The organism is uncultured Sphingobacterium sp. (assembly GCF_964277905.1).
Lineage (GTDB): Bacteria > Bacteroidota > Bacteroidia > Sphingobacteriales > Sphingobacteriaceae > Sphingobacterium > Sphingobacterium siyangense.
Window position 1 is genome coordinate 1 of the sequence record NZ_CAXYKD010000045.1, and the last position, 115,343, is coordinate 115,343.

Genomic DNA, 115,343 nt, shown 5'->3' on the forward strand with positions numbered 1-115,343 from the left:
TCACTATGCTCATCTCTATAGTTTTCTGCCGATAACGTATCCAACATATTCCGTTTTATTCTCGCTTTTAGATTGATACGTTTCATTTTATTCTCTCATTGAACTCAGCTAAAAGTATTAAAAAAAATACGCTATTAAAACTATTTGTAAACGACTATTATTCTTAAAATACAAATAGGCATGGCCATCGTCAAGGCATTAAGTAAGTAAGTAAGTAAGTAAGTAAGTAAGGTATACCTCTCAAGATAACAACATTAGCCTTTGAAAAACCATAGGGTCTTTCAATATTATTACGGAGAATTACCTCAAGAATATTATGATACGTAATATAATTAAACCAACAACAACTAAACAGATCATAAGTGGAGCAACGATGCTTCTCTTCTTATATTTTATTCCTTTCAAATATTGATCCCAAAACCCAAACTGCAATATGGCGGCACCTATTCCATACAAAAAAATACCAGTGAATCTACTCTGATCAAAATAATCTTTAAATTCATTGTATACTAAAATTAACGCTAGGGTATAACCAAATCCAAATAGGAGTGTTGCCCATGCTTCTTTTTTCTTGGATAATGTGAATAAGTTAATCGCTAACAATATAGCGCCTGTAAATAATCCGAATAGTATACTAAAATACCATATTGCTTTTTGAGAATAGAAACTGACGGAAGCTTTTTCAGCATCTTCATCAATATCCCATGTGTTAAGGGATTTGTAATCAGGTTCCTCTTTTTTCCTTGATGCTATAAGTTGATTTATCTTAACAATTTCTGTTTCGGAAAAAAAATAGCCCCTTTTTTTGAGAATGTCGAAAGCCATTTCTATAGCTTCAGGGACTGATCGGGTATCTTCTGAAGTATACCGCAACAGGTCCTTATTGGATAGTTTTTCTAAGACTGATCTTTTTACCATAAACCTAATATAACCAAACTACCAATTACAGTTATCACACTCTTAAATACGATTTTGAATCTTCAAATAGATATCGTTCATCTGTAATTTGCTCGCTAAATATTTCCTGAAATTTTTCATAGGGAATATGGGAAATATTTATAAATCCAAATACGTGTCTAGAATTGACTAAAGCTACTTCTAAAAATACCTTATAATATAATTTGTCTTTTTCCATTTTGATAATATTGAATTTACGGTATTGGTGAGTGGTGAAAATGGGGAGGTAAAAGCCAAATAAGAGTAATTTTACCATTATTGCTATTGCTAAAATGGCATTGTTACCACTCGCGCATTATATTGACCTTTTTTAATCTCAAATAAAACTGCATACCCACCAGCTCCATCGCCGTTAACAGTTGTAATATACAAACTATCATTTGAGTCATCATAGTAGCATGTTGCAAACTCGTTGTTTACATTAAATAGGTTTTCAATTTCCTTTGCCGGGATCTGGATAAATCTCCCCTTTATAGTAGCTTGAATAGAGGTGTAATGGCTTGTAGGGATTTCGCCATCTGTTCCCCAGACCTGCTGCCCTTTAAATTTGTCTACAACGGTATAGCCATCATATTGAGTCGATGAAAAATCACCTTTATTTTTTTCATAATCGAAACTATCTGAATTTATTTGCACGGTTATATCTTTTGCCATAAATTTTGCTGTGCCTTCATCAGAAAATACAGTAGGGATCTGCTTATAGGATTCGATATATTTAATTCTTGAATGGTGTACATAGCCAGTGATGCTCTTGTTGCTTTTGTCTGTATAATCTACAATTACCCAATCGCCGAACTTTTCATCAGGAAATGCATAAACTATTTCATCAGCAGCAATTTTTGAAACAACCGCACTATTCACTGTAGCTTGTTTCCTCAAATTTACATAGCCGTCTTTGTCAATGATTTTTGCAAATTGGGCCGAGGCCAATTGGCATACTGTGAGAAAAAGTAGTACTAAAAGATATCTGTGATTCATTTGCCTAAAGTTATTACTGATAATATTTTGCCCCCCGACTAATAAGATCTTGGACCATACGATCTTCCTTACGATGGCTCATATTTACGAATTTAATTGAAAGATAACAATCTCGCTACCTTTATATCATTTGTTGATTAAAAATATTTTAAAATATATGCTCGGACTAGCTATTTATGAATTTATATAATTAAAATCCTTTTACCCGTCTTCTACTGAAAACTCGCTAGGGTTAATGACTTTTTGTAGATAAATTTCATCACTAAGCAATTCTAAATGTTCTTGCATCAATCCTTATGTTGCTAGAAGTGGAAGCTGTTTTTAATAACAGAACAGTATAACTTATTATTAACTCATTCCATAAGATTTGAAATCATATTCCTTCTCCGCAATGGATTATTAATGATTTCCTGAATGAATAATGCCCAATCCTGTTCCATATCATTTAGATAGTCAAATGGCGCTGGATAGTTGAATTTAGGAGCAAATGGAAAAGAAAATCTAACAATTAGGTCGTCTTTATGATAAATAAGAAGCTCCATCGTATTCTCCGTTAGTTGTATCAAATCTACTTTACAATGATCTCCCACTTGGAACGTTGTTGTACCAAATAAAAAATAAAGTTCATTTTTCTCTACGTACAAAGCTGTCAAAACGTCTTCAATCTGTCTGTACCATCCATAAATATTGGTGACTGGATCCAATTTTTTAAACTCTTTGCCAGATTCTAAATCAAACAGTATATCGTGTAATTCAAAATTTCGTAGTAGTTTCATAGCTATCTATTTTTTAGAAAAGTTGGTATTTTTGACTACTAAATCCCGAGATATTATTTCATTCAAACCAACGTGTCCCTGAATGGATCTAAATAATTTAATCCTCGTTCTTCAAATATTTCCTCAAGCTTTTCGGCACCAATTTCCTTTTTAAAAGCTACTTCCTCCTCGGTAATAGGCAGCAACCAATAGAAATGGACTGATTTATTGTTATCAAGGGTAAGAATTTCGAGTTTGGGTCCATCGAGATAAGGCAGCGAAATAAGGCCATAAGAACAGGGAGAATCCATGCGCCATCCTCTTCCCCAGTTGATGGTATGCCAATGTCTCAAACTTGCGCCAAATCTATGATAATGTGCTACGATTATTAATGATTCAACTAATGTTTCATCTTGCTCACCAGAAAACATGTGCAGTTCGAGGGCAAATTCATCGTCCAAGCCAGACATGCCTATAGTGGCATAAGCCCACATGTTCCGTTCGGTTCTTGGGGGAAACTCCAGCACCCTAAAGTGATCGCCTAGATCCTTATAGGGACCTTTTGGCCAAGTCAAGACGTTATATTCCTGCCCCCAATTACAGGTATAGTGTTCTAAAAGCTTCTGATTATATAAGGCTGTATCCATTTTTTTCAATTTATCAAAAATAATCTACTCCAATAAAACTATTTCAATATAACCCTTGCTCTTACTATACAAAACGGCAACAAGCTTCATTTCGACAAGAAGATTTAACATAAAAATTGGCTTGGTACAGTGAAAATACAATAGTTTTTAAAAACATTGGATGACGAAACAATGGGAAACATAAAAATTACTGTACAAATAAACGCTAAGAGAAATCGTCTGATGATAATCAGGTCTTTTGACGTAAAAAAGCCAGATTTCGCGATCTGGCTTCTAAACTAAATTTTAACCTATGATTCACTAGTGGTTTGTCTTTTATTATTGGCAAACCACCAGTTATTGGATACTACTTATAAGAATTGATTGATTGGGAAACTTTCCAGTCATTGCCCACACGCTCCAAGGTAACGAGATCTGTCTTGGTAAAATCTTCAAATTTCAACGTTACTTTAGCGACCATAAAGTCTGCCGACTCCTCTAGGATATCCGTACTTACAGTACAGTTCAGCTTTTCGCCTTTTTGTTTTTTCAACGATTTAATGACTTCGCTACGGCTGTTAGACTGTGCATTGGAAGCTTGGATCTTTTGATTAAAATCCTCAGCAAACAATTGTTCTACACCTGCTGATTCCCCTTGAGTCGTTACCGCAACATAGTGATCAAGTGCAAAGTCTGCTGTAGAAAGGTTAACGTTTGCTTTCTCCGTTTTCGATGCGGGCTTGTCTGCTGCCATAGCAAATGTAGATAGGGCGATTAAAGCTGCTGCTGCGAATGTTTTTACTAATGCTTTCATAATGTCTTTATTTTATTGTGTTAGTTTTTTTATCTGTTCTTATTTGTTGATTCAAAACTACGACACAATACGCCCCTAGACTACGGGCTTTAGACCAACGATCAGGAAAACTCGGTAAATGGCAGGAATGGGGAGATAAGAGAACCCTTAACAATAATTATTTTTTCTTGCGCAAAAATTTGCCTTTGGTATCAAAATATAGTTTATTGTCATTCGTTAGTTCCAATTTATACCCTTTAGAAGATTTATCAATGCTCTCCACAGCAGTACCCTTGTAATTTTCTTTCAAGTAAGATTGTATAGACTGGGGAAAAAAAACGGTCGGCAGTCCAATTCCATCTGGAGCTTTAACCTCGATCCAGTTACCCAACTTCCCAAAGTCAATTTCAGTACGATCAGCTAACATTACTTCGTGAAATGTTCCTGTGGCAGAAGGGGATTTCTTTACCTTTACTTCAAGTATCTGTACATTCGGAAAATATGCCTTAATAAATGCTACAGCACTATCTGGTAGCGTTACATTCTCTAAAAGTTTAGATTTAAGTTGATTGTCTTTGCCGAAATTATAAGCCTTATTACTTTGCGCAGCATTTGAACATGCGCAAAAAATTAAACAAGTAGCTATTACCAAGAGAAGCTTCCACATGATCGTTGTATTTTTTTTAATAATAACTTTAAAAAAAGCGAAATGTTTTTAAGAGAATAACAGTTGCCTCACAGTCAAGCCCCCAAATTTATGCTATCATTCATTTGATTTCATAATTTCCATTTTCCGGCCAAATTGATAAATATATTTTTCCCTTTATTTTTCTTATTTGAATGTCTATTATAGGATTACCAACTCCTTCCAAATCTATCAAAGTAAACTCATCTTTCGTTAAAGATTCGATGTTACCTTCTGGTTCCAAACACAGAAACACTTCCTCCCCTGTATCGTTAGTCAATTTAATTTGTTTCGTTTTCATATTGATCAAAATGTTTTTATAACTCCTTTAGTTGAAAAACGCTCAATTAAGCAGATGGATTGCTCTTGCTTGCTGCAACGTATTTTGAAAAATCATTCCAGATATAGTCATCATCCGCATAATCGCGAACGTAAGCACACTATTAAACTATTTCTGCGCTTTAGATTTTAAATAGTTTAGTATGTCTTCTCTAAGTCTAAACTCCTTGGATCCATCTTTGTATTTTTTACTCATCAGACTTTCTTGTATGGTCTTCTCGACTCTAGGGCTTTCATTATGTGCCTGGATAACACAACAGTATTTTGGAATTTTGATTTTCCGCTCTATTATCAAATACTTAAGAATTTCTAAATTATCAAAAATTATAGCATAAGAAATTAGACCTACCCCTTCACTATAATCATATTGATTAATGTCGGCACCTCCCTCAATCAGTGATTTCACAATATCTAAACAGCCACTTTTGCATGCTTCAAGCAAAGGGCGATTTGTAACAGTATAATTAGCATTTGCAAAAACCATAGGCAAACTATCATTCACATTTCCCTTATAGGCTATTAAAAGCTCCAAAACATCCAAATCGCAGATTTTTTTCTTATAAATATGATTACAAGCGATGAACATCGGAGTTGTTAAATCACCTTCAGTCTCATTTGACCTAATATTAGGATCAGCTCCCGCTTCCAATAAATAACGTACAGATTTTTTCAGATTATTTGCAACGGCCAACATCAATAATGTATGACCATATTTTGGTTCTCTAATATCTGGAGAAATTGCTGACTCTCTCAGAACTTCATTAATTCTTTCTTTCGATTCACTTTTTACGGCATTCGCAAGGTCTCTCGTTGCATTCCTTTTAAAGAGATCAAAATCAAAAACCAGGAATAGGTTTACTACAACCACACGTCATTAAAAAAATGAATACTACTATAAAATATTTCATGTATAGAATTATTTACTGCCTAGGGTCTTTAGAACGCTCATGATACGATGACCTTTTTACAGTTTAACTATCAAATGTTAAATTAGTTATCCTAGGATCAATAACCACTATTTTTTGATTTTTCGAACACACAGTTAACAAAACAAAAGCTATAATCGTAAATCTAAACATAATTAGTATTTTCATGAAGAGAATTTAGACATTAAACTACTGGAATATTCATTTCGGGGCAAGCTGTTTAAAACAGTAGTTATCAATTGATCTTTAGTAATAATAGCGTGTTCCGACTTTGAAATCCTGGATGTACGCAGAATCTCAAAACCTTAATTAGAAGTTTGTAAGAACCAACGGAAACCAAATTCGCTAAAAAAATGAAATTTTTGATTAGAGTAATTTTATTGACGATAATTGATTTTGTAATTATTTGGATATGGGTTAGACAGATGAACCCTGATCCAAGCATTTCTATTGGAATTTTAATACTTATTCCGCTTGTAGTCATCTTGAATTTGATTATAGCGTTGATTTTATACTTCACAAAAAAGGAATTTGTTTCCCTTTTCATCGTTAATTCAATTATTTCTGGAATATTAATGTCATACTTATTTGGGCAAGGAATTGATAGATACCAAAATAATAGACTTGAAAGTTGGACCTTTAAATTGAAAAATGAGACCTACACGATGACACATTGGAAGCTCGAAAACACTTTTAGTATCAGTGAAAGTAGTAGACCTGGTTCATCAATTGAATTTTTATCGGGGAAATTTATTAAAAAAGGAGATAAATACTATCTGTCAACAGACACAACTGAGTTCATCATCAAAAAAGGATATCTGTATAAATTTAGAGATGATAGCGACAGTATAAAGTTGACTAAAATTGAAAGATAGTTACTTAAATAGTAGTTATAACTATATTATCAATTTCTGTTATCTTTATAAAAACATGATGATATGGTCGACCTAGAACGCAGAAAGATGCTTGCATATCGCCTAAGACATTTAGTCATCGGTCGTATTAGCAATGTATCCTAACTTTATGGTTTTCTTGCTCGCTATTTATATGAATTAATCGATTTGGATACTTTCCAGTCATTCCCCACATGCTCCAAGGTGACTAAATCTGCTTTGGTGAAGTTCTCAAATTTCAAGGTTACTTTAGCAACCATATAGTCTGCGGATTCCTCGATGATAGCTGTGCTTACTGTACAGTTCAGTTTCTCCCCTTTTTGTTTTTTCAAGGATTTAACCACTTCGTTACGGCTGTTAGATAACGCATTGGTAGTTTGGATCTTTTGATTAAAATCAGCTGCGAATAACTGCTCTACTCCTGCTGATTCGCCCGCAGTCGTTACTGCAACATAGTGCTCTAAAGCGAAATCAGCTGTAGAAAGGTTAATGTTAGCTTTTGTTGCTTTTGCTCCAGGTCCTTCAGCTGCCATAGCGAAAGTTGATACTGCGATTAAAGCTGCTGCTGCGAATATTTTTACTATTGCTTTCATAATGTCTTTTTTTATTGTGTTAGTTCTGTTGTTCTTATTTGTTGACTCAAAACTACGACACAATAGGCCCCTAGCCTATCGGCTTTAGACTAACGATTAGGAAAACGCGGTGAATGGCGGAAATGGGAAGGTGAATCTAAATAGGATGAGGACTGATGTCAATACACCATCAACGACAGACAACAATGTACTGTTTCGTGTAAAAGCAGACATTAACAGTGAATTTACTCAATAGCTACTTACCAAACTATTTCGATAAAGAAAATAAGCCGTTGATTCTAGCGACAACATGTTCTCGCAGCCCCATATTGACGGCACCAAGACGTTATTTACAAAAAATCAGGGTGAGATATTCGGCCAAAGTAAGGGAGATATTCGTATGGGTTACACCAGACTATTGGTGCAAAACCGACCATTTACTATTGACCATTTCACCCCCTTTTTTTGCTGTAAATCCCCTCGAATTATCCAATTCATTGTAACGATAATTGTATTCAACATAACTCAATTTATAACCAAAATTCTTATTAATGAAAAGATGGAAGAAGATTAAATCTCGTCTAGGAATTTTTATATTTCTAATGACGGCAGCTTGTTGTGCAGCTATGGCGCAACAGGTTCGTGTACATGGAAAAGTCTCCTCGGAAAATGACGGTACAGCTGTATCGGGCGTCACAGTAAGTGTATTGGGGGGTACTATGCGCGTATCTACGGATGGAAATGGAAACTATGTCCTCAATACCAACAAAACGGCGACATTGGTATTTAGCAGTGTCGGCTATGCACGTCAGGAAATTCCCCTGACCGGGAAAAAACCAGATGCCAGCAATACCATCACCTTAGACATCCAAATTAAACTAAACGAAAATGTTATCGACGATGTCGTTGTCACGGGTTTTGGTCAACGCGAAAAAAGAGCTTCCGTAGTCGGCTCCGTAACCACGATTAATCCGAAAGAATTAAAAGGACCGACAAGCAACCTAACGACTATGCTCGCCGGAAGGGTTGCCGGTATGATTGCCTTTCAACGCAGTGGTGAACCTGGATCCGATAATGCTAATTTCTTTATTCGGGGACTTGGAAGTTTTGGTACCGGAAAACAGGACCCATTGATTCTCATCGATAACATCGAATCTTCACCGACCGACATGGCCCGTTTACAGCCCGATGATATTGCAAGCTTTTCTGTCCTTCGCGATGCCAATGCGGCTGCCATGTATGGTGCCCGAGGTGCGAACGGCGTCGTTCTGATCACCACAAAACTGGGTAAAGAAGGTGCTACAAAATTTGAATTCCGTACGGAAAGTAATGTCTCTACGAATACCCGCAATTTTAAATTTGCAGACAACATCCGCTACATGGAAATGGCTAATGAGGCTTATCTGACCAGACCTGCTGATGCTTCCAGTGGACAGGGGCTCCCGTATTGGCAGACCAAAATTGACCATACAAGAGCCGGAGACAATCCGCTGCTCTACCCAAATAATAATTGGATTGACCAGCTTATAAAAGACTACACCATAAACCAACGCAATAACCTAAATATCAGCGGCGGTGGAGCAAAAGCAAAGTACTACCTATCCGGCACGTATAACATCGACAATGGTATTTTGAAGATGAACGGAATCAACAATTTCAATAACAACATCAAGTTAAAAAATTACTCCGTCCGTTCTAATGTTGATATCAACTTTACACCTACTACGACGGGTATAGTACGTGTATATGCGCAGTTTGACGATTACAATGGACCGATCGGCAGCACAGACGAAAATGGAAGCCGTATCAATGGTGGAGCTGCGACCTTCAGACGTGCCATCTGGTCGAATCCTGTCATGTTTCCGGCGATGTATCCGTCTTCTTACATGCCTTACATGAATCACCCTTTATTTGGCAATGCATTAAATAGGAATGGTGGTTTATTTGTAAATCCTTATGCCGAAATGGTACGTGGCTATCAAGAATTTAATACATCTACGATCATGCCACAGATTCAAATTAACCAAAATCTAAATGCATTGATCCCGGGTCTGAGTCTTACGGCAATGACTTATCTAAAACGTTATGCTTACTTTGAAGTAAGCCGCAAATATAATCCATTCTATTACACGGCATCTGCTGATGCTACTGGCGATCTAAGCCTCCGGGTCATGAACGATGGTTCCCTGGGATCGATTGGTACAGTTGGTACCGAGTACCTCGATTATTCAGAGTCTGCAAAAGAAGTAAATTCGATGTTTTATGCGCACGCGATTGCCAGCTATAATCATGCTTTTGGTAAGCATAATGTAGGGGCGACAGTCATCGGTTTAGTTCAAAATTCATTGAGTGGGAATGCTGGGAACTTGCAATTGTCTCTGCCTTCACGCAATATCGGTCTTTCTGGTCGCTTTTCGTACAATTTTGATGACCGTTATATCGCCGAGTTCAACTTTGGTTATAATGGTTCAGAACGTTTTGCCAAAAATCGACGTTTAGGATTTTTTCCTTCTTTTGGCCTTAGCTACAATATATCCAATGAATCATTTTTCGAACCTGTAAAAGATGTCATTTCAAAATTAAAAATCCGTGCCACCCATGGTTTTGCTGGTAACGATCAAATCGGTCGTTCGCAAGATCGCTTTTTCTATTTATCTGATGTCGACATGAATGCCTTTCAGATTGGATTTGGTGAGCTTTCGGGCTATAACAGACCGACCATCGCCATACGTCGCTATGCCAATCAGGATATCACATGGGAACGATCACGCCAAACAAACTTTGGGCTCGAACTAGGCATCTTTAAAGACCTCGAATTAAATGTGGATGTATACAAACAGGTCCGAAGCAATATTCTCACCGGCCGATCTTATATACCGAGTACCATGGGGCTGCGGGCGGCTATTGTCGCCAATACAAATAAAGCCGAAAGTAAAGGGGTGGATGTAACGCTAAATTATAACAAAAATTTTGGCGACAGCTGGTACTTTCAGGGACGCGGAACGATGACTTATGCCGTGAGCAAAAAACTGATTGTGGATGAACCCGCTTACAAAGAAGCAAGTCGCTATACAGTAGGAACTTCAGCTTCCCAAGAGTTTGGTTACATCGCTGAGCGACTTTTTGTAGATGATCAAGAGGTGCTGAATTCTCCGGTTCAGTTCGGGAAACCAGGCTTAGATTATCTGGGGGGAGATATCAAATACCGTGACGTAAATGGCGATGGACAGATCACAGATTTAGACCGTGTCGCGATCGGATACCCTACCACGCCAGAAATGATCTATGGATTTGGTGGTACTGTGGGTGGAAAGGGCTTTGACTTTAGCTTTTATTTTCAGGGATCTGCACGCTCTTCTTTTTTCATTAATCCCGAAAATATTTCGCCTTTCTATTTAAATGGTGGCTCGCAAAACGGCCTTTTACAGGTCGTTGCTGATAGTTATTGGAGTGAAGAAAATCGAAATCTATACGCCTTTTGGCCTCGTTTAAGTGAAAACATTATTGCAAATAATAACCAGAGAAGTACCTGGTGGATGCGCAGTGGCGCTTTCCTTCGATTGAAAACAGTGGAAGTAGGCTACACGTTTAAGGAAAGTTTGATGAAACGCCTCAAAGCAAAAAACCTTCGGATATACGCCAATGGAATGAATTTATTTGCCTTAAGCTCTTTTAAAATGTGGGATGTCGAGATGGGTGGAAAAGGAATAGGCTATCCGATTCAGGCCGTATATAACATGGGCTTACAACTGAGCTTTTAATGTGAACTACAATTAAGAAATCATGAAAAATAAAAATATGAAAAAGACAGCAACCTATATCGCATGCCTCTTGTTTAGTGCTTTTGGAGTTTCTGCCTGTAAAGATTATATCGATGTCGTTCCGGACAATGTAGCGACAATTGACAACGCTTTTTCCTTACGAAATGAAGCCGAGAAATTTCTCTTCACCTGCTATGCGTGGTTGCCAAATAATTCGGATGCGCAAAGCAATATTGGATTTCTTGCCGGCGATGAGGTGTGGCTACCCGTTGCCCAGCGTGAAATCTATCCAGCAGATAACTGGCGGATCGCACGCGGTGGACAAAATGTCAATCAACCACTTGTAGACTCCTGGAGGAGTGGTTTATGGATTGCTATCCGAGATTGCAATATCTTTTTAGAGAATGTTTCTGATCTGTCCAAAGTACCTGATCTCTCCAGCGATGATCGTTCGCGATGGATTGGAGAAGTAATGTTTCTAAAAGCGTATTACCATTATTTACTATTCCGCCAATATGGCCCAATTCCTGTTGTCGAAAAAAATATATCCCTTGACGCGGATCAGTCTGCTGTACGGGTAGAACAGCGTCCTGTTGATGAAGTAGTCAATTACATTGTTTCTTTGCTGGACTCTGCTGCACAAAAATCTGTTCCTTTAATTATCCCAAACAAGGCTGCGGAACTTGGACGGGTGACCAAACCCATCATTCAGGCTATAAAAGCTGAGGTATTGCTGACTGCTGCAAGTCCTCTATTCAACGGAAATACAGATTATCAGTCCATGCGCAATAGCAAAGGCGAACAGCTGTTCAATCCTTCTTATGACGCCTCAAAATGGACAAAGGCTGCAGACGCTGCAAAAGCTGCAATTGAATCTGCGGATGCGGCAGGTATTCGTTTCTTTCCTTTTAATAAGGCTGAATATGGGCAGTTTAAGATGAGCGATGCGACTGCTCAGGTACTGGGTATCAATCTTGGCTTCAATGAACGCTGGTCTGCTGAGCACATCTGGGCAAACCCCAATCATCAGGCCTGGAATATACAGCGGGATGCGATGCCTCTTTTAACTCCTGAAGCAGTGGTCGGTACAGCAAGACAACACCTCAGTGCCCCCCTGAAAATCGCAGAAATGTTTTATACTAAAAACGGTGTTCCGATAAATGAGGACAAAACCCTAGATTATAACGACAAGTCGAGCCTGCGTGTATCTACTGCCGCAGATCGGTACTACGTCAAAGAAGGATATACTACGGCACGTCTAAACTTTGACCGTGAGCCCCGCTTTTACGCGGACCTAGGTTTTGACGGTGGTATCTGGTTCAAATTTGATACAAAAAGCCTATCGGATGAGGATACATACTATGTGCAGGCAAAGTTAAATCAACCTGCTGGTGCTAATAATCATGGTTGGATCAATGAAACTGGATACTTTCTTAAAAAATTAGTGAATTGGGAACAAGCTTTCAGCAGCAATGGTGTCAGTTATAAATACTATCCTTGGCCAAACATGCGTCTAAGCGATATTTATTTGATGTACGCTGAGGCATTGAATGAAGCAAATGGTCCTTCTGCTGATGTTTATACGTATTTGGACCGCATACGTGAACGTGCTGGAATACCGGGTGTCCTATCTTCTTGGAACCAGTTTTCATCAAACCCAGACAAACCTACGACCAAAGAGGGACTTCGCGAAATTATTCAACGTGAACGGATGATCGAATTAGCCTTTGAAGGAAAACGCTATTGGGATCTAAGACGCTGGAAATTGGCCGTTAAATATTTCAATCAGAATATTACTGGCTGGAGCGTGAATCAAGAGATCAGTGCAGATTATTACCAGATAAGAACATTGTTTCAGCAGACATTTGTCGCTCCTAGAGATTATTTCTGGCCAATAGCCCAAGGTGAATTAACCGTAAATCCTTCATTGACACAAAATTTAGGTTGGTAGTCCTTTTAATTTTATCCTTAAAGTCTCAAGAAATGAATATAAACAAAAAACTAGTGCAGTCTATATTTTTCCTCTGCATCTTATTCCAAAACTGTAAAGAAGAAATTCAAGTCGCTCCTGTCGTCAACAGCGCAGCGCCGGGGCAGGTCAGCAATGTTAAAGTGGAAAACTTGGCTGGCGCAGCACGACTTACCTATACCTTACCAAAAGACCAGGACCTATTGTATGTCAAAGCTGTCTATCAATTAAAATCGGGCAAAGAAATGGAAGTGAAATCCTCCTACTATAACAATACGCTGTTGGTGGAAGGTTTTGCAGATACCAACCCGCATTCAATTAAGCTCTATGCTGTAAATAGAAGCGAAATCAGTTCGGCGCCTATTGAAGTCTCCGTAACGCCTTTAGAAAATCCGATCTGGAATACTTTCCGAAGTCTAGAGGCCATTCCAGCTTTTGGGGGCATTCGGATCACTGCAGAAAACGAGACCGAGAAAAATCTTACCGTGATGGTAATGGTAGACTCCTTGGGTGAATGGGTACCTTCTGTAGACAACATCTATACCTCCGCTAAACAGATTTCACGTACCATCCGTGGGTTTGCACCAAATCCCAAACAGTTTGCGATTACGGTAAGAGACAAATACATGAATTTTACCGATACGCTTGTGACGACTTTGACACCGCTGTTTGAACAGGCACTTCCCAAATCCAGATATACCGCTATCACATTGCCTACGGACACCAAACAACAATATGCTTCTACGGGACTATCCAAAATGTGGGATGGAGACAATTGGAACTGGCCAAATATATCATTGACTGACGTCACTGTTAATGGTCCACAATGGGTCACATTTGATACCGGGAAACTGGCCCAAATGAGCAGGATTGTAATTTGGGACTATCCAGAATATACCAACAGCGGTCGTATGTATTATTATGGTGGGAATGTGCGATTTTTTGAAATTTGGGGTTCGGACAACCCGCCTTCGGACGGAAGTTGGAACAACTGGACGCGCTTAGGCACTTTCGAAAGCAAAAAGCCTTCTGGACTACCCATGGGACAACAAACGGATGAAGATTATCAACTTGCCAATTCGGGTTTAAGCTTTGACTTTGATGTGAGTGCACCAAAGGTCCGTTATCTACGCATCAAAACCATTAAAAATTGGCAGGGATCTTCCTTTATGTCCATCGCCGAGTTACAGATTTATGGCGATCCACGTTAAGACAACTTGTTTATTATCAATTAGACTATTATGAAAGTAGCACATATTAAAACATTCTTTATCATGTCCTTGCTTAGCATGGCCATGCTTTCTTTCCTTTGCTGTTCAAAAAGTGATGATTATAAAAAGTATCTGGAAGGCGGTGAAATTTCCTACACCGGAAAAATTGATTCTGTAAAGGTCTTTTCGGGTAAGGAGCGCGTCTATATTACTGGATTATTTATGGCCGACCCCAAGGTAGATCGCCTCAAAATATACTGGGATAATCGACAAGATTCGACTGAGTTAAAAATCAATCGCACGGCAGGCGTAGATACCTTAAAAATTTCACTGAAAATAAGTGAAGGGGTACATAATTTTGAGCTTATCACCTACGATGCCCAAGGGAATAAGTCGCTTAGCGTTTTTAAAACTGGCGTGTCTTATGGCGAACGATTTAGTTCGGGACTTATCAACAGACCAATGTATGCTGTTGACTATTTTGCTGGGGATCAAAAAACCACCGTCAATTGGGGAGGAATTGATCTGACAAGTGGCGCTCAGTTTACAGAAGTTGAGTACACCAATACGTCAGGGAAATTGATAATTCAAAGAGACTCTATTAAGTTAGGTAAAAGTATTCTATCGGATTTTCTCCCTGGTAAACCACTCCGCTATCGTACATTGTTTGTTCCGGATTCGTTAAGTATCGATACGTTTTACACAAACTATTCAGCAAATATTTCGCCCAAGGAGGTTTATCTAAAAAATATGAATTTTCCTTTCGAGACTTCCGAAATGGCCGGCGATCGCTGGGGTACACCTGCCGTATGGATGGTCAATGATGCGGCAAAAAACTTCAAGACAGCAGACGGAAAATATTATGGTGGAATTGAGATTCGTGATAAAAAAGCCTGTTTATCTTTGGAAGCTGGTTGGTGGCAATGGGCATCACCTTCACCTAACTTAGCACCAATTGTAAATGGTAAGATTTATCAAACGACCAACCTACAACCGGGCAAATATCGTTTTACGGTTTCCAAGATTGACAAAGGCAGCGCGGGTGTCGTTCACCTCATCGCTGCAAAAGGCAATACCTTGCCCGATCAATCAGCCTTGAATACCGCCATAGGCTTTCAAACTCTTTCAGGAAGCAATGCGATATTCGAATTTACAGTAACTGAAGCCGGACCTGTAACCCTAGGTTTCCTCGGAAACATGAATGGAACCGCTTCAGATGGTTCTTATTTTAAAGTCTCAGGCAATATGATCTTTGAAAAATTATAACCTAAAGATATGAATAGAATAGTTTATTATGCCTTTTTTACAGCCTGCACTTTAGCAGGTTGTAAAAAAGCTACTCCCGAGAATAGTATAGTAAAGCCTACGGAAAAAACAGATCATATCGCACTTGCTGAGCTTGGTAAATTAGCCTTTTCCAATATCACGACTACAGGTGCTATGGTTACAGGAAAAGTGCTAAACAAAGGTGGTGCCCTTGTTACCAGTCGTGGCATCTGTTGGAACAAAGATCCAAATCCAACAATCGACAATAACCCCATTGAGGCAAATTCCAGTAAAGGTTCTGGTGAATTTACTGTGGCGCTGACGACCCTCACGCCCTCCCAAACATACTACATCAGACCTTACGCCAAAAATAAGGGCGGTATTTCTTATGGTGAGCAACAGGTATTAACCACCGCCGATATCCAATCGGTTACCTTCGGGACGAACCCGATCTTTATCGTGGGATCATCAATCGCTTACTATGATGTCAATATCATCAGCAGCGGTGGTGGTGCTGTGACCGAAAGAGGGGTCTGCTGGGGCTTACAGGAAAAACCGACCATAAATGATCATAAGGTTATGAATGGCTCAAAAGGTACAGGCAAATTTAGAATCGGTATGCTCAATCTCAATCCCAGTACAAATTATCATTTACGCGCTTATGCGACCAATGAAACAGGTGTAAGCTACGGACCCGATATTTCCTTCCATACGATCGCCAAGGGCAAGGTAACCTATACATTCAATAAAGTCGACAATCCAACAGCGCAACAACTTGCTGCATACCAACGATTGCAAGTGGCTCTGGACAGCGCGGTATGGTATGCCAATAATTATACTTCGGCTACCAAACATGTTTATCTCAACTACGACCCCGGGGTTCCGACAGCCGACGCTAATAACGAGGGCTGGATGCGATTTGGTGCCAGTGAGAGCTACCAAAATATCCGGACCATGTTGCATGAGATGAATCATACCTTCGGTACCGGGACGACAAGCTGGTGGTCACAAGCGATTATCAATGGTAAATATAGTTTGGCAAATGCCAACAAAATGTTAAAAATGATCAGTTCAGATGAATCAGCCGTGATAAATGGTGATAGCATGCACTGGTGGCCCTACGGTTTAAATCAAAATTCTGAAGTCAGCTCAAGCTGGGATTATGTTTACAATTGCCTGATCATAGAAGCGATGCGAAAAGATGGCATGACAAGCCACAGTGGACCTTACTAGCGAAGACCATAGGCTAACAAAAAGAGCAGGAAAACAGTATTCCCTAACAAGGTTACTGCTTTTCTGCTCTTTTGCATTTTAGAAGGCTTTAAAAGATTAACTGAGACTATTGGGCAAATTTCCCAGATGGCTGTAGCGCTTGCGGTATTCAGAGGGCGAACAACCAAAGATTTTGGAAAAATGCTGTCTAAAATGTTTGATATCTTTAAAGCCAACATGATATGCGGTTTCATTGATATTCGTTTTGCTACTTATAAGTAGTTGTGCTGCTCGACGCATCCGAATATAACGGATAAATTCATTGGCAGATTTTCCAGAAATAGATTTTATACGTCTATACATATTGGAATGGCTCATCCCAAGTTCGTCGGCAAGCATCTTGACCGTAAAATTTTCATTCAACAAATGCTTCTCAACCACCGCTATTGCCCGTTGTAAAAAATCTCTAAAGGCAGCCGGAACTTTATGATCTTTGGATTGCAAGGTAATTTCACTGTAGAAATAGGTATGTAGTCTATTTTTGTTTTCTATTAGACTTTCTACGCGTGCCACGAGCAGCTCCTTGTCAAAAGGTTTAACGATGTAATCATCTGCACCAACTTCTATTCCTTTTAATTTAACTTCAAAAGACGAACTTCCAGTTAATAAGATAATAGGTACATGGCTTTGCTTTCTATTGCTTTTCAACTGTTTGCAGAGATCGATCCCAGAGGATCCACCCATCATCACATCACTAATGATGATACAGGGTTCTAATTTCTCTAAAATAGTCAATGCCCTTTCGGCACTATTTGCTTTGACAACCTGATATTTGTCAGAAAAAATACCAGCAATATAGTTTAGCATATCCTCACTGTCGTCCACGATCAGTATCTTCTCTTGCATGTCATTTTCATACAATTCATCAATTGCCGGACTTTTTACAGAGCGGGCTGAAACTGGATGTGAAGGATGCTCTTCTTCAGTGGAAGGAAGATAGCCATAAGTTTTTTGCTGTAATGCAACGGTGATATCCAGAGCGGATGAACTGACCTCGGTAATAGGCAAATTGATTGAAAAAGTTGCTCCAGAATGTGGGTTTGCGCAATGCTCCAATTTACCTTGATGCAGCATGATGAATTTTTTAACAAAAAATAGCCCAATTCCAAAACCATCTGCATGATGGTTAATTAAGCTAAAATTACGTTTAAAAGGTTTAAATATTTCTTCTGTTAGCTGAGTTGGAAACCCCTGTCCCGAATCGATGATATCACAATTTAGCTCCCTGCCTATGCGGCTCACCTTAACAGCGACAGATCCGCCACTAGCCGTATATTTAAGTGCATTTTGAAGTAAATTGATAAAACAGATCTCCAATTTTTCATAATCTGCCTTGATGATTTGTTTTTCAATAGCCGTTTCAAATGAGTATGTGATATTTCGCGAACTTGCCAATTGCCTAAAGGATTCAAAGGTGTTCCGCCAAACCTGTATGATGTCAAATATAGTATAGGCGAGTTCATCAAAGTTGCCATCAGATTTTCTAAACAAAAGAAGTTTATCCGCAAGGTTTAGCAATCGCTTGGAATGATTGTAAACGGACAGTAATTCTTCTGATTCAGCCATATTCTTTTTTGATTTGATGACAATATCTTTGATCGGATTGACAATGAGGGTCAATGGAGTTCTAATCTCATGGACGATATGGGTAAAAAATGCCAATTTATCTTCAATTAATTCGTGCTCTTTATCCCGTTCAAACTCTGCAGTCTTTAATTTAAAAAGCAACATTTCCTTATTCTCTCGATACCTATTATAAAGATAAAGGAGCGCAACGAGTAGTAAAATGTACCCCATATATGCCCATATACTTCGATACCAGGGTGGCAAAATTTCGACATCAATAATCTTTTCTGCTTTGTTCCATTCGCCATTCGCGTTGGTCGATCGGATATGCAATTTATAGTTACCTTCCCTGAGATTTGAATAATAAGCAATCCTTTGCTTATTGACTTCATTCCAACCTTTGTCCCATCCCTCTAAATAATAGGCGTAGTCGATCCTATCCGAAAAACTAAAATCCAATGCCGCAAAGGAGAAGGATAAAGTCGCCTTTTCAAATGGTATTTTTAGACGTTGAACAGTATTCAAGGGGATTTGATTATCCTCCCAAGTTTGCCCATAAGGTACATTATCAATGCTCAATTGAGTCAATTTTAACGGGCGAAACCTGGCCTGAAAAAATATATCCTGCGGTCTGAATATATTAAAACCGCGTATACCACCAAAAATCAACTGATCATTCTTTAATTTGATGGCAGCATTGTAATTAAATTGATTACTTTGGAGCGCATCAGACTGATAGAAGTTTTGAAATGTTCTTTTTTGCACATCCATTTTGGATAGTCCATCAAGTGACGAAATCCACATATTACCTTGGGCATCCTGTAAACTATTCAACAAAGTATTGCTCACCAGTCCATCCTTTTTGGTATAACGCCTATAGTTCATCGTACTTAGGTTCAGATGTAAAAGTCCTCCCCCCTCTGTGCCAAGCCAAAGAAAACCGTTTTCTGTTTGTTGGATAAAACGAATTGGGCTGCCGATGTGATAGCTCTTGTATTGCATAGTAGGCAAGTCCAGACGGAATAAAGAGTTCCAAGATCCCATCCACAAAACAGCATCTTTGTCTTCAAAGAAAGCTAACACATCATGTATTGGCAAATCGAGGTGTTTAAACTGATCTGTGATGGTATCTAGGCAGTAGACATTTCCACTGGCGAGTGTTGAAGCCCAAAGCTTCCCCTTACTGTCTTTAAATAAACGCCATACAGCATTATTGACATATGGAGTGTTTGGATAATAACAGGCATATTGTTTTACTTGGCCTGTTTTTGTACTTAATTTAACAACCCCCATATCATAGCTTCCAATCCACAACTGGTCTTTTTGATGCTGAATCAGCGACGTTATAAAAGCGGGTTTGAGTTCCTTATTTGTTGAATAGGGATAATTGACCAAGGTACCTTTCGCTATACTCCATTTGTATAATCCATCCCCATCGGTTCCGATCCAAATATGATTTTGATCAGCTTGCTCAAACGATAAAATAAAGTCAGCAGTACTTACCCGCTCGCTATTGGGATTAAGTTTGAATGTTTGAAATCTTCTTTTTACCGGATCTACAATATTAATACCCCCTCTTAATGTGCCAATCCAAAGCCGATCATCTTTATCTTCCAGTACTGCAAAAATAGACTGACTGGTTAGTTGCTGTTGGTCAAAACCAATATTATCTTCAAACGTTCGCGTTATAATATTAAATTTCTGTATGCCATTACCGTCTGTACAAATCCACAGCTTTTTGTCTTTTCCAAAATAAAGGTTAACGATAGACTTCCTGTCAGTATTGTGATTATAGGTTGCAAAAGCACCTGTTTCTACATGATAACAACTAATTGTTTGGTTACTGGCGAACCAAATATCTCCTGTAGGTGCTGCCGCCATTGTTGTTGACTGCAGATCGGCTTTTTTAATGATTGAAAAAAGTCTCTTTCTGCTATTATAATAGGCCAAACCAACATGGTCTATTAATGCCCAGACGCCGGCATCAGCAGCTTTGCAAATCGCTGAAACACGATAATCAAGTTGATTTTGGCCAGCACCTTTTAAAGGTATCTTTTGGACGATACTTCCACCTCTTGTTTCTTCAACTTTAAATAGCCCTTTGGATCCGCCATGCAGAAATAACTGGCCTTGATTATCCTTTTCTATCTGATGTATTGGAAAATTCAGCATTTTATTTCCTCCATCTGAGTATACTAAAACTTGTTTACATTGTGTGCGATTGGGATCTATCACTGCTAACCCACTTTTCGTTGCTACATATAGCTGTGAAGAAGCACTTTCGGCAACAGCTGTTACACGATTGTCGGGAAGGGTGCTCTTAGACAATGGGTCGTTTTTAAAAACCTTAAATTCGTACCCATCGTAACGATTTAGGCCATTTGATGTCCCAAACCACATAAATCCATCCCTATCCTGAAAGATCGTGGTAACAAAATCATTTGAAAGCCCTTTATCGATACCCAAATAAACAATAGGCGACTGACACCATAAGACATGAATAGGCAAAAATAATCCCAGGAGGATCAAGTAGAGATTTTTCATAAAAAGTTTATAATTGTGTTTATGACACTTAAATTACGAAAAGCCTATCGATCAACAAACTGAAATACAATATTTATTATCCAACGATCGTATGCTTGTTATGATAAATGCGGTTAATTCCTTTGCGACTGAGTTTATTACATTCGAGAGGACAATAGGTTGGGAGCCGACAGGAGAGCTGGAATGGCTAAGTAAAATTAATCAGTGCAAGAATATCATTCCCTAAAGATTTGCTCAAATTGCCTTTTTCATCCAAGATCGACAGCAAACCAATTTGTGCTATATATTCTTTTCCATGATAGGAATCGCACAGCTCTTGCTTTTTCTGGGTATTGGCATGGGGATACAGCAACATCCCTCCTACAGCATTCCAATAATCCGCATAAACATAGATCTGTCGTAGATCTTGCGTGGATATCATATCATAGCTATAGTTCTTCCATTTGGTATCAATGACAAACTGTTTTCCACTGATTCGATGTTTCAATAGGATATCTGGTCGAAGGGTCTTATCGCGCCAAAATTGCTTGCTCTCCTGGCCTCGTACTTCCCAATATTTCGAACAGTTCGCCAACTGCGCAAGCACATACTGCTCCCAGAGCTCATTCATATTGAAAAGCAGAGCCAGCATATTTTCAGTTCCCGCTTTGACATTGGGGGCATAGTTTAAAATAATCAATCGTGCTAATTCAATTGCTGTTCGATAAGATTCCGTTTTACGGCTATAAGATAGCCTATCAAATAATTGCTGGTCGGCCCAGATCTCTTTGACTTCTGGAAAATTCAATTGCGCCGTCTTGCACCGTCCATAACGATAGCTCCCATGCGACAGGCGAGCAACTATTTCCAAGCCTAGCTGGAGAATCTGATGCAGCACATGGTCACCGCCATATACTTGATGGGTATTGTAAAAACGCTCTTTATGAACGAGATTACGCTGAATATGCCCTGCAAACTCCAGTTTTCCTTTGAGCGCAACGGTATTTTTAGTTTCCTGATAATATTGTTTCACCAGTCCGTGATGCAGCAATTCTTCTACCGCTGTTAAATACCAGTCAAAATAGATATCCAAGAGATGGATGTGCTGTTTGTCAACAAAAGCTTCACCCACTGCTGTAACCTTTAACCGCTCCGTTTCGAGAAGCATTTCGATCAATACTTCGCGCCAATTGACGGTAGATGCAGTCCGCTGGATCTTGGGCAGGATTTCAATGACAAGATCGTCCACCTGAACAATCCCGACATAGTTTTTAAATCGGATACCCTGATAGACAGGCGCAAAGTATTTACCCTGATATAGATCATTGTATTTGAGCAGCACATCGAAATAAAGTTGCGCAAATCGCAGACTTTCTCCAGACTGAGTCTTGTAGGATTGATTGAGATACAAGGTATCATGCTCATAGACTTGAAGGACATGCTGCATATGATTATCCGATCAATTGATTCAAGGCATCAATAATATTTTCTTCTGGTACCTCGAATACATTCAGCTTTGGTTTATACTGCGGCTTCCGTATTCTTTCGAAGTCCGGAAAGTGATCTCCTGAAAAGTTGTCATTTTCGATTTCAACAAAACCTGGTCCCAGCACCAGAGCAATTTTCTCCTCATCCCGATAAAAGTATTCTTTGAGTAAGGGTACGATGCAATTGTTAAAAGCATGCGTGAGATCGCGCGTTGACTGCACATTAATCAGATAAGCATGTCCAATTTGATGGTCTTTGTCCAAAAGCACTTTGATGCGATTGTTGATTCTACTGAGGACATGTTGCAGATTGATATTTTCGATGATGATTTCCCCAAGCAGCTCGGCTTTGGGCATCATTTCCACAAAGGCAAACCGACGGCGCAAAGCGGTATCCAAAGCTTCCACCGAACGGTCGGCTGTATTCATGGTACCGATGAGATACAGATTGGATGGTACCGAAAATTTCTGCTTGCTATAAGGAAGGATAACTTCAAGTGCTTCATCCCGTCCTGCACGTTTGGATTCCTCAATCAACGTAATCAGTTCACCAAATATGGCGGATACGTTGCCCCGATTGATTTCATCGATAATTAAAACCACAGGCTTTCCTTGAATATCCTGATTGGCCATCGCCTTTTGAAATACCCCGGAATTAAACTTACCGACCAGTTCGGCACTAGCAGATGTTTCTTCACTCGAGTGCAGTTCGAGATAGGTATTGTATGCCGCATGGGCACAGGCAATCTTAAACAAACCGCTTTCTACTTCATAGATAAGCTGCTTGCTTCCATCGTCGGTTTCATGAAAACGGGGTTTGATTCCTTCCACAAAATCCTCATAGCTCATGCTCTGATGAAAAGTTGTAAAAAGGATCTGTCCGCTGTCCACATAACGCTGATAACGTGCTTTCAGTGAAGTCCTATCCTCAAGGGACAGTTCCGTTTCGCTTTTTCCTTCGATGATGGAAAGAGCCAAATTGATGCTATTATAGGTTTTTCCCGTACCAGGAGGACCATACAAAATCTGGTTGAGCTGTATTGGGATACTGTTTGCAAATGTTTCGGTACTGACAGATGTTTCCTCATCCCCTATTTCTTTAACGATAGCGTGGTGTTTTTCGACACGTTGGTTCAGCTTATTGATCAGACTGACAAACTCCTGAGGTGTAACGCGGTGCGCTGTAAACCGTTGGATAGATTGCTTGACACTCAAAATACCCTGATCGACGATAGCGATAATATTGGCCAACTGGCTATCAATATCCTGGTACATCGTTTCCAAAGAGACATAGTTTTCCTTGAGGCCAGCGATTCGAATCGTATACATTTTTGCAGTTTCATTGATTTTCCGTGCCAGCTTATACTTTTCCACCAAAGGCTTTTTAATTGTCTTGATTAAGCTTAACACAGCACGATTTTGATCATCTTTGGGATCTTGGGTTTGGGTAAATTCAAAATAGTACGTATAAGTAGACTCCCCCAGCACGAATATTAGACTCATCGCATCGCCAGAAGAACCCGGGAAATTGACGGGAATAGACCAAAAGGTAGTTGCAAAATAGCCCGAACGCTGGGTTCCGATAAAGTAATCGGTTTCGGAATTCTTCGTGGCACTTTGTCTCACTGTAAACGTAAAATTGTTGTCTGCCTGATGTTTGGACATCAGCCAATCAAAAACACTTTTTTCGTATGCTTCGTAACTTAACATATATGGTACTGGCTTGCTATCTCGGTATTCCTACCGTGTTAAATAATATTCTTGAAAATCTAATTTGATCGCTGTAGACACAGCTCTTAAGGATTGGACAGCTGCCTGTCCTTGGAACAAAGATACGATTAATACGTCTGTTTTTGTCGATATACTTTTGGTTCATGCGCTGACAGCACATTGATTAAACCATCGGCATGCAAAAAGATAAAATGCTGAACATTTTCTTTACTAACAATCTGATAACTATTTTTTACTATCCAATCAATCAAATCAGATTTTTCCACCGTAAATAAGGACCAGTTTCCTGTAATACCATAATCGTCAATTATTTTTAAAGAACTGTTTTCATTTTGATTTTGATAATAAAGTGCATGAAATCCAAAATCGAAGACAAGGTTAGGTTCAATATTCTCTATTTCAAAACTTATCTGCAGTCCATTCTCTTGATCATCTGATAAACTTATTAAATAAAGGTCTCCATTAATCATTTCAGCGGGATGCCATTTTTTTAACATGTTGTTCTTTTTCATATGCAAATTTAGTGGTGTTTAATGGCTCATAAAAATGGGTAAGCATTCCCTTGAGCGAATTCAAGCTTCGTCTTTTTTCTCCATTTTAAACTTCCGCCTGCCAAACCACTTCAATTTCATCACCGCTTATGATGTCGATAATATTATTTACATTACCTATAGAATAGTGTTTCAGATCCCAATCTGAAAACATTTCTTGACTTTCTCTACGAAACCAATCTAAATAGTTTGAATTATCAGATACCACTAAACCTCTATAACCTGGATGCTCATAGAGGCTTCTTGATCTTGCACCTTCATCTGTCACTTGATAAGACATTACACCTTTAAATTTTAAGATTAATATTCGGTCATCTTTCATTTCAGCCAGATGAATCTCTATGCTTCCACCGTTGTCCGTTAAATGAACAAAATAAAGATCATTTGGTGGAGGAGATACTGGATCCCACTTTATAAAATCATTCATCAGCATTTATTCTTAACATTATTGTAAATAAAGTTGGTAATAATACTTTTCTGCCATAATCAATCGATACTATTCCATTCAAACATAACACGCTAAAGCGAAACCTGCATTAAAAAGGTTAAAATTCCTCAAAAGAAATCGTTTCTATTTGATTCTTATCTGCACGATTCATATCAACCCTTGTAGCCATAAAACAAAATCCGTCCGATATTCCCATACCAACTTGATTTTTAAGATTACGGATATATTGAGTGTTCCAGTTCTTTACCTTTTCAACAATAGGAGAGGATATCTCCACATTAACCTTTTCCAGATCAGTGTTACTAAGTAACAATTTAACAATGTGAAGTTTTTTACTACCAGTCTGCCGATGATAACTATAGGCTACACGATCATTCCAGATTAGCCCAACATAATCTCCCCAAGCAAGATTAAATCCCTCTAAAATCGTAAAATGACCTGGCGAAATCACATCGGAAGCCTCTTTTGCCAATATATTTCGACCTTGCTTTCCAAAATAGATAATACTTGCATAATCATCCTTTTGATCCATATTATTGAAATAGATTAATTGATCCATATGAACTTTTTCCAGCACCCCGACAGCCTTTTTCGTTAGAACCATATTTCCTGAGCAGGCTGTAAATAAAAAACAAATTAAACCAATTTTCAAACAATGTATCATAAGCTAAATTTTATGTTATATGCAATTCAGCGCATAATAAGAAGATCCTTTAACATAGAAGAAGATATCCCTACTCTTGAATAGTAATCACCCGACTACTATAATGCTTTTGACCTAAAGCTTGAAGAGGATAAAAATCTGTTAATGATACATTGTTATAAAACCTATCGCTCTCAATTTTAAAAATAGAATCTTTTACAGACATTAACATGGAAGTAGTGTCAATACAGATAGCACATTGCTGTATCTCCTGTTTAAAAAAAATAATTTGCCATTTTTTACAGAAATTGAATTCTTTTATATAAGGATTTTTTCTTGCATAATACGTTATTTTTAGATGGTCTAGATCGTGAAGAATATCCGCTACTCGGCTCGCTTTCATTGTTTTTGCACGACCAATTGAAAACATCGAACTATCCTGGTAGAAACCGCTTAACAAATCATCCATCTGCCATGAAATATCGTTTACATAGGACGTATCCGAAGAGAAAATCATCACCTTGTCATATTGGCTATTTTCTTTACTAATGTTTCCGCAGCCCAACAATACGGGAGACAATACATATATAAGTCGTTTCATATTTTAGGTTTTTGAGACATCACAGACGGTTACCTCTTCCTTACTTAACCAGCGAAATGTAGCAGGTTCATCTGAAAGCACCTCAATTGCATTTTCTAAATTATAAATAACGAAATGTTCAATATTTTTTCGTTCTAAAATATCATAGCTGCCCTCAATAACTGAATCCAAATAAGCGGAGCATGTAGATCTTGCAAATCCTCGAAAATCGTCGTTCTCGTTAACCATCTTCATTAGCGCCAAGTCGATCGTAACTTTATACGAAACAAAATACTCAAATTTTATTTCGAGAATTTGAGTGTGATCAACTAAGTTTTTTAAAAGAATAACTATTTCACTGTATTCCACATACATTTTATAAAAAAATAAATCTTGAGGAAGGGATAAATCAATAGCCCATTTTTCATATTTATCTTTCATCGTGTAGTATCTAAATTTTGTTTCTATTACTTTTTCGTCCAAATTCAATATGGGGCCGCTGATGTTAGTCCTACAGGGCCCACCTAACTACCTATCTAAATTTTCAATTTCTTTTTTGAAATTAGCTAATAGAGAATAAAATCGAGTTTTCAATAGCTCACTTTTTCTTTTATTATCCATAACAATTTCATTAAAATAGATCGCATCAACCCAAATATTTAAATTATTAATATTCTTTTCGAGCATGCAATCATAGGCCTTTTCAATATCTGATAATTCGAAACTTGAATATATATCCTCAGATTTGGATAATTGCATAGCTCTCAATAATAACTGACTTGACCTTGAATCCATTTTATAGCAATTATTCAATTTATCAAAATTTTCCAGGAACGACAGGTCGTTACCAACTTCACGCTGAAGTTGATCTAATGCTTGGGCTAAAGAATCTTCAAAACTTTTTAACGCCAGTAAGTGCTTTTTAATATCCATTACTTATTCTTTTTTACGCCCAATAATCTAAGTAACTAACCGCTCTATTTTTTCACAATATGATGAGCTGTAGTTACGGCTCTTGAGATTCTAATCTTATTTTATTTCCAGTTTATACCATGGTCGACACTGAAGATTTTGGGAACAATATCGGTACAATGATCAGCTCTTATACATAAGCCCAGTCTGATTAAAGGTTAATCCAGGAAACTTCAGGATCTTGAAGAGTAATTACATCAATTATATTATCACTAGTACATACCATATAATGATACTTCAGTAAGTCTTAAAAGATTCCATAACTCTCCTCATCAAACCATTCAAGAAATTTTGAAGCATCTGTTTTACAAAATGTATATATTGAGGGATTATTCAAAGTTTTCATTCGTCCTGATTCAATCACTATTCTATAGGCTAATGGATTGTTAAATTCTATTTTTAAACACCTATCAACGAGATCAGATTGTTTTAATAAGACAACCTGTTTCCCTTTTTTAAAATACATTTCATAAAAAAACGGATTATCTGGTAGATCCATTATCGGATCCCATCGCGTATACTTTTCTGTCATAATTACAATAATCTAGCAACCACACGCTATTTGTACGAAATCTCAGCATGAATGGTGAATACCTAAAGTTAATTTAAAAGTTCCATAATTGATATATCAAAAAAGCCACATCTCTCGACGCGGCTTTTAAACTAAACTTAAATAGATGATTTCACTAGTGGCCTGTCCTCCACCCGATCTGGCAGATTACTAGCTATTAGATTTTATTTATACGAATTGATTGATTTCGAAACTTTCCAGCTGTTACCCTCGCGCTCTAAGGTGACCAAGTCAGTCTTGGTAAAGTTTTCAAATTTCAAGGTTACTTTAGCGACCATATAGTCTGCTGACTCTTCAAGGATATCGGTGTTTACGGTGCAGTTTAGCTTTTCGCCTTTTTGTTTTTTCAAGGATTTAACCACTTCGCTACGGCTGTTAAACTGCGCACTGATAGCTTGGATCTTTTGGTTGAAATCTTCTGCGAATAACTGCTCTACTCCTGCTGATTCTCCCTCCGTAGTTACCGCAACATAGTGCTCTAAAGCGAAATCTGCTGTGGAAAGGTTAACGTTTGTTTTCTCTGATTTCGAACCTGGTCCTGCAGCTGCCATAGCGAATGTTGATACGGCGATTAAGGCTGCTGCTGCGAATGTTTTTACTAGGGTTTTCATAATATCTTTTTTATAGTGTTAGTTCTGTTATTCTTATTTGTTGACTCAAAACTACAACACAATATGTCCTTGGCCTATGGGCTTTAGACCAACGCTCGGGAAAACTCGGTGAATGGTCGGAATCGGAAGGTGAAAATATGTACGAACACCCAGTCTAATTTTTGAGCGGCTTTCAGTTTACTGGGCAAACTAAATATCAACTAAGCAAGAGCGAATATGAGATCAACTCTCACGAATACGAATCGCTCAGCCTAGTCTAATTTCTTGTGATTACTTTTATTCTCAGATAATTAAAACATGCCCAAAAGGCATACATTATTTAACAAATAAAACTTAAAAACAATGAAAAAGTTATTGATGAGTTTGGTAGTCCTAGCTGCGCTATCGACAGCGGCTTTTGCAGGCACGGACACAAAAGCACCCAAAGAAAATGCAGAAGTAAAAACAAGTACTTCGGCAGCATCCGAAACCACCAACGAAGTTGAAGTTACCGAGTCAACAAAAGAAAGCAATGCAAAATTTCTAAGAAAGTGTGTTTACACGCTAACGGTCTACAATACTAGTGGTCAAGTGATTGACACCTTCACTTCACAAACCTATGTTGAAAATTCCTGTTCAGGATTCTTCGACAACTGTAGAACGATTTACAGACATATGCTTGCCCATGGTGAATTAGGAATATAGTCTGCAAATTATATTTCATTCGAATTATAAGTACTGAAAAATAAGCGGGGCCAAGGCCCCGCTTTGCATTGATTTAAAAGGCTAGGTCAGAAATAAAACATATTTACCTTTTGTCTGAAAAAAGAATACTTTTAAACGTATCGAAAAAAACTTCGTAAGCCTGGCAATTGGGCATTTAGGTATGTCTATATAACACTTCCCAATGAGGCTGAAACTCTAAACTATTGAAGTCGAAAGTATGCAAACTTTCTTCCTTGTATAAAACCGTATAGGTATCCTGAATCCAGTTTAGGAATTTCCAGTCGCCAAACTTTTCGGGCTTTCCCCATCTTCGAGTCTTGAAAATGGTAGCTTTTGAGTCTATTTTTTCAGAAAGTTCTTTAAGTATTGATTTTGAATCAATATTTAAGTTTTTCGCAACTGCAATCACCATAAAATAGCCAAACTCAATTTTATATCCATTTTGAAAACTACGTTGATTAGTTATTGTTATATAAATTTCTGGAGGCACATCTCTTCTTTCACATATTGTCCAAATTGGCGACCAAAGTTCAAACCGTTGAAAGTAATTTTCTGAGTTATCGGAAATAGTCCATTTTTCATGTGATTTTTCATCCCATTTTAGTCGTCCAACTTTAATGGGGGCATGATATATAAACGTTTCATTATTATTTTTAGATATCCTTCTTTCCAAATTGAATTTGTCTACTCTTATCCCTGTTTCATTTGAATTATTCACCTGCTTCAATAGCAAGTCAAAGTAGGGCTGAAAGTCCCGTTTCCAATTGGTCTGTATCCAAGGTGCTTTAAGCTCGTCTGTAGATCCAAAAATAAGATAAAAGTCATAGCGTCTATTTGTCCAGCTCGAATCAGCATCGCTTAAATCGTTGTACAGATTTACAATCTTTTTACCTAACCCCTTTATTAATTTCATTTTTTCTATCCCCTGCGTATTTTCAATTTTTTGTAAAATAATTATTCCTACTCATCAATTCTTGCAGCAGTCAACCCAACAAGACTACCCTCAAAATATTCTAGGCATTAAGATCAGGCCTATTTTTATGATGAATTTATCAAAAAACAATCTATTAAACTACTTTAAGTCACCTAAAAACTGGTATTATAAAGTAAGTATCATACTGACTTAGATTACCTTTCTTATTTCTGTCCTCAAAGCTTGTCCCCAGACTCCATCAGACAATATCAAAATCAAAAAACACCTTCTATTGAAAGATTGATGTCGTAATTATTTTTAGACTATAAATCCGAATATAAAATGGTATTATTGGATATACACTAAAATTTAAGTCATATGGGAAGAAGCCTTTTCTTACTATTTTTTGCCAATTTACTGTTAACAATCCATGTCAGTTGTTCCGGTCAGCCGAATCAAAAAGAGACTGCTATTGACTCAATTAGAAATACAGGCAAGAATTCTGATAAATCTCAGGTATTCCCTAAAAGAATAACGCTTGGAAGTCCTGTTTCTAAGGAAATAGGATTATTAAAAAAAGTAATTCTTGAGAATAAGAAAGTAAATACGAAGGAAGAATATGAAAACAACTCATTTTCAGGGGTAAGATATTTTTTCGACCCTAAAAACTATACCATTTTAAAGGTCAACACAGATTATCCAGCAATTTTATTCGAAAAGTACAATTATAACGCTAACCTTGATTTGACGAAAAACTATCATCAGTTCTATCGGCATCCAATGGTTGGTTTTATGCAAAACCATCAAATTTATGTAGGCGTAAATGCAAATACTGCTTTTGAAAACCCCAGCTTGTTTCCCATCAAATTTAACGGCCATAGTCATAGTCTCGTTGAAAAAATCGATGACAGGCAAGTCAATAACTATCAATTATTAGATGAAGTTGCTGTTGACAGCTTGGAATTAAAATACGGTTCCAATAGAGTTTATTTTAATAACGACTGGAACCTTTTAAAAGAACCCAATCCAAAAAATGAATTTTATAAAAAGGTAGTGCGCTTAAAAAATTCACTTAAAGCTGCTGCTCAAAAAAAGGATATTAATCCCGAAGATATTGATTTATCCATTTCAATGGTAATCGATAAGGAAGGAAAAGTTAATCATCTAGAGGCTTATATGGAATATTCAATTCCGGAAAAACAATCTGTTCGAGTAGAAGATTCGGTATTAAAATCATTTGTAGAAACTTTAAAGATTGATCTTGTCAAGAATTATTCATTTTTTATTCCAGCTCTGAACAAAGATAAAAATCCAGTGAGCGCATACTTTTTAACCCGATTAAATATTGGATTACCTTATCGAAATTTTAAATAACGAAACAAAAGGACATAAATCCGAAAAAGTCACATCGCTCCACGTGGCATTAATAGTTCAAAACGGCTAGAAGCTACATTTCAAAAAGAAAGAATCAATATAAAAATTGGAATCGTACGGTGAAAATTCAATAGTCTTTAAAAACATTGGATGACGAAACAAAAACGAGGAAACGATAAGAAACATAAAAATTACTGTACAAGTAAACGCTAAAACAAAGGGTCTGATTTGAACATCGGGTCCTTTTGAGGTAAAAAAGCAACCAGCGCTTAAGCCATGATAGGGAAAACTCGAAAAATAGCGAGAACGAGCGTTAAAAAAAACACAGTACTAAGCAATAAAAATACTATTGCCATTGATTAACTTTAGTGAATATTAACAAATTCAAAAATGAATTACTATTTTACATTATTATTTTTAGTTGCTTTGCAGTACGTTAACGCACAGGAATCCTTTGTCTTTAAACACCTTCCTCAGCCACAGATAAAGTACGAGACAACGGGTATATATCAAACCAAAGCAGAAGGCAAATTAGAGGGACCATCCCCCTTTACGATGAATCTGGAAGGAAATAATAAGGTCCAATCGACCACCTCTACAGGCGCAGAAATCAAGCAGATAATTCCTTATAAGACAGAAATACTTTTTGTAGAGGCTAGCATGAAATTTAACGAGCAGATAACTCCGTTAAAAGCTCCGTTAAGTGGTTCTACGATATATGGCTATTACGATGAAAATGGTAAAACTAAGATTGATTCAATAGTAAATAACACGCTAGATTCCCTGGAAAAACAATATTTAAAAACCGAAATGGAACAGAATCAGTTTGAAGATAAAACGCCAAATAAACCAATGAAAGTTGGTGATTCAGTTGAAAAAACAGAAACAGTGGCATTTCCAGTCTTAGGAGCAGATCAACAGGAATTTTTGGTAAAAACCAAATACACCCTACAAAAAATTGAAAATGGGACTGGCTATTTAGATGCTACGCAAACATTTCAATTAAAAAGTCCAAATGAGCAGATCGAAGTCCTACCCAACAGCAATGGTTCAGGAAAAGTCGAATTTAATATCAAACACACTTACGTAAGCAAAAAAGTAACAAGCGCTAATCTGTACCTCAAAGTCAAACAGGATGGATATGTCATGTCCTGTATAATTTCGTCAAATAACTCTGATATCACAACCGCCTCTTCACTGATACGATAGGCGGTCTAAATCATATTGCAAACTAGATCAAAGTTTAATCGCTATTGTTTTTTTATCAAATCTATTGAAGGTATAAAAAGAATACATTACGGAAACCATAACTTGTTGCCTCAAAATTCAGTTACATATAGGCCCATAACTCGCGACTTAGCATATAAAAATTGGATAATAAAACTAAAAAAAGGGCGCAAAAGGATCATAAAAATTACTGTACAAGTACACGCTAAAATAAAAGGCCTGATCAATATCAGGCCCTTTTGACTAAAAAACTTTCGCTAATTTTGGCTTTTAAAACTTATGCGAATGATCTCACTGTACCTGCACCTCCAATAGTTTTAACCATCCGGAATCAGTTATATCGCCATTTACGGCAAGTCTTATGCCCGGCTGATTTTCATTTGTTGTATCTACAATGGCGACGGCCCAGCTATAGTTTCCAGCAGCTACATCGACATTAGCTTTCAACTCGTATGCGACTGGATTATTCTTAAGCCAGGTGGAAGGTTCTCCTTTATCATCAACAAAAACTTTTTTCACCTTGTTTTCTTCGTCCAGGAGTGCAAAAGCTACTTTATATTTATAATTCCATTGAGGAATATTATTCGGAAAATACCCCCAGCCCATATTCCGCCAGCGGTGGTTAATTGTCGTTTCTGTACCCGAATTGACTTTCTCCGGTAAATAAATACGATCGGGATACAAACGATAGCCACCTTCAGAAATAAAACGCTGGCATAAGGTAAAAGATTTGGTGAACCAGCTTTCAATTTCACCGATACGGAAATCCATCATGTTTACAGCAGCTTCCAAGGAGCTGTCAAATTCGCCCTGCCGAACATCTTCGGGATGGTCTTGCCTGTATTTTCCGCTTGGATCAGTCCAGTAACGGTGTGTACCAGTCGTAATCCAACCACCTTCCATAATAATCGGGCGTTTAAAATTCCAGACCTTGGCAAAATTCTTCTCCCAGCTTTGATAATAATCGGTCATTCCAAAGGCATCCTGACGCAGGCTATACCCTTTGTTGATCATCTTATTCAACAGCTTCTCCGAATTAGGATTGGGAGCACCATTGCCCGCAGGGTCGCCAACTAAACGGTGATAATTGATCAGCAAGGGCACTTTTGTAAAGTTCTTGGAATACACATCTGAAATCCAATCAACAACTTCTTCTTTGATCACCTCAATATTTTGGCCGGAAGGATTATTAGGATCTTCGTAAATGACGCTATGTCCCTCCCCCCACAACCCGAGTCCATAGGCATCGACAAAGGAGGTTTTATTTAAATCATTAAAATCCTTCGCCAACTCTTCGATCAGCTTGCTATAATATTTCCGAAAAACAGGATCTTGCAGCACGGGTGTTTTTCTATCCGGAAAAGAAGCATTGGCAACATAATACTTGGCGCCTGCATCGAAAACAAACTGCGGCGTATTTGCTCCTTGATCGCGACCGTCGACGACGATACGAAAGGCGATTGGCAATCCTTTATCTTGTGCCCCTTTGATCATTTTATAGATTGCCGTGCTGGGATCCCTCCAGGCATATACGCCATCTACAGGATTAAAAGTTCGCCAACTGGTACGGATATAACAGGCAGATGCATAGTCAATTGCTTTGACCGTTTTACCTAAGTCAGGTACATAGAATTGGGTGTCCCAATAGGAAGGAGTCCCCGAAGCTGAAGCATACATGACCCAACCGTTTAAAGGGTTACGAAACATGGAACTGCGGTTGTAGCTGGGTTTCACCAAGGTCCCTGCTATATCTTTTTCGTTATCAGCACGATCTTTCTTGCATGAAACCGCTAGAAAGCAAAGCATGATAGCAAATGCGCTGAGGCAGGCTTTTTTATAGTTTATATTGTTTTTCACTTTCAGAAATGTTAAAGTTAATTTAAATGCTTTGATACAATTGCTTACCGTTTTAGCCCCAGAATTGTCATGTTTCTTAAATCAAAAATCAGCACATTGGTTGTAGCCGGAATGGTGAAATAAGAATCGCGATTACCTTTTACCGTTCCCCCTCCCATTTCGGTCACTTTTCCTAAAGTAAGCGTCAGGGTCTGAGCCACACCTTCAGTCGTAGGCGGAGCACTAAAAGCATAAGCCAGGTTTTTGTTATTACTGTTGTCTCCGGTTACGATAAACTTGGTGGTCCCGACTTTACCCCCAGTATAGACCAAAACCTGCGGATCCGCCAAACTTACCTGACAATCCATTTTTACCGGAGTTCCCCAGCCATTGATACTTCCGTGCATCCACAAATCCGTCACCGTGGTCGTATAAGGCTGATCCCCTGTCCATGTCACTATTTTAGGAGCAAGTGTTTTCGCTGGAGAATAAATGGTTGCTGTCGCTTTTTGCATATTGACCACAACGCGATACTCGCCCGCAGTTGCTATTTTCCAGGAGAATACGTTTTCTCTCATTTTGATGCCAACGGCATTTCCATCGTTTAGTTCAGCGCTTCCATCGGAGGTAACCACATAATTGGTTTCACCGTTAAATTCGACCGGAATTTCCAGTTCGCCAGGCTGCAAATTCAATACATAAGCATACTGATCCAGATTTTCCAATGTTTTTGGCATCTCCACTTTGCTCCCGCCAACGGCACTTCCGCTCAAGAACACTTTATCGGCATCAAAAACAACCGTCTTGATCGGATTTACTGTAATTCTTACGGTACGTACTTCGGGTGCCTCAAAAGTAGCACCGCCCTCCCATTGGGCAACCACTCTAAACTCTAGCGTAAAGCTCTTATTTGCTGGTATACCCCACTTTTCATTTGCCCAATTTTGTAATTGTTCGGAAGTAAAGCTTCTGCTCAATACGTTATCGTCCTCATAGTTAAATATGGCTGTACCGGTACCAAAATTGTTCCCCACCACATCTAACATCGTACTGTAGCTGACCAAATGATCATCTGATTGTACCCTAGCGGGCTTCCAGTTAAATGTAACGATATCTTTGGTCAAATTGACCTCGTCCAGCGTAATGTTTTCCGACGAAGGCTGAAGGTCCATCGTTTCATTGACTTTGGGTATATCCTGAATTTCCTGTTTGCAGGATAACTGGCAAAGTACCATGCTTAAGAAAAATAAGGTTTTGTATAAATAATTGATGATTTTCATTGATTTATATTTTTGCTAACGTTTGGATAGAATCATGCGCCTGACTAGCGCAACTGCTTTTTTGTCATCAGATGGGAAAACTGCCGAAAATACGATTAGGATTCCGACAGCCTCCCATAACCATTAATTATAACCCGGATTCTGTGGGAACGGTGCCCCTGTATTGGCATCCCTGATCACCTGTGGAATAGGCCATAAGATATTGTTGTCCGTAATTTTATCCTTGATCGCATTATTATATTTTTTGACCCGCTCCACCAAAGTATTGGTACGCACCAGGGTAAATCTTCTGCTTTCTTCACCAACTAACTCACGGATACGCTCATCGAGCAGGAAATCCATATTCATCTGAGCGCCGGTAATTTCGGACGCTCCAGCTCTTTTCCGCACTTCATTGACGGCTTGGGCAGCTTTATCTGGCATATTTTGTCCCAAATAGGCTTCAGCAAGCAACAGATAGGTTTCAGCCAAACGGAATTTCATACGATCTTTATAACTACCGGTCAAACTTAAATTTTCAGTACGTCCGTAAAAGAATTTTGTAATCGCTGGAAATAAGCTTTTTGTCGTAAACCAGGTCTGTTCGGTAATATTGGCTTTTTTACCATATAGCGAGGTCTCATTCGCGTTGTTGTAATACCAGTTGCGTTTAATGTTATAACCTGAATTACGGATATCATTTGCTTCGAAAATACCAGCGACATTGCCTGTAGCATTGGTACCTGTGGTACCTACCCACCACTTCATTGGCACTAATTGTGCAATACCACGACCGCCCAATGTGTCTGCCAAAACAAATCCCGTAATCGTCGAGTAATTGGGTATCCAAGCCCTACGGGTCCAGTCATCCGAATTGGTACCGCCGCCGATTGTATTAAACTGGAACTGCAATACCCAGATACTTTCTTTATTGCCACTTTTTCTATTTTGGTTATTTTCCAGAAATAAATCGCTAAATACATCGCCTGGTTTGCTGCCATTTACGCCATATCTGTTTTTCATAAGGTTATAATACCCACTATTGATGACCGCCAATGCGGCCTTTTCTGCTTCGGCATGATTGCCCTGCAATAGGTAGATTTCACTCAGCAAATGACTTGCGGCCCATTTGGTCAGCTTTCCTTCTTTTACGTCGTCCGGATTTGTAGGCAGGTTATCCACCGCAAACTTCAGGTCGTCTACCATATGGCCGATGACTTCGGCTTTTGGTGTACGGGTAAAATTAAGCTGAAAATCATACAGGATAGTCTCCACATAGGGTACATCGCCATAGAGATAAACCAAGGTACGGTAAGCATAAGCCCGAAAGAAGCGGGCTTCAGCCTGGAAGCGTGCCTTATCCGCGGGCGTGTCCCAATTGGTATTTTTTTCAGAATAAACCAACATGAGGTTTGCAGATGAAATAAGATTATAAGCCCAGTTCCAGTAGGTTCCTACAAAACGCTCGGAGGCAGTAAGTGTCAGATTGGCAAAAGCAGTCAATGAGCCATCGCTATTAATTGCATCGGCAATATCCGTAGATACCTGTAAGGCTTCGTATGGGCAGGCACCATTATGGATGAAGGCGCCCCCTTCGCCATAAGTATTGTATTCTGAACGTGTGAGTGCATACAAACCAGCACTCCCCACCTCGAAACCGTAGGTGCTGGTATAGGTATTGGAGGGGGCTAGCTCAGTTTTCAGTTCTTCCTCCAGAAACTTCTTACAGCCTCCTAAGGTTAACAATACGATAAGCCCTAAACTTGTTGTGATAATATTTTTCATTTTCATGTCCATTCGATTAGAAGTTTACATTTAAGCCAAACATATACGAACGTGCCGTCGGATAGGAGGCCATCCAGGTGTTGTCGTAATTGAGTACCTCTCTGATATTAGAAATCGTATTCAGATTGTTCACGCTAGCGTTTATATCAATACCATTTACACCGACCTTTTTAGCAATTTTGTGTGGCAATTTATAGCCAAAGGTGATGTTCTTCACCTGTACGTAGCTCACTTTTTTATAGTACCCGTGTCCTAATGGATTGAGATAGCCGGGTGAAACAATCGTCGCACTGGGATTCTCCGGTGTCCAATAATTGGCATCGTGTACATAGTTGGTAATCCCGAAAGTCCAGGCCCCAAGATTGGCCATGTGATCATCGCGCCATACATCAAAAACACCGGTAACCAACGCAGATGCATAAAAATTTTTGTAAGAAAACCGATTGGCTAAAGATGCTGTATAGCGTGGATTTTTAGATCCGATGACCACCCTGTCACTCGCTTCTATCTTGCCGTTACCATCGCGATCGTACAGCTTGGCAGCTCCGGGTGCTGCCCCATCCACAGTAATGGTTTCTCCATTTTGCCATACACCGATCATTTTATAATCGTAGAATACTCGTAATGGCTTACCAATAAACCAGTTGTTGGCAATATCATCGATACCATCCCCTCTCAACTCGACAATTTTGTCTCGGTTTAAGGAAAACACAGCGGTCGTATTCCATTGAAAATTTTCTCCTTTCACGTTCGTCGAGTTTAAGGTGACTTCAATACCTCTATTTTGGGTGGCGCCGATATTGTCCCAAATCCGGTTATACCCGTTCATGATAGGTACAGTACGGGTCATCAGTAAATCTTTCGTTTTAGAGAGATAGGCATCGATAGTTCCTCCCAATCTGTTATTAAATAACTGAAAGTCCAGCCCGAGGTTGGTCGAATAGGTGGTCTCCCATTTCAGATTAGGGTTCCCCACACCATCACCGGCCAAATAGGCTGTCGTAACGGCAGTGCCATCATCGCCCCAGATATATTTTACATTGGAGTATAAGCGGTCTAACGTGCGGTATGGTGTAATCGCCTGGTTACCGTTGGCACCATAAGAAAGGCGGATTTTCAGCATATCCAGCCATGTTACATGATCTTTTAAAAAGCTTTCCTCCCCGATTTGCCATGCCGCCGCCGCGACAGGGAAAAATGCATATTTATTATTGACACCAAATACAGACGCTCCATCTGTACGTCCTGTCAGGGTCAATAGATACTTGCCTTTGTAGGCATAATTTATTCTACCCATGTATGACAGCATCGCAGATTCCGATAAGGAAGCGCTGTTGGAAACAAGACGGCTGGCCGAACCGATCATAAAGTATTCGGTATCATCGGTTACAAAACCTGCACCGCTCTGGGCTGTTGACCAGCTTTTCGTTTTTTGCATACTGAATAAACCCGTCACATCAAAACGATGATCGCCGATCTGCCGCTCGTATTTGAGCAGGTTCTCCCAGGTATAATCGTTATAGTTGGAATTGTTAATGGAAGCACTACCTCCGGCCTGCGTACCCTGATCCCTGCCTTCAAAAGTATTGCGCCCGTAATAGGTTCCGGTAAATCCGTTCCGATAATTATAACCAAAATTTGATCGTAAGGAAAGACCCTCTACCGGCAGCAAAATATTGGCATAGCCAGAAAGAAAGAAGTTGTTATTATACCTATCCTGAATCGCGTTAACGTTGCGCATCGGATTGACGATCAATGAATACTCCATGGGTTCGGGCACATACTTCCCCGATTCGTCTTTATAACTTCCATAAGGACTTTGTTTTATGGCATGTTCCAAATTTGGCGTAATACCACCGTCGCTTTTCCGGGTATATTGCAGGCCAACACCAGTGGTTAACCATTTATTAAAAGTCTGATCCACATTTGTGGTAATATTTAGACGGGACAACTTAGAATTGTATACCACACCTTCTTGATCCAAAGCTGCAAGGGCAGCCATATATTTTGTATTCTCTGTACCACCGGAAATGCTCAGCTGATGATCCATGGTCATGGCTTTTCGAAAGACGTAATCCTGCCAATTATTTGTAATGCCTTTCGCATAATTACCGCGCTCTGTTACGCTAATAATATCCCCGGCGATAGGATCTAATAGCGCTCCAGTATAGCCTTGCCTAATTCGGGCAATATCTTGTTGAAAGCGGATATATTCATTTGGCCCCATCACATTGATGCGTTGCATAGGCTCGGCCATGCCGATCAAACCTTTATAGTTTACCTGAGCTCTACCCAGCGCCCCCCTTTTGGTTTGTATCAGAATAACCCCATTGGCCGCACGCGAACCGTAGATAGCCGAAGCCGAGGCATCTTTTAAGATCGAAAGGTTTTCGACGTTGTTGGGATCGATATCTGCCAGGGATCCGCTGTAGGGAATACCATCTAAAATAATCAATGGACTATTGTTGGCCGATATCGAATTTTCACCCCGTATCAACAAGGTCTGTGATGCTCCCGGCGCAGCCTCGCCGGTCGTAATGGAAAAACCGGCAACCTGTCCCACCAAGCGATCCATCAGGTTTGAGGTAGATACCATGCTGAGCTGCTCTTTTCCAACCACGGCCAACCCTCCTGTTAAATCTTTCTTCTTGGCTGTACCATACCCTACGACCACAACCTGATCCAGGACATTATTTCCTGACATCTTCACATTGATGATTCCTGATGGATTGACCTTTAATTCCTGGTTATTGAAACCAATGTAGGTAAAAAGTAACGTAGCCGTGCGTGATGCCTGAATGGTATAACGGCCATTTGCATCTGTCTGAACACCGGTTTTCGCCCCTTTAATCATGACCGAAACACCCTTAAGTCCTTCTCCTGCATCATTGGTGACCTGACCTTTGACATTTATTTGATCTGTTGCTTGCGAATAAGCATAATTAGCCGCCACCACCGATAGGGTAGCACTCATTATCCAGCTCCTGAGCCAGAAATGTATTTTTTGTATCATTGATTTATAATGGTTAGTTTAAAATTTACTTGCGTTCTTTACTTTCCCTTTCTTGTAAAGAATATGAGTTTAAAATAGGTCTGCTTCAATAGGCTTGGATTTTTAATTTAAATTTTGTGATACATACTATCTCATTGCTGCAAATGCATGCGCAATGCAGACGGCAAGACTTCGTTTTCGTCCTTATTGACGAAACCTAAAATTCCGTTGCGCCTTGCTATTGATTTTTGTAGAGTTCGGATTACCCTGCGTGAGCCTGATCACGTGGTCGGGAGGAATTTTCATACACATATTTTGCTTTTTTAAAATTGGTTAAGACAAAACTATAATCATCACCAATTCATAGGGTTCGTTTTTGTACGAAAATGGTTTGATTTTGTACAAAAGGCAAAAAGATGTGTTTTTCGCTGTAAAACGGAGATTAGGAGCGCTTTATTATTCGTTTTTTATACGCATGACATGATCTAGGATAACAGTATCGCTTGGTTGCACATCGATAGCTTCACCCCGACCTTTATAAATGATATCGCGGAAACTGGCCTGCGAGATACCTTTGGCTTTTATCGGTTGATGACTAATTAAATTTCGTACAAATAAGCCCTGGACATGCTGGCCATACTCGACCACCAAACCTTGTTGTGCTAGCGGACTGATGACCATATTCTCGATAAAGACATGACTTATACGGAGTTTACCCACAGGCATAATCCGTATGGATCGGTGTGAAATTGAATAGAAGTCCTGCCAGTTCTGGAGATAAATAGTTGAAATATTGTCGATTTCGCCCCTATAAATCGAACCACTTACCACATTTACATTTTCTTCGCCTGCTCCCACTCCGGTATCTGTCAAACCTATATTAATAAAGTCGTCACCGCTTTTACCTTTGCAATTCGCAATAATAATATTTTTGCAGCCAAAACGTATGCCCATGCCGTCTTGGTTCAAAATCTGTTTGTCTACTCCATCAACAGTTACTGCCTGCCTTACGTTAAAAGTAATATCGCTTACCTTACCGTTTGTACAGCGTTCCAATACCAGTCCATGCCCATGATAATCCTTTAATGTAATGCCGCTAACCTCAAATACATCAGTGTGAGCCAATATAATGGCGTGGTTCCGCCATCCACCTTTTTGGTTCTCTCCGGGCTTACCTGCATCCGTACCATAAGATTGTCCAAATCCGCTGGGATTTAAGGACAAGATTTTATTATGGTCACCGGTAGCTCTGGGATGATCAGCACCTTCTAAAAGAACATTTCCTTTTCCAATAATCCGGATATTCTTTGTGGGTGCTATCTCTTTAATTGCCAGCCCTGCATTTGCAGAACGGATAAAATTATCCCGGCACTTATCCGATAGCTTAATGGTACAGTTATTCAATTCAAGTTCAAAATCACCCGGAAGCAAAATGGCCTGATCGATGAGCCAGACACTTTTTTTTGTTACCGCATCGTATTTAGGGATCACTACTTTCCCAGTCGACTTTTTTGCTTCATTTATGGCTTTTTGTATACGTTCTGACTGGGAACCACTCTTGTATTTATTGGGGCTGATGTAAGTTTCATCTAGCTTTTGGGCGACAGCCGCTGTCAGATAAATTACGTTAAACAAGCAAAAGCAATATGTAAGCAGAAGCGTTTTTCTAAAAATTGTCATTTTCATGATCGTTAGGATTTCAAAAATATAGAATTGCCTTTCACCTATCTGAAAGGGTATATCGGTCAACTATTGGCTGTATTTTTATTTCTTTCCACTCGAAACCTTTTTCTTAAACTCTGAAGGGCTCAGTTCAAACTGCTTTTTGAAACAGACGCTAAAGTATTTGGCATTGTTAAACCCGGTTTGGTAAGCAACTTCCGCTATCGTCAGATCCGATTTTTCTAACAGATAAGCACTTCTCTTCAGCCGCATATTTAAAATAAATTCTTTGATGGACATTCCCACAATATCATGTATTTTTTGATAAAGAATGGTTCTGCCTACGTTCATATCAGCCACAAAATCTTCTACGGAATAACTGGCATTGTCAATATTTTCTTCAATGACCTGAATAGCCTTAATCAGCAGTTCCTCGTCCATGGAGGTAACGGTCACATTGGAGGGATCTACCTGAACGTGTTTGCTGTATTTTTCTTTTAGTTCCCGCTGATTTCTTAGAATGGTTTCCGTCTGTTGCAACAGATAGTCGACATGAAACGGTTTATCAATAAACACATTAGCGCCATATTCCAATGCTTTTATTTTATGCTGGTTGTCATCTCCCGTACCCGAAATCATAATAATAGGAATATGGCTAGTCTTAAAATTTTGTCTAAGGCTACGGCATACTTCCAAGCCATTGCGATTTGGCATGATCAAATCGGTAATAATAAGTTGCGGATAAATTTTTTCGGCTTTAATTAAGCCTTCTTCCCCGTCACTTGCTGTATATACATTATATTTTTCGGCCAGACGCTGCTCCAGATAAACACGCAGCTGTTGGTCATCTTCAATGAGCAGGATATTATCTGTCTTTTTTATAGGGATCGATCCTGTTTCTGGGACTGCAGTATCCTGCGTAATAATATCGTCGATTTCAGAAACGGTGTAATCATACACATTAGGCTGCATGTCGCCTGCCCCGGCCTGTTTCCTTAACGGTAGTGAAAGGGTAAATGAAATTTTATCGGTCTTATTGACCATCCATATTTTACCCTCCAGCACATCTACCAGTTCTTTCACAATAGCAAGTCCAAGTCCTGAACTTTCTTCAAAAGTTGGCCGATGAGAAGATAAGCGGTTGAAAGAAGTGTAAAGCGTCGCGATCTGTTTTTCAGAAAAACAATCTCCGGTATTTATAACTTCAATGGAGATGTATTCGACTTCCGTCGGATTTAACGAAGGAAACCGTTCTTTTTCTTCCGCTGTTGCACTATAGATACGTACGCCCACATACCCGTTATCTGGTGTATATTTTAGGGCATTGGAGAACAGATTAGTCAATATTTTTTCGATAACATCGTAATCAAAGGCAACATATAAATTGTCCTTGTACGCGGAAATATTGGTTTCAACACCTTTTTTATTGGCATATAGCTCAAACAGGCTAAATATATCCCTTACAAAATTGATAAAATCACCAACCTGCGGATTGAGCGTAATTTTTTGGCTTTCTATTTCGCGAAAGCGCAGCAATTGGCTAATCATCCGCTGTATTCTGGATACATTTTTCTCTATTAAATCCATGTATACCAAAGCGGTATCATTGGCCACAATAGTGTCTTTGAGTTGTTTAAGCGGCTGTAAAACCAAGGTTAGCGGTGTTTTTAAATCGTGTGAGATATTGGTAAAGAAGTCGGTACGCGCCTGGTTCAGCTCTTGCATATTCTGTTCTTTTAAACGCTCGAGTGCTAATCGCTCTTTAAACACTCTTTTATTGCTGTAATATCTCATTATGAAAAAGAGCAGAGCAAAAACAAGTGCTGCATAGCAGCAATATGCCCACCAGGACAAGAAAAATGGTGGATCGACATGGATATATAATCGTGATATTTGATCGCCCCATAGCCCATCATTGTTGGAAGCCTTGATTTCAAAGATATAATCTCCGCCCGGAAGGTTGAGAAACTGTACAGATTTCTGGTTGGCATGACTGATTTGCCAGTCTTCACCTAGCCCCAACATCCGGTAAGCGAACTGGTTCTTCTCTGCGGATAGATAACTATTTGCCGAAAACTTAATTTCTACATTTGACTGGTTACTGGAGAGCCTTATCTTGTCTTCTTTTTGATTGGAAAGACTGCCAATGTCTTTCGTTAAAACTGATGAGCCATCCGCTGGTTTCACGAGTTTATTGTTGACCAGAAATCCTGTAAAAAAAACTTTCGGTTTTTGCAGATTTTTATTGAGGTACGCCGGATCGAAAAGTAGAAATCCATTGGTACCGCCAAACAGCATTTCACCCCTGGAAGTTTTGTAAGCGGCATGAATATAAAATGAACCAATGTTATTTTCCTGATAAAACCTGGCTTTCTCAAATTTACTGGATTTCCAATTGAAACAAAAAAGACCATCACTGGTACTTAACCAGATATTTTTCGTGGCAACATCTTCTAATATGCCAAATACCATTTTCGCCGGGAATCCGTTACTTACACTATAGTTGACATATGTCCCATCTCTTTTGAGTACATTTACGCCTTTACCCAATGTCCCCAACCATACTTCGCCATTTGAAGTCACGGTATAACTACACAGGTAATTTGCTGAATAGGAAGCATCTTTGAGCGCGTAGTGTTTCAATACCTTTAACGTATGGGGATTTACAACAAAAAATCCTTGATGGCTAATTAAACAGAGCTGATCTTCATTATTCACATATAATGCTTCGACTTCGAGTTTCATTTTTTTGCCCTGCGCATCAAGTACGCTCACCATCTCTATAGGATCTAGCGGCTTCTTGCGATATAAAAATGATTTATCGGGATCTGTCATCCACCAGGTGCCTTCCTTATCGTTTACAAAATCATAAACGGTGAGTGGTTGCTGGCTCTCCGGAGAGCGGAAATTGAAATTGCTGAAATGCTGATTGTCCACATCATAACTGCCAATACCGCCGTTATAGGCTGAAATCAACAGTTTTTTGCTCGTTCGGTCAAATTTCAGGCGTTTAATCATATGAGGACTCGACGAACTACCCTGCGATTTTTCTGGAGGGTTAAACTGATCCTTTTTTCTATTCCAGTAATTCAGGCTCCCCCCCTCGGTACCGATCCATATGTTTCCCAGATGATCTTCCTGAAAACTACTGACTATGGGGTGATTGAGCCCCCCTGGGCTGGGCTTGAAGTAACGTACTCGGGAATCGTAAAGCGAGCAATAAGCTATTTTGCCACCGTAAGTACCTATCCAGGCCCCTTGGTCCGGGTCCGGATAAATTGTCCATATCGAGTTATTCGGTAATGAATAAGCATCGTTCAAGTTCATTTGCAAGGTGCTGCTGCTTTCATTGGATGGATCATAAAGATACAATCCAGCTTGCGTAGCCACCCAGATCACCCCGGTTTGGTCCAAATATATTTTTTTGGTTAACACGGCTGAATTTCCCATTATGCTGCTTATTGGGATCTTCTGTTTTAAGGTACCTGTTAAATCTGTTACATGGATTCCCCCTCGTTGTGTTAAAAAGTAATATTCCCCCCCGTACGCGACCGCATCGTTCACCTGATTTGTCGTACTACCAAAATCCGCAAACTGGACTAGGCGTTTTTTCGTCATTTCAACTTGATACACGACAGCGCCTTGGCTTAGAAACACCTGATCTTTAGCACTCAATATATTTTGGAAAGACTTGTTTTTGGGCAATAAAAAGCTTTCTGTCTGTTTATTTTGCGGATTATAGCGTAGTATGCTATTGTCTGACAGCATGTAAACCTGACCATCGCTATGTACACAAAGCGAACGGATCATTCCGGGAACCACGACATGAAAAGAAAACCGTTCGTAATCGAATTTTAATAAGCCTTGCCCAGAAGCTAGAAACAGATTTCCCTTTTTATCCCGAATTAAAGAACCATAACCCCATTTTTGCGTTGGTTTGATCGCAGAGACGATATCATTTAACTGATAAAAACTATTACCATCGTACATGAAGAGCGCATCGGGCCCCGTGTACCAAATACGCCCTAAACTGTCTTTTGCGATGCTCTGTATACCGCCATAATAGGAAGTTTCGGGCATCAGATGAAACCTATACCTCGAAAGATCGATACCGAGAACACATTGCCCCCAAAAAACAACGAAACAAATTATCAGACTGTATTTATTCATTTACTAATGCTACTAAAACTGTTTAAATTTCAATCAGGATTTACGTGGGCCAGTTACAATCAAAATATCCTGCTACTAATTGTTAATCAGTGGTTCTATAAACTTCGATTATCATACTATTAGGCAATGAGCTTCGTCGAAATTCTGGCCTTAGCGCTTTTTCAGCTGTTCAGATCCATGCGAAGCCAACAGTACCAATTTACTTAAAAACAGGCGTTGGGGACAAACTTATCTTCTTTTGCTGATTATTTTTGAGTTCGAAGATTACAAGTTCATTTTTTCCGGGTATTAAATCCTCCGAAGGAATTAATATCGACTGCTGTTTTTCTTCCTCCCAGTAAGATCCCAAATATTTTTGATTTAACCAGACCTCGCCCATTCCCCATCCTGTCATATTAAGATACTTGTTTCCGGACAGATTGTGTTCGAACTGACCTTTGTAAAAACCGGGGCTGTCATTAGCTGATCTTTGTTCAAAAACCAAATCCTTCAGCGGATAATTACGCACCGTTAAGGAGATCATTTTCCAGTCTTGAAGGTCGTTTCCGTCTAAAGTGATGGTGCCAAAAAGCCCTTTTGAATTATCTGTAATTTCTGGTCCGTAAGTGATCCGACCAATATTCTCGACATAAAATTGAAGCAAGTGTTTGCCTGGATTTGCTTTGATGGCTAGTTTTTTACTCTTATCTGTCAGGCTACCCTGTACCTTACCGTCGACATAGACCACGGCATAATCGCGTACGTTTTCCAATTCCAGCTCTTCGCTTTCGGCATCTGTGTTTATCTCGGTCTGATAAAGTACATAGCCTGATTCGATGTCCAAATCATTAAAAGACAATGCATTTTCCGCCTCGACAGCCTTATTATAAACCTGGTTTACAGACGCTTTCTCTTCTAACCTAATTTCCTGTGCCATGAGGGGCTGAGCAAAAAAAACAGTCATCATAGATAATATCATTGTTCTTACCATTGTGTAAATCTTTCTTATTTCTCTAAAAATGATTGAATAAAAGTTTCGTCCACAGCCACTTGCGGCGAGAATTTCTCACTTTTCACATAATTATCGATACTGTACAACAATTGTTGAGTAGCGGGACGGTTATCCATATCATTTTTGGTATCCAATGCCAGTACCAGCAGTTTCCCGCCGTGCAGTTTGGCTTCGAAACCAATACCCAATTTCTGGTTGTTGTCGTAGCTGTCGATGACCTGTATAAATGGACGCAGTTGTTGTGGTGCATGTTGCATTTCGATTACTTTTGCATCGTTCAGGATATCCCACCACTGCCAATCGGTATGGTATGAAGTAAGAAAATCATTAAACATGGCCTGCTTATGATGAACCAGGTTGCCGATGGTCATCGGTGCCCATGCAAACATAATGGGGTTCCAAAAATGATTATGAAACAGTGATTTTCGACCTTTCACCTGGTCTGGAGAAGGATAAAGAACCACGGTTTTACCCTGGGCCAACTGCTTTTTTGCAGCATCATCGTAGACATCAGTGTACAATACATTAGCTGTAGACTGCATCAGATGTTGATGTTTTGGATATACCCAAATGTCCCAGCTATTCTTAATGCTATCGTTTACCGCAAGATGAACCGTAACTTTTTGGGTGCTGATGTTTTTTAGGGAAATCTCAAATTCACCTACCGGCGATACATTTTCGTTGGCAATGGTTTGCTTTTTCAGTGTTCCCTTTTTCAATACGTTGCCAGCGGTATCGGTCAACCACCATTTAATTTTCGCATTTTCAAGTGCAGAATTGCTAAAGTTATATACCTCGGCTTTTCCCCTAAATGTTTCTGTGTTGAAAAAACTGCTTTTATCGTAACGCAGTAGAGCGACCGTTGGCGCGCAAAACTCGCTGAATTTTTCTGCTGTAACCAATCCTTTCGAATCCCAGAAAGGATCGAAGATCCCCACGGGCGCGTACCCTTGTCCCGGAAAGTCATTCATCGACAAAAGCTGAAATCCGGCAGATTTACCTGATCGCAACAGGGCTTCGATCACGGCTTTGTACTCCAGCACGGTTAACGCACCAGATGCTCTGAAGAAATCCTTTGCTTGGTCCAACATGCCATTTTTTTGTAATAGATCGCTAAACACTTCAAAATTGCGGGCCTCTACGGGACTGTTGGCATATTTCTTTATTTCATCAAAATTTGGATAAATACAGCGTTGCCCTGACTCGTGTGAAATGACGGGCACATCTACATCAGATTCCAAATTCTTGTCCCAATCGGTACCGGGCAGACCTTCGTACACCTTCACCTGCCCTTTATTGGTTTGCTGGGAAACGTAATATTGATCCGATTTAACCCGTGTTCTTGCCGTAGAACCGCTGTAAAGATGACGGGGATCAGCTTTTCTGCCTTCGGCAGTCAGCTCCTCGATAAAGTCGAAATTCCCGGTAATTTCATTTCCGTTGCAGTACAGAACAAAAGAAGGATGGTTGCCATATTCTTTTAAAATAGCTTTAATTTCCCTACGGAAGAAGTTATATCTGGACTCGTCGGGTTCGGCATCTTTGCCCCACATAGGCATTTCCACTTCAAAATATATTCCATGTTTGTCTGCCATGCGAAAGGCCGCCGCCGGCGGGCACCATGAATGGAATCGTAAATGGTTCATGCCATACGTCTTCATCAGCACCATGATTCGTTCCCAAGAGGCATCGTCGAGCGGAGCATGGCCTGTTTTTGGAAACACTGCATTTTCTACATTGCCTCTTAAATGGATGGGACGATTATTGAGCAGTACATGGTTTTTTCCTTGTTTTACTTCACGCATACCAAAGGTGGTAGCCTTTTCATGACGATAGGTATTTTTGCCGTCGGAGGTATTCAGTTGACAATTTATCCGATAGAGGTTTGGGTTAAACTCATCCCACAATTTGATATGCTTACCTAATGGAATAGTGGTCTCTACGAAGGTCACCGAATCGGTACTTACCAATGCAACTTCATCCTTAAGGCTGTAGTTTGTTCCCTCGATGACGAAAGACACTTTGCCCTTTACCTGTTTTTTGGTGGCATTATTTACCCGTAATTTTACTTTTATGGACTGATCGGCTATAGTTGGATATACCTGAAGATCTTCCAGATAAACTGGGTCTATGGCCAACAGTTTTATTTCTCCTAGAATACCGTTCCAGTTAATCTGCGTAAATTCAGTATGCGCATGGTCCCATTTGTGTGTATTATACTGAAACCGGTTATCGATACAAATGGTCATGCGATGCTTCTTTCCGGGCTTTACAAATAAGCTCAGATCGTGGTTGTGGGGTACACTTACATAATCGATACTGCTGACTTCCTTGGTATCTATAAAAACTGAACTCAACCAGTGGGTGCGCTCAAAGTATAGGAATATTTTTTTCCCTTTCCATTCGGCAGGGATTTCAATATCACGTTGGTACCATGCTGGTCCCATGTATTCGTATTTTCGGGTCAGACGGTCGATATATTTATAGGGATTTTTATATCCTATCTGATAATCATCGGTAATACCGGGAAGCTTAATTGTTTCTTGCAAAAGATGATTATAGCGGGGGGACAGCGATCCTCTACGGAAATCCATCACGTCCGTCTGGAACCCCCAAGTGCCTGATAAATCGATAGCATCTTGAGCCTTTAACAAGACTGTCTGCAGGAAAAGCCCCATTAGGCACATCATTTTAAAGTATTTATAGATACTTGTCCTGTATTTATCCATTTTGTGTTTCGATAGTTTAGGTGCTTTCATTCTTTTCAGTATATTATTTTTTGTAGGCATCGAAAAAATAGTGTCACTGTGGTACTCCTCTTTAAGCTCGGTTTCGTAATTGAAGTCTTATTTATTATCATAATAATGTTTCATCAGAAACCAGGCTTTCTTTCGGTAGCCTTGGTCTGAGATCAATCCTTTGCGGTTCCAGCCATCTTGGTTGGTCGGATGAAAACGGAACGGCGAGCGGAAATCAAATAGCAGCCAAGGTGAAGTTCCGCGCAGGTTTGGAATATGCTCAAACATTTCGAGGTTGTTTTTGTACAAAGTCTCTTGGTAATCTTCACTCCATGAACTGACGACATCCTTTTCGCCCGTTTTGCCATACAGCGCCTCGCCTCCAAATTCAGAAATAATTAAAGGCTGGCCTCTTGCCACATCCCATACTGCTTTATCAGGAGAAACTGGCCAGGAATGGTACCAGCCTAAATATTTGTTAACAGCTACGACGTCCAATTCTTTCGTAAAAGGGTCATCCATAACAAAGGTTTCCTTCTGCTTATTGAAACGAACAAGATCAAAAGCAGCAGTTATAAGCCTGGTCGTGTCAACGGCTCTGCATGTAGCAATCAAATGCCTGATAAAAGCATTTCTAGGCTCGGACGGTTGGGTTTCATTGGCTACTCCCCAAAAAGCGAGTGCGCAGCGATTTTTGTCTCGAGCAACCATTTCCCGCATCATTTTACCTGCTTTCTCTTTGGTCGATTCATTTTCAAAATCGATACCTTGCCAAATGGGAATTTCTTCCCACAACAAGAAACCCATTTTTTCGGCCATTCTCACGATATATTCATTTTGTGGATAATGTGCCAAACGAATCATATTACAGCCCAAAGCTTTCGCTTCTGAAAGCAGCATCACTGCATCTGCCTGTGAAAAAGCACGACCTTTGCGCTGAGGTATTTCCTCATGAAATGAAATGGACTTAAGAAAAATGGTTTCGCCATTCAGGAAGATATCTTCCCCTTTTACCCAAATATTGCGAAAACCTATTTCCTCTTCTATTTGATCGTCGCGCGTTGAAATCTTCACGTTATACAGTTTAGGTGCAGTAGGCGACCAACGTTTGATTTTTCTCGATAGGAATGAAGTTTTTACTTCTCCCTGAGCATCTGTTTTAAGCGTTTGTTTTAGTTGTAGTTCCGGTATTTCGATAGTTACCGAGGAATTGGCCATCGTTTCCGAAAGTTTGACCTTCGCATTGATTTTATCGGCTTTGGTTTTGTCCAATTGAACAAAATAATCATCGATAAAAACTTTTGGCGTGCTTACCAAAAAGACATCTCGGGTGATACCACCATAGTTCCACCAATCAAAAGCCATTGCCGGAATGGCATCAACCTGCCGGCTATTATTTACCTCAACTGCCAAAAAATTATCGTTTTCTTTAGCTGCATCCGTTATTTCAATCTGAAAGGGCGTAAAACCACCTTCATGTTGTGCAATCTCTTGTCCATTGAGATATATGCGACAACGGTAACTTACCGCAGCGAAATACAAGAACAACCTTTTGTTATTTTCTTTCACTACATCGAACTTACGGCCATACCAGATGGTACCTTCGTAATATTTAAGTTCAGGCATTTGACTGTTCCAATCTGAAGGTACATTTAAACGGAGACCATTCTCGAAAGCATATTCATAAAAATCAGTCTTGCTTTCGGCTTTTTTATTCAGGTAGATTTGGTTTTTTCTTCCCTGGTCGTATAAGTCTACAATAGCGTTCCACTTTCCATTTAAGGATTGAGCTCGCCTACCATACACATTGGCCATATTTTGCTGTGCAACAAGGTTGGAGGTTATCAGACTAAAAAAAAGGGACAATATCAAAGATAGATTGATCAGCTTTATCATAATAGGTGTTAGTTGTTAATAAAATTTTCTATTTTACCTGCAATGCCGAAAGCTTTGTCCAACCCTGAGCCGTCAAATCTCCATCAAGGGCAAGTTGAATTGCCGGCTTATTTTCCTTGGTCGTATCAACAATGGCGACTGCCCAGCTGTATATCCCTGCAGGTAGATCTACTTTTGCATTTATTTTATAACTCGCAGCAGCACCTTTCAACCAAGCAGACGGTTCACTCTGACGATCTACAAAAATCTTTTTAACATTCCCTTTGGCATCTAACAGTGCAAAAGCAACTTTATATTTGTAGTTCCATTGTGGAATATTATTAGGTAAATAGCCCCAGCCCATATTCTGCCAACGATGGGAGATTTGCGCTATCTTTCCCGACTTGATATCTTGAGGGAGGTTGATCTGGTCTGGATATACACGGTACCCCCCTTCTGTAATAAACCGTTGAACCAAATCAAAGGACTTAAACCAGGATTCAGTTTCTCCCCCCGCTCTAAAGTCCATCATATTGACATGGGCTTCGGCCGACAGGTCGAACTCACCTTTCCTCACATCCTCGTCATGACCTTCTCTATATTTTCCACTGGGGTCTGTCCAATAACGGTGCTTACCTGGGGCAATAATCCAGCCTCCTTCCATAATGATAGGACGCTTAAAATTCCATTTCTTGGCAAAATCCTTTTCCCAATTCTGGTAATAGCCAGTCATGCCAAAAGCATCTTGGCGAAGGCTATACCCCTTATCAATAGCTTTATCCAATAAGCGTTCACTATTCGGGTTGACTGCGCCCCAACTTTCGGGATGACCGACCAGACGATGGTAGTTGATAACCAAAGGAACTTTTGTAAATGTGTTAGCATATAAGCTGGTCACCCAGTCCAGGGTTTCTTCCTTTATTTTTTCAGTACTTTCGGGTGTTGCCATTTTGGGGTCTTCATAGACAACATAATGTGCTTCGCCCCATTTCCCCAAGCCATAGGCATCAATAAAAGAGGTCTTTTCAGGATCATTAAATTCCTTGGCCAAAGCTGTGATAAATTTGGTATAGTATTTTCTAAATACCGCATCCTGAGGATAAGGTGTTTGCCTATCGGGATGATTTTCATTTTCCAAATAATATTTGGCTCCGAGGTCGAACACAAATTTGGGTGTATTTTGACCTTGGTCGCGACCATCTACCACAATACGGAGCGCTATGGGCAACCCTCTCGTTTGTGCGCCTTTAAGGAGCTTTCCTATTTTAGAGTTTGGATCATCCCAGGCATAAACACCGTCACTGGGATTCAGCGAAGACCAGCTCGTGCGTACATAACATGCCGAAGCATAATCAATGACCTTTACCTTTTTACCCAATGCTGGTACAAAATATTCGATATCCCAATACGTATCATCTGCATTACGGGGAGCATACATTACCCAACCATTTAAAGGATTGCGCAAGACTGAATGACCATCGTATTTTGGCTTTAATAAAATATACCCGGTGTTGCCCGAATCGCTTTTCCCTTCATTTTTTTGAGAAAAACCAAGCAATCCAGAAGTGCACAATAAAAGCGTTAAAAAAAAATTTATTATCCAATTTGAGATTAGCTGTTTGTTTATCATTTTGTATTTGAACATATTTTCAAGTCTATTGATTATTGTAGTCTATGCTATATTGGTCTTCTTTAAATCAAATTGATCAAATGGGACGACACAAAAATAGCCACAGCAGATTTCCGCTATGGTATTGATTTGTTCAAAAAAGGTTCGTTTTTGTACAAAAATTAGGATTTAATCCGCTATGAAGGACGATGTGAATAAAATCATTCACTTATGGAGACTAAGTGATAAAGAAACAGATCTTCGTTCTTGGATTTATACCATTTATAATTATTAGGGAGGTTTCTTATCAGATTTATAGCAGTCTACTTAATGCAAAAAGCCCGATTGTTCTCGGGCTTTTTAGGCTCATGTTCCATACGATCCTCTTCATTCGAAAGAAATGAAAAACTTGATCACATCTGGCGTATGCCAAATTTTCAGAAGTATTACTTCAACTTCTGTAAGCGTTCTTTCGCAGCGGGCACGATATCATCGTTTTTATCATAATTGTCAATCACACTTTTCAAGGTACTCTTCGCCTGGAAAGCATTGCCTTTACGCGTATAGGCATCAGCAAGCAATAGGAAGCTCTTGGCAACCCAATATTCTTGTGCTTCCCTATTGTTGATCACATCAAAGGCTGTTTCCAGCGCTTTATCATATTCCTTGTTATCATACTGTAACTGCCCCACGCGATACCGCGCTTCTGCGCCGACTGCCGATTGGCTTTTCAGCGCGGCGAGGTTGAATTCTTTCATGGCAGACGCTACATTCTTTTCTTTCAGCAAGGCTTTTCCACTATACAGATGCGCTTTCGCTATTTCCTCCTCGGTTGCCCCGTTGTAATTTTTGACCAGACTCACATACTTAGCCATTTGCTCCATATCGCCGAGTTCGAAGTAACACACCATCAGGTTCGTTACCGCATAGCCATAGTTCTTTTTATATTCTTCGTTGAGCTCCAATTTTTTGAGGTGCACAATGGCTTCATTGTATTCTTTAAGATCCAAATATAGCGCAGCAACCGTCAGCAAGGTATTCTCTGAATATTTGCTCGTCCAGTCGTTCAATATGATATTTAGATCGTGTAATGCTTCCTGCGGATGCCCGGTGCGGTACGAACTCACCCCACGGATGTAACGGGCGAATTTTTCTTGTCTGGGTTTTGGAAATTTATCAAAATAGGCATTGATCGCTTCTACAGCCGCTCCGTATTCTCCCCTGGCGAATAGCGACTGCGCCGCCTGGAAAGCCATGTTATCTAGCTCTGCGGGACTCAGATTACTGACATTGGTACCGACAGCGTAACGAATATAGCTCGAAGCATCCCCTTGATCGAGGTAGATGTTTTCAATGAAACGCATCGCCTGCTCGGCTTCAGCAGTTCGGGTATATTTCTCCACCACCTTCTGAAAAGTCGCTTTCGCCGCTTCGGGCTCATCGTTATTATACTGCACGAGCCCTATGGTCATTAAGGCGCGCGGAATATAACTGCTACGGGGGTACTTTTCGACCATTGCTTGCAGCCCTTCGATTGCACGGCTATAATCACCCATCGTGAAATAAGTATAGGGAATTTCAAAGGCCGCATCATCTGCATAGTTCGAAGATGGAAATTGCTTCAAAACGGAGCGCAGCGTACTGAGCTTGGTTTCGTTGTTACCTTGCAGACCAAATAAGATACCACGCTGGAATAAGGCATAATCCTGATTGGGCGCTTTGCTGTTGATCAGTTGATCGTAGTATTTGTTGGCCCGGCCGTAATCGCGCAGACACAGATACGAATCGCCTAGCCGTGCAATGACATCATAGCGTATATTTTGATCCACCGCATTTCCTCCAGCAGTCAGAAAGCGTTCAAAATAATTGGCTGCCAACTCAAAACGGTTGTTTCGGTAGGCCGCATAGGCCAGCCCATAATTTGCATAATTATACAGGTCGCTATTCCGAGCGACGGGCAGGCTCAGAAACTGGGAGAAGTTTTCTACGGCTTCACCAAATTTGCGGACTTCATACATGGCCTCTGCTTTCCAATAGGTCGCAAGAGCGGCCATTTCAGCATTGACGGGAAACTTTTCAGATCGCATAAACATGGATATGCTATTTTCGAAAGCGCGCTCGTTATAAAACTCCAGTCCGCGGTAGTAGGTTACCTTTTGATAGATCGCATTGACCTCCCGACCGCGCTCTTTTAGCGATTCCAGCATACTAACACCGGCATGGAAGTTGGTCGTCCCTCGTAGAATTTCAGCGGATAGTGTTTCGGCACTTTCCTTTCTTTTTGAACCCGGATCGACAGGTTTCACTTCCTGCTCGATATATTTTTCGAGGACTTTTTGTGCCGCTTGGGTGGAGTCCATTGCAAACAAGATTTTAGCATAGTTAAATAGCGCATCAGCTTTCACTTGCTGGTCTAAATCCAGTTTTGTCGCTTTGACAAAAGCATTTCGTGCCGCTTGCTTATCGCCAGTCTCCAGAGCGATATGGCCTAATGTCATGATGGCCCCCTGATAAAAGGCATCCGAAGGTTTTATGGCCTCCAGCATACCGCTTGCTCTTTTATATTCGCCAGCGCCGTAAGCAAGATAGCTGATGCGATAATTATCGATATTGCTTTGCGAAGCGTCTGGGTGCCGTTTCATCAATTCGTGATAATAGGCCTGTTTATATTTTTGCTGTGCTAAATAGGTGGCTGTGGCAATCTGACGCAGCTCCGTTTCGATAGCATCGCGGTTGATATGTGTCATATCGGGACTGCGGCGCACCTTGACCGCATCGGCCAGCATAGGCCGGTAGTCGCGTACGACATCAATGGAATCCATGGTTTGAACCTCTCCTCCACTCCTTTGCTCAATATGTTGCTGCTTCTCCTTTTTATCTTTCTGCCGTTTGTCGACTTCCTGTGCATACCCTGTAGCCAACAGAGCTGAAAGCGTCCCAGTAAACAGATATTTCAGGTAATTGTGACCGATTCTTTCTTTCAATATCATTGTTCGTCCGTATTTCTGAATTGTTCCAAACGTTCCTTTGCCGAGGAGACATAGGGTTATCCCTAACTAGTGTATTCAAAACTAAAGAATTCTAAGCACATTCGGTAATTTACACCTCATAGTTGCTTCGTTTCAACGATTTAGAACAAAACACGCTATTCCATTACTCTATCGGCAACTGAATTTATACAATAATGGAGCCAAGAAGAAAAAATAAAAGAGTGGTTCTTACTGATAGGAATGGACTGACTTGGACACCTGCCAACTGCCATTCTCATAAACTAAAGTCACTAGATCAGTCATGCTAAAGCTGTCAAATTTCAATACAATTTTTGCAATCATATAATCTGTGGATTTTTCGACAACCTTGATATGCGTTTTACAGTTCAGAATTTCTCCCTGCTGTTTTTTTAAAGATTTAATCAAAGCCTGGCGTCCGTAGTAGGTCTGTATATTGGAAGCCTGGATCCTTTGGCTGAAATCTTCCGCAAATAATTGCTCTAAACCCACAGATTCTCCAGCCGTCGTTACAGCAACATAATGCTGCAAAGCGAAGTCTGCTGTGGAAAGATTAATGCTAATTTTTTCTGGTTTTGATGCTGGTTTTTCAGCTGCCATAGCAACTGACGATAAGCAGATTAAAGCTGCTGCCGTGAATGTTTTTACGAATGCTTTCATACTATCTTTTTGTTCTATTGTGTTAGTCTATATACCCTTACTTGTTGATCCAAAACTAAAGTTCAATATATCTCTGGCCTATGGACTTTAGACCAACGATATTTGAATATCGGTGAATGGTGGAAATGTAAAGGTGAATATAACAACCATCTTAGCTGCTGCATGCCAAATACTATACCAGTGGCTACAATAAGAACATTTGTGCCTCTCAGCACATTTAAAGGCATTTTCAAGATTCTTTACGAAAAAGAAAATGTGCGCATACGAACAGTTTCAAAATAGATTGTTCGCATGCGCACACCGCATAAAAAGCCTGGCAAAAGATTAATGATTACTGTCTGCTGACCAAGTTGATTTATTTCGTTTTCTTTATCGGTGTATCGACTGATATTGCAAAAAAATCGTCAGGAATTTCCCTTGCTTCTATCTTTTGAGCTACCGATTCCATTTTGAATTGCTCATTATCGACCACAATTTTCAATGGAACAGACTTGGCTTTTGATAAATAGTAGCTCCAGTTTCCATAACTATGCATCTGATACTTCGTAAAATCAACAGGGTACTTTGATGTGTAGAAATAGGTTGTCTGCCCACCTTGCGTCTTTAAAATCAAGGCATCACAATCTTCCCCCAATATTTTCTCTTTATTCCTAACGAGCTCATAACTTATAACTGCATCTGATTTCACATCGGCATCAAACCAATAAAGTGTGTCGGATCGGCTCGTCTTATTGTAAAGTCTATTGGTTTCACCAATATATAGCTGCATTGTTATACCGACACCATTTGTGCACGATTTATAATTCCCCGATTTAATAAAATATTCTTGCTTATCACCTAGAAGAATCTTCATTTGTTCACTAGTGACGCTTGAATTCTTACTTTGAAAGCTATTTTGATAGATAATTTCCCCTTCAAATGCTTCTTGAGCATAGCCTTTTCCCGTGACCGAGAGAAGTAGTAAAAACAACGTTATTTTATATATGTTCATTTGTTATTAATTTGCCTTTCCTTATATTTTTATCATTAAAACGGAATTTTCGATGGGATAGCAAAATCATATTGAATCCTCTTTTTTGTTTTCAATTAAAATCGACTTAGAAGTCGTTACCGCTCAAAATTTAGTCAGAAAGAGAACTTTAAAGAAGTCACTATTTTTCAATACACTCTAATTTTTGCCAACAGCATAAACACGATGAATAGGATACCAATTGCACATAGTGCGTAGATGCCTACTACAGATTTCCATCTGAAATATTCTCTATAAACCAATATAGTGGTCGGTTTACCTTGGTTATTATTTACCCCATAAGCAGTAATATATTTTTTCAGCGCCTTTGAGGAACCCTGATGTATGCCTTCAAATTTTTTGACTATTATTTTATTTCTTGAATGATAATCCTCTAGGAAATTTTCTGTGTTATCGACGACGACAGTAACTTTTGATTCCATATCCTTATCACTGACAAACAAATCAATACCATTACTTTCGTTTTCATATAGCTGTGCTTTCTTAATTTTAAATCCGGTAAGCTCAAATTCGTCCGCTTTTACACTATCGATAGCTGCAATCGTAATCTGTTCGTAAGATTGATGATACCTATCGTAATCATTTTTTATACTTTTCCCCACAAAGAAAAGCCCTACCAACAATATCATTAGCGGTTTAAAAACACCAGTAATACCCCCTATAAAATCTATTTTGGTTTTATTGCCCATTTTTTAATTTAAGTCTCTTTAAAAATACTGGCTATTTATGCTCTCCTCTTGTAGTTGATATATTATAACTTCAACATCTCACTGATTTTATATTATGCAATTCATTTATGTACTAGTCAAAAAAACTTGTTTAAGTTACATTATTTCTTTATCCTGCAAAAAGACTTTTCATATTAGCCATTTCTCATTTATTATTTGCGTCATAAAATATGACTTTCAACTATCAAGTGTCTAATAGGTAAAAGAGCCACATCTTTCAATCTCGGTCTTTTAGAAATTTTCATAAGCTACTATTTAGTTTTTTGAAATCATTGTTAGAGCCTGATCTTTTCATTGAACTCAACAACTCAGCCTATTAAAAATAATGCATATTCCTTGCTGATTCTTTGCCGTTTCTTTGGTGTTTCTTTGCTCTTTGTTCGGGCCTTCTTTGGGATTGGCTTGGGCTTCGTCTGCTATTTCTTTGGTGTTTCTTCGGTGTTTCTTCGGTGTTTCATTGGTGTTTCGTTGGTTAAAAAGCAACGAAACAGCAAGGGAATACGTATCTATAAGATAACTTGGTTCCTGCCATATAGTGAGCATTTGTCCCGAAAGAAGCAAATGATGATTAGCAAATTCACGTATAACGATGCTGAATGTTAGCCCACGTTTCGTAAGTTAGAGTTAGAAAAACGAAATGTCCGCAATAAAATAAAAAAAACCACATCTCCTGATGTGGCCCTACAACTTATATATTGAATTAAAATGACTTCTATTTATACGAATTGATCGATTTGGACACTTTCCAGTCATTTCCTTCACGGACAAAAGTCACTAGATCTGTCTTGGTGAAATCCTCAAATTTCAAGGTCACCCTGGCTACCATATAATCTGCTGATTCTTCAAGAACGTCTGTATTCACTGTACAGTTTAGCTTCTCGCCTTTTTGTTTTTTCAAGGACTTAACCACTTCACTACGGCTATTTGACTTCAGGTTTGCAGTTTGGACCTTTTGATTAAAATCTTCGGCAAACAATTGTTCTACACCAGCCGATTCACCTTCAGTCATTACAGCAACATAGTGCTCTAAAGCAAAGTCTGCTGTTGATAGGTTAACGTTTGTTTTTGCTGATTTTGATCCGGGACCTTCAGCTGCCATAGCACATGTTGAAATTGCGATTAAAGCTGCTGCTGCGATTGTTTTTACTAGCGTTTTCATAATATCTTTATTTTATAGTGTTAGTTTTTCATCTAAATAATTTGTTCTTCAATTGTGATGAAGCTATCATGAGCATTTCCATCGATGCTCATGATGGTTTTTGTTCTTATTTGTTGATTCAAAATTACTGCTCTAGATACTTCTTGCTCACAGACTTTAGATCAACAACGGGTAAAACTCGGTGAATGACTGAAATGAAAAGGTGAACTTCAAAATACATAAAGAACATAAGATCAATTTTATTAGCTTCGTGCCAAATACTATACCAGTTGTACTGTGCGTTCAATAACGGCTTCTATAGCCTTTTAAAGCATATTCCATATCTTTTTCAGAAAAAGTAGCTGTACGGAAGCGAACAGTTTATAGCGATATTGTTCACATGCGTACACCCTATTAAATGCGGGCTAAAAGATGAATAGAAACAATAAAATGTGAGCTGGCCAATTATGTAATCATTCTCCGTTCGCAAGCGAACAGTATTGTTCACAATCGAACAGTACTGCATTCTAACAAACACTAATAAAACACTGAATATTAACACTTTGAACTTTAGGCAAAACTATTGATGCAATTAAAACTAATTGATCTCAAGCATGTTGCATGAAATAAAAATGATATGAAATGCAATAAATTTTTAAGATTAAAATTAGGAAATCATGTATAATTACTTAAAAGTCGGTTGGCGGAAATTGTTCAGAAACAAGGTCTTCTCCTTAATCAATATACTAGGATTATCGTTAGGCCTAGCCGCATGCTGGATTATTCTCTTATTTGTGAATGATGAATTGAGTTATGATCGTTATTTTACACAGGCAGACCGTATATATCGCATTGTTTCTCACGGAAAATGGGATGGCGGTTCCTTTGATATAACAGGAACTCCAGGTCCCCTTGCAAATGTTATTAAAGATGAATTTCCCGGCGTAAAGGAAGCTACCCGATTCGATATCGAGGGCGGTGGTATAATTACCATTGATAATCAACAAACAAAAGTCAACGAAATCTTCCTCGCAGACAAGAATTTCTTCAATCTATTTGACTATAATTTTCTTGCTGGCAATCCTGCAACGGCATTGGCGAATCCCCAGTCTATTGTACTGACAGAAGACTTAGCCGTGCAATTATTTGGATCCGTAGAAACAGCAGTCAATAAAACGCTTTATTTCAATAAATCTGAACCCAGCCTTGTCACGGCTGTTATACAAAATGTACCTCAAAATACACATTTCAGCTTCAGAGCTATCCGTTCTTTTTCAAAAGACTTTAATCCTGATTGGAATCAACTTTACCTTTATACTTACGTACTATTAAAAGATCAGTCATACTTGCCCCAACTTCAAAAAAAACTTCCTTACATCGTAAAAAAATATATTCATGGACGGGACCTCGATTTTGATTATAAAATCGAATTACAACCAATTACCGATATCCATCTGCATTCTAATCTAAGTTATGAGCTTGGCAATAATAGCAATATCAAATATGTTTACATCTTTTCCATTGTCGGTGCATTAGTACTCTTAATTGCGATCGTAAATTATATTAATATCACGACGGCGCAGGCTTCAATAAGGATGAGAGAAATTGCCGTCCGGAAAGTAATCGGATCCAGCACTTTAAATCTAACAAAGCAGTTTCTTGTTGAAACGTCTTTAATCATCTTTTGTGCAGCATTGTTAAGCATATTGCTGGCCTCAACTTTTCTTCCATGGCTAAACCAAATGATCGGTAAGCAGTTGGATTTATGGCATTTTGGAATAGGGAAAACCTTACTGTTTGTACTTCCATTTATCGTATTTTTAGTATTCACTACCGGTATTTATCCAGCTTTAGTACTTGCAGGACTAAAGACTATTCCTTCGCTAAAAAATCAGATCGGAACACATGGCTTCCAACATCTATTGAGAAAATCACTTGTGGTTTTTCAATTTGTAATCGCAGTATTGCTTATTGTATCCACCATAGTCATTTTTCTACAATTGAATTTTATGACTACAAAAGAGCTGGGTTTCGATAAAAATCAGGTCATGGTTTTCCATCTGGACAATGAATCCACGCGCAATAAAGGTGACGAGCTCAGAAATAGCTTACTTGAAGATAGCCATATTACAGAAGTAGCGTTCGCCAGCAATCCAATTGGGAAAAACGACATTGGCGTGGGAACTTTCAATGTTGAAAATAATGGAAAAATTGATCCCAACTTTACACTCGCCAATACCCTAAAAATCGACCCTAATTTTATCCCAGCAATGCATATTCAACTGGTTAAGGGAAGAAATTTCGACAGTACCATGCCAACAGATAGCGCCTCTGTCATTATAAACACAGCATTTGCAAAAAAACAAGGCTGGACAAACGCGATAGGCAAAAGGATCGAATTTGGAAGAGACACAACTGGAAAATCCATCCTGAAATCTGTTATTGGGGTCGTCGGTGACTTTCATATTTATTCGCTTCAGCACAAAATAGAGCCTCTTATCCTAGAACTTCCAGCTAATAAAATGGAAATGGACAATATTTATATTCGCATGAAATCGACAAATGTAGACCATACAATTTCGCATATAAACAAAGTTTACAGTAAATATGTCCCCGATTATCCTTTAGAATACACATTTTTAGATAAGACCTTTGAACAGCAGTACAATTCGGAAATAAAACAGGGTCAAATTCTCTTAATTTTCGCCTTTTTGTCTATCGTTATTGCCTGTTTAGGCTTATTTGGTGTAATCACATTCGCTATCCAATTGCGGATAAAAGAAATTGGTATACGCAAAACATTAGGTGCAACACTCAGCAACCTCGTTTATCTACTGTGCTCTGATATGGTTAAACTGGTCGGTATAGCCCTGTTGATTGCACTGCCGCTCGGATGGTTATTGATGAATCAGTGGCTGCAAGAGTTCGCTTATCGCATTTCGGTCAGCTGGTGGATACTTGTAGGTGCGGGGATCATCGCACTGGTAATTGCCATTCTAACCCTATGTACGAGAGCAATAGCCGCTGCAAAAGCTAATCCGGTCGACAGTTTAAAAGTGGAGTAAGAATTTGTATCCACTATACTTCCGCGTAATTATGATTGTTATTGATAAAATTCCTTGCGTACAAAATCATTTTTATTGAGCTTATTTAGCGCTCTTATCAAATAATAGCGATGTAGAAAACCTGTTAAGACGACAATCGTTTTATCCGGATATTTGCGAGCTATCTCATAGATGTTAGATGCCATTGTTTGATTTCTTAAATCCCAGAAGTCTGACATTAATCTGAATCCATCTTTATAACTGATCATGTCTCCATCGGGTTTTGTGACAAACCTTTCTGAAAACTCAGACCTTGCATCTGTAATTTTCAGTAATTCTTGATATTGATAATATTGTCTTTTTTCAGCAATGCTATCCGTAGTATGATTATTGAAATTTTCGGGAGATAACGTGGCAATTTTTATTAAATCTCCCGTGATACGTTGAAATTCTTGGTAAATATTGGCTTGACCGCTGGTCAATTTTTGAGCACGGTACAAACTGTCGATCAATTTAACGGTTAAGTTATCAGTAGGTACCATGCCTTTTTCTTTACGGTATTTGTTTCTTCCTTCAAAATCAAATGGAAATCTCAGGGTTTGTGGATTCTTCATCAAATAAAGATTGCTTGCTTTTATTTCATTTCCCTCGGGGTTATACTGAGCAGTTTCATATTCCTTCATCCCTTCACGGTCTACTTCATGAAGAATAATATCAGGCTTAATATGGTTAAGAATTCCAACCAAAATTTGAGCATTATAATTTGGAACACTATCGTGAATATTTCCGATTACATATAGGACTGTTTTACTTTTTTGTCCAAACACATGTGTAAAGATTAGAAATAACAAGACAAATACGGTTGAATGTTTCATAACGTGCGGTTTACTTTTTATGATTTTTTAATATGTTAGCGCTAGGGTATTAAAAGTATTCTCTAATATAAAAAAAACACAGCAATCTCTTTCTCAATCACGCCATTCTACTACCCGTATTGCTGTCGCGGGAGCATCAGCGAGTCCCTCAGCATCCTTTTGCACTGTAGACTGCACAAATAAAGCAACTTTACGTTTCTTTTGCCACAACTGGGTATCATATGTAGGTTCCCAGGCCCCTACCGACTGCTCACAAAGATCAATAATGTCATTTGCCTCTTGATGCATGCCATTCAACCTTAGTATCGAAGGTCGGTAACCGCGCTCCTGATCCCGAAAGACCAGCGTCAACATTATTTTATTGTCTTTTCCGCGAACCAACACCTGGGGCCTGGCTATTGGAATATCCTTTGTTCCACCACCACTCAAACTAAAGGGTGTTTTTCTAAAATCAAAAGACCGGATCTTCCATTTACCCTCCTGTAAATAGATTACCTTATATTGCGGGATCTGTGTTCCTGCATCACGCCAGTAACTAGCGATAAAAGGATTCCCTTTTTCATCCGCAGCGATAGAGGTTTGATTAATCAATTCGTGCTGCTGGGGGATGTGGGCCGCATACTCGACCGTAGATTCTTTCATGGGCAAATCATACCGCATTCCATTACTCTTTTGCCAGGTTAATCCGCCATCTTTTGAACATGCATAAGCCATATCATGATTGCTTTCCACGTTGGGACTCTCCCGCCAGACCCAAGAAAGATGTATCGTCCCCTGACGATCCACATAACTTTGCCAATAGGCATTTCTGCGTCCCTCGCCATCAATTAAATTGCTATGCATCCGCTCCCATTTTTGCTGCTTACTATCGTACTTATTGACCACAAGATTACCATGACCGGATCCGCCGTCACGATATAAAAACAGTAACTCGCCACTCGGTAACTTTAAGAATTCAGGGTAGGTTACCTTTGACTCATTTTGTCCCAGCATGGCTTGCTCATAACCTAGCACAAGACTATTGGGGTGAAGGGTACGTGCATATCTCAATTTGCTGTCATGCTGATCCCAACAAACATGGAGATATCCAGCCTTATCCACCATAATACTAATTACATTATGGGCATCCTTCACATGACCAGTATAGCTGGTACGTCGTAACTTCCAGACCTTGCCAGAAAGTAATCGCTGGCCTAAAACTACATATCCAGCTTCGTCATAATAAGCGATATATTGGTATTTACCATTGCTAGTTAATGAATTTTTACGAAATACGGTTGTGTTGACCGTGTTCTTTGCCCAGCCATTTCCGACAAGCGTATTCTTAATTTTCTGCCCTTGTGCATTGTAAATAAACAAGAGACACGCGCAAGTGAGCATCCCCACTCTTACTAGTTGATTTAGATATTGTTTCATTAAATTTTTCATACACTTGTTGAGCCCACCAGATCCTTTTGAAAGGAGACTTATTACCGGAATTTGGGGTTATTGAATGGCTTTACCCTGATCTTTATGCCAGTCCTGTCCTGACCAGATACGCCGTGCACTCCAGTCGATCGCTTCACTTGTCCAAAAAGAATCTCCGTCGGGTAATCCCAAAGGCAAAAAAATTACTGAACATAAATAGGGGCTCCCCTGATTATTGTATGGGTCACCCAAGCCCGGCTGATTACCATACATACCCAGTGTCAACCAGCCATTTTCATACGTATTTGGGTTTTCGGTCGATTTTTTCAATACCGCAGACAGGGCAGCCTTCACCTGTCCTTCGCTGAGTTCCCCAGGGAGCCGTCTCTTGAACGCCATATCTGCAAGATGATGGAAAGCTGCCGCGCGATAGATTACGGACCTTCCTGTCGGAGGAAAGCTACCGTCGGCATTGATCAACCGTTCCTGAATAATGGCATAGCGCTCATTTCGGAGCTTGATTTTTGTAAACATCCCATCATAGTTTTTAGTTTTCAACTGTATGAAATCCACAATTCCGGCCAAGAAGGGATGGATAACATAACTATTATAGTAATCAAATGCATAATGCGGACCATCCATATACATTCCATCTCCAACATACCACTGTTCCAATTGCTGCAGCGCATAATCAACGCGCATCACATCCCAATCATCCGAATATTTCGCTAAAAAAACTTCATTCATTGCTGAAAAGAGTAACCAATTTGAATAAGCCGGTCGAAATTGGCGCGTAATTTTTATGGATGCTACCAAATTCTTTTTTGTCTGATTGTCGATATGATCCCACAGCCAAGGACTGCGCATAAATCCCAAAGCGATAAATGAGGCATCAACAAGCTGTTGACCACCGAGATCAAAACGCATAAAATCACGTGCGTTGCTGTCCAAAGCATTTTTAAGTGCTTGAACAGTCCATGCTCTGTATTGATCGCGTAACTTTATCTCTTCAGCCGAACCGCCATCCAAGGAAAGCCAGGGTGCTATGCCTGACAATACCCTTCCCAAGACTTCAACATATTGTACTTTGATGCGCTGTTCCTTATTATCCACGTGTATAGAAGTCATTTGTGGCATAGTTAACCGCAGGCTATCATGAGCCAGACTGCGGAGAACGGGACGCAGCATATGATCCATTTCTTTAAGCCAAAAAGCTCTATCCGTCTCTTTTGTTGATGCAGGTTTCTTCTTCAAGCCCTGTCCAAAGACAGTATGGCCTGTCAGAAGAATAACAAAGAACAATAAAATCTTATTTTTCATTTTCAAATCCAATCTATTTTTGAGCTAAATAACGATACATTTCCGAGCCAGCTAATAAAAACGCACCTACACCAAAAGGAGCTGTAGAGTTGGTATCCACCACCTGTCCGGGGATAGCTTTTTCACCAATAGGTTGTACATACCCAATTCTGCCATCGGGTTGTAAAGCGATCTCACTAAGATATTTCCAGCCTTTAACCGCAGCATTTTTAAATTTAAAATCGCTTAGCAAGCCATTATTTATTCCCCAGAGCAACCCATAAGTAAAAAAAGCCGTTCCGCTTGTTTCCCTGCCGGGAGCATGCTCGGGATCTAACATGCTTCGAGTCCAGAATCCCTCCTGTTGTTGGCAATTAATGATAGCGGCCGCCATATCCTTAAAGCGCTCCTGATAGTAGGTATAATGTTTATCCTCCTGAGGTAGATCTTGAAGAACCTTTGCAAATGCAGCGAACACCCAGCCATCTCCACGAGCCCAAAAATCCTTTTTGCCATGTAAGCTCTGGTGTTTAGGGAAGACATATTTTGCATCGCGGTAATACAATTTCTCTTCCCGATCAAACATGATACTATCGGCATATTGTAAATAAGCATACATCTTATCCAGATAAAGTGAATTGCCTGTCAATTTGTACATTTTAGCCATCACGGGCATCACCATATACAAACCATCGGCCCACCACCAATAGTCCTGTTTATTGGAGTGGATCTGATATTCCATGACTTCCTGAGCACGTGCAATCTTTTCAGGGCTTGGCGATAAATGATAGAGATCGATATAGGTTTGAAAACAAATTTGCCAGTCACCAAAAAGAACGTGTTCATCTGTTTCCCCATAGTTGTATTTCCAAAGTTGCGTATTGGTCGACTTGGCACCTTTCCAATCATTGTATCTGGCCCAATCCTCAGCATATTTTAAGTCGCCCGCTGATTTTGAAATTTTATAGAATTCCATATTTCCGGTATGATAAGCTGCCTGATCCCAAAAAGCCCAAACCTCGGGCTTATGATGAGACTGCCAGTACTGGTTTGATTTACTTAGCTGAGCAAGTACAGTTTCTTTGTTCAGTTGCTGTCCAAATGAAAAATGTCCTACAAACAATAGACATAAGATTAAATTGATCCGCATATATTTAGATGTATAGTATTTTTTGATAAACCAGCACAAAAGCTGCTTTAAATTGGTTTGTACACTATTTAATGGAGACACGCATTACTTTCTTCCCGATTTTTTTCGCTTTATAAAGCAAAAATGTTAGTTGTAATACAGGCCCTTTTATATAAACGTACAATATACACTTATTTTAAAAAACAATCGTATCTTTAGCCATACAATCTTCAATTTGACTGTTTTCAATTGCAAATAGTCGTTTTCAAGATAATAACCTATGATAAGGATAAATCGATAATTTTACCTGATATCGGAAATATCATACGAACAAAACTGCTAACATGCCTAGTTTCAACAGACTACTATATTCTCGTCAGGCCTTAATCCTGGTATTCGTTCTCATCCTTGTTCACTCAAGTATGCTGACCCTAGCACAATTTCCCAAGGAGATGAATAGAGGTTTGTCCAATAGTTCGGTAAAATCCATATTTCAGGATAGTCAGGGCTTTATGTGGTTCGGTACCTTCGACGGGCTTAACAGATTCGACGGTTACGATATAAAAACCTATAGAAACCAACTAAATAACGAAAACAGTATTCCGCATAATTATATCTATTGTATAGCAGAAGACCACAATAAAAAATTGTGGATAGGAACCGGTCAAGGGATTGGAATCTACGACCGAAATTTTGATACCTTCTCCCGTTTAAATTATAGAGACCAAAAATCGAAACGGTTATATCATCTCAACGCTGACACAAAATCCATTCAAATAGATAGTGACAATAATATTTATATAGGCACAAATGGCTGGGGGCTATTTTACAAAAGTCATAAAGAAGCATATGCCATGCAAATCGCTTTTAAAGATTATAAATCGAACCTATCCAGCTTATACTACCATGTATCCGCCACACATATTGATGCGGCAGGCCGGGTATGGGTTTTTATAGAGGGAAGCGGATTATATGCTTTCGATAAAAAAACACTGCAGTTGCATCTTGTATCAAAGGTTATTACCAGTGCAACCTCTATGGTTAGTACAAACAGCGGTAAACTCTTTATTGGAAATTACGAAGGATTATTTGTTTGGAAAATCAAAGACGGCATGCTTTCGACATTGTATCCGCAGGAGCTTAAATCGAGTCAGATCAATATGCTGACGTTGGAAGGACAAAACAAACTTTGGATAGCCACCCAAAACAATGGCATTTTTATACTTAACTTATCTCATGGAAATGCAGAAGACAAAAGTGATCTACAGCCCGTTCAATTTTCACTGAATAGCAAGACCATTTATACGGTTTACATAGACTCCCAGCGTAAAATATGGATCGGCACCGGAAAGGGCGGCATTGAGACGATTGATAACAATGGCTATAAATTTAATTATTTACAGCAGAAACATTATGCAGGATTTAACTTGGCGCACAAATTTGTCCGTTCTTTTGTTGAATATGATAACAAGATCTGGATTGGTACCGAAGGCAATGGTCTTTATGTATGGGATAACAAGACCAATCAGGTTCAGTCATTTCAAAAAGGGCGACAGCAATTGCCAGACAATACGGTAAACCATCTTTTGACTGGAACTAATGGAGAATTGTGGATCGCAACCGAAAGGGGCCTTGCGCGTTATACAGAGGGCTCGGGTTTTAAATATTATGTTTGTAGAACACCAAATGGAGTTCTAAATAACAGTGTACAGTTACTTTTTAAGGATCAGGATGAAAAGATCTGGGCAGCGACATTTTCTGAGGGAAGAGTATATACATATAATCCGACAAGCGACCAATTTGAAGTATTCAGCGAAGATATCTATGATATCAATTGTATGATTGATGATCAGAGAGGTAATATCTGGATGGGGAATTACAATGAGATCATACAGCTAAACAAGCAGACGAAAAAAATCTCCAGATATTTAATCGGCAAACCTGTTCGTGCCATTCAGCTCGGAAAAAATAACAGACTTTGGCTGGGAACAGAAGGAAAGGGGCTCTTGGCATTTGATATCAGTTTAAAAAAGATTGTCGAAAATTATTCCACAAATGAAGGATTGAGCAACAATGCCGTACTTAATATTTTGGAAGATAAAACCGGAAAATTGTGGTTAAGCACCTTTAATGGACTTTCGAAGTTCGATCCTTCCACTAAAAAATTTGTACGGTACGAGGAAACTGATGGGCTTCAAAGCAACGAATTTTCCTATGGGGCAGCTCTTAAGCTCAAAGACAGCCATCTTCTTTTCGGAGGGAACAACGGTTTTAACATCTTTGACGCCGATAGCATTAAACTGAAAATTTATAAACCTGCCTTAGCTATCACAAGCCTTAAAATTAACAATAAAAAGATTGCCGACCTGAGCGAACGGGTCGATATTGGAAAAGATCATAGCATTCACAAATTGACGCTGCCCTACAATCAATCCACTTTTTCGTTGGAGTTTGCAGCCCTGGAGTTTGATTCTCCACAAAAGATAAAATACAGGTATCTATTAGAAGGATTGGACAAGGGATGGAACGATGCAGGGTCTACCCGATCAATAAATTACAACGGTCTGCACGAAGGAACTTATATCCTGCATATTCAATCGACAGACTCAGAAGGCAACTGGACGAATAAACAGATTAAGCTCGAGATTCAAATTCTTCCGCCTTGGTATAGAAGCTGGTGGGCCTACCTACTTTACACGCTGGCTGTTGTCTATATCGGACTATGGTATCTGCGCTATCGGAGAAGGCAAATCGCTTTAAATTACGAAATACAGCTTTCAAAATTTACCATTCTGAAAGAAAGAGAACTCAATGAGAAGAGGCACGCATTTTTCACGAATATATCGCATGAATTTCGAACACCGCTGACCTTAATTATTAATCCGATTAAAGATCTGCTAAAGACCAAAAATGAGTCCAAGGATAGCGCTTCCCTTCAGGTTGTACATAGAAATGCCAAAAGACTGTTAAGCTTGGTGGACCAGCTGCTTGTATTTAGAAAAACAGAGGACGGTGCCGAACAGCTTAAAACCAGTATTTTTGACTGCCAAAGCTTTATGAAAGAAATATTTCTATATTTCGCTGCTCAGGCAAAATTACAAAATATAGATTATCAGTTTCTGGAAAATTCCGATCCTATTTATGTCAATGCAGACAAAGAAAAAATTGAGATCATCTTATGCAATCTCATATCAAATGCCTTTAAATTTACGCCTTCCAATGGTGCTATCCATATTGCCTTATCGCAACAGGGTCGGGAATTAACCATTCAGATCAAAGATTCGGGAAAAGGTATCCCCGAACATCTTGGCGATAGGATATTTGACAAATATTTTTCGGATCCACTCAATGGGCCCAAAAAACAAACAGGATTCGGGATTGGGATGTACCTTGTCAAAACTTTTGTTGAAATGCACGCCGGAACAATAAGTTACACGAGTTCAGCAACAACGGGAACAACATTCGACCTCGTTTTGCCTATCTTAGCACAACAAACCCCAGTCGAAGAACCTTTGGCAGATGTAGCGCTTTACAACGAGTCGGGGATTCAAATGCTATACGATTCACAAGTAGTGACGGAAACCGTTCCCTTATTCCCGACAGCTATATCAAGCAAAAAATTCAGTGTCTTATTGGTCGACGACGACGATGCTATCCGCAGCTATCTTACCGACATTTTTAAGGTAGAATACACAGTCTATAATGCTCGTAATGGTGTTCAGGCACTCGATATGATCAAGGAAAAACAACCTGATCTGGTGATAAGTGATATTATCATGGAAGAGATGGATGGATTGTCACTTTGCAAAGCCGTAAAATCTAATGCTACGCTCAACCATATTCAAATCATCCTACTTACTTCAAGTACCTCTGACAGCACTAAATTGGCCGGAATTCAATATGGTGCCGATGATTATATCCATAAGCCATTTGATTCGGAAATATTGTTGCTCCGGGTCAAAACATTACTACAGAACAAGAAGAACCTGCAGGACTTTTTCTTTAATGCGATTACGCTACAGTCCAATGAGCTAAAGGTACCGATCACAGACAAGCTATTGATAGAACGGTGCATTGAGATTATTGAAGAGAACCTCTTGGAAGAACTGACTGTAATAAGTCTTGCCGAAAAAACAGGCATGAGTCATTCTTCACTCTATAAAAAAATTAAAACTATTTCAGGTAAATCGATCAATGAATTTATCAGGTCGGTACGACTAAAAAAAGCAGCCGAAATGCTCATATTAACGGATTCAAAAATTAATGAAGTAGCTAACTTAACAGGTTTCTACGACCAACGCTACTTTAGACAGCAGTTCAGCAAATTGTTTGGCCATACACCATCCGACTATGTCAAAAAGTATCGAAAAGCGTTCCAGAATGAATTCCATGTCGATCGGCCTTAGTCTGAATTGTCGAAAAATAAAATAAGCCCTGTACAACAATTACGAAAGGCTGTTTCTGTACAGGGCGTTATATTTATTCGACTGGTTTTATGATAAAGGAGAATGTATAATTTTTATAAGGCAATGTATATTCATTCAGCGGCCATGCTCCCCAACTATTAATTCCACCCACGCCCATTTGTCTGAGGTCAATATTAAGTTGCGTTTGCTTTCTTTTAACAAGGTCAGCTGCATGACGTTGTTGTCGCTTGAGACCATCGTCCAAATCTTTGTCAAAGTAATGCAAAGCGCTCATACTAAATGTAGAATCAGACGTAAAGAACAATCCCCGACCTTGTTTATTTTTTATTTCCATCCATCTGATATCGGTCTTATTGCCTGTCTCCTGTGGCATTACATAGGGGAAATACTGTTGATCAACGGTCTGTTTATAAATTCCGACATGTGATGCAAAATTACGATCGATGTAGTTCTCCTGTGGTCCCCTACCGTAGTAATTAATCGCCTCAAAGCCAGATGGCATAATCCATTGCATACCGAAACGTGGCAGAACTGCAACCTTTTTTGTGGTGTCGGCAAGGAATGACTGAGAAACACGCATTTCACCCAATTGATTAATGCAGTATTTCATTTCTAGTTGCCCATATACCTGAGGCATCTGGTAGGTCGCATATACATAGGCCAGGCTATCGATTAATTCGGATCTAATTTCAAGCAGTTCAATCGAATCCGTAACCAGTTTCCAAGGTTTCAGTTTTTCCGGCGTATTGGCACCGAAATCGTTATCATTCGGCGCACGCCAGAAATTAGTCTTAAATAGCGCATGTTCATCCAAAAAATCCTGTCCTTTATAATGATATTTCGCCAACCATCCTGATTTAAGGTCAAACTCCATCAGTAGCTGTTTTGCCGAGACAATCAGATTCCCATCTTTTCGCTCTGTCTTGATTTTGCCCTGTGCCAAAATAGCTGTTTTAGGCTGAAAAGAGCCACCCAGAGGCAACTGTTCAGTTGCAATAATATGCCCCATGGGAAGTAAAGCCTCGGCTTTTTTCAATCGATAAGTCAGATTCAGAAATTTTTCCCCCGGAATATCTGCTTTATAAGGAATCGATAGTACAGCAGATTGTTGGGGCAACACATTCAAATGCTTGATTAAACCAGATTGCGTTTTTTTTCCGTCAACAATAAGCTCCCATTGAAGTTCAATATTTTCAAGTCCAGTAAAAAAACGTTCATTGTAAACCTGTATCTTTTTCTCGTTCAATAGGCTACTATGGATATCTTGATATACTTTTTTCATTTCCCAAGCATGTGGATAGGGTGTTCTATTGGCATAAAAAATTCCTTTGGAAGCATAATTCCAGTCCGTTATGGCTTCTTTAGGTTCATAATCTCCGCCATAGGTATATACCGTATCGCCTTTAGCATTGGTTTTAACAAAACATTGGTCCACAAAATCCCAGATATATCCGCCTTGAAATATTCCTTTGTTTGCCCGAATGATGTCCCAATAATCCTTAAAGTTTCCCAATGAATTCCCCATGGCATGTGCATACTCACATTGAATAAAGGGTCTTTGAGGCTTTGGGTTACGCGCTGCATAATTTTTCATTGCGGATGGACTTGCATACATAGGTACAATCAGATCCGTATTCCAGTCAAATCTTAATTCCCCATAATTATTCACTGCCCTTTCGTATTGTACAGGGCGACTTTTATCGAGCTCTTTCATCCGGAGGTAGGCCCGATAGAAATTGTAGCCATTTCCGGCTTCGTTGCCCATACTCCAAATAATTACGCTAGGATGATTCCGATCGCGCTGAATAAGGCGTTCAACACGGGCAACATGTGCTTTCTCCCAGGTCGGCCTATTGGCCATCGTATAGGACAGGTCATAACCCATGCCATGTGATTCGATATTAGCCTCATCAATTACATACAATCCATATTGGTCACAGAGCTGCAACCAATATTCGGCATTGGGATAGTGGCTGGTACGAACAGCATTGATATTGAATTTTTTCATGAGCTGTATATCGCGCAACATACTTTCTTTCGAGATCACATGACCAGTAACGGGATCTGTTTCGTGCCTGTTTATTCCCTTGACAAGTATAGGCTGTCCATTAACGAGCAACTGACCTTCTTTGATCTCAACCCTACGGAAGCCCACTTGCTGGGGAACGATCTCGCTGAGTTTGCCCTCAGGGTCTGTAAGTTTAACAGTCACCTGGTATAAATTTGGCATTTCGGCCGACCATAGTTCAGGATGGTCTATGGTCTGTTCAATATCCATTTCCTGTCCGTCGACTTTAACAGTTGCAATTGACACAAGCCGACCGTTTCTATGAAGTGTCACCTCTGCCATTAGATCCCCATGACTGGCCTGGTTAAAGATCAGCTTAGTATTTAACTGTCCTTTATCAAAGGCATCATTGAGGGTCGGCGACAATTGAATATCACGTAGATGCACTGGTTGCCGAACCAGCAGATAACAATCTCGCGTAATTCCACTAAGGCGCCACATATCCTGATCCTCCAAATAATTTGCGACTCCCCATCGCATGACACGCATTGTAATTAGATTTTTTCCTTTTCTCAAATATGCTGTTATGTCAAACTCGGATGGTAATTTGCTATCCTCCCCATACCCGACATATTGACCGTTTACCCAAACAGATAGATTCGATTTGGCTGCCCCAATATGGAGAATTACGGGCTTTCCCTGCCAATCCTCGGGAATAACTACCTCACGGCGATACACTGCCGTAGGGTTGAAATCCATCGGCACAATTGGTGGATTTGGTTTCCCGATTAAATAGGTAAACTCAAAACCGGAGGTAGTATACATCGGGAAACCGTATCCATTGAGTTCCCAGTTTGCAGGCACCTGAAAATTATCCCAATGACGATCGTCATAAGTTAATGATTCAAAGTTAGCAGGTAGTTTTGAAAGGCTATTTACCCATTTAAATTTCCAAGAACCATTCAAACTTAAATACGCAGAGGATTCACGCCAATCGCTGTTGATGATCTGAGACGTATGCGGAAAGGTCACAAAATCTGTATGCATGGGCAGCCGATTTTCTTCGGTAATCGTTTCATCTAACCAAGGGATCCCTTTTCGGACAACAGTATCTTGCTGTTGCATTTTATTCCGCTCATAGGTCAAGGTAACACTGGATTGTGCATACCCCAAAGTGAAGACACAACTATAGAGTAGGATAAGCACTAATTTATTCAGAGATTGCATTTTTTATTATTTATCGATTAATAAATCATTTCAAAAAAGATTGATTTGTTTAACTGAATCTAGGTTAAATACAGCTATATGATCGAACTAATGAAATACACTTAAATCCCACTGATTCTTCCAATTTATCTGTACTTTTTCATTCTGGAGATCAACCGGTAGCCAGATATATCTGCTATCCATAAGATCTTTGGGATTCCAGCGGTCGGCCATAAAGATAAAGGAATCCTTTTTTCCTGCGACAGGAAGGATAAATGTCGATTGGCCACCATAAGTCAAAGCCGAATTCGGTCCTTGCATTGGATCACCAAGGGATTTCCAAGGGCCAAAAAGATCTGTAGCAACATGGAGTTCTGCACGATTTGGATCCCAGCCAGTGCATCCACTGGTGATCAGATAATACTTATCTTTGTACTTGAATAAAGCCGGGGCTTCCCTATGATTCCGGAAGAGTAAGGAATCTTTCGCTGTCACATGCAGGTAATCATCGGTTAATTGAACCAGGCGTAAGGCATAGTTTTCGTCCGATGAATAGATTTGGTAAGCCTTGCCATCAGTGTCTACAAATAAACCCATATCGCGTGACATATTGTTATTTGGCCGGAAGCTATGGACAAACTGAAACGGCCCAAGCGGAGAGTCACTGGTAGCAACGGCGGCCCTGGCTGCTGCATAGCCTTGCCCTTTCAACTCAAGATGGAACCACATCACATATTTCTTCAGCTGTTCTTGATAGATAACCTTTGGCCGCTCCATAATACAGCCCCAAGCAATATCGCTTGTAGAATCTGTGCTAGGTGTGAGAGCCAATCCTTCAAACTTCCAGTTATACAAATCATTGGATGAGTACACATTGACTCCCTGGGACGTAGTTCCGCCACGTTTCTCACCATACCAATAATATTTTCCATTTTGATGAAGTACGCCGCCGCCATGCGCATTGATCACATGACCGGATTGGTCTTTCCATATTTCCCCTGGCGTAAAACTACGCATCTCTGCATGCTCCTTTTTTTGATAAACCCGGACATAATCAATTTCATATTTTGCAGGAAGTAATTTATCAGCTATCGTGCCGCCATTTATTCCGCCGAGGGCCAAATTTAACAGGAGATAATGCGGTTGGGTAAATGGATTGAATCCGGTACCATCCCGATTGACCAATTGATCCATAGGAACGTGAAGCATTTCCATATCGTCCACATAAAGCGTAATAGCGTCTTCATCCCAAATCATTCGCCAGGTATGGAACTGATCTGCCCAAGCCTTTCCGCCAAGATCCTTGACTGCTTTCGTCTTACCAAACCAATGTGCTTTCCAGCGTTGGTCAGTACCGGTTGCGATATTAGCCAATATATTGCCGCGGTAATATTCCATGATATCTATTTCACCATTGGATGGCCATTCTTTGGTGGTGCCTAACGTCCAGAATGCAGGCCAAAGCCCATCTCCAACAGGGATACGTGCCCGGATTTCAAAAATACCGTATTTCCAGCTCTGCTTGCCCAAAGTATTTATCGAAGCCGAAGTATAGGTTATCTTCTTACGGCCGGCAATCCAATCATGACTGCCCTGAATAAAACCCGGATGATTACGTTGTTCTTTTTTTGCTTCAATAACCAACAGGCCATTACGACAAGAAGCGTTTTCCTTTTGATACCACTGCTCTTCCCGGTTACGTTTGAAACCTTCTTCGTAATTCCATTTAGTCGTGTCGGGTGCACCATTATAATCAAACTCATCCGACCATACCAATTTATACTGTGGTGGGATGGGCTCTTGACTATATGCGGCAAAACAACTTGACAGCAAACTAAGACAGACAGATAAAAGTTTTTTCATGATTTAGTTTAAGTTTCTTTGAGCTAACAGCTCTTGATGATCAGTAAACAAAAATATCCCCCTTTTTCTGCGTGATCAAGGGGGATATTGAGTCAAAAAGAGGGATATATTCGTATTTGTGTAATAATGAGATGACACATATCCATTTTCATATTTTCTAAAGTCCAGTTGGGGCAGTTCCACTGATAAGTGACCATCCTGGATTTTGATAAATAACAGAGTTTTCTGCCGTTCCGTCATCCGAAGCCAACTGGAAATGCTCTGTGGCAATGGGTGCGAGGTAATGCGCCATGGCAAATTTTACACCGGTATAAGACAGGGCATTGCTTCGGATCTCCAATGGTCTGAGGTATTCACTCCGTGCGGGATCTGAAACGACAGATTTGTCATTGGTAGCACCATAAATCAATTGTTCGGGTGTATACCAATCTTTCATCGGTCCCCAAAGTTTAAAACCTTCAAAATGGTCTGCTGTTGTAATCAGTTGATCCATAGCCCGCCAACGCTTGAGATCCATCCAACGCAGACCTTCAGCCATAAGCTCACTTCTGCGTTCGCGACGTATATTGTACAATGTTGGTGATATAAACTGTCCTGCAGAATACGCGCCCCAGTCTTTCTTTTCTTTATCCATTTGCGTTGCCGCAATGGTCGCATTGAAATCAGGATCGACCTTAGCCCGCGTACGCAGTGCGCGCCAATAGGCCTGTGCCTTCGTATCTAAATTTTGATTCTTTTCATAACAGGCCTCCATATAATTGAGGTAGGCCTCGGTGGCTCGGAAGGTGATGCTCCCCGTAAATCCCTGACCGTTGAGCGTTTGTAAACCGTCGTATGAAATGCCTTTACGAATTGTATAACCTGTTGTGTAACGTCGTTCCCAATCGGTATCGTATACAGTCGGAGTGGGCTCTATGAGCGTGTAGTGCGTACCCTGTCCAATATTGACCAATACATTCTTTTGGCCAGGTTCTTTTAAAAACAATTGTAAACGACCATCGCGATTCTTTCGAACATCTGCGATGTAATCATCGCCAGCATAACCGCTGCCCGAAGCGTAAATAGGCAGTCCATTGGACATCAGGAAGCTTTCGACAAGGCCGCGTGTCAAACCAACCGCATAATTTCCACGTTGAGCATACACAGGCACATTATGTGTCACCAGGCTTTGATTATATTGACGCCACAGCAATACTTCACCATAACCCGACATATCTACTGCGCCAAACATGCTGAAGTAAGGATTCTCGTTGTTGGCAGATTCTATAATTCCGGTATTATTTTCCAGTTGAATATTGTCAGCAACAGCAGAAGCCGATTCCATGGCCTGCGTTAAAAAGTAGTCGATCTCTCCGGCAATACTTCCAGTCGGGAATGCATAATTGCTATTGTATGATTTTGCAGCACCCGGCCAATTTGGTCCTTTAGGGACAAATGCTGTTCCACTGAAGTATTTGAGCCATGTACCCTCATACAAAGCCACTCGGGATTTGAACAGTTGCGCAACATTTTTTGAGATCCGCTGCTTCTTGCCGTCAGGCGAACTTTGGTTCAGCAAGGTAATAGCCGAATCCAAGTCAGAAAGAATAAAACGAGCGACTTCATTTCTTGGCGAACGCTTACTTGCTTCTACCAAAATATTCTTGTCCTTATCCGACATGACATTGCGAATAATAGGAAAATCACCCAAGGCCTGCAATTTCCCAAAGTAAACGTAGGCCCGTAAAAAATAGGCTTCACCGATATAATGTGATATATTACTTGAGTTTCCGAGAATACGATTTTCTTTCCATTTGGGAACCACCGTATTTATAAAATAATTCATCTGATAAATACTTGAAAAATCCCAGTCGCCGCCATTCGATCCTACGCGCCATTGGCCTGGAATAAATTTGTTATCGAGTGTTGGAATAGCCATATTGTCTGTATTTCCGTCTATGCCGAAAGTACCAAATGACCAGTTGCCGTGCGAAGGAAATAGTCCAGCATATTGATTTACGGTATAAGCAGCAAGTTGGGACTCCTCATCCAGATAAGCTTCAGGTATAATGGAGGAAGGGGGTGCAATATCCAAATATTTATTGCAGGAAGCTAGACCTACCAAAGCGACAAGGCCTAATTGCATCAATCTAAAAATAGTACTATTGAATTTCATAATGAATCGACTTAAAATGTAACACTTAAACCTGCAGACCAGACTTTAGTCAATGGGTAAACGGTTCCGTTGCTTCCGCCATCAATAGTTTCGGGATCAAACATTCCCGCTACACTTGAGCCGGTCCAGATATTTTCTCCGGAAACGTATACACGCAAACGTTCTACACCGAAACGTTTTGTTGTTTCTTTCGGCAAGGTATAGCCCAGCTGAATATTTTTTATGCGGATGTAGGCTGCATTCTGCAAAAAGCGCGTCTGCGTCTGCTGGTTTTTAGCAGTACCAAAAACAGGACGTGCGTAATATGCTTCAATATTTTCACCCAGGGGATTATCTGCAGTACGGAAATAATCAAGATGATCGACCAAGCCCGTTGACCACCATTTTGAAGTTGCTCCCCAAAAATAGTAGCCCCCTTGCCAATAATCGCGTTTCATGACGCCTTGCATGAAAATGCTAAAGTCAAAATTTTTGTAGTCCGCATTCAGATTCAATCCAAAGGAGTAACGCGGTGTGCTGTTTCCAATCACACGACGATCACCTGGATCGGCCTCTGTATTACTGCCACCATCTATTTTTCCGTCTCCATTAAGATCAGCATACATGATATCTCCTGCCCCCCATTGTGTTCCTAATGCATTTTGTCCACCATTGGGCAAGCTCGCCAAATGCTGGCTCATTTGCTCTTCTGTCTTGGCAATACCAAGGGTTTGATACCCCCATATTTCACCCAGCTTTTGACCTTCACGATAGTTTGATAATGACCCTATTGCGTTAGGATAGCGTGTTACTGTTGTGGTATAATCAGACAATAGGAACTTTGCTCCATATGCAAAACCACTGGCAGTACGGTCATTCCAGCCCAGGGTAGCCTCAAATCCTCTTGTTTTTAAGTCGGTGTTGTTTGTTTGAGGAACTGTTGTTCCTAATGTATTTGGCAACTGCGGAGCTGGGCCGACCATATTAAATGTTTTCCGTTCGAAGACCTCAAAAGACCCAGAAAGGCGGCTATTTAAAAAGGCGAAATCGACGCCTAAGTTCTTCGTATTGATAGATTCCCAGGTCAATAAAGCACTTACGAGGCCTGGAGCCGATGCAGAATTTGGTCGCGCATTATTGATCAGCCAAGCACCATTGGCTGTCCCCGTTGGTTGGGTGACATAAGTCGGATACCAGACATCGGTATTTTGATTGCCTAGCTCTCCGTAGGAAGCTCTTAATTTCAGCATATTAATAAATGGTGCCGACTCTACAAGGAAGTTTTCTTTGGCGATGTTCCATCCTGCAGAAACTGAAGGAAACCAGCCCCAGCGGCTATCGCTACGGAAACGTGATGAACCGTCATAACGCAGATTAGCTTCCAATAGATATTTTTCAGCATAATTGTAATTCAATCGGCCGAAGAAACCCGCTGTTGCCCATTTTTGATATTCGCCAGATACAGAAGGTACTACTGCTTTTCCATTGATATCTGTGCCGGAAGTCAGATTCAATACCGGTTGATCCGGGATAATGATTCCGTCACGTTGCACACCGAGATTGCGATAGGCTGTGTGTTCAATCTGACCACCGACCATAACTTTAAAATGATGGTCGCCCCAGCTTTTATCGTAATCAGAAAAGATATTGATATTATAATAGTTTTCCTTTAAACCAAATTCGTAGACGTTTGAAGAGTTTTTATACAAATAAGGATCACCATTCACGTCATGATTGTAAAGACGCTGCGAATCCCAGTGACGAAATTGAGTTGTGGTCCTATAGTTAAAATTACCGGTTGTACGCCATCCTTTAATTGGTTCAAGGATCAGTTGTAACTGTTGATAAATGTAATCCTTACTGGATTTATCCTGTCCGCCTTCTTTCATGGCAAGTGCAGGTGAAGGAGAACTGAACAAGTATCCATTCGGATCATAAAGTGGCAGCGTTGGCCAGCCCTGTCTTCCTAAATCATCATAAAAACTATTGGTCAATGCTGCAGGACGGTCGTAGTCTTCACGTACCAACCTAGCGTTGTAATTTACCTGAAAGATGTCAGATACTTTAGAATTGATTTTAGCCGCAACAGAGTAACGGTCGTAATGGTCTGTATTGAAGGCCATCAATCCTTGTTGCTTCATAAAATTGCCAGAAAGGTAATAGGTTGTTTTTTCGGTTCCACCATTGAGACTTAGGTTGTGCTCCTGGGCAAAAGCCTGATCCCGGTACATGACGTCGAACCAATCGTTATTGTCGTTACCATAGGCATATCCTTCAGCCCAATACAACTTATTATTCGGATCGACAATGGTCGAATTTTTCAGGCTTCCGTTTTGATAATCCAAGATGCGCTGTAGATGCTCCGCGGAGAAATGCGGTGAACCGCCTGCGTTGACTTCGGCCTGATTGAAATATTGAGCAAAAGTGTAAGAGTCCATCATCTTAGGCATCAATGTCGGTGCGTTCATACGAAAGCTATTATTATAATTTACCGCAGTTCGGCCAGCCTTTCCTGATTTTGTGGTGACCAAAATAACCCCAAAAGCGGCTCTAGAACCATAGATTGAAGCAGCACCGGCATCTTTCAATACAGACACACTTTCGATATCTTGTGGATTTAATGCCGCCAAAGATCCTTCAGAACCGTCAATTAGGACCAATGGTGCTGAAGAAGATGTTCCGATTGTACCTGTACCCCGGATATTAATAGATGGATTGGTTTCCATCGATCCCGAATTTTGGGAAATATTTAGGCCGGGGGCCAGTCCTTGCAGTGCCTGGATAGCATTTCTTACAGGTCTATTTTCCAGCTGCTTGGCATCTACCACCGCAACAGAACCAGTCAGGTTTGTTTTTTTCTGCGAGCCAAAACCAACGACCACCACTTCATCCAAAACATCTCCTTCGGAAGCATAAAACTGCACGTTAAGCTCGTAGTTCCCTTGGCTGATCTGTTTAAGCTGACTAAATTCAAAGCGCTGTTTCGCATAGCCTAGAAAGGTAAATTCTAATGCCGTGACTGTCGCAGCACTGAGTGTATATTTCCCTTGTGTATCTGTCTGCGCCTGCATTGTGGAACCGATATTTTTAACGGTCACTCCAGCAAGTGGCCTGTTATTTTCGGTAACCTGGCCCCGTACAGTTATTGACTGTGCATAAGTCTGCTGTAAGCTTAAAAGTAAAAAGCAGATACAACAAAGCCAGCGCTGTGTTAATTCGATTTTCCTTTTCATAAGTAAAACTGTTTAGTGATTAAATAATATTTTGATGAAGAGTAACATGGCAATATGAGGTAGCAATATTGCGTTCCGTTAGGAATTCAAGGATCAAACAATCCACTTTTGATTGGTAAATTCATCATAATTAAACTTGGTTATTTAGCTGTTTTTGAGTTTTAGCCAACTTACTTTCCCTCCACCTATTTTTTATATGATTTGGAGAGGGTATTCATCTAATCAGGCAAACACTCTTGGTTATTTAACATCGTCAACACAATAAAACGTCATATTGACACTTGCAATATTATCAAAAACGTTACAGAGGAAGGGGGGTAGAATCTTCTTATTTTAAGGGGTAAATTCGTCAATTTAGGCTTTTTGACCTTGTTAAAGGATATTCTGGTTTCGGCAGACAAAAAAAGCCACATCTCCCGACGTGGCTTCTAAACTAAATTTATAAACATGTTATTCACTAGGGATCAGCTTTTGGTATAACTAAGCTGGCTCCCAAATTATGAGGTTCTATTTATAGGAATTGATCGATTTGGATACTCTCCAGTCTTTAGCTTCACGCACTAAGGTAACAAGATCGGTTTTGGTGAAATTTTCAAATTTCAAAATAACCCTGGCCACCATATAATCTGTAGACTGTTCAACTACATCAGTGCTAACCGCACAATTCAGGTGGATATTTTTTTGCTTTTTCAAGGATTTAACCACTTCATAGCGGCTATATGACTTTAAGGTGCCCGTTTGTACCTTTAGATTAAAGTCTTCAGCAAACAACTGTTCTATTCCAGCCGACTCACCTTCAGTGATCACGGCGACATAGTGCTCTAGCGCAAAGTCTGCGGTTGATAGATTAACGCTGACTGGGTTTGATTTTGAACCCGGTCCTTCAGCTGCCATAGCAAACGTTGATACGGCCATTAAAGCTGCTACTGTGAATGTTTTTACAAGAGTTTTCATACTATCTTTTTTTTGTTTTTTTTTACCTTGCTTATCTGTTGACTCAAAACTATCGCTCCAAATGCTTGTTGCCCACGGATTTTAGATCAATAACCAGCAAAAGTCGCTGAATGACTGAAATGAAAAAGTAAACTTCAAAATGCATAAAGAACATACGATCAATTTTAATAGCTCCATGCCAAAGACCATACCAGTTGGCCCAAGGTTCATTTATGCCTTTTAAAGCCCATTATGGGCGATCTAAACTCTTCTTCAAAAAACGAAATGTACGTATGCGAACAGTTATTAACCGAATTGTTCACATACGTACAGCACATTAAAATGTAATAGAAGTTTAATGTGCTGCGCATTTTGAAGTGAATGACGATATACAGTAAAAAAGAAACGTACTTATTTGCCTGATCAGAAAGATCAGATACCAATTTTTTTCGGGGGGGGGCAAACAGGCTAGTAACACAGTACAAGCTCGCTAAACATAGGTTTAACTGATCATCTTCGAGGGAATATATCGGAATTACAAACTCATTCCCAAGGTAAACGCAACGCCTTTAGATTCCAGGTCCACATTTCCGTAGCCTATCCCTGTCAATGGCATTTTAACAAAAGGTTTTACACCGATGTTAATTTTGTCATTGATTTTCTTCTCAATGGAGATCGAAAAATCGGCAACACCGAAGATATGCTGGTTCTCTCCATTCACTTCATAGACGGCACTTTTCTGAGATCCACCGTAGCTACCTCCGTTTTCATAATCAAAAGTGTATTTTTCCTTTAGCATAAAATAACTCGAAAGTCCTGCGCTAACATTAAACTTCACTTTTTTACTTTTCAATACCGTATAACTTGCTGTCAATGGTACATCAATAACATCACATACAGCGCTCACATTGCTTGGCAATTGCGTCATTTCCGGCGGATTTGATGGCGCATAAAATTTATAAGCTGACTTATAATTCTTTTTAGCATAGGTGGCTCCCACAGACACACTTAATCCTTTTGTGAGGGGATAAGAATAAGCCAAACCGATATTCTCACTAAGTGAGGATTTGCCTGCTCCACGCACGCTTGTGAGATCTGGTCCCGCCAAGAAACTTACAACCGATCGTTCTCTTTCCTGTCCTTCGGATCCGATACCTTCTTTAGGCTGATAGATGGCTGCCAGACGCTCCCCTAGCCCTTCAACTGGTTCTTCTCTTAAGTTGAAATGAGGCAATCTCTGATTGTTATAGTCCATGCGTGGAATTGTAAATGCAGCATTCAGTTTTCTTTCTTGCATGCCTATCGGATATGCATTGGTTATCTTTCCCAAACGAATATCCTTCAGGACGATGGTTTCATTTAAAATCTGTAATGTACGATTCGTACGTTTGATCGGCTGAAATGCAGTCCAACTCTCATCCTGTTTGACTTCATCTAGCGAATTTTCCTTAGGTTGAACAGTTTTGCTCTCCGGAACCTCTTTTTTCGGCGAAATACCGGCCTCATTTATTTCACTTTGTAAATGATTCGATCTAAATAACGCGCTATTCCAAATAAAAAAGACCGTTAAAACTGCTGCCAACGTGGCTGCCCAAGTCATTAAAACGACTATCTTGCGTCTCTTTGAACGTCTTTCATTGTCTAACCGCGATGCTATATCTTGCCAATGTGATTCATCAAAGTCAAAGTTAGTATCACTTAGGCCCTCCTTAAATAACTCATCAATCTTGTTCTTATCCTTTTCCATCATCTTTTCTCTTCCGTTTTACCAAATTTTACCCCTTGAACTTCCACCATTTCTGCCAGTCGACCGCGTGCCTTATGCAGATTAGATTTTGATGTTCCAATGGCAATACCCAACATGCCACTAATTTCTTCGTGTCCATAACCATCGATCGCGTAGAGATTGAACACTGTCCTGTAGGCAGGTGGAAGCTGCTGCACCATCGCCAATAAATCTTCATAGTTTAACTTTTGACTGATGCTATCATCTTCAACAATGGTATGCTCATACATGGATACATCTACCAAAATGCCCTGTTTAATCTTTGCTCGATAAAAATCAATTGCAGTATTTGTCATGATTTTTTTGATCCATATAGAAAAAGGCTTCTGAAAATCATATTTACTGATATTTTTAAAAACCTTGAAAAAGCCTTCATTTAAAATACTTATGGCATCCTCTCTGTGATTAGCGTAACGCAGACATATCCCTAAAGACATAGCGTAGTAGATGGTATAAAGATCTTTCTGAGCCCTGCGGTCCTCATCAATACATCCTTTAATAATATGGATAGATTTTTCGTCAACTTCTGTTATCGCCACTCGCTATTGCTTCTTTCTTTTGATAAATATAGTATTAAGTCTATTACGAGTAGATAATCGAAAAGGTTGCCTGCAAAAAATATTTTTTTTCAGCCCAATTTCAAAGCAACCTTTACACTGACCTGATCGTAATATCAAGACATTATTTTAAAACATACAATTATGAAATCAAACCAAAAACAAGTTAAATTAACCTTTATAGGTGGTCTATTGGCCTTAGCGATGTTTTCTGCATGTTCAAAAAGCGATGGTGAGCCTGGCAATGTCGAAAATAAAAACAAGGGCGTGCAAATGTCGGCCAATACACAATTTGGCAATATTCTGACCGATGCCGACGGTAAAACACTCTATTTCTTTTCGAATGATACAAAGGGAACTTCGACCTGCAGCGGTAATTGTATAGCAACTTGGCCGGTTTATTACAGCAGCGAAACAAGTACAGACCTGAAAATTGACAAAAGCCTGCTCGGTGAAATAACACGTGAAGATGGTTCCAAACAAAGTACTTATAAAGGCTGGCCTCTTTACTACTATGCAGGCGATAGTCAATCTGGTCAGGTGAAAGGAGATGCTGTCAATAAAATATGGTATGTGGCCAAACCAGATTATTTACTTATGGTGGCCAATGCACAACTTATTGGACACGATACTAAAAACTATTTAGGTGACTATACCGAAGGAACCGGAAAAACAATTTATCTGACAGATGATAAGGGCAGAACGCTGTATGCCTTTAAACCCGACAAATTCAACAAAAACAATTATACTGCTGCAGATTTCAGTAATGATGCGACCTGGCCTATCTTTCAAAAAGAGACGGGAGCTCTGCCTTCACTTGTTCGCACAGCTGACATCGCTGTCATTACCGTCTATGGAAAGAAACAATTAACTTTCAAAGGATGGCCCTTATATTACTTCGGCCAGGATATACAACGCGGAGACAATAAAGGAATAAGTTTCCCACGCGTTGGTGTTTGGCCAATCATAAATGACAACACAGCCGTTGCTTCTGCTAACTAAGTCAAGACTAACGATTCAAACTTATGGAACAAAATCTAAAAACGACAAATCCTTGCCTCGGTGCACATCGTTACTTTGTTATTTCACTCTTGACCTTAACGGTTCTCTTGTTCTCGGCCTGTACCAAAAAACAAGCACAAGAACTTACGACCAATCCAGATAACGGAACTGAAACGGTGACAGTCCAGAATGTGTCCTATACGAATTTTTCTAAAGCACTCTTTGAAACGAAATGTAGTTCATGCCACGCAGCAGGACGTTCGGCTAGTGGACGATGGACGTTCGATGGTTATACCTCAGTCAAAGACAATATTGCAAAGATCAACAATGCAGTACTGGTGACCAAATCCATGCCACTGGGCGGCTCACTCACAGCAAAAGAAATAGAACTGCTGGATGCATGGATTAAGAGAAATTCACCTGAAAATTAATGTTATACCTATGAACAAAATCAACGTTTATATAGCGCTCTTCATGATGCTCATTAGTATGAAGACATTTGCGCAACAAAAGGCTTCCCTTGTTTCAAAAGAGACCAGCATCACCTTTTTCAGTAATGCACCATTGGAAGACATTGAAGCCAAAAGTATCTTAGGCGCTTCAGCGATGAACCTCCAAAGCGGAGATATCATCTTTCGGGTAAAAAATACATCTTTTCAATTTGACAAAAAGCTCATGCAAGAGCATTTCAATGAAAATTACATGGAAAGTGATCGGTATCCCCTATCAGAATTTAAAGGTAAAGTCGAAAATGCAGACAAATTAACAAAGGACGGCAACTATACGCTGAACGTAACGGGCACACTTCAGATCCATGGGGTTACCAAACCTTACAGCACCAAGGCTGCATTTATTGTTAAAGATGGGACATTAAAAGCTGTTACAAGTTTTCAGGTAAAACTCGCCGATCACAAAATTTCTATTCCTTCCATCGTCGGAAAAAAAATTGCTGAAGTAGTAAAAATCACCGTTGATGCGACCTACAAACCATAATTACTCGAATTCATTGCAAATGAGAAAAACGCTATTTATACTCCTGTGCTTTATTTCCACAAAGTTATTTGCTCAGGAAGACCTTGATAAATTAATCCATATCGATGGGGTTAAAAATGAAAAAGTCACTGCAACCTTTAAATCCGGTAACCTGATCAACCTTAAGACGACAGAAACAATTCACCGACATGAAATGGACTTTAGAGTAGATCACCGTTTTGGCGATATAGCAGGCAGTGCCGGTGGAGGGAAAAATTTCTTCGGTCTCGATAATTCGACCGACATCCGAATCGGTTTTGACTACGGTCTATTAGATAATCTAAACATTGGAATCGCCCGCGCGAAAGGCGCAACAGAAGTTAGACAACTCTTTGAGGGTAATGTGAAATACCGGTTTATCGAACAAACGGTCGATAATAATGTACCTGTTTCCGTTGCTTTTTTTGGAAGTACAACCTTATCTGCTATGGAAGCCAGCTCCGATAAGTCTTCGGCAGCAAGCTTTGAAGACTTCAATGATCGATTGAGTTATGTGACGCAGCTCATCATTGCCCGTAAATTTAGCTCAAATCTATCGCTCGTTGTGGTCCCGACCTTTCTTCACCGGAACTATACAGCTTTTAACGATCAGAATGATGTATTTGCTCTTGGTATTGGCGGGCGGGCCAAGGTCAGCAATAGGATCGCATTAGTAGCAGACTATACATTACCTTTCCGAAAGCCGTCGAACAAAAAATACCGTGAAGATGTAAGCGGACAGCGTTATTATGATGCATTAGGTGTCGGTTTGGAAATGGATACCGGAGGACATATCTTCCATCTCAATTTTACCAATGCAACCGCAATACAAGAATCTCAGTTTATTAGCGAAACAAATAGCTCCTGGGGTAAGGGACAATTCCGTTGGGGATTTAGCATTGCTCGCCGTTTCAATTTTAACAAAAAATAAAAAAGCAATTTCTCCATCGTGGACTTGGAATCAAAATAATCTGTCCAACGTAATAAGAATTCAAAATACTTAAAAGCATCATCGGTTGATATGTTCTTAAATCAAAAAAGCGGATAACAATGCTGTTATCCGCTTTCTTATCACACAATACTAAACCTACAAATCATTTAACCACTTATTTACCTCATCTTGTGTTTTACCGGTCTTCTTTTGAAGTTTACCAACCAACTCGTCTTCTTTGCCCTCGGCATATAATAAATCATCATCAGTAAGATCTGCATATTGTTGTTTTACCTTACCTTTGATTTCGTTCCAACGGCCTTTCCATCTTAATTCGCTCGTAATTATTTTCCTTTCGTTGTTTATTAATAGAACAGTATCGTACAGCTAATCGTTTAAAAAATAATGTTATAAAATGTTAATTCTATAACATTCACCTGGTAAACAAGCACTTTCTATTTTTCATATTATTATTTCCGGTTACAATTGGCCGTCCATACCTTGCTGTCTTTTGTATAGCCAATTGTCAATTTACCGGCATCAATACGGATCACTCCTGTACCTGCCGAACCAATGTTGACCAAGACGTTATCCTTTTTTTCAAAATCTACGCCGTTGAGATTTGGAATCCCATTTCCAAAAGCGAAATTATAGGTATCGCCAACTTTTGTTACGGTAACTGTTCCTTCTGCAGCGGCAACATCATTGTCATTGTTATTCATATCATCATACGAGATAGTGCCTTCATATTTACCAACAAAAAGATCGTTGTCGGCCGGATCATCGTCTTTGCTACATGATGTAAAGCCTACCAATACCGTCAAAATAAGCATACCTAGTCCCAGTGTTTGAATTAATTTTTTCATACGTCGATGTGTTAATGTGAATACTCTATTTTATTACAGCTGGGTAAAATTCAAACTTTATGCCAGTCCAAATACAGCCTTAGAAACACCCGTATCAAACACCCAAGAAGAGGTATAAATACCGAACTAGCGAATAAAATACACAACGATCGTATACAGATATCCGTTAAATACCCCATTTCTATTAATAAGTCATTATGATTTTTTTGTATTTTTAAGACCATAACTGGTTTTTCCCACCACATTGGAGTTATCTAACTCCAATGTGGTGGGAAAAACTTCCGGTATGATGCATGATTAAATCCCATATAAAAAAACAGCCTTATTTATGAAATTATTTTCCGTCTTTCTATTTTTTATTGCCCTTCAGTCTTGTTCCGTTCAACGGATAGAAAAAAAAGAAAAAGGCTCTTTGTATATCAATACATCAATCCCTGCACATAGTTCCTTAGTCATCTCAACCGAAGATGCCAGTCCATTTTCCATTGAAACTAAAAAAAACTCGACTGGTCGGATAAAAATTTTGAATGAATCAGAAGAGATTGAGATGGAGAAGAACAAAACATACACACTGAATGTCAACCAGAAAGGGAACGTCGTATTCCTAAATCAATCCGATCAAGGAACTAATATCCAATTGAGAGTCTATAACCATACATCGAAGATCATTCAGAAAACAAATCTCATCCACTAAGAAAGGAGGCAAAATATTTTTTAAAAAACTTGCAGCGAAAGCGCATTATCGCTAAATTCATTTATTCCAAGCCTACACTATGGAAATCAATTATGCGCTTATCGTTCGAAGATTCGAGGAATATTTTGACCTATGGAGTTCCAAAGTATACCAATATGCAGTCCATAAAACCAAATCTTCTTATCTAGCCGAAGAAACTGTACAGCGTGTATTTATCAAACTCTGGAAAAATATGAGTGACAAAAATATCGATGCCACCATAGAATCCCAGATTTTCTGTATCACCCGAACAGTGGTGATCGATCTGGTCAAGGCAGAGTATAACCGCAAGAAACTTCTGGATCACGATCAGACATTTGTCTTGCGCCATAGCCCTCAGGATGATTTTTATGCCAAACAACTTACATCCACACTCCATGAAATTGTCGATAAACTACCGGAGAAACGCAAAGAGATTTTTATGCTAAGCCGGTTTTCTAATCTTTCGCATAAGGAGATTGCGGACAAGCTGGCCATATCGACGAAAACTGTGGAAAACCAACTGACACTAGCACTAAAAACCATTCGAAAGGCTTTACTGTTCAGCATGCTGGTGCAAATTATTTTTTAATTTCTTTGGGGGCTACCTCATTTCCAATCGTAATCTTTATACATGAAGATTACAAAAACACTCATCGACAAATACCTAAGCGGTAAAGCCAGTGCGGAAGAAATTGCCGCAGTAGAAAATGCGCTGGCCAATAACGAGTTTTATTGGGAAGATTTTATGCCGGAAACGGAATGGCAAGCATATGAGATGGATTCGGATTTTAAAAACCAAAAGGAAATAAAAGCGCATATTTTCAAACAAATAGGGCAAAAAAATAAAGATCGTTTCAGCTGGTTAAAATATGCGGTTATTATCTTCTTCATTGGAATCGGAGCTTGGCTGGGATTAAACCAGATCGATTCTCCTAAATATAACACCGCATACCGTAGCACTAAGAAAGTCCAACCCACACTGCAGGAGCAACCAAGTAATTTATATTATATCAATTCAGGTAATACCATTCAACAAATTGCCGTTCCAGACGGTTCTACTATCGACCTATACCCCAATTCTGAAGTAAAATTTAATTCAGATTTCACAACTATTAGCGCGCGAGAAATCCAATTAAAAGGTAAAGCCAAATTTACGGTAGCAAAGGATAAAACAAAGCCTTTTCGCGTTCACACGGCAGATTTGACAACAACCGCACTTGGCACTGTTTTCAGTGTGGAAGAAGGTGGTAGCGCGATTACAAAAATAAAACTCTATGAAGGCCGTATTGAAGTTAAAAGCAATCAGCATCCTGAAAATAAACAGACCTTAAATCTACAGTTTCAACCCAACGAAGAAATCAGCATTGATCGCAAGCTACAACAGATCATTGCCGAAACCCGAGTCAATACTTCTCAATCCAGCAAAAGGGGGTCTTACTTAAAAACTAGCGGACAACTGATCTTTAAAAACCTCCCATTGCAAGATGTCCTTCACATCATCAGTCATAATTATGGCCTTAAACTAAGCTTTGAACCTAAAGATATACAAGATAAATACTATAGTGGAACGTATAAAAATACAGCATCTGCATACGTCAACATGCTAGCTGATATCCAAGCACTCCATAAAATAACCATTCATGTACAAACCGAATAAAATTCACTCACATAACCCACAAATTATGCACAATTATTTACCTTCCAAGCATAGTATCCTGACTATGCTATTGTTGAGATCCAACATTCGAGCCGACGTAAACTGGGCATTGCGTCTTGGCCTCATGGGGCTTTTGTCAACAAGCTATCTTCTCGCTAATGCCCAACAAAATGCGACCATTAACGGAGTAATCAAAGATGAAACAGGAAAGCCCATCCCTTCGGCGACGGTTACCATACGTAATGCGACGAGCGGAATGAAAAAAACAACAACCAGCAGGCCTGACGGAACTTTTTCACTCGACCAGATTCCCGCTGGACAGGGCTACCAGATCAGCGTATCGTCTATCGGTTTTAAAAGCAGAGAACTGTTGGATTACACCATTACAGACAGAGACAAGCTAGCGATCAATATCAGTTTGGAATCGAGTGCGCAAAACCTACAGGAGGTTGTCGTTACTGCGCTTGGTATCAAACGCGAAAAAAAAGCGCTCGGTTATACGGTCGCTGAACTCAAAGGCGACGAGCTGACGCAGGGTAAGGAAACCAATGTGGCGAATGCCTTATCGGGTAAAGTTGCCGGCGTACAGGTGAGCCGCGCCGCATCCGGTGCCGGAGGTTCATCCAAGGTCGTGATACGTGGTAACAACTCACTTATCGGTAATAGCCAGCCGCTCTATGTTGTTGATGGAGTACCGATTGATAATCAAAACATTTCATCTCCAAACCAATCTGGGGGAACCGATTATGGTGACGGAATAGGAAACATCAATCCCGAAGACATCGAAACGATGTCGGTATTAAAAGGCCCGAATGCGGCCGCACTTTATGGACAAAGAGGAAGTAACGGAGTTATCTTGATCACAACTAAATCTGGTAAAGCTGGTAAGACCCGTTTTAGCTATGGTACAGATTTTTCATTGGGCAATGGGCTGGTCTTACCGGATTTTCAAAATGTCTATGGACAAGGATTGAACGGAACATTTACACATTTCAGAAAAGATGACGGCACCATTGTTTCCATGAGCGAAGCGCTGAAAAATGGTTACAGTGGTATGCCTAAAATGAGTGCCGGACGTGACCGTACGACACGGGCAAGCTGGGGTGCAAAAATGGAGGGCCAGACTTATGAAGATGCTTATGGCAACATCTTACAGTTAACACCAAAACCAGATACCTACTCGTCGTTTTTTCAAACGGAGAAACAGTTTGTCAACAACCTTAGTATCGATGGCGGAACCGACAAAGTAAACTACCGTTTTTCATTTGCCAATACAGATGTAAAGGGTTATATCCCCACCAATACGTTAAAGAGAAACAATTTCGGTCTGCGCACCCAAGCCAAAATAACCGATAAATTTCATATCGACATCAAGGCGAACTATATCGCACAAAAGGGGCAAAACCGGCCAACTCTGGCCGATGCGGCAGACAATCCTGCCTACCTATTTATCAGCCAGCCGCGAAGCCTGGGCAACGACATCATGGCACAGTATAAATGGACCGCGCAGGAGATCAGCAGACAGCTTGGATTTTCGGGATTGACGGAAGGATTGGAGAAAACATATGCCACCAATAGTTCCACAGCCAACCCCTTTTGGACCATTCATGAAAACCACAATGAAGATCGTCGGGACCGCATCATAGGGTTACTCCGTCTGAGTTACGACTTTGCTCCTTGGCTTAAGGTCACAGCGACCGGGGGTACGGACTTCTATACCGATCAACGGTTTCGTTACCGTCCAATAAACACCTACCAAAGCTTGAACCGAAAGGGTGATATTCGCGAAGAGGTCATCAGAGCCCGCGAAGACAATTTTGACGTCCTCGCTAGCTCCAATTTCAAATTGGCCGACGACATTAAACTCAGTGCCAACTTAGGAGCCAGCCATCAAAGCCGGTATTTGCGTATGACAGGAAATTCAGGTAATCAATTTATTGTTCCAAATCTCTTTGTAATCAATAACACCACGACAAATAGTTACATATTTGACCTGATCGAGTCCAAGATTAATTCGGCTTATCTATCGGGCCAGTTCAGTTACAAAGACTATTGGTTTTTTGATTTCTCTGCCCGTAACGACTGGTCTTCGACCCTGTCAAAGGAAAACAATTCGTTTTTCTACCCGAGTGTAAGTTCCAGTTTGGTCTTATCGGATGCTTTCAAATGGCAATCTGACGCACTGTCTTTCGCCAAAATCAGAGGTTCATGGGCCCAGGCCGGTAGTTCAGGAAACCCATATCAGCTGACAGGAGCATATAGTCTCAACCAGTATACCCATGGTGGCGTACCGATGGCTTCTTATACAGAAATTATTCCTGATCCGAATTTGAAAAACGAATTGACCACGTCTATCGAAGCTGGGGCAGATCTGAGATTTCTAAAAAACAGACTTTCTTTCTCCTTCACCTACTATCAGGCCAAGACAAAGAATCAGATTTTGGACGTACCAATCGCCCCTTCCAGTCTCTATGTAAAAAACAGGATCAACGCTGGAGAAATTAGCAACAGAGGTATTGAATTTGTATTGGGAGCAACACCGATCAAAAGCGAATCGGGATTTGAATGGAATACAACCTTCAATTACAACCGCAACAGAAATAAAGTTGAATCACTCTATCCCGGTGTAGAAAGCTTTTTACTCGCTACAGACCGCGGGATAAATGTGGTTGCGGAGGTCGGAAAACCATTTGGCCAGTTAATTGGGACACAGTTTGCATGGATCAAAGATGATCAGGGAAATAGGTTGATCGACCCGACCACTGGACTCCCTTTGCGCACAGCTGGACGTGTAGAAACCGATCTTGGAAATGCACAACCCGACTGGCTAGGTGGTTTTGCCAATACCTTTAAATATAAAGGTTTCAACCTCTATGCACTTGTCGATATCCGTCAGGGCGGTGTGATCTTCTCCCAATCCAATCGTGAGCAGATCATTTATGGTACTTCTAAAAAGACCTTGGAAGGCCGTGATGGCACCTACATTGCCGAAGGGATGGTAGGACAAAAAGATGGATCAGGAAACTGGACAAGCACTGGAACAAAAAACAGCAAACAGGTTGCCGCACAAGATTACTGGAACATGGTTGCGAGTGACAAAGAAGTCATGGTATCCGAAGAAATGATCAATGATATGAGTTATATTGCCATGCGCGAAATCAGTCTCTCCTATTCTTTCCCTAAAAAGCTGATGCCACATAAACTTGTTAACTCCCTAAAATTGGGCGTCTATGGGCGGAATCTATTTTATTTTCAACGGAAAACTGACGGATTTTCACCAGAAGCTTCTGCTTTCAATGTAAACAATAGCTCGATTGGTATTGAATCAACTTCACTTCCAATGATGCGCACATTCGGTATTAATCTCACTGTTGGTCTGTAAACCCTTTATCATGAAAAAGAAACTATTTAAAAATACATTCATCGTCGGACTTATTTCTGTGGCAGGATTAGGTTCATGTACCAAAGATTTCGAACGGATCAATACGCCGCCGACATCTGTCACCACTGTAGACCCTTCCTTACTCATAGCTCGCATTCTACGTGATGGTACTTTTCAGGAATCTGGGGAACTACCCAACAACAAGTTTGGCTCTTGGATCCAACATTGGGCTGGTGGACCGGTAGTGCCTGTTTCTCGATATTTTGAAGGACCCGAAAATCTTATTTGGTCGCAGCACTACACCTTGCTTCGCAATATTGTTCAGATCAAACAGGAATTGAGCGGCAAGGAAGACAATGCAGAAGGGAGAAGTAAACTGGCTATTGCCGAGCTTTATGAAGCATACCTCTATCAGCGCCTTACAGACTTGTTTGGTGATATCCCCTACTCCGAGATCACAAAATCCAATAAGGAAATTAATCGTACCCCAAAATTTGACAAACAAGAAGAGATCTATCCGGCACTGGTTCAAAAAGTCGATGCGGCTATAGCAAGGCTTACGAGCGGTGACCTCTCTTACGGCTCTTCAGATTTCTTTTACAAAGGCAGTATCGATAAATGGAAAAAATTTGGCAATTCGCTCAAATTAAAGCTCGGCATGCGCATGCGGTACGCCAATCCTTCTTTGGCACAGAAAACGGTTACCGAAGCCATGACTTCTGCAATAGGTCTATTCTCCAGTAACAGTGATAATGCCGCAGTACCGACCTACAACGATGCTCAAGCTGAAAACCAGAACCCGATTTTACGTCAAATGACTACCGGAAGTGCAGATTTACGCTATTTGGCTAATACCCTGGTTGACAAACTCAAAGAATACAATGATCCAAGGCTTCCTTTACTTGCCGAACCCGTCATTAGCAATGGAGTTTCAACCTATCAAGGTATTGGGGTTTCGTTGACCGATAACCAGCTATCACAACTGATTCGCGCCAACTATTCAACAGCCAATAAGTCTACTTGGTTCAGCCTTTCATTCGCACCGATCCCAAGCTATGCGTTTACGTATTCGGATATCTGTTTTTACAAAGCCGAAGCTGCACTTCTTGGCTGGGGTGCTACAACTGCAAATGCCCAAACGTTCTTTACAGAAGGGGTCAAAGCTGCGCTGGCACTTCCGCCATACAATATGACGGCAATCCCCTCTGCATACGAACCTGTGCTCAATCTAAGCGGCTTGACAGACGAACAAAAAATGGAGAAAATAGCGACACAAAAATGGATTCACCTATTTGGCCGGGACATGGAAGCCTTTGCCGAATGGCGACGTACGGGATATCCTCGATTAACCCCCGGTCCTAACCCAGGTTCCACCAACGGACAAATACCGCGTAGAGCTATTTATTCTAGTGAAGAGGCTGAGTTAAACGCAGCAAATTTAAAAGAGGCTGTAGCACGTATGACAAATGGTGACTCTTTCCTATCCAAAGTCTGGTGGGACAAAAAGTAACTGCACTTTTTTAGCCGAGATTATAGACAGAAAAAGCTGTTCACAATCATTCAAAGAAGTGCTAATCAATAGGGCCCTGATATTAATATCAGGGCCCTACTTATTTCTTTGCATCTCCAATTCACTTGGCTGTCAGGTCTTACCAATAAAATATAAGCCAAACGATACTATCGGATCCTTTTAAATATTTCCGTTTTATTATGCTGTATAATTTTCAACTCATTACCGCTGATGGAAAATTTTCCGGAGTAATAAATCAAGCTGTCTTTACGCGAGCCATCATTCTCCTTTGGAGGGTAAAACAACAGTGAGTCCACTGAAACACGATAAGATCCGTCAGTTGCATTTTTTACCGAACAAGGTAATTTTGACTGAAAATGCCGGGCTGCCTCAAAATACAGTCTTTCCTTCGTAACCCTATGTTCCCAGGCTCCATACAATTCATCTTTCGCGAGGTACTTGTTTTTCAATACCGCCAATAATGTAACAATTCCAATCGCTGCCAATGGAATATAGATGAATTTAATTTTACTGACTTTATTGAACCAATTAGGTCTATCTTCATCGGTAAATAAAGGGGCGCTGTCAATAAAAAAGGCATAAAAAGCTTTATAATCTGATAAAAGCACAAAAACAGCCATTAAGGTAAGAACGGTTGCCATACCTTTTGCACCTTGAATGTCAAAGGCAAAATCCATCAATAAAATATTGACGATAAAGGTCAGAAAAAGGATCACACCGATTCTGGCAGTTTTACGAAAAAAGAGCAATAGCGCGCTGATAAGCTGCGCAACAGCAATTGCATTGCCGTACCATTTGGAATAGCCAAAATAATACCATGTCAATTCGAATCCTGAAAGCGCTGAAAGCGGTTTATCAAACACGCTGGGTTGCGAGGTAAATTGTGTTTCCAGGAGCTTAGCGGCAGCGTACGAAATGATTACAGTTGCCATAAAATACCGGCAAAATGTATACAGATAAAGATGTAGTGTCTTCCAATTCATGTTGTGGGAATACGAGGTTAAATTAAAGTGAAAACAGATGATGCACATCTGATCATCAAATTTATGGTTTTAGAAAAGAGTAAAATTGTAAAAATGGAAACTACTCTACAATTAGCCAAACATTTTCTTTATTCACATCAACATCTTTAAAAAAGCTATTCGGGTTTAAAGCTGTAAATGTCTTGAAGTCCTTAATATAATGCGATTGATCGTAAAACCCTGTATTTAACAAAAGTGAAAATCGCTTGGATTTATGTTGCATTTTCAAGGCCTGTCTAAAACGATGTATTTTTTTGTATTCAGAGGGGGATTTACCTAAATTCCGCAAAAATAATCTGTTGATATACTGTCGGGAGAAATGATACTTCTTAGCTAATTGATCGACCGTAAGTTCGTTTTCGAGATCTGCCAGCATTTGTCTAAAAATCATAAGATCTTTATCCGCTTTGAGTTTAGACATTAAGTAAGACTCTAGTTCAATAATTTGAGACGTTCTATCCAAAGAAAAGAGTGTCCTCATTTTATCATTAAATCCATCCAAAAAATTTATATCAATCTGTGTTTTCCTTATAAAGAGCTTTGCAGGATCTTCAATGAAATGATTGATGCCTAAGGGATGAAAATAAATAGTTAATTCATCAACAAGTTCCTTATAAAAAATCTGCATCGGTTTGGTATACCTAGAAACAACGCAAGTCATAATATTATTTGTTTCAGAAGAACTTATCGTGACGAGGTCCCCTTTATCTTCCACCTCAAACTGCTGATTCACCGTTAAAATACAGTAGTTATTTGGAAAAGTCCAATACTTAATAGGCCCACTATCTTGATTTTTAGAAATGAAATAATATCCTTTAATGTATTTTCTTAATGTTTCGTTAATCGGCTTATAAAATTCTAATTTCATGCTTTTAAAATGGTACTTTCTTCAAAAATAAAACTGTAAATTCATGTCCCTTTTTTTATTCAGGGACATTTTTACGAAAATAGGATCGACAAATGTATTAAACGGGAAATTGGGCAGCGATTTGAAAAAAAGATTTTACGTACTATACTCAAATTACGTCAATTCCAAATCGTCAAGGCTAATTTTCTCTTTCTTTAGTTCAGTAATTTCCTTTTCTAATTTTTTTAAGTTTTCATCAATCAATGCTATACTACCTTCAGGAAGAACTGTCTCCCGGTCATTCGATTTAATCGATTGCGTCGTCACAACTAATTCCAGATCGTAATCTGTCAGATTGATTCCTTTGACGGGATAGCGAGGAAAGCTCCAGAGTTTAGGATAATCTTTTTTTTGCTGATTGAAGACTATCGTATTGACACGAAACTCACCTGGTTGGAGTACACTGTCAGATTCGCCAAAAACAGCCTGCTCATTACTGATAATAGTTTGTGAAGAACGTTTTTTCAGCACATACGAAAAGCCCTGACTTCCTTTTAGCGGCTTTTTACCCATATATTTCATAGTCACTATAATTCTGGGAACAGGTTCGCCAAAGAAATCTTCGAGTCCCAGTTCAATAGGTTCCAACTGAAAAACAGCCAGCTCTTTCTTTATCTGTTCAAATTCAGTTTTATGTTTTTGTAGACTATCGATCTCATTTTGAAGATGAGCTATTTTCCTTTCCTGTTGTTTTTGAAGGATGTCATCGGCCAGGTCCAATATTGCACCGTAAGATTTTCCATCGATCATACCCAACGAAATACGATTTATTGATTCCTCATTATATTTTTGAGGTTCGTTCATTTTGAGCCACATCGCTTCGGATAGTACCACTCGCAAGGCCTTTTCTAAGTTCGCTTTTTCTTTGTCATTCAGCTTTGCTTCTACCTTTTTACGGGAACTACCAAAGGACGACTCGTCCTTTCCACTTAGTCTTTCGCTACAAGAGCTTATAGATAATGTCAAGAATAGTCCGATCAGTGCGATTTTTATGCATTGTTTCATTTTAAATAGTTTTAGTAGACAATATATCGGCTAAGCTTGCATAAAGCTAATGCTTAGGTAACGCTGTTCTTAAATCAGTTGAACGTTCTCTTACTACTTACTCCTTAATATCGTTCAAGCAGAACATAAGAACGTAGAATTTAACATTCAGTTTTTTTATGAGCTGATAAAAATATACAAAAAACGTTATCTTAAAAATTAATTCAACACAAAAAGCTACATTTCACAAGGTAGCAACCAACTGACACTTTCCAACTGTCGCTATTGGTAACAGCCCGCTGACTCAGCAATAATTTGTACTAGGGATTTTGGTCTAACACCTTAGAACAATCGGAAAATAAATGAATTCGAAAGGTGAAATTTTATTTCCTCCTGAGTAAAAGATGCAATTTATCGTAATCTTCCCAATCACCGAAACCTGCGAAGTTTGGTTTTTCGCTCCATGAAACCATAGCTTTACAATCAAAACAGATCTTAGCGATCCCAATGCATTGCTTATTTTTATAGAACACAAGGATATCTCGAAATTCATAAATACAAGAGGTGTCGACATGATCTGTTCTTGTTTTTAAGAAAAATAGTGAGTCGACAGCACTATAGAGAGATTGATCCAGTGAGCCTCTAACATATCCTATATTCTTCAAATGAGATAAAAGGGAAAGATCCAACTTATCATCTTCCAATACTGATAACAAAAGACGCTCGTTCTCAGATTTATTCTTTTTGTCCTCCAATTCACCTATTTTAAATAAATCAATATCCACAAAATAATACTCCAGCGAATCAAAATTAGATGGTATCGGGACTGAGGGCTCTTTTCCCCGCTGTTCTATAGTATTTCCACTATTCATGCAACCTTGCAGATAAATAGCACTGAAAAGTAGACATCCAATGGTAAAACATATTATTCTTTTCATAGCTGATAATTTACAGATTTTTGAGTGGTTTAGCTATTTTCAAAATTATCAATTTCATTTTATAATCTAGTCGAAGAGAAAACCACATTTCTGAAGCACCTCATTACACCGCTGAAAGGGAGTTGTTGCGAGCGCTACAGATGCTAAACTTAGTTGAACATGCAATGGGAAAATTTATGTTCATTAGAAGTTTACACAGCATAAAATGTAGTAGTAAAACAACTACAGCTTTATAAAAATTAACCGCAACAAAACTTAACTATAAGATTTTTGGTTTACTTTTGTGATAGATATATAATATTATGAAACAGAAATTTTACCTGCCACTTTTAGCATTGACCTTGACCGCAATTATTAGCTGTAACAAAAACAGTGATAACATTGATGATCCTAAAAATCAGTCTGTTGTTATTGACAATAATGCGAGTCAACTGAATGCACGTTTAGATCATCAAAATGCTGGTTTATTGCCGTTATCTAATCTTTTAGCATCCGGTAAGCGAGCAGCCAATGGTTCGACAGTCACTGCTACTCAAAACCCAGACTTCTCGTTAGCATTGGTCGCACAAGTCGCTCCTCCGGATTATGAAGGCAATAAGCTTCGTGCAACCCATGTTGCTGTTTCGGGCAACTACGCTTATGTAAGTTACAATACCGAAGGCGATCGATATCTTGGTGGTGTCGATGTCATCGACATTTCAGATATAAACAACCCACGTCTTATCGTAAATGCTAAATTGCCGAATATAGACATAAGCTCATTAGCGGTTGATGGCAATAGCCTACTCTTAGCTGGAGCAGCAGATGAAGGTGTATTGGCAAAAATGACCTCCCCTGCAGTTCTTATTGTTTTACCGCTTCAGAATGGCTTACCTACCGATGCTTATCGTTATACAGGTCTGCCAAGCTATGTGGCAACAGATGTTACTTTTAACAACGAAAGCCAGTATGCTGTTTCAGGTAATGCGGGTGCTATTTCTAAAATCAATAAATCTTCGGGTGCTATTGAAAAATCCGTAACTATTGCGGATCTCCTATCTGTAAGAACATACCAGAATCAAGTGTATGTGCTTTCAGGAACACAAGGGATAAAAGTTGTATCCAATAATCTTGATCCGGTTAAAACAATCAATGTGGGTCAAAATCCAAGTTCAGCAAAGCGTACTATCGATTTTTACAGCAGTTATCTTTTAGCTTCTGAAGGCGCTCAGGGCTTGGGTATTTATAATATAAATACAGGAGCTTTGGATAAACGCATTAGTATTCCAGTAAGTCCTGATGACAGCAACATGGATCCGGAAGATATTGTGACCAATGGTGTATCCACAAACGACAAACGTGTGTTTGTTGCCAACGGTGGCGCTGGTATCGCAGCTTATCAATTTGACACACAAAACAACTTTAACTATATTGGTAGTGCAAGTTTCAATGCGATTGACAACAGTTCAAGTAATTTTGTGATCAGTAGAGATAACTATGTTTTTGTGGCAACGGGAAAAGGTGGCTTAAAAATTCTTAAACTCATCGATCTGAAACCAACAACTCCAAGCTGTAATGGTACTTATCCAGCCTTCACAGGCAGTACACAAGGAGACCTGAATGTTAATAGTGAAGCGAGCTACTCGGATACAAAAACATTTGCTTCAAACGTTAATATCAACAGGAATTTTAACTGGTGTGGAACACTTAATATCAATGGAAATTCTGTTAACATCAACAGCGGTGTATTCAATATGTATGGTTCAATCGCTTTGAAGCAAAACATTAACGTCAATTCAACGATGAATTTGGTGGGCTCAGGTGTTATTGGTGGAACCTTTACCGTGAACGGAAGTGGCATATTAAGCGTAACAGGTTCACTTTCTCAGGGAACTGTCGGATCAAAATCCACTTCATTTATCAATGGTAAGATGGTTATTGACGGTGAAGTTGTCGTATACGGTAACTTGACTATTAATGGTAGCGGAAAGGTAGAATTTGCCAACAGTAAGTCTAAATTAATTGTTTATGGAAGTCTTACAAATTGGGGAAGCGTTACTAACGGAACAATTACACAAGTCAAATAAGACATTGTATAACTATTAAGCAGATCATAAAAAAGCCACATCAGATGATGTGGCTTTTTTATGATCTAGTTAAAACCTCAGGCTGAGCTGCACAGCAAAATTACGTGGCATCTGAGCCACTATTACCCCCTGTCCTGCAAAATATTCACTATTGGTCAAATTATTCATACGCACGGCAAATCGATATTTATCTCTTTCCAGAAAAAGGGATGTATTGACCAGCGTGTATGCCGGAAAGGTGAACCGACCTGTCGCTTCTTGATCTACAGTAATCTGCTCACCAACACGGTTAACACCAAGTCCGATTCCAAATCCATGAAGGGTTCTATTCTGAAATACATAGCTAAGCCAAGAGTTAAAGACATTTGCCGGTCCTGCAGATGCAGGTCTTCGCCCTTCAACTGAAGCATCAGCTTTCTGAAATTTACTATCGTTGTAAGTATATCCGGCCATAATATTTAATCCTCTCACCGGGTTAGTGATCAGTTCAAATTCAACACCTTTACTACGTTGTTCTCCATCCTGGATCGTGACAATAGCAGATTGTCCATCCTGGGTAACTTCAATATCCCTGCTCATATTATTCACTGTGATATCATAATAAGAAGCAGTCATGTTGAAGCGATTTTTCCAAAGATTAGCCTTTAATCCCGCCTCCCATTGTCCAGCCATTTGCGGCTTTAAAATATTACTATAACCTACAATTCCTTTATTGTCAACCGGTGCAACATTACTAAAGCCATTCATGTAATTCGCATAAGCTGAAAGCTGCTCCTTTACCAACTGATAGACCATACCAAATTTGGGTGATAAAGCTGTTTGTTTATATTCTCCATCACGAACGTTCGTATTCAGATTGAGCTGTCCTCTTGAATCAAAATGGTCTAAACGTAGACTTAAAAGGGTAGTCCAGCGATCTGTCAGGTAGACAACATCGGAGATATAAGCGCCATAAACATTGTTAGATGCGTAGGTTCTGATCATATTGCCTTTTGATTTCTGAATACTTGCCGTTGCCAGTTCCCGTGAAATAAAACCATAGCCACTTGTCAGATTTTGGGCATTTACGGTATCGTATTTCACGATAGGTGAATGGTTGTTACGTAAGGACTGATTGAGATAATCAATTCCAATTAGCAGTTTATTTTTAATGCTTCCCAACTGGAATGTACCATTGAGATTGTGTTGTATGCTTGTAGAAGCAGCTTCAGAATTGTTCCATTGCACGTTGCGCTCAAGCAAAGCATCACTGGTATTCCCGCGGATGAACTGATACTGATAAAGGCCTTCCGTTTTACGGAAATTTCTGGAGATAATGGTCTGGGAAGTCCAGGTATCTGATATCCGATAATTGATCTCACCTTTGATATTAATTGCCGGAGCTTTCAATGTCATGTCGTTATTAGAATAGGATCTTGTCCAGTCAAAACCTAATTCTTTCGGTGTTCTGGCAAAAAATTGGCGGTTTCTGCTCAAGAAGATAATCGGTGTATTAGTACCTTCGTAATTATAGATTTGTGCTCCAAGGTTAAATGTCAAACGGTCACTGACCTGATAACTGAACGTTGGCGCAACAAAGAATGATTTTCTGAATTCGGAATCCCTAAATCCATTCTGATATTGATAAGCACTATTCAATCGAAATAGTGTTTTTCTATTGCGGTCTACAGGACCATAGACATCGGCAGTCAGTCGATTGAGATTAAAACTTCCAAATGTATAGGCTACTTCGCCACCAAAATAGTCACGGGGCTTCTTTGTCGTCACATTAATCAATCCGCCAAAGGAAGTCACGGCACCACCATACAAGGTTCCTGCTGGTCCTTTGATTACTTCTATTCGTTCTATATCTGCTGGATCAATTTCCCCATTTGTCGTAGCGGGAACTCCATCCACCATAGAAACCTTCGTTGGAAATCCCCGCAAACTGTAATAGAAGCTACCGTCGCCACTACCTCGACCAGGACTACCCTGCATCTTAATCATACCAGGTACATTACGCAATGCATCGGAAACGTCAGTAGTCAATTGCTCCTTCATGATCGTTTGGTTGATGCTGGTATATGCCTGCGGATTTTCCATGTAAGATAGTGGCATCTTGGCAATCATTGTTGTATCCTGATCCAAGAATTTGTTTCTTTTATATCCATACACGGTTACCCCATCTAAATTGTTCATTTTTTTGATCACATAAATGACCGGAAGGTTGTCTGCATTTTCGTTAATACTGATATTTTCACGAATAATCTCCACGTCATTGACAGAGGCCTGAAGAATGTATTTTCCCGGAGGTACATCATTAAAATAGAATTCACCAGCGGCATTGGTCCTAGTCTGGTAGGCCGTATTCAGGAGTCTCAATAGTGCATCTTTTGCCGGAATGCTTTCGGATATCATAATCTTTCCTTTGACTTTGTCCTGCGTTTGCGCCGTGGCGGCAAAGGATAATATGCAACATAAGAAAATTGATAAAACTGATTTCATAACTGAAAAAATAAAAAAACATGAATAATATATATACAACAACAAATATTTACACTAAACGAAAACACTGGTCAATAACATTCCCATTGCTGTTAGCAAACAGCACTTCAATTATTCGACAAATATTTTATCGTTATCTGATACGGGCGATATAGATACCACTTCCGCCAAGGGTCTCTATTCTAGTTTTGAAAATTTGGCCATCATCCTGTTCAAGAAAATGGTAGGTACCATCTTTCGCTCCGAAATTGGAAAAATATTGTTTACCATCTACCTCACCCACTGGATAAATGGTTCCATATTTATCTAAAAGAGGTTGATCCTTAAAGGTCATTTTATGCAAATCAACCACCGCCAATTTGGTCGGACAGTTAAACCAGGCCCCGGGATCTTCTGGAACTCTCCATCCCTTTTCAATATACTGCACCAGCACATCTTTGCCTTTTATATAAATAACCGACACGATACGATGCGCATCAAGTACTTTCTGAAGATCGACAAAAAAGTCCGTATCAAAGTTCCCATCTTTCTGAACCTTCAACAAACCTCCTGTTGGCGGTGAATCTACTACAGGCGAATAATCCTGTGCTCGCGCGATATACTTAGATGGTCTATAATACAGGTCGCCATTCAAAATATCCACAGCAAAATTATTATACCCTAACGACATACGTGAATCACTTGTATACTGTATTGTCTTTCCCTTGTAATTGAAAACAGCAACCTGGGCGTTGGTCGGAAATTTAGCAAAGCTATTGGGATTTGTTCCTATAGGCAATAGTATGGTATGATCGTCCGTTACAAAGGAATAATAGGTGTTTGTATTGACCTCTGTAGCTTTTCCCTTCGGAAGTGGTTGTACGTTCAGAGATGCTGTAACACGCATTGTACTTGGATTGAACTGGATAATCTTTCCGTCGGCAAGAAAGAATGCATAAGCCTCTTCCTCGGAAATAAAGGCTAACGAACCAAATGATTCACTGTTAACTAAGCTTTTGAAATGAATAGAGTCGGTCGCCGATATATTCATCCGTTTATCTACATGATACTTTCTCAGCATAGCGGAGATACCATCCCAAATGTAAGGATGCTCGCCATAGGAATATATCGCATTTTCGCGTCCCAAGAGCAACATATCTTTGGGATCAACTTTCTGGGGTATATCCCGATAGGCGCCCAAATAGAACATTCGCCCTTTGGGGGTATTCACACGCGTTCCGATCACAATCAATCCATTATCGTTATTCATCTTACTATTTGACGGACTATTACAAGCCGCCAAAAAGAGAGCGAGCAAACAGATCGTTAAAATAGCGTAATTTGTGATTCGAAATCTGTAAATTTTATACATTGTTTTTAGCTTTTCCCGCATATATTTTCACGTCACCGCGGATGAAACGCGAACAATTATCTTCTGGTGAAAGATTGCTTTCTTGTACAATAGAATGTTTGCCATCGATGGTTTCCAGATAATAGGTCTCGCCTGGTGCCAAGGTGTATTTCTCGCCGTTGCTACATTCAATTGATTTAACTTTAGATGAACGGTTGAAGACCTGAAGATATCCCGAAAATTGTAATCTACAGTGGTCGTCCAAAATCTCGACATCACCCTGGGCAGAAGTAATGACAATAGCATCGGAGTAGCGCTGATCGCGTGAAGTCCATTGTTGGCAGATTAAACCTATTAGTAACAGTAATCCAAGAGCCGCTGTCAACGGAAGGTAGTCACTTTTTTTCCGTGTACGCACAAGCTTGATTACATTTGTTCCTATTATATTTTCGTGAACACGATCCCATACAGATGCTTTCATGGCATATAATTCATTCGTTGGGATAATATTAGTTTCAACTGAATGATCATCGAGCCATTCTTCAACTGCTTTGCGTTCGGCTTCGCTGGCCGTATGCTCATTATATCGTTTTAAAATATCCGGGTTAATTTCCAAAATACAGCTATTGTGTAATACGTATCGTTGTTATATCAATTTTTCAAAGGAAACGACAATTATCTAATTATAGCCCCTTTATTAGTATAGTTGGTTAAAGTACCTAATACCCTTAGTCTATTTTGATTTTTTTTATATTTTTCGATCGATACTATTTTTGATCGCTTTCAAAGCTTTGGTCAGATGTGCTTCAACAGTCTTTTCAGCGATTGATAAACGTTGCGAAATCGTACGGGTATTAAGCCCCTGTTCTCTGCTCATAACAAACACTGTTCTGCACTTGGGAGGTAACTGATCGGTTATTGCATGAATCCTCTTCTTTAAATCCCTGAAAAAGACAGTTTTCTCTGTGACATTATCGCTCTCTTCCTGCTCAATATAAAGCTGCTTAAGATGTATGTTCCGACGATTATTGGTTTTGAGGTAATCTAAAGCTGCGAGTTTAGCAGCACGGTTCAAATAATGTTGTATAGGGATAGATAGTTGGATTTCAAACCGTCTTTCCCAAAGTCTGAGATAAATATTCTGTACAAGTTCTTCTGTGATCGCGTGGTCTCTTACTTGTTTAAAAATAATATTGAATAACTGCTCGGAAGTATTCCTATAAAGGACTTCAAAATCATTAGGAGTCTTAAAATCAACAATTATGGTATTTTCGCTTTTCACAGTTATTTAGAATAAATCTAATTTAATGCAAGTATAAGAAAAGATAGCGATGTAATCCTAATTTTTTCTCAATTCAAACAATTTGTCGATCATCTACCCGCTATAGGTAGGCAGATTTATATATTTGTCAAGTTCTAGGATTTACGGTTTATACGATGTTAGGTAGATATCTATTCTCCAATCTTGGTTCTTTATTGATAAATTACCTTCTGTTGAAGTTATTTGTTGAGCAATTTCTTTGGTATCCTACTCCATCACAAATTCTCTGCACTTTTATTGCTACTGTTTATAGCTTTTTAATGCAAAAGAAGTTTACTTTTAGTCTCTCGTTAAAAGAACCAAACTAAAGACGAATTTCAAGGTATTCTACAAAACAGAAAAACATGCACTACAGTCCTCATGAAAGTAAATGCCGACTTCGCTAGTTCAATAGAATAAATAATCTTATTGCAAAATAGTCCGTGGGGTCAGCGGAACCTTTTGCTTCCAGGTACCCTTCACTTGGAATTCGTGCCCGGATGTTTTATTCTTGATCGTAAAGATATAATTGCAAGTTCTTTCGAGGTATTTGAATTCACCTTTCGCAGTTATTTGGGCATTGGGTTTGAGCAGCAATTCTTGTTTATCTCCAGATTTAATATAATTTTCAAAAGTTTTGTCTTTGCTGTAAGGAACTTTACCTTGCCAGCGAACTCCACCATTTACCATTAATTCATCCATGAAAATCGTAGAATCTGCTTTATTGAGCCAGTCAAAAGCGCCGTAGCTGTCACTTATGAATTCGGAACTATACTTTACGTCCTTAAAAATGGCAGTGATATCGACTTTTCGCTCTCGATTTGAGCTATTTACCAGATTCATCGCAGTGCACCCTTCGGTACTGACATAGATTTTCCGGTTTTCTTTCACTTCTTTGATTTCTTTTTTGACCAACTCATATCCATCAGCCCTAGTTTGAATAAAATTCACTTCATCCATTTTATCCGCTGACAATATGCCAATGGCAAAACTCCTGGGCTGATCACTAAAATTTTCCAATAAGGTCAATTTAAGCTCGTTATTAATTGTTTTTTCCAACTGCAGCCACCCGCCGTCAACCTCAATCGAGCCCGTACGCTCCAATTTGAGCTTTTTTCCAGTGGAATCTTTCAAAATTTCTCCTGTAAGGACATCTTTGACATAGGACACATACCATAAATCCGCTTTGATCGGAATTACATTTTCCTTGATTCCAGTTTGTAAGTTGACAGCTTTAAAACCGGGATCTATTAGACCTCCTTGTGAATTAAGTCCCTCTTTAGAACAGGATGTTAGTATAAGCAGACAAAACGGCCATACCAGATAAGAAAAGGAAAACGTTCGCTTCAATGGATTTTTCATGAAATCGATTATTTGTACAACACAATTGACCAAACAAAATCTATCTTGTAAGTTAAAAAAAATAATAGATCTTTCCTCATCAATACTAAAAAAATACGCTTAAGCCAGAAATATTGACAAACAAATAGAAATCTTGACAGACTAATCATCCCTATATTAACCTTCGTCACTACAAAAATGCCGTTCGTCAAACTCTTTTTGCCAAGGAATTGATCCTTTGTTCTTTTGGACAAATTAAAACAATATAAAATGAATAAAAACGCAATTTTATCATGCATCGTATTATTTGCCATGATGTTTAGCAAAAAACTGTTTGCTCAGGAGCAACCTTTCATTCAATTGGGTATTAAAGGGGGAAGTAGTCTCAACAAACTCAATACCGAATTAGCAGACTTAGATGACAAATATGCCATAGGATTACACATAGGGGGTATGGCAAGAGTTAATCTTGGAAGAGCCTATATCCAGGGTGAAGCTCTTTTCAATAAACGCAAAGCAGCACTTAAACCGCAAGGGCAAACCGAAAGCAAACTCAAATGGAATGCAATTGATATCCCCGTCGTTGTAGGCTACAAAATCTACCAAAATCAGGACATCAATTTCCGAGTATTAGCTGGTGCAATTTACAGCTATACGCTAAACGACAATTTGCCGCCTCTCAAAGCAATACAACAGGGAATCAAACATTTTGACAAATCGAACTTACAAGTTACCGGCGGTCTAGGAGTCGATATTCAGCGATTTACACTTGATGTTCGCTATGAACGCGGTTTTTCTGACCTTAACAAATCTTTTAAATCCAAACCACAGGCATTTTCTATTGGATTGGGTTACTTTATCTTCTAAAACAATGAATAAGTTTTACCTTTGGAGCTACCTCGGAATCAGGCTCCAAAGGTATTTTTTTTAATCGTGATATGTTCAAAAAAGACTATTTAAATAAACATCTTTTCCTTAGCCTATTTTGGCTTGTACTTGGATTTGCAGTATGGATTCAAATAAAAGATGAATTCAATGCGTTACAGGCCCTATTCCATACATCATTAATTATGGTTTCGTCCATTGTTGTATCACAATGGCTGAGTGACCGGGTTTTGACTGAAGCGATCAAGACTCGACAAATGAAACCTTTTGTGCTGAAAGCGATCGTTTTTGTGATCATTTTAGCTATTTTAATTGGTGGCATAGATTACTACTTCATTCTCACCAAAGAAGGAATATCTAACCATGAACGGACAGATCTAATACTCACTCATTTCTATCAAGCTATTCCATCTTCCCTACTGATCAATGGTACCGCCTGCGGGATTAGATTTTATCAGGAACATGCAGATATTCAACGTATCCATGGTCAATTGCAACAGAATTTTCTTGAAAGTCAGGTGAAATTTTTACAGGATCAGGTCAATCCTCATTTTATGTTTAATGTCTTGAACCATATTCATATCCTCATGAAAAAGAATGTGGAAATGGCTGATTATTTGCTTCTGAAATTTTCGGACATTTTGAGGTACCAGCTCTATGAGTGCAACCAACCGCTCGTGCTTTTAACACGCGAACTGCAATATTTACAGGATTTTATAGCCATAGAAAAAATGCGGTGGGGTAACGAACTGGATGTAAGCTGTTCATGGAATCAATCTTCAAAGGATTTATATATTGCACCATTGATGCTCATCTGTTTTGTCGAAAACGCATTTAAACACGTAAACCGTCTTCCAAATCAAAAAGGAGGGATAGAGCTATCCTGTGTTGAGGAAGAAGGAAAACTTCAATTCAACATCAGTAATAGTTATCAGGACTATCCGCAATTAGCTTCGACAGGGCACTCGGGCATAGGGCTGGAAAATGTAAAAAAAAGACTGGAACTGCAATATGAAAACAACTATTCGTTAACAATCCATAAACTTGACAACAGTTTTACTATACAACTGACCATCGATCTTAACAGCTAACTATTGACAATGGAAGAAATTAAAATGAAATGTATCATCGTAGACGATGAACCTATGCTGCGCCAACATATTGCCGAAATGACCGAGCAGATCTATTTTTTGGATTTAGTGGAAACATTTCCTTCAGCACTAGCTGCAACTTCGAGGTTACAGCAGGGCGATATAGATCTTATTTTTTTAGATATTAATATGCCCTATCTCAATGGTATAGACTTTTTAGACTCCCTTGAAAACCCGCCTTTATGTATCTTCATCACAGCTTATTCAGAATATGCTTTGGAAGGATTTAGACTTCAAGCTGTTGATTACCTCCTCAAACCTATAATTTTCCAGCGTTTCTATCAGGCCAGCACCAAAGCTTATCAGCTTTTCGTACAGCGGAACAAACCCTTACAGGAAAGTAGTCCGAATGACAATATGTTATTTGTAAGACAGGGGGATGCTTTTGTTAAAATCTCCTGGACAGATATTCTGTACGCGGAAAGTATGCAAAATTATACAAAACTTCACTTTAAAGAGCGTACAATTACAATCCATCAAACCATGTTAGCTTTGGAAGAGGCATTACCCGGCAACCATTTTTTTCGTATTCACAAATCCTACCTAGTCAATGTAAACCACATTGATATTATTACTGGAGGGAGAGTATATATACAGGAACAAGAATTACCGATATCGCGTACAAAAAGAGAGGAGCTTCTCCAAAATGTTGTTTTTAAGAAGCTCCTCAGCAGATGATTAAGGCATATTCCATTTAAGTGCTACGGAAGTATAGAAGGTTGGAGAAAACCGGGGATCCGCCTGACTTTTGTTCTTGAATAAACTTTTCAGCGATCTATCATTTTCTACATACAATCTGGCAAGTGTGCTTCCGCCGGTCAGCTGGAGCTTCAGGCTCTTGCCCAAATTGAACTGAGGCTGAAGCCCAGCTGTCAATAACATAAAACCAGCCAAAGTAGATTTCCCATTTTTTTCTCGTTCTGCAGTCATACCATCTAGATTAACGACAGCACGAAGATCAACCAATTCATTAAGGTGATAGGATGCGGAAAGACCCTGTGGAAAATTCACATTGAACTTCACTTTTCCATTTGTTTTCCAGTCAAAATACAAGCCAGGTAAGATCATTGGCACCCCAAAACTATTGCTCAACACAGGGCCAAAACCAAAAGCTAAATTCGGTCTAAATTTTTTGATAAAAAGCACTCCCCCCTGCCCCAATACATCCTTACCATTTACTTTAACGAGGTCTGAATAAATCCCAACGGAGGCGAAAGTCAATAGAGACCAATTTTTCCTTAATGAGGTCAGGTATTGAAGTCCCATTTCTGCATTGAGCATTTCAGTCGGGAATAAGGGCTCTTCGTACCCTTTATTTTCCATCTTTGCATAAGCTGCCCCTATCTTCCAGGACCAGCGTTTTATATTGCCAGAAGAATCTATTTTGGTAGATAATGGAACTTCCAGGTTAAACTGTATTCTCCTAAAATCGCTCTTTGAACCTGTCTTAACACTATCTTCAGGGCGAATATAATTTGATAGTGGGACATAATCCACAGCAACCTGTCCCGATACTGCATTTTGAGCATGTGCAGCCAGCGTAGTAAAACCGCTGAGTATAACTGCACATAATACTTGTTTCCTCATGTTTTTTCAACAAAGGAAGCTTTTGGACTGCTCAAGCACCAATCTTTTTGATATAGTGCATGTATACGTTGACCAAATGCAAATTTATCGCGATGTCAAAAAATTTATAACGGCAAGAAGAGCAGATCAAAAGCAATGTTATAGATTAAAATCACACATTGCCGGCATATTAATTTCCTTTACACAGCTTGCCGCCGAAGTAGAGATAATAAATCGTAATGCCTGAATTACATCTTGCAGTGGAATAAGATTACCTTGTGTTTGTACAATAACGTTTTCTATTGTTTCATTATGATCAAATTCTGTCGCTAAATAGCCCAAATTTAATATGGAAACACCTATTTTATCTTTTCTAAGGTTTTCTCGTAAGGAATGGACAACACCACGTAATGCAAACTTTGTCGCAGAGAATGCAACTTCTTTTCCACTGTGGTTATCTAAACCCCAAGTAGAACCAATCAATATAACCTTAGCGTTGGACGATTGTCTTAAATTATCTATTACCGACTGTACATTTAAAATGCAAGACGTAATATTCGTATTGATTAAGTTTATTATTTCGGAGGCACTGCTATCTGCAAAGTTATACGCTTCCGTAAATGCATCTTTTTCCCATATCCCAACATTATAGATAAAATAATCAATCCGCTGATTTCCTATTATCGCCTTTATCGTCTCCGAAGATTCTTTCGGTTGGGATAGATCGGTAGCAATCCATCGGATGTCTGAATTGGCACTTAAATAATTTGGTTCATTCCTGGAAATACCAAATATTAGATCATTCTCATTTGGCAAATTCAACGCTATAGCTCTGCCTAATCCCTTACTTATACCAAAAATCAAATATGTCTTGTCACCTGTTTTCAATATCTCTACTGTTTTGTTGTGCTCCGATGCCATTTTTTTCTTAGTATTAAATAACCACTAAGATAAGATTTATTTTATAGCCTCCACTTTGAATCCCTTTTCTCGGAGTAAGGTAATCAGCCCCTGATTACCGGCCAAATGCCCTGCGCCAACGGCAATAAAACAGGATTCTTCATTGATCATAGGGGGTATCAGGTTACTCCAATTCAAATTTCTCCCAATTAACAATTTTTCTTTTTGTTCTTTCGTCATCCAGGCTGGATCTTGGAGCAATTTTGTCAACTCTTCCAAATTCTCTGATTTATAAGCTTGAACCATCTTGACTGTCAATGCAGGGTATTCGTCCAACTGAAAAACAGATTCCATGAACAATTTGGGTGTAATGAGATCCTTCAGCAAATTAAATTGAAAATCAGGTGTCTCCAACTCTCCTATTACCTTTCCTTGGCTGGTCGCAAGTGCTGACAGCTCAACCTCATAAGACTTCATCTTTGTCGGATCCGGGCAATTAAATCCTTTCATCGAGAACAAGGATATAACAGCAACAGGTGATACATAATCCAACAATTTGATTGAAAGCTGCTGTGCGATCAACACGCTGTCCATCTTTTTGATATCGTCTTCAGAAAATGACTTTATAAAACTAGGATCCGAAACAGTAAATGCCTGTAGAGATTTTGCATTTTCTGGTTTGGAAAGATCAACTTCAAAAACTACCTTTTTACTAGCATTGAGTGCATCTAAATTCTTCTGTTTGATGACAAAGTCGTCTGGACACAACATATGGATCGTACCGAACAAATAAGAATCTTGTTTTAGACCATTACCGGAAATTTTCCATAACATCGAACTGTCTTGGGCAAAGCTATTAATGGTCATACAAATCAGCAGCGCCAATAGAAGTAATGTCTTTTTCATAAGATCGTATAAATTGATTTTTTATATAAAAAAATATAATTTTCGGCTTTTCACCAAAATATTATCTACTGTTTATGGTATTAAATGCTAGTCCTCAAAAATTCTCGCTGCTGTTTTTCGCTTTTAATATCTTCAATATTTTTTTCAATCAACCAAGCTCTAAAATGCTCCGGATCTTGTG

Annotated in this window: 86 protein-coding genes (1 of these 86 running past the window's edge); 25 read left to right on the plus strand and 61 right to left on the minus strand. The window is 39.5% G+C overall.

All coding sequences use genetic code 11. The annotated features are described in order from the left end of the window. Positions 1 to 300: 300 nt before the first annotated feature. From ACHWSC_RS20300 to ACHWSC_RS20335, 8 genes are all read right to left on the minus strand, one after another. Positions 301 to 918, minus strand: coding sequence for a hypothetical protein (locus ACHWSC_RS20300; protein ID WP_394677957.1), 618 nt, complete (start codon positions 916 to 918; stop codon positions 301 to 303). Between the two features lie 306 nt (positions 919 to 1,224). Next, the gene (locus tag ACHWSC_RS20305; protein ID WP_394677958.1) at positions 1,225 to 1,935 is read right to left on the minus strand and encodes a hypothetical protein; all 711 of its coding nucleotides are present in this window, start codon (positions 1,933 to 1,935) and stop codon (positions 1,225 to 1,227) included. Positions 1,936 to 2,288: 353 nt separating this feature from the next. Then, on the minus strand, positions 2,289 to 2,711 hold the full coding sequence (locus ACHWSC_RS20310; protein ID WP_394677959.1) for a hypothetical protein: 423 nt from the start codon (positions 2,709 to 2,711) through the stop codon (positions 2,289 to 2,291). A 62-nt stretch (positions 2,712 to 2,773) separates the two neighbouring features. Beyond that, the gene (locus ACHWSC_RS20315; protein ID WP_394677960.1) at positions 2,774 to 3,337 is read right to left on the minus strand and encodes a suppressor of fused domain protein; all 564 of its coding nucleotides are present in this window, start codon (positions 3,335 to 3,337) and stop codon (positions 2,774 to 2,776) included. A gap of 346 nt (positions 3,338 to 3,683) precedes the next feature. Next, a complete protein-coding gene (locus ACHWSC_RS20320) occupies positions 3,684 to 4,130 on the minus strand; it encodes a nuclear transport factor 2 family protein (protein ID WP_394677961.1) in 447 nt (148 codons plus the stop codon). Between the two features lie 157 nt (positions 4,131 to 4,287). Next, the gene (locus ACHWSC_RS20325; protein WP_394677962.1) at positions 4,288 to 4,776 is read right to left on the minus strand and encodes a PepSY-like domain-containing protein; all 489 of its coding nucleotides are present in this window, start codon (positions 4,774 to 4,776) and stop codon (positions 4,288 to 4,290) included. A gap of 100 nt (positions 4,777 to 4,876) precedes the next feature. Further along, positions 4,877 to 5,095 (minus strand): hypothetical protein, encoded by a 219-nt coding sequence (locus ACHWSC_RS20330; RefSeq protein ID WP_201670358.1) that lies wholly within the window; start codon positions 5,093 to 5,095, stop codon positions 4,877 to 4,879. A gap of 147 nt (positions 5,096 to 5,242) precedes the next feature. Continuing rightward, a complete protein-coding gene (locus tag ACHWSC_RS20335) occupies positions 5,243 to 6,001 on the minus strand; it encodes an ankyrin repeat domain-containing protein (RefSeq protein ID WP_394677963.1) in 759 nt (252 codons plus the stop codon). Between the two features lie 411 nt (positions 6,002 to 6,412). Here ACHWSC_RS20335 and ACHWSC_RS20340 point away from each other — a divergent pair, with 411 nt between their 5' ends. Next, the gene (locus ACHWSC_RS20340) at positions 6,413 to 6,934 is read left to right on the plus strand and encodes a hypothetical protein (RefSeq protein ID WP_394677964.1); all 522 of its coding nucleotides are present in this window, start codon (positions 6,413 to 6,415) and stop codon (positions 6,932 to 6,934) included. Between the two features lie 164 nt (positions 6,935 to 7,098). Here ACHWSC_RS20340 and ACHWSC_RS20345 read toward each other — a convergent pair whose 3' ends face one another. After that, positions 7,099 to 7,545, minus strand: a complete 447-nt coding sequence (locus ACHWSC_RS20345; RefSeq protein ID WP_394677965.1) for a hypothetical protein — start codon at positions 7,543 to 7,545, stop codon at positions 7,099 to 7,101. A 530-nt stretch (positions 7,546 to 8,075) separates the two neighbouring features. On the opposite strand from ACHWSC_RS20345, the gene ACHWSC_RS20350 reads away from it, so the two are divergent. Genes ACHWSC_RS20350 through ACHWSC_RS20370 form a run of 5 tightly spaced genes read left to right on the plus strand, consistent with a single transcriptional unit; the run spans position 8,076 to position 16,964 of the window. Beyond that, positions 8,076 to 11,285 (plus strand): TonB-dependent receptor, encoded by a 3,210-nt coding sequence (locus tag ACHWSC_RS20350; RefSeq protein ID WP_201665659.1) that lies wholly within the window; start codon positions 8,076 to 8,078, stop codon positions 11,283 to 11,285. Positions 11,286 to 11,322: 37 nt separating this feature from the next. After that, positions 11,323 to 13,236, plus strand: a complete 1,914-nt coding sequence (locus ACHWSC_RS20355; protein ID WP_145327758.1) for a RagB/SusD family nutrient uptake outer membrane protein — start codon at positions 11,323 to 11,325, stop codon at positions 13,234 to 13,236. Between the two features lie 32 nt (positions 13,237 to 13,268). Then, complete coding sequence (locus ACHWSC_RS20360) at positions 13,269 to 14,465, plus strand: DUF5000 domain-containing lipoprotein (protein WP_394677966.1); 1,197 nt, start codon at positions 13,269 to 13,271, stop codon at positions 14,463 to 14,465. A gap of 30 nt (positions 14,466 to 14,495) precedes the next feature. Then, positions 14,496 to 15,731, plus strand: coding sequence for a DUF4998 domain-containing protein (locus ACHWSC_RS20365; RefSeq protein ID WP_145327756.1), 1,236 nt, complete (start codon positions 14,496 to 14,498; stop codon positions 15,729 to 15,731). A 9-nt stretch (positions 15,732 to 15,740) separates the two neighbouring features. Next, positions 15,741 to 16,964, plus strand: coding sequence for a hypothetical protein (locus ACHWSC_RS20370; protein ID WP_394677967.1), 1,224 nt, complete (start codon positions 15,741 to 15,743; stop codon positions 16,962 to 16,964). Between the two features lie 96 nt (positions 16,965 to 17,060). On the opposite strand, the gene ACHWSC_RS20375 is transcribed toward ACHWSC_RS20370, so the two are convergent. The 10 genes from ACHWSC_RS20375 to ACHWSC_RS20420 form a co-directional block, all read right to left on the minus strand. Beyond that, positions 17,061 to 21,113 carry a two-component regulator propeller domain-containing protein gene (locus ACHWSC_RS20375; RefSeq protein WP_394677968.1) on the minus strand — a complete coding sequence of 1,351 codons (4,053 nt, stop codon included), beginning with the start codon at positions 21,111 to 21,113 and terminating at the stop codon, positions 17,061 to 17,063. A 187-nt stretch (positions 21,114 to 21,300) separates the two neighbouring features. Beyond that, positions 21,301 to 22,539: an McrC family protein gene (locus ACHWSC_RS20380; protein ID WP_394677969.1), complete on the minus strand. Its 1,239-nt coding sequence runs from the start codon at positions 22,537 to 22,539 to the stop codon at positions 21,301 to 21,303. A 4-nt stretch (positions 22,540 to 22,543) separates the two neighbouring features. Continuing rightward, entirely contained in the window at positions 22,544 to 24,289 is a 1,746-nt protein-coding gene (locus ACHWSC_RS20385) for an McrB family protein (RefSeq protein ID WP_394677970.1), read from the minus strand. A 128-nt stretch (positions 24,290 to 24,417) separates the two neighbouring features. Continuing rightward, positions 24,418 to 24,822 carry a hypothetical protein gene (locus ACHWSC_RS20390; protein WP_145327750.1) on the minus strand — a complete coding sequence of 135 codons (405 nt, stop codon included), beginning with the start codon at positions 24,820 to 24,822 and terminating at the stop codon, positions 24,418 to 24,420. A gap of 85 nt (positions 24,823 to 24,907) precedes the next feature. Further along, a complete protein-coding gene (locus ACHWSC_RS20395) occupies positions 24,908 to 25,288 on the minus strand; it encodes a hypothetical protein (protein ID WP_145327749.1) in 381 nt (126 codons plus the stop codon). Between the two features lie 118 nt (positions 25,289 to 25,406). Continuing rightward, positions 25,407 to 25,913 carry a hypothetical protein gene (locus ACHWSC_RS20400; protein ID WP_394677971.1) on the minus strand — a complete coding sequence of 169 codons (507 nt, stop codon included), beginning with the start codon at positions 25,911 to 25,913 and terminating at the stop codon, positions 25,407 to 25,409. A 130-nt stretch (positions 25,914 to 26,043) separates the two neighbouring features. Then, entirely contained in the window at positions 26,044 to 26,553 is a 510-nt protein-coding gene (locus ACHWSC_RS20405; RefSeq protein ID WP_394677972.1) for a hypothetical protein, read from the minus strand. A 3-nt stretch (positions 26,554 to 26,556) separates the two neighbouring features. Beyond that, complete coding sequence (locus tag ACHWSC_RS20410; RefSeq protein ID WP_204990805.1) at positions 26,557 to 26,973, minus strand: hypothetical protein; 417 nt, start codon at positions 26,971 to 26,973, stop codon at positions 26,557 to 26,559. Positions 26,974 to 27,060: 87 nt separating this feature from the next. Further along, positions 27,061 to 27,465: a hypothetical protein gene (locus ACHWSC_RS20415; protein ID WP_394677973.1), complete on the minus strand. Its 405-nt coding sequence runs from the start codon at positions 27,463 to 27,465 to the stop codon at positions 27,061 to 27,063. 774 nt (positions 27,466 to 28,239) lie between these two features. Next, a complete protein-coding gene (locus ACHWSC_RS20420) occupies positions 28,240 to 28,686 on the minus strand; it encodes a hypothetical protein (protein ID WP_394677974.1) in 447 nt (148 codons plus the stop codon). A 342-nt stretch (positions 28,687 to 29,028) separates the two neighbouring features. Between ACHWSC_RS20420 and ACHWSC_RS20425 the strand changes: the two genes are divergently transcribed. Then, positions 29,029 to 29,370 carry a hypothetical protein gene (locus tag ACHWSC_RS20425; RefSeq protein WP_394677975.1) on the plus strand — a complete coding sequence of 114 codons (342 nt, stop codon included), beginning with the start codon at positions 29,029 to 29,031 and terminating at the stop codon, positions 29,368 to 29,370. Positions 29,371 to 29,545: 175 nt separating this feature from the next. Here the strand turns inward: ACHWSC_RS20425 and ACHWSC_RS20430 are convergent, their stop codons facing one another. Next, positions 29,546 to 30,304, minus strand: coding sequence for a hypothetical protein (locus tag ACHWSC_RS20430; protein WP_394677976.1), 759 nt, complete (start codon positions 30,302 to 30,304; stop codon positions 29,546 to 29,548). A gap of 378 nt (positions 30,305 to 30,682) precedes the next feature. On the opposite strand from ACHWSC_RS20430, the gene ACHWSC_RS20435 reads away from it, so the two are divergent. Together ACHWSC_RS20435 and ACHWSC_RS20440 are read left to right on the plus strand one after the other, a co-directional pair. Beyond that, positions 30,683 to 31,678: a hypothetical protein gene (locus tag ACHWSC_RS20435; RefSeq protein WP_394677977.1), complete on the plus strand. Its 996-nt coding sequence runs from the start codon at positions 30,683 to 30,685 to the stop codon at positions 31,676 to 31,678. A 390-nt stretch (positions 31,679 to 32,068) separates the two neighbouring features. Beyond that, positions 32,069 to 32,887: a hypothetical protein gene (locus tag ACHWSC_RS20440; RefSeq protein WP_394677978.1), complete on the plus strand. Its 819-nt coding sequence runs from the start codon at positions 32,069 to 32,071 to the stop codon at positions 32,885 to 32,887. 309 nt (positions 32,888 to 33,196) lie between these two features. On the opposite strand, the gene ACHWSC_RS20445 is transcribed toward ACHWSC_RS20440, so the two are convergent. From ACHWSC_RS20445 to ACHWSC_RS20515, 15 genes are all read right to left on the minus strand, one after another. After that, complete coding sequence (locus ACHWSC_RS20445; protein WP_394677979.1) at positions 33,197 to 34,762, minus strand: DUF4832 domain-containing protein; 1,566 nt, start codon at positions 34,760 to 34,762, stop codon at positions 33,197 to 33,199. Between the two features lie 44 nt (positions 34,763 to 34,806). Further along, positions 34,807 to 36,021: a SusE domain-containing protein gene (locus tag ACHWSC_RS20450; protein ID WP_394677980.1), complete on the minus strand. Its 1,215-nt coding sequence runs from the start codon at positions 36,019 to 36,021 to the stop codon at positions 34,807 to 34,809. Between the two features lie 123 nt (positions 36,022 to 36,144). Further along, positions 36,145 to 37,791 (minus strand): RagB/SusD family nutrient uptake outer membrane protein, encoded by a 1,647-nt coding sequence (locus ACHWSC_RS20455; protein WP_394677981.1) that lies wholly within the window; start codon positions 37,789 to 37,791, stop codon positions 36,145 to 36,147. A 10-nt stretch (positions 37,792 to 37,801) separates the two neighbouring features. Continuing rightward, positions 37,802 to 40,798: a SusC/RagA family TonB-linked outer membrane protein gene (locus tag ACHWSC_RS20460; RefSeq protein WP_394677982.1), complete on the minus strand. Its 2,997-nt coding sequence runs from the start codon at positions 40,796 to 40,798 to the stop codon at positions 37,802 to 37,804. A 435-nt stretch (positions 40,799 to 41,233) separates the two neighbouring features. After that, a complete protein-coding gene (locus tag ACHWSC_RS20465) occupies positions 41,234 to 42,412 on the minus strand; it encodes a glycosyl hydrolase family 28 protein (protein ID WP_394677983.1) in 1,179 nt (392 codons plus the stop codon). 129 nt (positions 42,413 to 42,541) lie between these two features. Then, positions 42,542 to 46,609 carry a response regulator gene (locus tag ACHWSC_RS20470; RefSeq protein ID WP_394677984.1) on the minus strand — a complete coding sequence of 1,356 codons (4,068 nt, stop codon included), beginning with the start codon at positions 46,607 to 46,609 and terminating at the stop codon, positions 42,542 to 42,544. Positions 46,610 to 46,808: 199 nt separating this feature from the next. Next, positions 46,809 to 47,555: a hypothetical protein gene (locus ACHWSC_RS20475; RefSeq protein WP_394677985.1), complete on the minus strand. Its 747-nt coding sequence runs from the start codon at positions 47,553 to 47,555 to the stop codon at positions 46,809 to 46,811. Between the two features lie 38 nt (positions 47,556 to 47,593). Continuing rightward, on the minus strand, positions 47,594 to 50,359 hold the full coding sequence (locus ACHWSC_RS20480) for a sugar-binding domain-containing protein (protein WP_394677986.1): 2,766 nt from the start codon (positions 50,357 to 50,359) through the stop codon (positions 47,594 to 47,596). Between the two features lie 87 nt (positions 50,360 to 50,446). After that, the gene (locus ACHWSC_RS20485) at positions 50,447 to 52,234 is read right to left on the minus strand and encodes a glycoside hydrolase family 2 protein (RefSeq protein ID WP_394677987.1); all 1,788 of its coding nucleotides are present in this window, start codon (positions 52,232 to 52,234) and stop codon (positions 50,447 to 50,449) included. Positions 52,235 to 52,262: 28 nt separating this feature from the next. After that, positions 52,263 to 53,678, minus strand: a complete 1,416-nt coding sequence (locus ACHWSC_RS20490) for a DUF4832 domain-containing protein (protein ID WP_394677988.1) — start codon at positions 53,676 to 53,678, stop codon at positions 52,263 to 52,265. 590 nt (positions 53,679 to 54,268) lie between these two features. Beyond that, on the minus strand, positions 54,269 to 56,812 hold the full coding sequence (locus ACHWSC_RS20495) for a tol-pal system YbgF family protein (RefSeq protein WP_394677989.1): 2,544 nt from the start codon (positions 56,810 to 56,812) through the stop codon (positions 54,269 to 54,271). A 228-nt stretch (positions 56,813 to 57,040) separates the two neighbouring features. After that, positions 57,041 to 57,490 (minus strand): nuclear transport factor 2 family protein, encoded by a 450-nt coding sequence (locus tag ACHWSC_RS20500; RefSeq protein ID WP_394677990.1) that lies wholly within the window; start codon positions 57,488 to 57,490, stop codon positions 57,041 to 57,043. Positions 57,491 to 57,845: 355 nt separating this feature from the next. Beyond that, the gene (locus ACHWSC_RS20505; RefSeq protein ID WP_394677991.1) at positions 57,846 to 58,481 is read right to left on the minus strand and encodes a hypothetical protein; all 636 of its coding nucleotides are present in this window, start codon (positions 58,479 to 58,481) and stop codon (positions 57,846 to 57,848) included. Between the two features lie 167 nt (positions 58,482 to 58,648). Then, positions 58,649 to 59,209: a hypothetical protein gene (locus tag ACHWSC_RS20510; RefSeq protein ID WP_394677992.1), complete on the minus strand. Its 561-nt coding sequence runs from the start codon at positions 59,207 to 59,209 to the stop codon at positions 58,649 to 58,651. A gap of 751 nt (positions 59,210 to 59,960) precedes the next feature. After that, positions 59,961 to 60,407 (minus strand): nuclear transport factor 2 family protein, encoded by a 447-nt coding sequence (locus ACHWSC_RS20515; RefSeq protein WP_394677993.1) that lies wholly within the window; start codon positions 60,405 to 60,407, stop codon positions 59,961 to 59,963. Between the two features lie 656 nt (positions 60,408 to 61,063). On the opposite strand from ACHWSC_RS20515, the gene ACHWSC_RS20520 reads away from it, so the two are divergent. After that, complete coding sequence (locus tag ACHWSC_RS20520; RefSeq protein WP_394677994.1) at positions 61,064 to 63,451, plus strand: ABC transporter permease; 2,388 nt, start codon at positions 61,064 to 61,066, stop codon at positions 63,449 to 63,451. A 38-nt stretch (positions 63,452 to 63,489) separates the two neighbouring features. On the opposite strand, the gene ACHWSC_RS20525 is transcribed toward ACHWSC_RS20520, so the two are convergent. From ACHWSC_RS20525 to ACHWSC_RS20540, 4 genes are all read right to left on the minus strand, one after another. Next, entirely contained in the window at positions 63,490 to 64,305 is an 816-nt protein-coding gene (locus ACHWSC_RS20525) for a hypothetical protein (protein ID WP_394677995.1), read from the minus strand. A 93-nt stretch (positions 64,306 to 64,398) separates the two neighbouring features. Next, positions 64,399 to 65,721 carry a BNR repeat-containing protein gene (locus ACHWSC_RS20530; protein ID WP_394677996.1) on the minus strand — a complete coding sequence of 441 codons (1,323 nt, stop codon included), beginning with the start codon at positions 65,719 to 65,721 and terminating at the stop codon, positions 64,399 to 64,401. Between the two features lie 69 nt (positions 65,722 to 65,790). Then, entirely contained in the window at positions 65,791 to 67,032 is a 1,242-nt protein-coding gene (locus ACHWSC_RS20535) for a DUF2264 domain-containing protein (RefSeq protein ID WP_394677997.1), read from the minus strand. Between the two features lie 13 nt (positions 67,033 to 67,045). Continuing rightward, on the minus strand, positions 67,046 to 68,161 hold the full coding sequence (locus tag ACHWSC_RS20540; RefSeq protein ID WP_394677998.1) for a glycoside hydrolase family 88 protein: 1,116 nt from the start codon (positions 68,159 to 68,161) through the stop codon (positions 67,046 to 67,048). A 323-nt stretch (positions 68,162 to 68,484) separates the two neighbouring features. On the opposite strand from ACHWSC_RS20540, the gene ACHWSC_RS20545 reads away from it, so the two are divergent. Continuing rightward, complete coding sequence (locus tag ACHWSC_RS20545; protein WP_394677999.1) at positions 68,485 to 72,546, plus strand: two-component regulator propeller domain-containing protein; 4,062 nt, start codon at positions 68,485 to 68,487, stop codon at positions 72,544 to 72,546. Positions 72,547 to 72,619: 73 nt separating this feature from the next. Here the strand turns inward: ACHWSC_RS20545 and ACHWSC_RS20550 are convergent, their stop codons facing one another. From ACHWSC_RS20550 to ACHWSC_RS20580, 7 genes are all read right to left on the minus strand, one after another. After that, complete coding sequence (locus tag ACHWSC_RS20550; protein WP_394678000.1) at positions 72,620 to 75,802, minus strand: glycoside hydrolase family 2 TIM barrel-domain containing protein; 3,183 nt, start codon at positions 75,800 to 75,802, stop codon at positions 72,620 to 72,622. A gap of 87 nt (positions 75,803 to 75,889) precedes the next feature. Further along, the gene (locus tag ACHWSC_RS20555) at positions 75,890 to 77,644 is read right to left on the minus strand and encodes a family 43 glycosylhydrolase (protein WP_394678001.1); all 1,755 of its coding nucleotides are present in this window, start codon (positions 77,642 to 77,644) and stop codon (positions 75,890 to 75,892) included. Between the two features lie 157 nt (positions 77,645 to 77,801). Beyond that, positions 77,802 to 79,799 (minus strand): RagB/SusD family nutrient uptake outer membrane protein, encoded by a 1,998-nt coding sequence (locus ACHWSC_RS20560; RefSeq protein ID WP_394678002.1) that lies wholly within the window; start codon positions 79,797 to 79,799, stop codon positions 77,802 to 77,804. 11 nt (positions 79,800 to 79,810) lie between these two features. Next, on the minus strand, positions 79,811 to 83,011 hold the full coding sequence (locus ACHWSC_RS20565; RefSeq protein WP_394678003.1) for a SusC/RagA family TonB-linked outer membrane protein: 3,201 nt from the start codon (positions 83,009 to 83,011) through the stop codon (positions 79,811 to 79,813). Positions 83,012 to 83,518: 507 nt separating this feature from the next. Next, on the minus strand, positions 83,519 to 83,965 hold the full coding sequence (locus ACHWSC_RS20570) for a nuclear transport factor 2 family protein (RefSeq protein WP_394678004.1): 447 nt from the start codon (positions 83,963 to 83,965) through the stop codon (positions 83,519 to 83,521). Between the two features lie 514 nt (positions 83,966 to 84,479). Then, positions 84,480 to 85,694: an outer membrane beta-barrel protein gene (locus ACHWSC_RS20575; protein WP_394678005.1), complete on the minus strand. Its 1,215-nt coding sequence runs from the start codon at positions 85,692 to 85,694 to the stop codon at positions 84,480 to 84,482. Continuing rightward, on the minus strand, positions 85,691 to 86,269 hold the full coding sequence (locus ACHWSC_RS20580; RefSeq protein ID WP_120335478.1) for an RNA polymerase sigma factor: 579 nt from the start codon (positions 86,267 to 86,269) through the stop codon (positions 85,691 to 85,693). The genes ACHWSC_RS20575 and ACHWSC_RS20580 overlap by 4 nt, the downstream gene beginning before the upstream one ends. 162 nt (positions 86,270 to 86,431) lie before the next feature. Between ACHWSC_RS20580 and ACHWSC_RS20585 the strand changes: the two genes are divergently transcribed. Genes ACHWSC_RS20585 through ACHWSC_RS20600 form a run of 4 tightly spaced genes read left to right on the plus strand, consistent with a single transcriptional unit; the run spans position 86,432 to position 89,231 of the window. Continuing rightward, positions 86,432 to 87,289 (plus strand): hypothetical protein, encoded by an 858-nt coding sequence (locus ACHWSC_RS20585; protein WP_394678006.1) that lies wholly within the window; start codon positions 86,432 to 86,434, stop codon positions 87,287 to 87,289. A 23-nt stretch (positions 87,290 to 87,312) separates the two neighbouring features. Beyond that, positions 87,313 to 87,720, plus strand: a complete 408-nt coding sequence (locus ACHWSC_RS20590; RefSeq protein WP_394678007.1) for a c-type cytochrome — start codon at positions 87,313 to 87,315, stop codon at positions 87,718 to 87,720. 10 nt (positions 87,721 to 87,730) lie between these two features. Further along, positions 87,731 to 88,282 (plus strand): YceI family protein, encoded by a 552-nt coding sequence (locus tag ACHWSC_RS20595; RefSeq protein WP_394678008.1) that lies wholly within the window; start codon positions 87,731 to 87,733, stop codon positions 88,280 to 88,282. Between the two features lie 19 nt (positions 88,283 to 88,301). Next, on the plus strand, positions 88,302 to 89,231 hold the full coding sequence (locus ACHWSC_RS20600; protein WP_394678009.1) for a DUF5777 family beta-barrel protein: 930 nt from the start codon (positions 88,302 to 88,304) through the stop codon (positions 89,229 to 89,231). Positions 89,232 to 89,387: 156 nt separating this feature from the next. Here the strand turns inward: ACHWSC_RS20600 and ACHWSC_RS20605 are convergent, their stop codons facing one another. Beyond that, on the minus strand, positions 89,388 to 89,576 hold the full coding sequence (locus ACHWSC_RS20605; RefSeq protein WP_394678099.1) for a CsbD family protein: 189 nt from the start codon (positions 89,574 to 89,576) through the stop codon (positions 89,388 to 89,390). A 125-nt stretch (positions 89,577 to 89,701) separates the two neighbouring features. Continuing rightward, a complete protein-coding gene (locus ACHWSC_RS20610) occupies positions 89,702 to 90,097 on the minus strand; it encodes a hypothetical protein (protein WP_075991410.1) in 396 nt (131 codons plus the stop codon). 328 nt (positions 90,098 to 90,425) lie between these two features. On the opposite strand from ACHWSC_RS20610, the gene ACHWSC_RS20615 reads away from it, so the two are divergent. From ACHWSC_RS20615 to ACHWSC_RS20635, 5 genes are all read left to right on the plus strand, one after another. Next, positions 90,426 to 90,791 (plus strand): hypothetical protein, encoded by a 366-nt coding sequence (locus ACHWSC_RS20615; protein WP_394678010.1) that lies wholly within the window; start codon positions 90,426 to 90,428, stop codon positions 90,789 to 90,791. Between the two features lie 79 nt (positions 90,792 to 90,870). Continuing rightward, positions 90,871 to 91,401: a sigma-70 family RNA polymerase sigma factor gene (locus ACHWSC_RS20620; RefSeq protein ID WP_120335467.1), complete on the plus strand. Its 531-nt coding sequence runs from the start codon at positions 90,871 to 90,873 to the stop codon at positions 91,399 to 91,401. A 42-nt stretch (positions 91,402 to 91,443) separates the two neighbouring features. Further along, on the plus strand, positions 91,444 to 92,469 hold the full coding sequence (locus ACHWSC_RS20625) for a FecR family protein (RefSeq protein WP_394678011.1): 1,026 nt from the start codon (positions 91,444 to 91,446) through the stop codon (positions 92,467 to 92,469). Between the two features lie 25 nt (positions 92,470 to 92,494). Then, the gene (locus ACHWSC_RS20630; protein ID WP_394678012.1) at positions 92,495 to 95,851 is read left to right on the plus strand and encodes a SusC/RagA family TonB-linked outer membrane protein; all 3,357 of its coding nucleotides are present in this window, start codon (positions 92,495 to 92,497) and stop codon (positions 95,849 to 95,851) included. A 10-nt stretch (positions 95,852 to 95,861) separates the two neighbouring features. Continuing rightward, entirely contained in the window at positions 95,862 to 97,361 is a 1,500-nt protein-coding gene (locus tag ACHWSC_RS20635) for a SusD/RagB family nutrient-binding outer membrane lipoprotein (RefSeq protein WP_394678013.1), read from the plus strand. Positions 97,362 to 97,528: 167 nt separating this feature from the next. On the opposite strand, the gene ACHWSC_RS20640 is transcribed toward ACHWSC_RS20635, so the two are convergent. The 4 genes from ACHWSC_RS20640 to ACHWSC_RS20655 all read right to left on the minus strand — a co-directional run bounded on the left by ACHWSC_RS20640 (position 97,529) and on the right by ACHWSC_RS20655 (position 101,233). Beyond that, positions 97,529 to 98,314 (minus strand): hypothetical protein, encoded by a 786-nt coding sequence (locus ACHWSC_RS20640; protein WP_394678014.1) that lies wholly within the window; start codon positions 98,312 to 98,314, stop codon positions 97,529 to 97,531. A gap of 151 nt (positions 98,315 to 98,465) precedes the next feature. Further along, positions 98,466 to 99,272 carry a helix-turn-helix domain-containing protein gene (locus ACHWSC_RS20645; RefSeq protein ID WP_394678015.1) on the minus strand — a complete coding sequence of 269 codons (807 nt, stop codon included), beginning with the start codon at positions 99,270 to 99,272 and terminating at the stop codon, positions 98,466 to 98,468. Positions 99,273 to 99,425: 153 nt separating this feature from the next. Beyond that, positions 99,426 to 100,316, minus strand: a complete 891-nt coding sequence (locus ACHWSC_RS20650) for a DUF6694 family lipoprotein (protein WP_394678016.1) — start codon at positions 100,314 to 100,316, stop codon at positions 99,426 to 99,428. Positions 100,317 to 100,678: 362 nt separating this feature from the next. Then, on the minus strand, positions 100,679 to 101,233 hold the full coding sequence (locus tag ACHWSC_RS20655; RefSeq protein WP_201665771.1) for a hypothetical protein: 555 nt from the start codon (positions 101,231 to 101,233) through the stop codon (positions 100,679 to 100,681). 302 nt (positions 101,234 to 101,535) lie between these two features. Here ACHWSC_RS20655 and ACHWSC_RS20660 point away from each other — a divergent pair, with 302 nt between their 5' ends. Next, positions 101,536 to 103,299, plus strand: a complete 1,764-nt coding sequence (locus tag ACHWSC_RS20660) for a hypothetical protein (RefSeq protein WP_394678017.1) — start codon at positions 101,536 to 101,538, stop codon at positions 103,297 to 103,299. Between the two features lie 69 nt (positions 103,300 to 103,368). On the opposite strand, the gene ACHWSC_RS20665 is transcribed toward ACHWSC_RS20660, so the two are convergent. The 4 genes from ACHWSC_RS20665 to ACHWSC_RS20680 all read right to left on the minus strand — a co-directional run bounded on the left by ACHWSC_RS20665 (position 103,369) and on the right by ACHWSC_RS20680 (position 108,395). After that, complete coding sequence (locus ACHWSC_RS20665) at positions 103,369 to 105,783, minus strand: TonB-dependent siderophore receptor (protein WP_394678018.1); 2,415 nt, start codon at positions 105,781 to 105,783, stop codon at positions 103,369 to 103,371. 133 nt (positions 105,784 to 105,916) lie between these two features. Continuing rightward, positions 105,917 to 107,032 carry a hypothetical protein gene (locus ACHWSC_RS20670; protein ID WP_394678019.1) on the minus strand — a complete coding sequence of 372 codons (1,116 nt, stop codon included), beginning with the start codon at positions 107,030 to 107,032 and terminating at the stop codon, positions 105,917 to 105,919. Between the two features lie 94 nt (positions 107,033 to 107,126). Beyond that, complete coding sequence (locus tag ACHWSC_RS20675) at positions 107,127 to 107,729, minus strand: hypothetical protein (RefSeq protein WP_394678020.1); 603 nt, start codon at positions 107,727 to 107,729, stop codon at positions 107,127 to 107,129. A 132-nt stretch (positions 107,730 to 107,861) separates the two neighbouring features. Beyond that, on the minus strand, positions 107,862 to 108,395 hold the full coding sequence (locus ACHWSC_RS20680; RefSeq protein WP_159729715.1) for a sigma-70 family RNA polymerase sigma factor: 534 nt from the start codon (positions 108,393 to 108,395) through the stop codon (positions 107,862 to 107,864). A 155-nt stretch (positions 108,396 to 108,550) separates the two neighbouring features. Between ACHWSC_RS20680 and ACHWSC_RS20685 the strand changes: the two genes are divergently transcribed. After that, positions 108,551 to 108,742, plus strand: a complete 192-nt coding sequence (locus ACHWSC_RS20685) for a GtrA family protein (protein WP_376778419.1) — start codon at positions 108,551 to 108,553, stop codon at positions 108,740 to 108,742. A 97-nt stretch (positions 108,743 to 108,839) separates the two neighbouring features. Here the strand turns inward: ACHWSC_RS20685 and ACHWSC_RS20690 are convergent, their stop codons facing one another. Beyond that, on the minus strand, positions 108,840 to 109,775 hold the full coding sequence (locus ACHWSC_RS20690) for a hypothetical protein (protein ID WP_394678021.1): 936 nt from the start codon (positions 109,773 to 109,775) through the stop codon (positions 108,840 to 108,842). Between the two features lie 249 nt (positions 109,776 to 110,024). Here ACHWSC_RS20690 and ACHWSC_RS20695 point away from each other — a divergent pair, with 249 nt between their 5' ends. The 3 genes from ACHWSC_RS20695 to ACHWSC_RS20705 all read left to right on the plus strand — a co-directional run bounded on the left by ACHWSC_RS20695 (position 110,025) and on the right by ACHWSC_RS20705 (position 112,468). Continuing rightward, positions 110,025 to 110,621 carry a porin family protein gene (locus tag ACHWSC_RS20695; RefSeq protein ID WP_394678022.1) on the plus strand — a complete coding sequence of 199 codons (597 nt, stop codon included), beginning with the start codon at positions 110,025 to 110,027 and terminating at the stop codon, positions 110,619 to 110,621. A 71-nt stretch (positions 110,622 to 110,692) separates the two neighbouring features. Next, a complete protein-coding gene (locus ACHWSC_RS20700; protein WP_394678023.1) occupies positions 110,693 to 111,730 on the plus strand; it encodes a sensor histidine kinase in 1,038 nt (345 codons plus the stop codon). A 9-nt stretch (positions 111,731 to 111,739) separates the two neighbouring features. Then, complete coding sequence (locus ACHWSC_RS20705; protein WP_394678024.1) at positions 111,740 to 112,468, plus strand: LytR/AlgR family response regulator transcription factor; 729 nt, start codon at positions 111,740 to 111,742, stop codon at positions 112,466 to 112,468. On the opposite strand, the gene ACHWSC_RS20710 is transcribed toward ACHWSC_RS20705, so the two are convergent. The 4 genes from ACHWSC_RS20710 to ACHWSC_RS20725 form a co-directional block, all read right to left on the minus strand. Continuing rightward, complete coding sequence (locus ACHWSC_RS20710; protein ID WP_394678025.1) at positions 112,469 to 113,377, minus strand: DUF6268 family outer membrane beta-barrel protein; 909 nt, start codon at positions 113,375 to 113,377, stop codon at positions 112,469 to 112,471. It lies immediately after the preceding gene. A 138-nt stretch (positions 113,378 to 113,515) separates the two neighbouring features. Next, complete coding sequence (locus ACHWSC_RS20715; RefSeq protein ID WP_394678026.1) at positions 113,516 to 114,277, minus strand: SDR family NAD(P)-dependent oxidoreductase; 762 nt, start codon at positions 114,275 to 114,277, stop codon at positions 113,516 to 113,518. A gap of 36 nt (positions 114,278 to 114,313) precedes the next feature. Beyond that, complete coding sequence (locus ACHWSC_RS20720; protein WP_394678027.1) at positions 114,314 to 115,162, minus strand: TraB/GumN family protein; 849 nt, start codon at positions 115,160 to 115,162, stop codon at positions 114,314 to 114,316. Positions 115,163 to 115,242: 80 nt separating this feature from the next. Further along, a protein-coding gene (locus ACHWSC_RS20725) for a hypothetical protein (protein ID WP_201665811.1) crosses the window boundary here: on the minus strand, positions 115,243 to 115,343 show its 3' end. Its footprint extends 112 nt past the window's final position; only the last 101 of its 213 coding nucleotides appear in the window; its start codon lies off the right edge, out of view; it ends in the stop codon at positions 115,243 to 115,245.

What these genes read in the sequence shown, in the direction of transcription:
- ACHWSC_RS20300 (WP_394677957.1), bottom strand. Translation starts at nt 918, where the DNA reads ATGGTAAAAAGATCAGTCTTAGAAAAACTATCCAATAAGGACCTGTTG.
- ACHWSC_RS20305 (WP_394677958.1), bottom strand. Translation starts at nt 1,935, where the DNA reads ATGAATCACAGATATCTTTTAGTACTACTTTTTCTCACAGTATGCCAA.
- ACHWSC_RS20310 (WP_394677959.1), bottom strand. Translation starts at nt 2,711, where the DNA reads ATGAAACTACTACGAAATTTTGAATTACACGATATACTGTTTGATTTA.
- ACHWSC_RS20315 (WP_394677960.1), bottom strand. Translation starts at nt 3,337, where the DNA reads ATGGATACAGCCTTATATAATCAGAAGCTTTTAGAACACTATACCTGT.
- ACHWSC_RS20320 (WP_394677961.1), bottom strand. Translation starts at nt 4,130, where the DNA reads ATGAAAGCATTAGTAAAAACATTCGCAGCAGCAGCTTTAATCGCCCTA.
- ACHWSC_RS20325 (WP_394677962.1), bottom strand. Translation starts at nt 4,776, where the DNA reads ATGTGGAAGCTTCTCTTGGTAATAGCTACTTGTTTAATTTTTTGCGCA.
- ACHWSC_RS20330 (WP_201670358.1), bottom strand. Translation starts at nt 5,095, where the DNA reads ATGAAAACGAAACAAATTAAATTGACTAACGATACAGGGGAGGAAGTG.
- ACHWSC_RS20340 (WP_394677964.1), top strand. Translation starts at nt 6,413, where the DNA reads ATGAAATTTTTGATTAGAGTAATTTTATTGACGATAATTGATTTTGTA.
- ACHWSC_RS20345 (WP_394677965.1), bottom strand. Translation starts at nt 7,545, where the DNA reads ATGAAAGCAATAGTAAAAATATTCGCAGCAGCAGCTTTAATCGCAGTA.
- ACHWSC_RS20350 (WP_201665659.1), top strand. Translation starts at nt 8,076, where the DNA reads ATGAAAAGATGGAAGAAGATTAAATCTCGTCTAGGAATTTTTATATTT.
- ACHWSC_RS20355 (WP_145327758.1), top strand. Translation starts at nt 11,323, where the DNA reads ATGAAAAAGACAGCAACCTATATCGCATGCCTCTTGTTTAGTGCTTTT.
- ACHWSC_RS20360 (WP_394677966.1), top strand. Translation starts at nt 13,269, where the DNA reads ATGAATATAAACAAAAAACTAGTGCAGTCTATATTTTTCCTCTGCATC.
- ACHWSC_RS20365 (WP_145327756.1), top strand. Translation starts at nt 14,496, where the DNA reads ATGAAAGTAGCACATATTAAAACATTCTTTATCATGTCCTTGCTTAGC.
- ACHWSC_RS20370 (WP_394677967.1), top strand. Translation starts at nt 15,741, where the DNA reads ATGAATAGAATAGTTTATTATGCCTTTTTTACAGCCTGCACTTTAGCA.
- ACHWSC_RS20375 (WP_394677968.1), bottom strand. Translation starts at nt 21,113, where the DNA reads ATGAAAAATCTCTACTTGATCCTCCTGGGATTATTTTTGCCTATTCAT.
- ACHWSC_RS20380 (WP_394677969.1), bottom strand. Translation starts at nt 22,539, where the DNA reads ATGCAGCATGTCCTTCAAGTCTATGAGCATGATACCTTGTATCTCAAT.
- ACHWSC_RS20385 (WP_394677970.1), bottom strand. Translation starts at nt 24,289, where the DNA reads ATGTTAAGTTACGAAGCATACGAAAAAAGTGTTTTTGATTGGCTGATG.
- ACHWSC_RS20390 (WP_145327750.1), bottom strand. Translation starts at nt 24,822, where the DNA reads ATGAAAAAGAACAACATGTTAAAAAAATGGCATCCCGCTGAAATGATT.
- ACHWSC_RS20395 (WP_145327749.1), bottom strand. Translation starts at nt 25,288, where the DNA reads ATGAATGATTTTATAAAGTGGGATCCAGTATCTCCTCCACCAAATGAT.
- ACHWSC_RS20400 (WP_394677971.1), bottom strand. Translation starts at nt 25,913, where the DNA reads ATGGTTCTAACGAAAAAGGCTGTCGGGGTGCTGGAAAAAGTTCATATG.
- ACHWSC_RS20405 (WP_394677972.1), bottom strand. Translation starts at nt 26,553, where the DNA reads ATGAAACGACTTATATATGTATTGTCTCCCGTATTGTTGGGCTGCGGA.
- ACHWSC_RS20410 (WP_204990805.1), bottom strand. Translation starts at nt 26,973, where the DNA reads ATGAAAGATAAATATGAAAAATGGGCTATTGATTTATCCCTTCCTCAA.
- ACHWSC_RS20415 (WP_394677973.1), bottom strand. Translation starts at nt 27,465, where the DNA reads ATGGATATTAAAAAGCACTTACTGGCGTTAAAAAGTTTTGAAGATTCT.
- ACHWSC_RS20420 (WP_394677974.1), bottom strand. Translation starts at nt 28,686, where the DNA reads ATGAAAACCCTAGTAAAAACATTCGCAGCAGCAGCCTTAATCGCCGTA.
- ACHWSC_RS20425 (WP_394677975.1), top strand. Translation starts at nt 29,029, where the DNA reads ATGAAAAAGTTATTGATGAGTTTGGTAGTCCTAGCTGCGCTATCGACA.
- ACHWSC_RS20430 (WP_394677976.1), bottom strand. Translation starts at nt 30,304, where the DNA reads ATGAAATTAATAAAGGGGTTAGGTAAAAAGATTGTAAATCTGTACAAC.
- ACHWSC_RS20435 (WP_394677977.1), top strand. Translation starts at nt 30,683, where the DNA reads ATGGGAAGAAGCCTTTTCTTACTATTTTTTGCCAATTTACTGTTAACA.
- ACHWSC_RS20440 (WP_394677978.1), top strand. Translation starts at nt 32,069, where the DNA reads ATGAATTACTATTTTACATTATTATTTTTAGTTGCTTTGCAGTACGTT.
- ACHWSC_RS20450 (WP_394677980.1), bottom strand. Translation starts at nt 36,021, where the DNA reads ATGAAAATCATCAATTATTTATACAAAACCTTATTTTTCTTAAGCATG.
- ACHWSC_RS20455 (WP_394677981.1), bottom strand. Translation starts at nt 37,791, where the DNA reads ATGAAAATGAAAAATATTATCACAACAAGTTTAGGGCTTATCGTATTG.
- ACHWSC_RS20460 (WP_394677982.1), bottom strand. Translation starts at nt 40,798, where the DNA reads ATGATACAAAAAATACATTTCTGGCTCAGGAGCTGGATAATGAGTGCT.
- ACHWSC_RS20470 (WP_394677984.1), bottom strand. Translation starts at nt 46,609, where the DNA reads ATGAATAAATACAGTCTGATAATTTGTTTCGTTGTTTTTTGGGGGCAA.
- ACHWSC_RS20475 (WP_394677985.1), bottom strand. Translation starts at nt 47,555, where the DNA reads ATGATGACTGTTTTTTTTGCTCAGCCCCTCATGGCACAGGAAATTAGG.
- ACHWSC_RS20480 (WP_394677986.1), bottom strand. Translation starts at nt 50,359, where the DNA reads ATGAAAGCACCTAAACTATCGAAACACAAAATGGATAAATACAGGACA.
- ACHWSC_RS20485 (WP_394677987.1), bottom strand. Translation starts at nt 52,234, where the DNA reads ATGATAAAGCTGATCAATCTATCTTTGATATTGTCCCTTTTTTTTAGT.
- ACHWSC_RS20495 (WP_394677989.1), bottom strand. Translation starts at nt 56,812, where the DNA reads ATGATATTGAAAGAAAGAATCGGTCACAATTACCTGAAATATCTGTTT.
- ACHWSC_RS20500 (WP_394677990.1), bottom strand. Translation starts at nt 57,490, where the DNA reads ATGAAAGCATTCGTAAAAACATTCACGGCAGCAGCTTTAATCTGCTTA.
- ACHWSC_RS20505 (WP_394677991.1), bottom strand. Translation starts at nt 58,481, where the DNA reads ATGAACATATATAAAATAACGTTGTTTTTACTACTTCTCTCGGTCACG.
- ACHWSC_RS20510 (WP_394677992.1), bottom strand. Translation starts at nt 59,209, where the DNA reads ATGGGCAATAAAACCAAAATAGATTTTATAGGGGGTATTACTGGTGTT.
- ACHWSC_RS20515 (WP_394677993.1), bottom strand. Translation starts at nt 60,407, where the DNA reads ATGAAAACGCTAGTAAAAACAATCGCAGCAGCAGCTTTAATCGCAATT.
- ACHWSC_RS20520 (WP_394677994.1), top strand. Translation starts at nt 61,064, where the DNA reads ATGTATAATTACTTAAAAGTCGGTTGGCGGAAATTGTTCAGAAACAAG.
- ACHWSC_RS20525 (WP_394677995.1), bottom strand. Translation starts at nt 64,305, where the DNA reads ATGAAACATTCAACCGTATTTGTCTTGTTATTTCTAATCTTTACACAT.
- ACHWSC_RS20530 (WP_394677996.1), bottom strand. Translation starts at nt 65,721, where the DNA reads ATGAAACAATATCTAAATCAACTAGTAAGAGTGGGGATGCTCACTTGC.
- ACHWSC_RS20535 (WP_394677997.1), bottom strand. Translation starts at nt 67,032, where the DNA reads ATGAAAAATAAGATTTTATTGTTCTTTGTTATTCTTCTGACAGGCCAT.
- ACHWSC_RS20540 (WP_394677998.1), bottom strand. Translation starts at nt 68,161, where the DNA reads ATGCGGATCAATTTAATCTTATGTCTATTGTTTGTAGGACATTTTTCA.
- ACHWSC_RS20545 (WP_394677999.1), top strand. Translation starts at nt 68,485, where the DNA reads ATGCCTAGTTTCAACAGACTACTATATTCTCGTCAGGCCTTAATCCTG.
- ACHWSC_RS20550 (WP_394678000.1), bottom strand. Translation starts at nt 75,802, where the DNA reads ATGCAATCTCTGAATAAATTAGTGCTTATCCTACTCTATAGTTGTGTC.
- ACHWSC_RS20555 (WP_394678001.1), bottom strand. Translation starts at nt 77,644, where the DNA reads ATGAAAAAACTTTTATCTGTCTGTCTTAGTTTGCTGTCAAGTTGTTTT.
- ACHWSC_RS20560 (WP_394678002.1), bottom strand. Translation starts at nt 79,799, where the DNA reads ATGAAATTCAATAGTACTATTTTTAGATTGATGCAATTAGGCCTTGTC.
- ACHWSC_RS20565 (WP_394678003.1), bottom strand. Translation starts at nt 83,011, where the DNA reads ATGAAAAGGAAAATCGAATTAACACAGCGCTGGCTTTGTTGTATCTGC.
- ACHWSC_RS20570 (WP_394678004.1), bottom strand. Translation starts at nt 83,965, where the DNA reads ATGAAAACTCTTGTAAAAACATTCACAGTAGCAGCTTTAATGGCCGTA.
- ACHWSC_RS20575 (WP_394678005.1), bottom strand. Translation starts at nt 85,694, where the DNA reads ATGATGGAAAAGGATAAGAACAAGATTGATGAGTTATTTAAGGAGGGC.
- ACHWSC_RS20585 (WP_394678006.1), top strand. Translation starts at nt 86,432, where the DNA reads ATGAAATCAAACCAAAAACAAGTTAAATTAACCTTTATAGGTGGTCTA.
- ACHWSC_RS20590 (WP_394678007.1), top strand. Translation starts at nt 87,313, where the DNA reads ATGGAACAAAATCTAAAAACGACAAATCCTTGCCTCGGTGCACATCGT.
- ACHWSC_RS20595 (WP_394678008.1), top strand. Translation starts at nt 87,731, where the DNA reads ATGAACAAAATCAACGTTTATATAGCGCTCTTCATGATGCTCATTAGT.
- ACHWSC_RS20600 (WP_394678009.1), top strand. Translation starts at nt 88,302, where the DNA reads ATGAGAAAAACGCTATTTATACTCCTGTGCTTTATTTCCACAAAGTTA.
- ACHWSC_RS20610 (WP_075991410.1), bottom strand. Translation starts at nt 90,097, where the DNA reads ATGAAAAAATTAATTCAAACACTGGGACTAGGTATGCTTATTTTGACG.
- ACHWSC_RS20615 (WP_394678010.1), top strand. Translation starts at nt 90,426, where the DNA reads ATGAAATTATTTTCCGTCTTTCTATTTTTTATTGCCCTTCAGTCTTGT.
- ACHWSC_RS20620 (WP_120335467.1), top strand. Translation starts at nt 90,871, where the DNA reads ATGGAAATCAATTATGCGCTTATCGTTCGAAGATTCGAGGAATATTTT.
- ACHWSC_RS20625 (WP_394678011.1), top strand. Translation starts at nt 91,444, where the DNA reads ATGAAGATTACAAAAACACTCATCGACAAATACCTAAGCGGTAAAGCC.
- ACHWSC_RS20630 (WP_394678012.1), top strand. Translation starts at nt 92,495, where the DNA reads ATGCACAATTATTTACCTTCCAAGCATAGTATCCTGACTATGCTATTG.
- ACHWSC_RS20635 (WP_394678013.1), top strand. Translation starts at nt 95,862, where the DNA reads ATGAAAAAGAAACTATTTAAAAATACATTCATCGTCGGACTTATTTCT.
- ACHWSC_RS20640 (WP_394678014.1), bottom strand. Translation starts at nt 98,314, where the DNA reads ATGGCAACTGTAATCATTTCGTACGCTGCCGCTAAGCTCCTGGAAACA.
- ACHWSC_RS20645 (WP_394678015.1), bottom strand. Translation starts at nt 99,272, where the DNA reads ATGAAATTAGAATTTTATAAGCCGATTAACGAAACATTAAGAAAATAC.
- ACHWSC_RS20650 (WP_394678016.1), bottom strand. Translation starts at nt 100,316, where the DNA reads ATGAAACAATGCATAAAAATCGCACTGATCGGACTATTCTTGACATTA.
- ACHWSC_RS20655 (WP_201665771.1), bottom strand. Translation starts at nt 101,233, where the DNA reads ATGAAAAGAATAATATGTTTTACCATTGGATGTCTACTTTTCAGTGCT.
- ACHWSC_RS20660 (WP_394678017.1), top strand. Translation starts at nt 101,536, where the DNA reads ATGAAACAGAAATTTTACCTGCCACTTTTAGCATTGACCTTGACCGCA.
- ACHWSC_RS20665 (WP_394678018.1), bottom strand. Translation starts at nt 105,783, where the DNA reads ATGAAATCAGTTTTATCAATTTTCTTATGTTGCATATTATCCTTTGCC.
- ACHWSC_RS20670 (WP_394678019.1), bottom strand. Translation starts at nt 107,032, where the DNA reads ATGAATAACGATAATGGATTGATTGTGATCGGAACGCGTGTGAATACC.
- ACHWSC_RS20685 (WP_376778419.1), top strand. Translation starts at nt 108,551, where the DNA reads ATGTTAGGTAGATATCTATTCTCCAATCTTGGTTCTTTATTGATAAAT.
- ACHWSC_RS20690 (WP_394678021.1), bottom strand. Translation starts at nt 109,775, where the DNA reads ATGAAAAATCCATTGAAGCGAACGTTTTCCTTTTCTTATCTGGTATGG.
- ACHWSC_RS20695 (WP_394678022.1), top strand. Translation starts at nt 110,025, where the DNA reads ATGAATAAAAACGCAATTTTATCATGCATCGTATTATTTGCCATGATG.
- ACHWSC_RS20700 (WP_394678023.1), top strand. Translation starts at nt 110,693, where the DNA reads ATGTTCAAAAAAGACTATTTAAATAAACATCTTTTCCTTAGCCTATTT.
- ACHWSC_RS20705 (WP_394678024.1), top strand. Translation starts at nt 111,740, where the DNA reads ATGGAAGAAATTAAAATGAAATGTATCATCGTAGACGATGAACCTATG.
- ACHWSC_RS20710 (WP_394678025.1), bottom strand. Translation starts at nt 113,377, where the DNA reads ATGAGGAAACAAGTATTATGTGCAGTTATACTCAGCGGTTTTACTACG.
- ACHWSC_RS20715 (WP_394678026.1), bottom strand. Translation starts at nt 114,277, where the DNA reads ATGGCATCGGAGCACAACAAAACAGTAGAGATATTGAAAACAGGTGAC.
- ACHWSC_RS20720 (WP_394678027.1), bottom strand. Translation starts at nt 115,162, where the DNA reads ATGAAAAAGACATTACTTCTATTGGCGCTGCTGATTTGTATGACCATT.